At 74.0% G+C, this 115,343-nt stretch carries 91 protein-coding genes and 5 pseudogenes (1 of these 96 cut by a window edge); 46 read left to right on the top strand and 50 right to left on the bottom strand.

Features of this window, described 5'->3' with window-relative positions:
• Positions 1-175: 175 nt before the first annotated feature.
• Positions 176-607 (bottom strand): CBS domain-containing protein, encoded by a 432-nt coding sequence (locus tag IPL61_32720; protein ID MBK9035960.1) that lies wholly within the window; start codon positions 605-607, stop codon positions 176-178.
• 157 nt (positions 608-764) lie between these two features.
• Between IPL61_32720 and IPL61_32715 the strand changes: the two genes are divergently transcribed.
• The 3 genes and pseudogenes from IPL61_32715 (at position 765) to IPL61_32705 (ending at position 3,102) form a co-directional block, all read left to right on the top strand.
• Positions 765-1,130: a winged helix-turn-helix transcriptional regulator gene (locus IPL61_32715; protein MBK9035959.1), complete on the top strand. Its 366-nt coding sequence runs from the start codon at positions 765-767 to the stop codon at positions 1,128-1,130.
• Positions 1,131-1,152: 22 nt separating this feature from the next.
• Positions 1,153-2,245: pseudogene (gene arsB, locus IPL61_32710) on the top strand (ACR3 family arsenite efflux transporter).
• A gap of 155 nt (positions 2,246-2,400) precedes the next feature.
• Positions 2,401-3,102, top strand: a complete 702-nt coding sequence (locus tag IPL61_32705) for a VOC family protein (GenBank protein MBK9035958.1) — start codon at positions 2,401-2,403, stop codon at positions 3,100-3,102.
• Positions 3,103-3,526: 424 nt separating this feature from the next.
• Here the strand turns inward: IPL61_32705 and IPL61_32700 are convergent, their stop codons facing one another.
• The 7 genes from IPL61_32700 to IPL61_32670 all read right to left on the bottom strand — a co-directional run bounded on the left by IPL61_32700 (position 3,527) and on the right by IPL61_32670 (position 12,037).
• A complete protein-coding gene (locus tag IPL61_32700; protein MBK9035957.1) occupies positions 3,527-4,798 on the bottom strand; it encodes a hypothetical protein in 1,272 nt (423 codons plus the stop codon).
• A 1,508-nt stretch (positions 4,799-6,306) separates the two neighbouring features.
• Positions 6,307-7,059: a phosphate ABC transporter ATP-binding protein gene (gene pstB, locus IPL61_32695; protein MBK9035956.1), complete on the bottom strand. Its 753-nt coding sequence runs from the start codon at positions 7,057-7,059 to the stop codon at positions 6,307-6,309.
• Entirely contained in the window at positions 7,056-7,931 is an 876-nt protein-coding gene (gene pstA, locus IPL61_32690; protein ID MBK9035955.1) for a phosphate ABC transporter permease PstA, read from the bottom strand. The genes pstB and pstA overlap by 4 nt, the downstream gene beginning before the upstream one ends.
• A 25-nt stretch (positions 7,932-7,956) precedes the next feature.
• A complete protein-coding gene (gene pstC / locus IPL61_32685; protein MBK9035954.1) occupies positions 7,957-8,790 on the bottom strand; it encodes a phosphate ABC transporter permease subunit PstC in 834 nt (277 codons plus the stop codon).
• 116 nt (positions 8,791-8,906) lie between these two features.
• Positions 8,907-9,914: a PstS family phosphate ABC transporter substrate-binding protein gene (locus tag IPL61_32680; protein MBK9035953.1), complete on the bottom strand. Its 1,008-nt coding sequence runs from the start codon at positions 9,912-9,914 to the stop codon at positions 8,907-8,909.
• 27 nt (positions 9,915-9,941) lie between these two features.
• A complete protein-coding gene (locus tag IPL61_32675) occupies positions 9,942-11,342 on the bottom strand; it encodes a PAS domain-containing protein (GenBank protein MBK9035952.1) in 1,401 nt (466 codons plus the stop codon).
• Positions 11,339-12,037 (bottom strand): response regulator transcription factor, encoded by a 699-nt coding sequence (locus IPL61_32670; protein MBK9035951.1) that lies wholly within the window; start codon positions 12,035-12,037, stop codon positions 11,339-11,341. Before IPL61_32670 ends, IPL61_32675 begins: the two co-directional genes overlap by 4 nt.
• A 206-nt stretch (positions 12,038-12,243) precedes the next feature.
• Between IPL61_32670 and IPL61_32665 the strand changes: the two genes are divergently transcribed.
• Both IPL61_32665 and IPL61_32660 read left to right on the top strand, forming a co-directional pair.
• On the top strand, positions 12,244-12,870 hold the full coding sequence (locus IPL61_32665) for a DUF47 domain-containing protein (protein MBK9035950.1): 627 nt from the start codon (positions 12,244-12,246) through the stop codon (positions 12,868-12,870).
• A gap of 10 nt (positions 12,871-12,880) precedes the next feature.
• Complete coding sequence (locus tag IPL61_32660; GenBank protein MBK9035949.1) at positions 12,881-13,894, top strand: inorganic phosphate transporter; 1,014 nt, start codon at positions 12,881-12,883, stop codon at positions 13,892-13,894.
• Between the two features lie 129 nt (positions 13,895-14,023).
• Here IPL61_32660 and IPL61_32655 read toward each other — a convergent pair whose 3' ends face one another.
• From IPL61_32655 to yhbY, 4 genes are all read right to left on the bottom strand, one after another.
• Entirely contained in the window at positions 14,024-15,760 is a 1,737-nt protein-coding gene (locus IPL61_32655) for a thymidylate kinase (GenBank protein ID MBK9035948.1), read from the bottom strand.
• Positions 15,747-17,744 carry a Na/Pi cotransporter family protein gene (locus tag IPL61_32650; protein ID MBK9035947.1) on the bottom strand — a complete coding sequence of 666 codons (1,998 nt, stop codon included), beginning with the start codon at positions 17,742-17,744 and terminating at the stop codon, positions 15,747-15,749. Before IPL61_32650 ends, IPL61_32655 begins: the two co-directional genes overlap by 14 nt.
• Complete coding sequence (locus IPL61_32645; protein ID MBK9035946.1) at positions 17,737-18,591, bottom strand: VTC domain-containing protein; 855 nt, start codon at positions 18,589-18,591, stop codon at positions 17,737-17,739. Before IPL61_32645 ends, IPL61_32650 begins: the two co-directional genes overlap by 8 nt.
• 159 nt (positions 18,592-18,750) lie before the next feature.
• Positions 18,751-19,053, bottom strand: coding sequence for a ribosome assembly RNA-binding protein YhbY (yhbY, locus tag IPL61_32640; protein ID MBK9035945.1), 303 nt, complete (start codon positions 19,051-19,053; stop codon positions 18,751-18,753).
• Between the two features lie 112 nt (positions 19,054-19,165).
• Here yhbY and IPL61_32635 point away from each other — a divergent pair, with 112 nt between their 5' ends.
• The 3 genes from IPL61_32635 to IPL61_32625 are packed head-to-tail and all read left to right on the top strand — an operon-like array spanning position 19,166 to position 22,681.
• Positions 19,166-20,914 (top strand): aldehyde dehydrogenase, encoded by a 1,749-nt coding sequence (locus IPL61_32635; GenBank protein ID MBK9035944.1) that lies wholly within the window; start codon positions 19,166-19,168, stop codon positions 20,912-20,914.
• Between the two features lie 34 nt (positions 20,915-20,948).
• Positions 20,949-22,019: a trypsin-like peptidase domain-containing protein gene (locus IPL61_32630; GenBank protein ID MBK9035943.1), complete on the top strand. Its 1,071-nt coding sequence runs from the start codon at positions 20,949-20,951 to the stop codon at positions 22,017-22,019.
• Positions 22,016-22,681 carry an HAD family hydrolase gene (locus IPL61_32625; GenBank protein MBK9035942.1) on the top strand — a complete coding sequence of 222 codons (666 nt, stop codon included), beginning with the start codon at positions 22,016-22,018 and terminating at the stop codon, positions 22,679-22,681. The genes IPL61_32630 and IPL61_32625 overlap by 4 nt, the downstream gene beginning before the upstream one ends.
• Before the next feature lie 10 nt (positions 22,682-22,691).
• Here IPL61_32625 and IPL61_32620 read toward each other — a convergent pair.
• From IPL61_32620 to IPL61_32610, 3 genes and pseudogenes are all read right to left on the bottom strand, one after another.
• Positions 22,692-24,459, bottom strand: a pseudogene (locus tag IPL61_32620) (M14 family metallopeptidase).
• Between the two features lie 189 nt (positions 24,460-24,648).
• Positions 24,649-25,467, bottom strand: coding sequence for a tetratricopeptide repeat protein (locus IPL61_32615; protein ID MBK9035941.1), 819 nt, complete (start codon positions 25,465-25,467; stop codon positions 24,649-24,651).
• A gap of 32 nt (positions 25,468-25,499) precedes the next feature.
• Positions 25,500-26,204, bottom strand: a complete 705-nt coding sequence (locus IPL61_32610; GenBank protein ID MBK9035940.1) for an alpha/beta hydrolase — start codon at positions 26,202-26,204, stop codon at positions 25,500-25,502.
• A gap of 30 nt (positions 26,205-26,234) precedes the next feature.
• Between IPL61_32610 and IPL61_32605 the strand changes: the two genes are divergently transcribed.
• The 6 genes and pseudogenes from IPL61_32605 to IPL61_32580 all read left to right on the top strand — a co-directional run bounded on the left by IPL61_32605 (position 26,235) and on the right by IPL61_32580 (position 32,112).
• A complete protein-coding gene (locus IPL61_32605; GenBank protein ID MBK9035939.1) occupies positions 26,235-27,332 on the top strand; it encodes a hypothetical protein in 1,098 nt (365 codons plus the stop codon).
• Entirely contained in the window at positions 27,329-28,567 is a 1,239-nt protein-coding gene (locus IPL61_32600) for an FAD-dependent oxidoreductase (protein MBK9035938.1), read from the top strand. The genes IPL61_32605 and IPL61_32600 overlap by 4 nt, the downstream gene beginning before the upstream one ends.
• Positions 28,564-29,337: a DUF1365 domain-containing protein gene (locus tag IPL61_32595; GenBank protein ID MBK9035937.1), complete on the top strand. Its 774-nt coding sequence runs from the start codon at positions 28,564-28,566 to the stop codon at positions 29,335-29,337. The genes IPL61_32600 and IPL61_32595 overlap by 4 nt, the downstream gene beginning before the upstream one ends.
• Before the next feature lie 14 nt (positions 29,338-29,351).
• A complete protein-coding gene (locus IPL61_32590; GenBank protein ID MBK9035936.1) occupies positions 29,352-30,617 on the top strand; it encodes a class I SAM-dependent methyltransferase in 1,266 nt (421 codons plus the stop codon).
• 45 nt (positions 30,618-30,662) lie between these two features.
• The gene (locus IPL61_32585; GenBank protein ID MBK9035935.1) at positions 30,663-31,838 is read left to right on the top strand and encodes a hypothetical protein; all 1,176 of its coding nucleotides are present in this window, start codon (positions 30,663-30,665) and stop codon (positions 31,836-31,838) included.
• Between the two features lie 58 nt (positions 31,839-31,896).
• Positions 31,897-32,112: pseudogene (locus IPL61_32580) on the top strand (50S ribosomal protein L11 methyltransferase).
• Between the two features lie 948 nt (positions 32,113-33,060).
• On the opposite strand, the gene IPL61_32575 reads toward IPL61_32580, so the two are convergent.
• Complete coding sequence (locus tag IPL61_32575; GenBank protein MBK9035934.1) at positions 33,061-34,440, bottom strand: adenylate/guanylate cyclase domain-containing protein; 1,380 nt, start codon at positions 34,438-34,440, stop codon at positions 33,061-33,063.
• Between the two features lie 487 nt (positions 34,441-34,927).
• Here IPL61_32575 and IPL61_32570 point away from each other — a divergent pair, with 487 nt between their 5' ends.
• Together IPL61_32570 and IPL61_32565 are read left to right on the top strand one after the other, a co-directional pair.
• The gene (locus tag IPL61_32570; GenBank protein ID MBK9035933.1) at positions 34,928-37,057 is read left to right on the top strand and encodes a molybdopterin-dependent oxidoreductase; all 2,130 of its coding nucleotides are present in this window, start codon (positions 34,928-34,930) and stop codon (positions 37,055-37,057) included.
• Positions 37,054-37,503, top strand: coding sequence for a group 1 truncated hemoglobin (locus IPL61_32565; protein ID MBK9035932.1), 450 nt, complete (start codon positions 37,054-37,056; stop codon positions 37,501-37,503). The genes IPL61_32570 and IPL61_32565 overlap by 4 nt, the downstream gene beginning before the upstream one ends.
• A gap of 15 nt (positions 37,504-37,518) precedes the next feature.
• Here IPL61_32565 and IPL61_32560 read toward each other — a convergent pair whose 3' ends face one another.
• Positions 37,519-37,788: a GlsB/YeaQ/YmgE family stress response membrane protein gene (locus IPL61_32560; GenBank protein ID MBK9035931.1), complete on the bottom strand. Its 270-nt coding sequence runs from the start codon at positions 37,786-37,788 to the stop codon at positions 37,519-37,521.
• A 161-nt stretch (positions 37,789-37,949) separates the two neighbouring features.
• On the opposite strand from IPL61_32560, the gene IPL61_32555 reads away from it, so the two are divergent.
• A complete protein-coding gene (locus tag IPL61_32555) occupies positions 37,950-38,414 on the top strand; it encodes a DUF4112 domain-containing protein (protein MBK9035930.1) in 465 nt (154 codons plus the stop codon).
• Between the two features lie 66 nt (positions 38,415-38,480).
• Positions 38,481-40,997, top strand: coding sequence for a hypothetical protein (locus IPL61_32550; GenBank protein ID MBK9035929.1), 2,517 nt, complete (start codon positions 38,481-38,483; stop codon positions 40,995-40,997).
• Between the two features lie 44 nt (positions 40,998-41,041).
• On the opposite strand, the gene IPL61_32545 is transcribed toward IPL61_32550, so the two are convergent.
• The 4 genes from IPL61_32545 to IPL61_32530 form a co-directional block, all read right to left on the bottom strand.
• Positions 41,042-41,869, bottom strand: coding sequence for a hypothetical protein (locus IPL61_32545; GenBank protein ID MBK9035928.1), 828 nt, complete (start codon positions 41,867-41,869; stop codon positions 41,042-41,044).
• A complete protein-coding gene (locus IPL61_32540) occupies positions 41,866-43,395 on the bottom strand; it encodes a hypothetical protein (protein ID MBK9035927.1) in 1,530 nt (509 codons plus the stop codon). Before IPL61_32540 ends, IPL61_32545 begins: the two co-directional genes overlap by 4 nt.
• Before the next feature lie 351 nt (positions 43,396-43,746).
• On the bottom strand, positions 43,747-44,541 hold the full coding sequence (locus tag IPL61_32535; protein ID MBK9035926.1) for a hypothetical protein: 795 nt from the start codon (positions 44,539-44,541) through the stop codon (positions 43,747-43,749).
• A gap of 322 nt (positions 44,542-44,863) precedes the next feature.
• Positions 44,864-45,853: a nitronate monooxygenase gene (locus IPL61_32530; GenBank protein MBK9035925.1), complete on the bottom strand. Its 990-nt coding sequence runs from the start codon at positions 45,851-45,853 to the stop codon at positions 44,864-44,866.
• A 296-nt stretch (positions 45,854-46,149) separates the two neighbouring features.
• Here IPL61_32530 and IPL61_32525 point away from each other — a divergent pair, with 296 nt between their 5' ends.
• The 3 genes and pseudogenes from IPL61_32525 to IPL61_32515 all read left to right on the top strand — a co-directional run bounded on the left by IPL61_32525 (position 46,150) and on the right by IPL61_32515 (position 48,831).
• Positions 46,150-47,379: an NAD(P)/FAD-dependent oxidoreductase gene (locus IPL61_32525; protein MBK9035924.1), complete on the top strand. Its 1,230-nt coding sequence runs from the start codon at positions 46,150-46,152 to the stop codon at positions 47,377-47,379.
• Positions 47,380-47,389: 10 nt separating this feature from the next.
• Positions 47,390-48,355 carry a TusE/DsrC/DsvC family sulfur relay protein gene (locus IPL61_32520; protein ID MBK9035923.1) on the top strand — a complete coding sequence of 322 codons (966 nt, stop codon included), beginning with the start codon at positions 47,390-47,392 and terminating at the stop codon, positions 48,353-48,355.
• A 9-nt stretch (positions 48,356-48,364) separates the two neighbouring features.
• Positions 48,365-48,831 (top strand): annotated as a pseudogene (locus IPL61_32515) (DsrE/DsrF/DrsH-like family protein).
• Here the strand turns inward: IPL61_32515 and IPL61_32510 are convergent.
• The gene (locus tag IPL61_32510) at positions 48,832-52,284 is read right to left on the bottom strand and encodes a tetratricopeptide repeat protein (GenBank protein MBK9035922.1); all 3,453 of its coding nucleotides are present in this window, start codon (positions 52,282-52,284) and stop codon (positions 48,832-48,834) included.
• Positions 52,285-52,425: 141 nt separating this feature from the next.
• Between IPL61_32510 and IPL61_32505 the strand changes: the two genes are divergently transcribed.
• Complete coding sequence (locus tag IPL61_32505; protein MBK9035921.1) at positions 52,426-54,420, top strand: CocE/NonD family hydrolase; 1,995 nt, start codon at positions 52,426-52,428, stop codon at positions 54,418-54,420.
• A 12-nt stretch (positions 54,421-54,432) separates the two neighbouring features.
• Here IPL61_32505 and IPL61_32500 read toward each other — a convergent pair whose 3' ends face one another.
• On the bottom strand, positions 54,433-56,343 hold the full coding sequence (locus IPL61_32500) for a hypothetical protein (GenBank protein MBK9035920.1): 1,911 nt from the start codon (positions 56,341-56,343) through the stop codon (positions 54,433-54,435).
• Between the two features lie 201 nt (positions 56,344-56,544).
• Here IPL61_32500 and IPL61_32495 point away from each other — a divergent pair, with 201 nt between their 5' ends.
• The gene (locus tag IPL61_32495) at positions 56,545-57,054 is read left to right on the top strand and encodes a hypothetical protein (protein MBK9035919.1); all 510 of its coding nucleotides are present in this window, start codon (positions 56,545-56,547) and stop codon (positions 57,052-57,054) included.
• Between the two features lie 200 nt (positions 57,055-57,254).
• Positions 57,255-58,688: a KamA family radical SAM protein gene (locus IPL61_32490; protein MBK9035918.1), complete on the top strand. Its 1,434-nt coding sequence runs from the start codon at positions 57,255-57,257 to the stop codon at positions 58,686-58,688.
• 269 nt (positions 58,689-58,957) lie between these two features.
• On the opposite strand, the gene IPL61_32485 is transcribed toward IPL61_32490, so the two are convergent.
• Positions 58,958-59,728 (bottom strand): SDR family oxidoreductase, encoded by a 771-nt coding sequence (locus IPL61_32485; protein MBK9035917.1) that lies wholly within the window; start codon positions 59,726-59,728, stop codon positions 58,958-58,960.
• 154 nt (positions 59,729-59,882) lie between these two features.
• Here IPL61_32485 and IPL61_32480 point away from each other — a divergent pair, with 154 nt between their 5' ends.
• Positions 59,883-61,502: a von Willebrand factor type A domain-containing protein gene (locus IPL61_32480; GenBank protein ID MBK9035916.1), complete on the top strand. Its 1,620-nt coding sequence runs from the start codon at positions 59,883-59,885 to the stop codon at positions 61,500-61,502.
• A 117-nt stretch (positions 61,503-61,619) separates the two neighbouring features.
• On the opposite strand, the gene IPL61_32475 is transcribed toward IPL61_32480, so the two are convergent.
• Positions 61,620-61,988 (bottom strand): PilZ domain-containing protein, encoded by a 369-nt coding sequence (locus tag IPL61_32475; GenBank protein ID MBK9035915.1) that lies wholly within the window; start codon positions 61,986-61,988, stop codon positions 61,620-61,622.
• A gap of 110 nt (positions 61,989-62,098) precedes the next feature.
• Here IPL61_32475 and IPL61_32470 point away from each other — a divergent pair, with 110 nt between their 5' ends.
• A complete protein-coding gene (locus IPL61_32470; protein ID MBK9035914.1) occupies positions 62,099-64,582 on the top strand; it encodes a zinc-ribbon domain-containing protein in 2,484 nt (827 codons plus the stop codon).
• Positions 64,583-64,649: 67 nt separating this feature from the next.
• On the top strand, positions 64,650-66,596 hold the full coding sequence (sppA, locus tag IPL61_32465; GenBank protein ID MBK9035913.1) for a signal peptide peptidase SppA: 1,947 nt from the start codon (positions 64,650-64,652) through the stop codon (positions 66,594-66,596).
• 53 nt (positions 66,597-66,649) lie between these two features.
• On the opposite strand, the gene IPL61_32460 is transcribed toward sppA, so the two are convergent.
• The 3 genes from IPL61_32460 to IPL61_32450 all read right to left on the bottom strand — a co-directional run bounded on the left by IPL61_32460 (position 66,650) and on the right by IPL61_32450 (position 71,879).
• Positions 66,650-67,222, bottom strand: coding sequence for a hypothetical protein (locus IPL61_32460; GenBank protein ID MBK9035912.1), 573 nt, complete (start codon positions 67,220-67,222; stop codon positions 66,650-66,652).
• A gap of 109 nt (positions 67,223-67,331) precedes the next feature.
• A complete protein-coding gene (locus IPL61_32455) occupies positions 67,332-71,192 on the bottom strand; it encodes a protein kinase (protein ID MBK9035911.1) in 3,861 nt (1,286 codons plus the stop codon).
• Between the two features lie 57 nt (positions 71,193-71,249).
• On the bottom strand, positions 71,250-71,879 hold the full coding sequence (locus IPL61_32450; protein ID MBK9035910.1) for a CpXC domain-containing protein: 630 nt from the start codon (positions 71,877-71,879) through the stop codon (positions 71,250-71,252).
• A gap of 82 nt (positions 71,880-71,961) precedes the next feature.
• Between IPL61_32450 and IPL61_32445 the strand changes: the two genes are divergently transcribed.
• Genes IPL61_32445 through IPL61_32435 form a run of 3 tightly spaced genes read left to right on the top strand, consistent with a single transcriptional unit; the run spans position 71,962 to position 73,093 of the window.
• A complete protein-coding gene (locus tag IPL61_32445; protein ID MBK9035909.1) occupies positions 71,962-72,519 on the top strand; it encodes a manganese efflux pump in 558 nt (185 codons plus the stop codon).
• A 35-nt stretch (positions 72,520-72,554) separates the two neighbouring features.
• Positions 72,555-72,785: a type II toxin-antitoxin system CcdA family antitoxin gene (locus IPL61_32440; GenBank protein ID MBK9035908.1), complete on the top strand. Its 231-nt coding sequence runs from the start codon at positions 72,555-72,557 to the stop codon at positions 72,783-72,785.
• Complete coding sequence (locus tag IPL61_32435; GenBank protein ID MBK9035907.1) at positions 72,785-73,093, top strand: CcdB family protein; 309 nt, start codon at positions 72,785-72,787, stop codon at positions 73,091-73,093. Before IPL61_32440 ends, IPL61_32435 begins: the two co-directional genes overlap by 1 nt.
• Before the next feature lie 20 nt (positions 73,094-73,113).
• Here the strand turns inward: IPL61_32435 and IPL61_32430 are convergent, their stop codons facing one another.
• Positions 73,114-74,523 (bottom strand): DUF362 domain-containing protein, encoded by a 1,410-nt coding sequence (locus IPL61_32430; protein MBK9035906.1) that lies wholly within the window; start codon positions 74,521-74,523, stop codon positions 73,114-73,116.
• A 79-nt stretch (positions 74,524-74,602) separates the two neighbouring features.
• Here IPL61_32430 and ettA point away from each other — a divergent pair, with 79 nt between their 5' ends.
• The 4 genes from ettA to IPL61_32410 all read left to right on the top strand — a co-directional run bounded on the left by ettA (position 74,603) and on the right by IPL61_32410 (position 79,599).
• Positions 74,603-76,279, top strand: coding sequence for an energy-dependent translational throttle protein EttA (gene ettA, locus IPL61_32425; protein MBK9035905.1), 1,677 nt, complete (start codon positions 74,603-74,605; stop codon positions 76,277-76,279).
• On the top strand, positions 76,272-77,183 hold the full coding sequence (rarD, locus tag IPL61_32420; GenBank protein MBK9035904.1) for an EamA family transporter RarD: 912 nt from the start codon (positions 76,272-76,274) through the stop codon (positions 77,181-77,183). Before ettA ends, rarD begins: the two co-directional genes overlap by 8 nt.
• A gap of 23 nt (positions 77,184-77,206) precedes the next feature.
• Positions 77,207-78,763: an MCE family protein gene (locus IPL61_32415; GenBank protein ID MBK9035903.1), complete on the top strand. Its 1,557-nt coding sequence runs from the start codon at positions 77,207-77,209 to the stop codon at positions 78,761-78,763.
• 191 nt (positions 78,764-78,954) lie between these two features.
• A complete protein-coding gene (locus tag IPL61_32410) occupies positions 78,955-79,599 on the top strand; it encodes a response regulator transcription factor (GenBank protein MBK9035902.1) in 645 nt (214 codons plus the stop codon).
• 24 nt (positions 79,600-79,623) lie between these two features.
• Here IPL61_32410 and IPL61_32405 read toward each other — a convergent pair whose 3' ends face one another.
• Positions 79,624-79,920, bottom strand: coding sequence for a hypothetical protein (locus IPL61_32405; protein MBK9035901.1), 297 nt, complete (start codon positions 79,918-79,920; stop codon positions 79,624-79,626).
• Complete coding sequence (locus IPL61_32400; GenBank protein ID MBK9035900.1) at positions 79,920-81,956, bottom strand: aldehyde ferredoxin oxidoreductase family protein; 2,037 nt, start codon at positions 81,954-81,956, stop codon at positions 79,920-79,922. Before IPL61_32400 ends, IPL61_32405 begins: the two co-directional genes overlap by 1 nt.
• Before the next feature lie 64 nt (positions 81,957-82,020).
• On the opposite strand from IPL61_32400, the gene IPL61_32395 reads away from it, so the two are divergent.
• Complete coding sequence (locus IPL61_32395; GenBank protein MBK9035899.1) at positions 82,021-83,331, top strand: hypothetical protein; 1,311 nt, start codon at positions 82,021-82,023, stop codon at positions 83,329-83,331.
• Positions 83,332-83,481: 150 nt separating this feature from the next.
• Positions 83,482-84,255, top strand: a complete 774-nt coding sequence (locus IPL61_32390) for a DUF481 domain-containing protein (protein ID MBK9035898.1) — start codon at positions 83,482-83,484, stop codon at positions 84,253-84,255.
• 274 nt (positions 84,256-84,529) lie between these two features.
• On the opposite strand, the gene IPL61_32385 is transcribed toward IPL61_32390, so the two are convergent.
• The 5 genes and pseudogenes from IPL61_32385 to IPL61_32365 all read right to left on the bottom strand — a co-directional run bounded on the left by IPL61_32385 (position 84,530) and on the right by IPL61_32365 (position 91,479).
• Positions 84,530-85,495, bottom strand: coding sequence for a serine/threonine protein kinase (locus IPL61_32385; GenBank protein ID MBK9035897.1), 966 nt, complete (start codon positions 85,493-85,495; stop codon positions 84,530-84,532).
• A gap of 3,037 nt (positions 85,496-88,532) precedes the next feature.
• Positions 88,533-88,805, bottom strand: a pseudogene (locus tag IPL61_32380) (FHA domain-containing protein).
• Between the two features lie 70 nt (positions 88,806-88,875).
• A complete protein-coding gene (locus IPL61_32375) occupies positions 88,876-90,000 on the bottom strand; it encodes a 5-(carboxyamino)imidazole ribonucleotide synthase (GenBank protein MBK9035896.1) in 1,125 nt (374 codons plus the stop codon).
• A gap of 14 nt (positions 90,001-90,014) precedes the next feature.
• The gene (gene purE, locus IPL61_32370) at positions 90,015-90,506 is read right to left on the bottom strand and encodes a 5-(carboxyamino)imidazole ribonucleotide mutase (GenBank protein MBK9035895.1); all 492 of its coding nucleotides are present in this window, start codon (positions 90,504-90,506) and stop codon (positions 90,015-90,017) included.
• Positions 90,499-91,479, bottom strand: coding sequence for a threonylcarbamoyl-AMP synthase (locus IPL61_32365; GenBank protein ID MBK9035894.1), 981 nt, complete (start codon positions 91,477-91,479; stop codon positions 90,499-90,501). Before IPL61_32365 ends, purE begins: the two co-directional genes overlap by 8 nt.
• Before the next feature lie 289 nt (positions 91,480-91,768).
• Between IPL61_32365 and IPL61_32360 the strand changes: the two genes are divergently transcribed.
• Positions 91,769-93,088: a cytochrome P450 gene (locus IPL61_32360; GenBank protein MBK9035893.1), complete on the top strand. Its 1,320-nt coding sequence runs from the start codon at positions 91,769-91,771 to the stop codon at positions 93,086-93,088.
• Positions 93,089-93,119: 31 nt separating this feature from the next.
• Here IPL61_32360 and IPL61_32355 read toward each other — a convergent pair whose 3' ends face one another.
• The 6 genes from IPL61_32355 to IPL61_32330 all read right to left on the bottom strand — a co-directional run bounded on the left by IPL61_32355 (position 93,120) and on the right by IPL61_32330 (position 98,048).
• Positions 93,120-94,478 carry a cytochrome P450 gene (locus IPL61_32355; GenBank protein ID MBK9035892.1) on the bottom strand — a complete coding sequence of 453 codons (1,359 nt, stop codon included), beginning with the start codon at positions 94,476-94,478 and terminating at the stop codon, positions 93,120-93,122.
• 5 nt (positions 94,479-94,483) lie between these two features.
• The gene (locus IPL61_32350) at positions 94,484-96,136 is read right to left on the bottom strand and encodes an FAD-binding oxidoreductase (GenBank protein MBK9035891.1); all 1,653 of its coding nucleotides are present in this window, start codon (positions 96,134-96,136) and stop codon (positions 94,484-94,486) included.
• Between the two features lie 108 nt (positions 96,137-96,244).
• On the bottom strand, positions 96,245-96,565 hold the full coding sequence (locus IPL61_32345; protein ID MBK9035890.1) for a hypothetical protein: 321 nt from the start codon (positions 96,563-96,565) through the stop codon (positions 96,245-96,247).
• Positions 96,558-97,073 carry a peptidylprolyl isomerase gene (locus tag IPL61_32340; GenBank protein MBK9035889.1) on the bottom strand — a complete coding sequence of 172 codons (516 nt, stop codon included), beginning with the start codon at positions 97,071-97,073 and terminating at the stop codon, positions 96,558-96,560. Before IPL61_32340 ends, IPL61_32345 begins: the two co-directional genes overlap by 8 nt.
• A gap of 52 nt (positions 97,074-97,125) precedes the next feature.
• Positions 97,126-97,521, bottom strand: coding sequence for a hypothetical protein (locus tag IPL61_32335; GenBank protein MBK9035888.1), 396 nt, complete (start codon positions 97,519-97,521; stop codon positions 97,126-97,128).
• On the bottom strand, positions 97,521-98,048 hold the full coding sequence (locus IPL61_32330) for a hypothetical protein (GenBank protein ID MBK9035887.1): 528 nt from the start codon (positions 98,046-98,048) through the stop codon (positions 97,521-97,523). The genes IPL61_32335 and IPL61_32330 overlap by 1 nt, the downstream gene beginning before the upstream one ends.
• A 63-nt stretch (positions 98,049-98,111) precedes the next feature.
• Between IPL61_32330 and IPL61_32325 the strand changes: the two genes are divergently transcribed.
• The 5 genes from IPL61_32325 to IPL61_32305 all read left to right on the top strand — a co-directional run bounded on the left by IPL61_32325 (position 98,112) and on the right by IPL61_32305 (position 102,374).
• Entirely contained in the window at positions 98,112-99,692 is a 1,581-nt protein-coding gene (locus IPL61_32325; GenBank protein MBK9035886.1) for a hypothetical protein, read from the top strand.
• 59 nt (positions 99,693-99,751) lie between these two features.
• Positions 99,752-100,735, top strand: a complete 984-nt coding sequence (locus tag IPL61_32320; protein MBK9035885.1) for a hypothetical protein — start codon at positions 99,752-99,754, stop codon at positions 100,733-100,735.
• A 499-nt stretch (positions 100,736-101,234) separates the two neighbouring features.
• On the top strand, positions 101,235-101,507 hold the full coding sequence (locus tag IPL61_32315) for a hypothetical protein (protein ID MBK9035884.1): 273 nt from the start codon (positions 101,235-101,237) through the stop codon (positions 101,505-101,507).
• Between the two features lie 44 nt (positions 101,508-101,551).
• The gene (locus IPL61_32310) at positions 101,552-101,974 is read left to right on the top strand and encodes a helix-hairpin-helix domain-containing protein (protein ID MBK9035883.1); all 423 of its coding nucleotides are present in this window, start codon (positions 101,552-101,554) and stop codon (positions 101,972-101,974) included.
• A gap of 103 nt (positions 101,975-102,077) precedes the next feature.
• Positions 102,078-102,374 (top strand): hypothetical protein, encoded by a 297-nt coding sequence (locus IPL61_32305; GenBank protein MBK9035882.1) that lies wholly within the window; start codon positions 102,078-102,080, stop codon positions 102,372-102,374.
• A gap of 114 nt (positions 102,375-102,488) precedes the next feature.
• Here the strand turns inward: IPL61_32305 and IPL61_32300 are convergent, their stop codons facing one another.
• Both IPL61_32300 and IPL61_32295 read right to left on the bottom strand, forming a co-directional pair.
• Entirely contained in the window at positions 102,489-104,177 is a 1,689-nt protein-coding gene (locus IPL61_32300; protein MBK9035881.1) for a protein kinase, read from the bottom strand.
• Positions 104,178-104,259: 82 nt separating this feature from the next.
• A complete protein-coding gene (locus tag IPL61_32295) occupies positions 104,260-104,769 on the bottom strand; it encodes a DUF2505 domain-containing protein (GenBank protein ID MBK9035880.1) in 510 nt (169 codons plus the stop codon).
• Positions 104,770-104,945: 176 nt separating this feature from the next.
• Between IPL61_32295 and IPL61_32290 the strand changes: the two genes are divergently transcribed.
• Entirely contained in the window at positions 104,946-105,860 is a 915-nt protein-coding gene (locus IPL61_32290; GenBank protein MBK9035879.1) for an acyl-CoA desaturase, read from the top strand.
• Positions 105,861-105,938: 78 nt separating this feature from the next.
• Positions 105,939-106,175 (top strand): hypothetical protein, encoded by a 237-nt coding sequence (locus tag IPL61_32285; GenBank protein MBK9035878.1) that lies wholly within the window; start codon positions 105,939-105,941, stop codon positions 106,173-106,175.
• Positions 106,176-106,243: 68 nt separating this feature from the next.
• Here IPL61_32285 and IPL61_32280 read toward each other — a convergent pair whose 3' ends face one another.
• A complete protein-coding gene (locus IPL61_32280; protein MBK9035877.1) occupies positions 106,244-107,239 on the bottom strand; it encodes a hypothetical protein in 996 nt (331 codons plus the stop codon).
• A gap of 605 nt (positions 107,240-107,844) precedes the next feature.
• On the opposite strand from IPL61_32280, the gene IPL61_32275 reads away from it, so the two are divergent.
• Entirely contained in the window at positions 107,845-110,421 is a 2,577-nt protein-coding gene (locus tag IPL61_32275) for a CehA/McbA family metallohydrolase (GenBank protein ID MBK9035876.1), read from the top strand.
• Between the two features lie 15 nt (positions 110,422-110,436).
• Here the strand turns inward: IPL61_32275 and IPL61_32270 are convergent, their stop codons facing one another.
• The 3 genes from IPL61_32270 to IPL61_32260 all read right to left on the bottom strand — a co-directional run bounded on the left by IPL61_32270 (position 110,437) and on the right by IPL61_32260 (position 112,723).
• Positions 110,437-111,315 carry a hypothetical protein gene (locus IPL61_32270; protein ID MBK9035875.1) on the bottom strand — a complete coding sequence of 293 codons (879 nt, stop codon included), beginning with the start codon at positions 111,313-111,315 and terminating at the stop codon, positions 110,437-110,439.
• Positions 111,316-111,797: 482 nt separating this feature from the next.
• The gene (locus tag IPL61_32265) at positions 111,798-112,310 is read right to left on the bottom strand and encodes a hypothetical protein (protein ID MBK9035874.1); all 513 of its coding nucleotides are present in this window, start codon (positions 112,308-112,310) and stop codon (positions 111,798-111,800) included.
• Positions 112,307-112,723 (bottom strand): hypothetical protein, encoded by a 417-nt coding sequence (locus IPL61_32260; protein MBK9035873.1) that lies wholly within the window; start codon positions 112,721-112,723, stop codon positions 112,307-112,309. Before IPL61_32260 ends, IPL61_32265 begins: the two co-directional genes overlap by 4 nt.
• Positions 112,724-113,145: 422 nt before the next feature.
• Between IPL61_32260 and IPL61_32255 the strand changes: the two genes are divergently transcribed.
• On the top strand, positions 113,146-114,429 hold the full coding sequence (locus IPL61_32255) for a hypothetical protein (GenBank protein MBK9035872.1): 1,284 nt from the start codon (positions 113,146-113,148) through the stop codon (positions 114,427-114,429).
• Here the strand turns inward: IPL61_32255 and IPL61_32250 are convergent.
• On the bottom strand, positions 114,395-114,931 hold the full coding sequence (locus IPL61_32250; GenBank protein ID MBK9035871.1) for a hypothetical protein: 537 nt from the start codon (positions 114,929-114,931) through the stop codon (positions 114,395-114,397). The genes IPL61_32255 and IPL61_32250 overlap by 35 nt on opposite strands.
• A gap of 283 nt (positions 114,932-115,214) precedes the next feature.
• Positions 115,215-115,343, bottom strand: partial view of a hypothetical protein gene (locus tag IPL61_32245; GenBank protein ID MBK9035870.1) — the end only. 2,163 nt of this gene lie beyond the right edge of the window; the window shows 129 of its 2,292 coding nt (coding positions 2,164-2,292); its start codon lies off the right edge, out of view; the stop codon is at positions 115,215-115,217.

Below are 115,343 nucleotides of genomic sequence, written 5' to 3'. Positions count from 1 at the left end.
CCCGCGCGGGCCCGCACCTGGGCGGTCGTGATCGGCAGCCGCGCCCACAGCGTCTCCGCGTCGAGGCCGCGCTGCTCGACCACGTCGAGCAACAGCGCCGCCGTCTGCGCACTGACCTCGTTCACCGCTCTCGACTGGAGCGCCATCCGGGGCCGGGGCGCGACCGGAGGGCCCGTCACTCGATCATCGCGACCGCGCGGGCGTCGAGCTCGGCCTCCTCGGCCAGGCGCCGCAGGACGTCGACGAAACTCACGATTCCGACCGGGACCCCGTCGGCGTCGACGATCGGCACCGCGCCGATGCGGTGGTCGACGATGTGGCGGGCGACCACCCCGAGCTCGTCGTCGGGGTTCGCCGTGACCGGCGCTGGGGTCATGATCGTGGCGACCGGCGCGTCGAGCGCCGGGGCCGGCGCGCCGGCGTCGTTGCCGATCATCGGGCCGCGCAGATCGCGATCGCTGACGATCCCGACCAGGCGGCCGGTCGGGTCGACCACCGGCAGGTGCCGGAGGCCGCGGGCCACCATCAGCGCGGCGGCGGCGCCGGCGGTCGCCGTGGTCAGGATGGTCGCGGGCTGCGGGGTCATGATGTGGGCGATGCGGGTCATGGCGGCGACCCCACTGTCGCGCTCGCCGCGCGGCGGCGCAAGCCGTCCGAGGGCCGGCCCGGCCCGGTCGCGCGCCGCGGCCGGCGGGGGTTGACGGCGGTGGCGGGGCGGGATCCGTCGGCTTGACGACCGACTGATATGGAGATATGTAAATATGATGTTGTCATCGGTCGAGGCCGCGGATCTGCGCCCGTACTCGCGCGCCTTCCGGGCGCTGGGCGACGAGACCCGGCTCCGGATCGTCGCGCTGCTCAGCCACGGCGAGCTGTGCGTCTGCCACGTCGAGCAGGCGCTCGGGCTCTCCCAGCCGACCGTGTCGCGCAGCATGGGCATCCTGCGCGCGGCCGGGCTGGTCGACGGTCGCCGCGACGGCAGCTGGGTCTACTACCGGCTGGTGCCCCAGGCCGTGCCGGCGCTGCAGGCCGTGATCGACGGGCTCGCCGAGGTGTTCGCCACGCCCCGGGTGCTGCGCAACGACCTCGTGCGCCTGAAGAAGGCGTGCGGCCCCGACGCCTGCCGCTGACCGCGCCGCGATCGGATCCACCATGGCCGCCGCCGACGTTGGGCTCGCGCACAAGCTGTCGTTCCTCGACCGCTACCTGACGCTCTGGATCTTCCTGGCGATGGGCCTCGGCGTCGGGCTCGGGTCGGCCGCGCCCGGGTCACCGCCGGCTCCAGCGGCTCAGCGTCGGCGCGACGTCGGTGCCGATCGCGGTCGGCCTCATCCTCATGATGTTCCCGCCGCTGGCCAAGGTCCGCTACGAGCAGCTGGGCAAGGTCTTCCGCAACACCCGGGTGCTGACGCTGTCGCTGGTGCAGAACTGGGTCATCGGCCCGGTGCTCGTGTTCGCCCTGCCGGTGCTGTTCCTGCGCCATCTCCGCGCCTACATGCTCGGCCTGGCCTCGATCGGCCTCGCGCGCTGCATCGCGATGGTGCTCGTCTGGAACGAGCTCGCGCACGGCGACCCCGAGTACTGCGCCGGGCTGGTCGCCCTCAACTCGATCTTCCAGGTGCTGTTCTTCTCGGTCTACGCGTACGTGTTCGCGACCGTGCTCCCGGGATGGCTGGGGCTCGAGACCGTCGCGGTCAAGATCACGATCGGCCAGATCGCGCGCAGCGTCGCGATCTACCTCGGCATCCCGTTCGCGGCCGGCTTCCTGACCCGGCGGGCGCTGGTCCGGGCCCGCGGGCGGGCGTGGTACGAGGCCGAGTTCCTGCCGCGGATCGGGCCGATCACGCTGGTGGCGCTGTTGTTCACGATCGTCGTGATGTTCTCGCTGCAGGGCGAGGCCATCCTCGACCGCCCGCTCGACGTCGTGCGGATCGCGATCCCGCTGCTGATCTACTTCGTCGATGTTCGTGGCGTCGCTCGCGCTGAGCAAGCGCTTCGGCGCGACCTACCCCAGGCCGCGACGCTGTCGTTCACCGCGGCGTCGAACAACTTCGAGCTGGCGATCGCGGTCGCGGTCGCCACGTTCGGCATCGACAGCGGCGCGGCGCTCGCGGCGGTCGTCGGGCCGCTGGTCGAGGTGCCCGCCCTGATCGGCCTGGTCCACGTCGCGCTGTGGGCCCGGCGTCGCTACTTCACCCCGGACCAGTGCTCGACCGAAAACGTGACAAGCCCGGAGGCCCCATGACGCTCGGTCCCGCGCGCATCCTGTTCCTGTGCGTGGCCAACTCGGCCCGCAGCCAGATGGCCGAGGCGCTCGCCCGGCAGCTCCTGGGCGACCGCGCGATCGTCCAGAGCGCCGGCAGCCGGCCGAGCCACGTCAACCCGTACGCGATCGAGGTCATGGCCGAGCTCGGCGCCGACCTGACGGCCCACGGCTCGAAGTCGGTCGACACGATCGATCCGGCCTCGGTCGACACGGTGATCACGCTGTGCGCCGAGGAGGTGTGCCCGGTCTTGCTCGGCGGCGCCCGACGCCTGCACTGGCCGATCGCCGATCCGGCCAGCGACGATCCGACGCTGTCGGGCGACGACCTGCGCGCGCGGTTCCGGGCCGCCCGCGATCAGCTGCGCGGGCGGATCGAGGTCCTGGCGGCGCTGCTCGACGTGCCGGCCGGGCCGCGGCCGATCGAGTTCCACGCCAGCGTGCGCGTCCGGGACCTCGCGGCCAGCGCGCGGTTCTACGCCTGGCTGCTCGGCGCCCCGCCGCGGACCTGGACCCACCGCTACGCGACCTTCGTCGTGCCCGAGCTGCGCACCAACTTCGTCGTCGTCGTCGCCGACGGCCACGACCTCCACCACGACACGCTCTACCACCTCGGCGTCGAGGTCGCCGATCGCGCCGCGGTCGTGCGCGCCCACGCGCTGGCCCTGGAGCTCGGCGCGGGCGTGGTCAAGCCGCCGCGCACGACCTGGCGCGGCACGCCGCTGCACGAGCTGTGGCTGCGCGACCCCGACGGCAACCTCGTCGAGATCTACGCCCGCCTGACCGACGCCGAGCTGGCCGCCGCGCCGCCCGACCTCGAGCCGACCGCGCTGACCTGAGCGCGGGCCGAGGCGCTTCGGCGCCGCTCCGAACCGACGCGCAGGTCAGCGGCGCGCCATGCGGTAGGCCGGGACGTGACACCGTCGACGGTGACGGCGGGCCGACCTCGGTGCGTTGCCACGACGGCCGCACGATCCCGCTCGTGACGCCGCTGATCGAGCCCGGGGCCGCGCGCGCCCATCAGCGGGCGTCCGTGCTCGACCGCCCGCGCCTGGTCGGCCGCGCCGCGCTGCCGCGCGCGCGCGGTGCCCCCGAGGTGACGGGCGGGCGGCGCAGCGTCGGTGGTGGCAAGTCGGCGTTCGCGCCTCGGACGCGCTCGGGTGGGGACCCTGGCGCTCGAGATGCCGACCTGACCTGGATGAGACCGCGGACTTCGGCGCACCCGCTGCGCCTGCCTGGCCGTGGCGACAGGGCGGCTGCGCGTCAGAACCCGACGTTGGCCCCGAGCTGGAACAGCAGGTCGTTGATCAGCTTGGCCTCGCCGCGCTTGAGCATCCGGACCGAGCCCTGGAGCTTGGCGTCGTGGCCCCAGCCGTAGTAGCTGGCGCCCAGGGTCAGCTCTCGCTCGGCGACCAGATCGTCGACGCGGGCGTCGACGAGGGCGAAGCGGGCGACGGCCTGCCAGGTCGGCTTGATCATGTAGCCGGCCTGCATGTGGAAGCCGATGTACGCCAGCTCCTGATCCGAGAGCGGGTGGACGCCGGCCTGGCGGGTCATCGCGTAGAAGCCGCCGGTCGACGAGAAGCCCTGGGCCTTGACGATGTAGTCGAGCTCGAACTTGTCGTTCGAGGTGGTGTCCTCGTCGAAGTTGGTCTCGCCCCAGAAGCTGGCGGCGGCGGCCCAGCGCAGCGGCCCGCCGTCGAGGTCGGCCTCGCTGTAGCCCTTGACGCCGCCGGAGTTGAGCCCGACGCGGCCGATGAACACCGGCTTGAACTCGGCCGGGACGTTGGTGACGCTGATGATCGGCTCGTCGGCCGGCCCGGCCTTGACCTCGAACTGGGCGGCGTCGCCGGTCCCGTTCCAGACGCCGACGGTCCACTCGATCTCCGGCGACTCCTCGTAGCCGTTGTGGATGGCGACGCCGATGTCGCGGCCGGCGCCGAAGATCTTGTCGGTGATCGAGCGATCGGTCAGCTCGAGCTTGCCGCTCGAGGTGATCTGCTGGCGCGAGAACGGGCGCTTCCACTGGCCGGCGCGGAACCACAGGTCGCCGCTCAGGCGCGCGTCGACGTAGAAGTCCTTGAGCGACGGGTTGCCCTTGCCGAAGTCGGGCTGGAACTTGTAGCGGAGGTCGTCGCCGTGGAGGTTGCCCTCGAGCACGATCCGGGCGCGGCGGATCTGGAACGCGCCCTTGACCTCCTTCTCACCGGTCGCGACCCGGGTCATGTAGAGGTACGGCTCGACCCGGGCCTTGAGCTTGAGCGAGAACGCACCGTCGTCGCTCTTGATGAAGAAGCCCTTGGCGTAGCCGGCGTTGCCGGTGGCCTTGGCCTGGGCCGGCGGCTCGTCGGGCGGCGGCTCGTCGGGCGGCGGCTCGTCGGTCTCGGTCCCGTCGGGGCCGATCACCTCGTCGGTCTCGTGGACGGTGCCGCCGAGATCTCCGGTCTCGTCCTCGTCGGTGGGCTGCGCGCGCGCGAGCGTCGTCAGCGAGAGAAATGCGGCGGCGGTGAACAGTCCTGCGAGGTGCGAGCTCATCGTGCCCGCAAGTGTAGACGGGTTCGCGCGGGCGCGCGCGTTTCGGGCGGGCCGGGTCGCGGCGGTTGCCCCGGTCGCGCCGGTCGCGTCGGTCACGTCGGTCGCGTCGGTCGCGTCGGTCGCGTCTGCGTGTCGGCGTACTTCGCTCGGTCGAGCATTGATCCGGGCGACGGAAGTCTCGCGTCGTGGAGACGCGGCGCGCGCGGCTCGTCGGCGCGCGCGGCTCGTCGGCGCGCGCGGCTCGTCGGCGCGCGCGGCTCGTCGGAGCGCGCGGGGGCTCGCCGGGGCTCGCGGGGCTCGCGGGGCTCGTCGACGCTTGACCCTCGAGGTGCGGGCCTGGGCCGGGCGAGGACCCGGACCTCGGAGTACCCCTGCACCTGCCTGGCAGGGCGAGGCCACGGACCTCGGCCCCTGTAGCTGCCTCGTGCAGTCGAGACCACGGCGCACCATCGGACTGCTCGCAGTCGGCTGGCGCCGAGGTCCGTGGTCTCGCCCGGCCCAGGCAAGTGCACAAGGCACCGAGGTCCGTCTCGCCCGACCAGGCATGCGCAGGGATACGCAGAGGTCCGTGTCCGACTGCTCCAGGCAGGTGCAGAGGATCGGCCTTCGATGGCGGCGCTAGGTGCTCATATTTGATTATGGCATATATAGCAACGGACCCGGAATCGGTCAAGTCCCCGTCGAGGGTCCGGTCTAGAGAGGTTGGTAACATCCGCCTCGACGCCGTCGCGCCGCTCGCGCAGGCGTCCGCCCCCTGGGCAACCGCCCGCCGCCCGCCGCCCAGGCGTCCCCCGTCCCAGCCCCTCCTCCCCCCAGGCGTCCGCCGACCACGCCCCCCTCCCAGCCCCCCCCCCCCCGCAGTCCCCCCGGCGACGCCGCTCCGCAGGCGTCCCCCCGCCCGAGCCGACGTCGGGCTGGGGCCGCACCTGGCGCCTGCTGCGCGGGCATCCTCCGTCGCCAGCCACGCGTCCGGCCCCCCCGACGCCGACGTGGGCTCGCGGGCCAGCGCCTGGCGCCGTGCTCGCCAGCGTGCCAGCGCCGCGGCGGGCGACGCCCGCGGCCGTCGCCCGCCCCGCCGTGCCGGGCATCCTCCCCGCCGCCGACGCCGCGCCACGGCGACGCCGCTCCGCAGGTGTCCCCCAGCCGACGTCGAGCCTCGCCGCTGCGCCTCGCAGGCGTCCCCCGCGACGCCGCGCCTCCCCTCCGCAGGCGTCCGCCCCGACGCCCACGCCCCACGCCGCCCGCGCAGGCATCCGCCCCGACGCCGTCGTCGGGCTCGCGGCCGCAGGGCGCCGGCGCCGTGCTCGCAGGCACCGATCTCGACCCGGTCGTCGGTCTTGCGGCCGCGGCGCGCACCCGGCTGCGCGCCGCTCGCTCACCGCGCCAGCGCCGCCGCTGGCCCGGCGGCTGGCGGTGACGGCACCCCGGCGATCACCAGCGGCGGGGACCTGCGCGGGCCGCGCCCCGGCGCGCCCGCCCACCGCGCGGCGTCGATCGCTGCGCGACGCTCAGCCGAACCGGCCGGCGATGTAGTCGGCGGTGCGGGGATCGCGCGGGCTGCCGAACAGGGTCGCGGTCGACTCGAACTCGACCAGCTCGCCCTGCAGGAAGAACGCGGTCTGCTCGGCCACGCGCTGGGCCTGGCCCATGTTGTGGGTGACGATCACCATCGTGTAGTCGCGGCGCAGCTCGAGCAAGAGCTCCTCGATGCGCGCGGTGGCGATGGGATCGAGCGCCGAGCACGGCTCGTCGAGGAGGATCACGTCGGGGTTGACCGCGAGGGCGCGGGCGATGCACAGGCGCTGCTGCTGGCCGCCCGACAGGCTGGTGCCGGGGTCGCCGAGCTTGTCCTTGACCTCGTCCCACAGGGCCGCCTGGCGCAGCGACCGCTCGATCACGCCGGGCGCGTCCTTGCGATCGTAGCGGTGGGTCAGGCGCAGCCCGGCCACGACGTTGTCCTTGATCGACATCGACGGGAACGGGTTGGGCTTCTGGAAGACCATGCCGACCCAGCGCCGCACCAGCACGGGATCGACGTCGTCGGCGTAGATGTTGGTGTCGTCGAGGCGGACCTGGCCCTTGCTGCTCGCGCCGGGGACCAGCTCGTGCATCCGGTTGAGGCAGCGCAGGAACGTCGACTTGCCGCAGCCGGACGGGCCGATGATCGCGGTGATCTGGCGGCTGGGCACGGCCAGGTCGATGCCCTTGACCACCTCGTTGTCGCCGAACGACGCCCGCAGGCCGGTGACCGTGATCTTCATGACCGGCGCGCCTGGGTGCGGTTGCGCAGCCAGATCGCGAAGCCGTTGAGGACCAGCAAGGTCCCCATCAAGACGAGGATGCCGGCCGCGGCGTTGTCGAGGAACGCCCGCTTGGGGTTCGAGGTCCACTGGAAGATCTGCATCGGCAGCGCGGTATAGCGCGAGTCGACGCCGTCGGGGCCGTACATGATGAACGCGACCGCGCCGACCACGACCAGCGGGGCGGTCTCGCCGATCGCCCGGGCCACCGCGAGGATGGCGCCGGTGAGGATGCCGGGCAGCGCCATCGGCAGCACGACCTGGCGGGTGGCCTGCCAGCGGGTCGCGCCCAGGCCCAGCGCGGCCTCGCGCAGCGCGTCCTTGACGGTGCGTAGCGCCTCGCGCGCCGACGTGATCACGATCGGCAGGATCAGCAGCGCCAGGGTCAGCGCGCCGGCGATGACGGTCTCGCCCATGGCCAGCGCGTGCACGAACAGGCCCAGCCCGAGCATGCCGTAGACGATCGACGGCACGCCGGCCAGGTTGCTGATGGCCAGCTCGATGACGCCGGCCAGGCGCGAGCGCCGGTCGTACTCCTCGAGGTAGACCGCGGCGCCGATGCCGACCGGCAGCGCGATCACCGCGGTCAGCGTGACCAGCCAGAGCGTGCCCTGGAGCGCGGGGCCCAGGCCGGCGGCGGTGGCGTTGAGCTGCGACGGCGGGTCGGTCAGGAACGACCACGACAGTCGGTCGACGCCGGCGGCGCCGATCCGGATCAGCAGCCAGGCCAGCATCGTCAGCGGGATCGCGGCGCCGAGCCGGCAGATCCACACGAACGCGCGCTCGGCGAAGACGCCCTGGCGGGCCGCGGTGAGGTCGATGGGGTGGCGCATGGGGTGCTCGTCGAGCGGTGGGCGGTCAGGCCCGGGCGCTGGCGCGCAGGCGGCGCGACAGCCGGTAGCTGATCACGTTCATGATCAGGGTCATCACGAACAGCATCGCCGCGACCGCGAAGATGGTCTGGTACGCGGTCGAGCCGTGCGGGGTCTCGCCCTTGGAGATGTCGACGATGTACGCGGTCGCGGTCTGGCCCGGCTCACGCGGGTCGAAGCCGAACCGGGCCTCGTTGCCGGCGGCGATCGCGACGATCATCGTCTCGCCGATGGCGCGGGACCCCGCCAGCGTGATCGCGGCGGCGATGCCCGACCAGGCCGAGGGCACGATGACCTTGCGGATCGCCTCGAGCGGGCCGCCGCCGAGGCCGGCCGCCGCCTCGCGCAGGCTCTGGGGCACCGCGTAGATCGCGTCCTCGGACAGCGACGCCACCAGCGGCACGATCATGATGCCCATCATCAGGCCGGCCGAGAGCAGGTTGCCGCCGGCGAGCCCGGGGATGTAGTTGCGCAGCGACGGGGTCAGCACCGTGATCGCGAAGTAGCCGAACACGATCGTCGGCACGCCGGCCAGGAGCTCGAGCGCGGGCTTGACGATCTTGCGCGTGCGCGGCGCCGCGTACTCCGACAGGTAGACCGCGGCCAGCAGCCCCAGCGGCACCGCCACCACCAGCGCGATGGCGGAGGTCGTCAGCGTCGCCGACAGCAGCGGCCAGACGCCGTACTGCGGGTGGTCCCCGATGATCGGCGTCCACTTGGTGCCGCCGAGGAACTCCGACAGGCTGACGTGGCTGAAGAAGTCGGCCGACTCGTGACCGAGGATCACGACGATCCCGATCGTGATCAGGATCGACGTCATGCTGCAGCCGGCCAGGCCGAGCTCGATCAGGCGCTCGTACCAGCGCGCGGCGCGCTGGCGCGGCTTCGGGCGGGCGGTCGTGGGCAGCACGGCCTGGGTCTGGGCGGTGGCCTCGCTCACGACCCGCCTTCGCTGGCGAGGAGCTGCTCGAGCGTCACGCCCACCTTCGAGCCGCCGGCGAAGACCGAGCCGGTCTTGCGGTCGGTGAAGCGCTTCTTGGCCAGGTCGTCGACCTTGGCGGGGAGCGAGACGTAGCCGACCTTGGCCGCCAGCTTGGCGGTGTTGGCGAGGTAGTACTCGACGAACTTCACGACGTGGGGCTTGGCCAGCGCCGCCGTCGATACGTAGATGAAGATCGGGCGCGACAGCGGCTGGTACGAGCCGCCGGCGATCGTCTCGGGGCTGGGCACGATCGGCCCGTCGCCGTCGCTGGGGTTGCCGTTGTCGATCGGGACGATCTTCAGCTTGTCCTTGTTCTCGGCGTAGTACGCGAACCCGAAGAAGCCGAGCGCGTTCTCGTCGCTCTCGACGCCCTGGACCAGGACGTTGTCGTCCTCGCTCTGGCGGAAGTCACCGCGGCTCGAGTGCTCCTTGCCCACCAGCGCGGCGGTGAAGTAGTCGTAGGTGCCGGAGTCGGCGCCGGCGCCCAGCAGGCGCAGCGGCTGGTCGGGCCAGCCCTCGCGGATCTGCGACCACTTGGTGATCGTGCCCTCGGCGGCGGGCTCCCACATCTTCTTGAGCTCGTCGACGGTCAGCTTGTCGACCCAGGTGTTCTTGTTGTTCACGACGACCGCGATGCCGTCGTAGGCCACCGGCAGCTCGATCCACTCGATGCCCTTGGCCTTGCAGGCCTCGGCCTCGGTCGCCTTGATCGGCCGCGAGGCGCCGCCGATCTCGATCTCGCCGGCGCAGAACTTCTTGAAGCCGCCGCCGGTGCCCGAGGCGCCGACCGTGGCGTCGATGCCGAGGTCCTTCTTGGCGCTCTCGGCCACGGCCGCGCTGATCAGGAAGACCGTGCTCGATCCATCGATCGCGATGGACCCGCCGCCGGCCTTGCGCTTGGAGCAGGCCGGGGCGGTGGTGGCGACGGTGACGAGGGCGAGGAGGGCGGTGACGGTGCGCATCTGCGGGCACCGTACGAATCCTCTGTGTCAGGACGGCGACGCGCTTGCGACACTTCGGCTGTCGCCCGCGTCGCTGCGCGGCAGCGCACACCAGAACACCGAGCCGGTCGGCCGGTTGGCCTCCAGGCCGACCGAGCCGCCCATGGATTCAGCTAGATGCTTGACGATCGAGAGGCCGAGGCCGGTGCCGCCCTGGTCGCGCGAGCGCCCGGGATCGACCCGGTAGAACCGCTCGAAGATGCGGTCGCGGTGGTCCGGGGCGATGCCGGGGCCGTCGTCGGCGACCTCGATCCGCACGACCTCGGCCCGCTGGACCGCCCGGACCGTCACGTGGCCGTCGGCGGGGGCGTACTTGATCGCGTTGTCGAGCAGGTTGACCAGGACCTGATCGAGCGCCTTGACGTCGGCGACGGCGGTGATCCCGGGCGCCACGGCGACGGCGATGGTCGTGCCGCGTTTGCTGGCGAGGTGCTCGACGGCGGCCGCGGCCTGGGCGACGGCGGCCGCGACGTCGACCTCGGTGCGATCGAGCCGGTAGTGACCGGCGTCGAGGCGCGACAGGTCGAGCAGGTCGGCGATGATCCGGGCCAGGCGCTCGGCGTTGCGGTGCAGGCCGTCGATCAGCCGCCCCGAGAAGGCCGGATCGTCCTTGCCGCCGCCCTGGAGGGTCTCGGCGTTGGCGCGGATCACGCTGACCGGGGTGCGCAGCTCGTGCGAGACGTTGGCGATGAAGTCGCGGCGGATCGTCTCGAGCCGGCGGATCGCGGTGACGTCGTCGACGACGACCAGCCGCCCGTCGCCCGAGCGCTGGGCGGTGACGCGCGCCGACGCCAGGATCCCGGCCGAGGTGGTGAACTCGGCGGTGCTGTCGGTGCGGTTGTCGGCGATCAGGGCGAGGGCCTCGGGCAGCTTGACCTGATCGGCGAAGCGTTCGCCGATCGGCACGCCCGGCAACGCGAAGATCCGCCGGGCCGCGGGGTTGATGAGGGTGATCCGCTCGTCGGCGTCGAGCGCGATCACGCCCTGGGTCATGCTGTCGAGCACCGAGCCGAGCAGGTCGCGCTCGCCGCGCAGCGCCACCAGCGTGCGCTCGGCGTCGTCGGCCATGCGGTTGATGAGCGTGGACACCGCGTCGACCTCGCCGCCGGTGTCGGCGATCCGGCGCGGGCCGCCCGCGGTGACCTCGGCGGCGGCGCTGGCCAGGGACCGCAGCGTCTGGCGCGACCGCCGGGTCGCGGCCAGGCCGGCCAGCGCGATCGTCCCGAAGCCGAGGGCCACGGCGATCGCGAGCCGCTCGCCGGCGGACTCGGCGCCGTACAGCGCGAGCGCCCCGGCGACGCCGGCGATCACCCCGGCCGCGAGGCTCAGCCACCGCGCCGGGGCCGCCGGCTCGGACGGCGGCGCCGCGGCGGGACCGTCCGCTCTCATGCGGCTTCGGGCTGATCGCGGAACCGGTACCCGACCCCGCGCAGCGTCTCGATGTAGTCGCCGACGTCGCCCAGCTTCTCGCGCAGGCGCTTGACGTGCGTGTCGACGGTGCGGGTCGTGACCTCGGCGTCGATGCCCCACACGTCGGACAGCAACGCCTCGCGGCTCTGGACCCGGCCCTTGCGCGACAGGAACGTGTAGAGCAGGCGGAACTCCAGGGCGGTGAGCGCGACCTCGGCGTCGTCGATCCAGACCCGGTGGGCCTCGCGGTCGACCCGCAGCCGGCCGAACCGCAGGATCTCGGCCTCGACCTCGGTCCGGTGCGACCGCCGCAGCATCGCCCGGACCCGCAGCGCCAGCTCGCGCACGCTGAACGGCTTGACGACGTAGTCGTCGGCGCCGACCTCGAACCCGACCACGCGGTCGATCTCGGTGTCCTTGGCCGTGCACATCAAGATGGGCAGCTCGCGGGTGCGCTCGTGCTCGCGCAGCCGCCGGCACACCTCGGTGCCGGGCAGATCCGGCAGCATCAGGTCGAGCACGACCACGTCGGGCCCCGGCTCGGCGAAGGCCGCGGCCAGGGCCGCCTGCCCGGTGTGCGCCACCGTCACCTGGTAGCCCTCGCGCGCCAGGCTGTACTCGAGCGTGGCGGCGAGGTCGACCTCGTCTTCGACGATCAGGACCCGACCATGCATGGACATCAGGTACCATGGCGCACGTGACGGGCCCGTGACAACGCCGCAACCATTGGCGGCGATCTGACGCAGGGCGCGTGTGACAGGACGGTGACACGATGGCAACCGTTCGCGCACGAGGGCGATCACCTGTGGATCCGTTCGACGGGTGCGTGACGGTTTCGTCGCCGGCGTGTTACGTCGCTCCCAACGACCCGGAGGCACGCATGTTCGGCCGATTTCTCCCCAGGGAGACCAGCTTCTTCGACTTTTTCGAGCAGCACTCTGCGCTGACCGTCGAGGGCACCAAGGAGTTCCTGTCGCTGGTCTCGACCGGCGCCAACATCGAGGCGAAGGCCAAGCGGATCTCCGAGATCGAGCACGAGACCGACGTCATCACCCATCGGTGCGTCGAGGCGCTGCACAAGACCTTCATCACGCCGATCGATCGGGACAGCATCCACCGGCTGATCACGCGCATGGACGACGTCATGGACTACGTCGAGGCGGCGTCGGAGCGCATCGCGCTCTACGAGCTGACCGTGATGACGTCCGATGTCCGCGACCTCGCCGACGTCCTGCACCGGGCGTCGCAGCAGGTCGAGCTGGCGACCAAGGGGCTCCGCAACCTCAAGGATCCGCAGTCGATCCTCAAGCAGTGCATCGACATCAACCGCCTCGAGAACGAGTCGGACCTGATCCACCGCCGGGCCGTGGCCAAGCTCTTCAAGGAAGAGAAGGACCCGATCGTGATCATCAAGTGGAAGGAGATCTACGAGAACCTCGAGAACGCCTCCGACCGGTGCGAGGACGTGGCCAACATCATCGAGGGCGTGATCCTCGAGCACACCTGAGGCGCCAGCCATGGACGTCTCTACCGTCGTCATCGTCACGATCGCCGCCGCGCTGGCGTTCGACATCATCAACGGCTTCCACGACGCGGCCAACTCGATCGCGACGGTCGTCTCGACCCGGGTGCTGTCGCCGCGCCTGGCGGTGCTGTGGGCGGCCTCGTTCAACTTCATCGCGCTGTGGATCTTCGGCGAGGGCGTCGCCAAGACCATCTCGGGGATCATCAAGATCTCGGCGGAGGATCACGCGTTCGTGTGGGTGGTGATGAGCGGCCTGATCGGCGCGATCACCTGGAACCTGCTGACGTGGTGGTGGGGGCTGCCGTCGTCGTCGTCCCACGCCCTGATCGGCGGGATCGGCGGCGCTGGCGTGGCCTACGCCGGCTGGCAGATCCTGGTCTGGACGAAGATCAAGCTCGTGCTGATCTTCATCATCGGCGCGCCGCTGATCGGCATGCTGCTGGGCTCGCTCGTGACGCTCGCGCTGGCGTGGATCTTCCGGCGGTCGCGCCCGGTCAAGGTCGACAAGGGCTTCCGGATCGGCCAGCTGTTCTCGGCCGCGGCCTACTCGATCGGCCACGGCGGCAACGACGCCCAGAAGACGATGGGCATCATCCTGGCGGTGCTGATCGCCTCGGGCCACCTGCCGGCGAAGGGCTACGACGTGCCGACGTGGATCGTCCTGGCGTCGTACGGCTGCATGGCGTTCGGCACGGCGATCGGCGGCTGGCGGATCGTCAAGACCATGGGCATGGGGCTGACGCACCTCAAGCCGGTCGGCGGGTTCGCGGCCGAGATGGCGGGCGCGGTCACGCTGTTCACCGCGACGCACTTCCACGTGCCGGTGTCGACGACGCACACGATCACCGGCGCCATCATCGGCGTCGGCTCGACCAACAAGCTGCGCGGCATCCGCTGGGGCCTGGCGAGCCGGATCGTGTGGGCGTGGATCTTCACGATCCCGGCGGCGTTCGGGGTCGGCTTCGGCTGCTTGAAGCTGTTCGAGGCGCTGAGCGCCTGGAAGTAGCGAGCTGAGTCGGGGCAGCGGGCGGTAGGGAGCGGGCTCAGGAACGCGCTCCGGGTCCGGCTCCGGCTCCGGCTCCGATCCCGGTTCCGTCCCCGGCTCCCGGCTCCGGCTCCCGGTTCCGGCTCCGGATCAGTCCTCGGCGTCGACGGCGCCGCGGGCGAGCGCCTGCGCGGCGGCGCGCCACAGGGCGAGGTTGTCCGGAAACCGGACGAGCTGGCGGGTGAGGAGGTCGCGGCCGCGGTCCGACGGCAGGAGCGGGCCCAGCGACTTGACCGCGGCGGCGGGCCAGGGCTCGGCGCCGGCGTCGCGCAGGGCCCAGGCCGCGTCGGTGTCGAGGCCGCGGATCGAGTCGAGCGCCTCGGGGCAGCGGGCGAGGGTGTCCTGGCGCATGGCCCAGGCCCGCGGGTCGTCGGACGCGGCCAGGCTCGACAGCACGGGCTTGGGCGCGCGCGCGAGCGACTTGTGCCGCCACTTCCAGGCGCGCTCGTCGAACACGCCCCACACCGACGCCAGCGCCGCCACCGGCGCGGCGTTCCGGGCCGCGAGCCGCCAGCGCCAGGCCTCGGCGTCGGCCAGGCCGGCGACCGCGCCGCAGGCCAGGTGCGCGGCCTCGAACTGGTCGAACGCGTCGTCGCCACCGCGCGCGGTCAGCCACGCCGCGCGGATGGCCCAGGCGCGGGCGCCGCCGACGCCGGCGACCGAGCGCACCAGCTCGTCGCCGCCGAGCTGGTCGCGCAGCTCCCACGCCAGCGCATCGTCGCGGCCCCACAGCCCGCTGGCCACGTCGCGCGGCACCTGCGCGACCAGGGCCCGCAGCCGATCGGCGGCCTCGGCGGCGCGCTCGGGCGCCACCGGCGTCAGCGCCAGCGGGTTGGTCGAGGACGTGTACGAGCGCGCGATCGCGCCGGGCGCGAGCGCCTCGAGCGCGCGCCGCAGCGCCCACGACACCTCGTCCTGCTGGTTGCCCACGCCGGCGGCGACGACCAGCGGCACCTGCGCCGCCAGGGCCTGACGGCGCTCGTCCCAGCCGGGGCCGGCCAGGCCGGCGAGCAGGTAGGCGGCGAGCGCGGGCTCGCGGGTCGCGCGGCGATCGATCCAGTCGCCGAACGCGGCCGCGGCCGCGGTGATGCCGTCGGCCGGGGCCCGGACGATCGGCGCCGGCAGGCACGCGCGCGCGGCCGCGACATCGGTGGTGCGGGCCGCGGCGACGGCGGCCACCAGCCCGTCGATCACGGTCTGCAGCTCGGCCTCGGTGTTGTCGACGACGATCCACCGCTGGGGCTCGCGGGCGGCGCGGGCGCGGTAGCCCTCGCGCAGCCGGTGCTGCAGGCCGACGCCGGCGAGGCCCTTGCGCGACGGCGGCCGCGGGTCGACCTTGCCGATCTTCGAGACCTTGCGGCGGGCCCGGGCGACGTGGGGATCGACGTCGACCAGCACGACCAGATCGGGCTGGATCCCGGTGGTCGCGGCCGCCACGACCGGCTCGACCTCGGCCGGCGTCAGCGTGCGGCCGCAGGTCGCGAGCAGCTCGGCGGTGTAGAAGAACCGGTCGGCGATCACGACGTCGGCCTCGGCCAGCGCCGGCAGCGTCGCCTCCTGGAGCAGCTGGATCTCGCGCGCGAGGTAGACGAACAGCTCGGCCAGCGGCGTCATCGCCAGGTTGCGGGAGTCGCGCCCGAGCTCGCGGATGGCCTGGGTCACCATCGACGCGAACGTCCCGCCCTCGCGGACGTGGCTGACCCGCAGGCCCTGGGCCCGGAGCGTGGTCGCGACCGCGTTCGACAGCGTGGTCTTGCCGCTGCCGTCGATGCCCTCGAACACGATCAACGTCGCCCGGCGGCGTGGCTCGATCTCAGTCGTCGTCATCGTCTTCCTCGGCCAGGGCCTTCGCGACCCGGAACAGGTGGTTGCCGACGTGCTCGTAGCTGTCGATCAGCTCGGCCAGGCCCAGCCGGACCGTCGTCGACTCGTTGCGCCGTCGGGCCGCGGGCAGCTCGGGGGTGGTCCGCGACTCGGCCTCGAGCAGGTTCATCTCGATCTCGCGGCCGCGGGCGGCCTCGATGTCGAGCGGCTGGCCGTCGGCCGCGGCCGCCAGCGCGGTCAGGGACGCGGTCGCCAGCCGGTGCAGCGCGGCGAGCCGGGCGTGGTCGTCGGGCGTGAGCGCCACGCCGCGCTCGACGCCGAGCTCGGTGACGTGCACCAGGTGCTCGATCGCGCGCTGCAGCTGGAGCGTGCTGACGACCGCGCGCCGGAGCCGATCGACGGCCGGCGTCGACTCGACCGCGGCCAGCGCGGTGAAGTGCTCCTCGACGCCGGCGCGGGCCTCGGCCAGGCCGACCTCGAGATCGGCGTGGCCGCGCTCGCCCGAGGTCGACGCGGCCAGGCACGCGTCGAGGGTCGCGCGGTGACGCTCGAACGTGTTGGCCAGCTCGGGCTGGGCCGAGGACGTGGACGGCGCGACGCGGGCGCGGCGTTGCCCGACCGCGCGCACCACCCGTGGCACGGCCAGCATCGTGAAGGCGGCGGTGATGATCAGCTGCGACAGCAAGAACGCCACCGCCAGGTGCGCCGACAGCGCCGGCATCATCACGGTGTGGCGATAGTCGAGCCGCGCGGGATCGCCCGGCACCACGAGATCGGTCAGCGCGACCATCGCCGGCACCAGCGCCAGGCCGACGATCGTCGCCAGCGCGCCGAACGCGAGCTGCGGGCGCACCAGCGCCCGACCGCCCGGGCCCGAGCTGCCGACGATGATCGCCATGCCGATCGCCGCGCCCAGGTTGGTGCCGGCCAGGATCGCCAGCAGGTTCGTCAGCGACAGCGCGCCCGACACCTGGGCCAGCCCGAGCCCGAGGCCGTAGACCGGGCCCGGGCCCTGCAACACCAGGCCGCCGAGCACGCCGACCGCCGCCGCGAGCAGCAGCGGCCCGACGCCGTCGGCGCGCAGGTACCCGACGTACGCGAGGAGCTTGGGATCGGCCAGCAGCGGATCGATGCCCGACTGCAGCAGCCGCAGGCCGTAGAGCACCAGCCCGACGCCGAGGATCGCCAGGCCGATCGCGCGGGCGCGGCGGGTGTTCGCGGCGAACGTCCAGACCACGCCGATCGCCACGACCTCGAGGCTCTCGCGCGCGAAGCCCAGCGGCAGCAGCGCTCCGACCAGCGAGGCGCCGAGCTGGGCCCCGACCAGGATCGCGAGCGCGGGCCCCAGCGCCAGGAGCCGGGCCTCGATCAGCCCGACGGTGACCGCGGTCGCGGTGGTGGTCAGCTGGGTCGCCGCGCCGACCGCGACGCCCAGCCCGACCGCGCGGGTCGGCGCCCCGGTGAGGCGGCCTAGCTGCGCGCGCAGGCGGCGCCCGGCCAGCCCGCGGAACCCGGCGGCCAGCACGCCGAAGCCGTAGAAGAACAGCGCCAGCCCGCCGATCACCTTGGCCAGCAGCTTGCCGTGGCGCGGCGGCCGCACGAGCAGATCCCACGCCTTGCTCCGGCGCGAGCCCTGGACCAGGCGCAGCGCCGCGCGACCGGTGGCGGTGTCCTCGGGGACGCGCACGACCAGCGAGTGGGCGCGCCGGTCGAGGATCTCGGCCGCCGCGCCGGCGATCCGCGCGGCGATCGGCAGGTCGTCGTCGGCGTTGTCGAAGCGCACGACCACCGCGTCGCCCGGGCTGACCTCGGCGTCGCTGAGCATGCGGATGCGGAGCTCGGCGTCGCCGTCGCCGTCGCCGGCGGTGGCCGCGATCGGATCGCGGTCGGTGTCGCCCCAGTCGACGATCGAGTACGCGGCGATCGCGAGGGTCAGGACCCAGCCGAGGCCGGTGCGCAGGCGAGCGCGGCGCCGACGATCAGCCATGGATCGCGGTCGAGGCGGCCTCGAACTTGCTGAACCCGATCGGCGCCAGCCCCAGGTCCGCGCACGTGTCGCGCAGCCACGCCGGCGCCGGGCCGCGGGTCTTGACCTCGAGCACGCGCCTGGGCTCTGTGGCCACGGTCGGGCCCAGCGACTCGCGCACCAGCGCGCGCCGCCGCGCCCACAGGTCGTCGGGCGGGCGGAAGAAGCCGAGCCCGGTGTCGATCGTCAGCCGGACCGCGCCGTCGTCGTCCTGCCAGGCCTGCCGGCGGTAGTTGACCAGGCAGTCGGCCCGCAGCGGCTCGCGGCAGGTGGCGCACAGGCGCGCGACCGCTTGCAGCGCCGCGGTGGCGTCGCCGCCGTAGGTGGCCTCCTGGATCTGCACCATCGCCGCGGTGAGGCGGCCCTCGGCGAAGAACCCGGGGACGTCGACCTTGGGGATGCCGATGCGCTGCTTGCCGGTGAAGGCGGCGTCCCGGTGCTTGACCTCGAGCCACACGACCGGCTGGAACCGCACGAGCTCGGCGACGGTGGTGGCGGTCTCGGTCAGGTCGGGGTGGAGGTCGTAATACTCCTTGGCCCGCAGCTTCAGGTGCTGCTCGGACGCCTGGGCGGCGACGAACAGCTCGCGGCCGGGCGTGTCGAAGTAGATCGTGGTGACGAAGTGCCGCGCGCCGGGCAGCAGGTTGGCGCCGTCGCCGCGGAACCGGTGCGGGCGCAGGTTGCGGTTGGCGGCGGCGGCGATCGCCTTGGCGAGCTCCGGCGGCACCAGGTACTTGTCCTCGCGCCGGTGTGCGGTGAGGTGCGCGTCCTGCTCGAGCGCGGTGGCGACTTTCGGGGGCGGTGACATGACGGCGGCGGCCAGGTCGCGATCATGTCACAGACGCGCGCGCCCCGGCAGGTGGATCGGCGCCGTCGTCGTCGGTCAGCGTCGGTCAGCGCCGCGCCGCGCGGGCTTCATGACTGGTTAGCATCTCGTCCGGCGCGGCGCTGGCGGCGTCCCGTCGCGTCAGGTCGCGCGCGGCAGCACGATGACCGGCTCGTCGGGATCCGGCCGGTACAGCAGCACGGTGCGGCCGAGCACCTGGGCGATCTGGGCCTTGGTGCCCGTGGCCAGCTGCTCGGCGGCGTCGTTGCGATCGAGCTCGAGCGACTCGAGCAGCTTGATCTTCACCAGCTCGTGATCGGTCAGGGCTTGATCGACCGCGGCGATCACCGCTTCCGACACGCCGCCCTTGCCGACCTGCGCGACCGGCGCCAGCGCGTGACCGAGCGCGCGCAGGTGGCGTCGTTGCTTGCCCGTGAGTGCCATCGCGGGTGAGTACCGCAGGCGCGCACCCGACGCCAGCCGGCGCGTCGTTGTCTCGGGCGTACCGGGGCCGGCCGAGGGGGGGCCGTCGGTGAACTCGGGTAGATTCGGCGCCATGGTGACCCCGCCGGCCTCGTCCCGCCCGCGCCACGACGCCGCGCCGATCCCGCCGACCGCGAGCGCGGTCCCGACCGAGCGCGCCGCCCTCGATGAGGCGCTCGCGATCCTGCGGGCCCGGGCCCGGCCGTTCGCGCGGCTGGCGCCGGCCGCGAAGGCGGCGCTGGTGCGGGCGTGCATGCCGCGCATCGCCGACTGCGCCGAGGCCTGGGTCGCGACCGGGTGCAAGGCCAAGCGCCTGACCGGGCCGTGGCAGGCCGAGGAGTGGATCGCGGGGCCGCTGCCGACGCTGCGCCTGGCGCGGCTGCTCGGCGACAGCCTCGAGGCGATCGCCCGGCGCGGGCGCCCGCCGCTCGGCAGCGGCGGCTGCACCCGGGCCGACGGCCGGGTCGAGATCGACGCGTTCCCGGTGTCCAACCTCGACCGGGTCGCGTTCCTGGGCTTCCGCGGCAGCGTCCTGCTCGAGGCCGGGCTCACGCGCGACGAGGCCGCCCGGCGCCAGGCCAGCTTCTACCGCCAGCGCGATCCCGAGGGGGGCGTGGCGCTCGTCCTGGGCGCCGGCAACGTGTCGTCGATCCCGCCGATGGACGTGCTGTCGAAGATGTTCGTCGAGGGCTTCGTGTGCCTGCTCAAGATGAACCCGGTCAACGAGTGGGCCGGGCCGATCCTCGAGCGGGCGCTGGCGCCGCTGTGCGACGCCGGCTACCTGCGGATCGTCTACGGCGGCGGCGACGTCGGCGCGTACCTGGTCGCGCACGAGCACGTCGACGACGTCCACATCACCGGCAGCGACCAGACCCACGATCGGATCGTCTGGGGGCCGCCCGGACCCGACCGCGAGCGCCGCCGCGCCAGCGGCGAGCCGCTGCTGGCCAAGCCGATCTCGAGCGAGCTCGGCAACGTCAGCCCGGTGATGATCGTGCCGGCCGACTACCACGACGGCGAGCTGGCGTTCATGGCCGCCAACCTCGCGACGATGGTCACCAACAACGCGTCGTTCAACTGCAACGCCGCCAAGGTCGTCGTCACCGGGCGTGGCTGGGCCCAGCACGACGCGTTCTGGGGGCTGGTGGCGCGCGCGCTGGTCGACACCCCGGCCCGGGCCGCGTACTACCCCGGCGCGGTCGAGCGCTACGCCCGGCTCACCGCCGGGCGCGACCTGCACGTCCCGGGCGGCGCCGGCGCCGGCGAGCTGCCGTGGACGATCATCCGCGGCGTCGACGTCGCCGCCGCCGACCCGGTGTTCACCGTCGAGCCGTTCTGCGCCGTCGTGTCGGACGTCGTCCTCCCGGCGGCCGACCCGGTCGAGTTCCTGGCCGAGGCGACCCGGTTCTGCAACGATCGGCTCTGGGGCACGCTCAACGCGGCCGTGATGATCGATCCGCGGACCGCGCGCGACCCGGCGATGGCGCTGGCGCTCGAGCGCGCGATCGTCGACCTGCGCTACGGCACCGTCGCGATCAACCACTGGCCCGCGCTCGGCTACGGGGTCGGGTCGCTGCCGTGGGGCGGGCACCCGTCGGCGAACCTGCGCGACATCCAGAGCGGCCTGGGCTGGGTCCACAACACCTACATGCTCGAGGGCGTCGACAAGGCGATCCTGCGCGGGCCGCTGGTCGTGCGGCCGCGGCCGCTGTGGTTCACCGGCAACCCGCGCGCGGTCGAGGTGGCGCGCCGGATGATCCGCCACGAGCTGGCGCCGAGCTGGCTCGGCCTGGCCCGGGTCGTGGGCGCAGCGCTGGCCTGATGGTCACCGCGGGCGCCGGTGGTAGACTGGGCGCGTGCTCGCCCGCCTGGCCCTGGCCGCCGCGATCGTGTCCGTCTCGGGGTGCGGTGGTCATGCGCCGGCGACCAAGGCCAGCGCCGCCGGGCCGGCCACGCTGACCCCCAAGCAGATCGTCGAGCGGTCCAAGCCGGCGATCGTGCGGGTCGAGGCCGGCGCGGACAAGGTCGGCACGGGGTTCGTGATCGACGGCGCCGGGGTGATCGCGACCAACCTGCACGTGGTCGCGGCCGCGTCCGAGATCAACGTGCGGCTGCTCGACGGCTCGGTCCTGGCGGTCGAGGTCATCGTCGCGGTCGACGTCGACCACGACCTGGCGCTGCTGGGCGTGTCGCCGCGGCGGCCGCTGCCGGCGCTGGCCCTGGGCGACAGCGATCAGGTCGCGGCCGGCGATCCGGTGCTGGCGATCGGCAACCCGCTCGGCGTCCTCGACTACACGGTGTCCGACGGCCTGATCTCGTCGGTGCGCCAGGTGGCGCCCGGGTTCAAGCTGCTCCAGATCTCGGCGCCGATCTCGCAGGGCTCGAGCGGCGGGCCGCTGTTCGACTCGTTCGGCAAGGTGATCGGGGTGTCGACGGCGGTGTTCACCGAGGGCCAGAACCTCAACTTCGGGATGCCGTCGAACTACGTCGCCGCGCTGGCCGCGGCCAAGGAGCGCCGGCCGATCGGCGTGGCCGAGTTCGGCGAGCTGACCCGGCCCCGGGATCAGGAGATCGTCATCGACGGCGTCCGCATCTACCGCAAGATCCCGACCCACCCCGACGCGATCTTCGTCGGGTGCGAGCCCACCGCGGTCGCCGACGCGTTCGCCGCGATCGACTCGGCGATCTCGGTCGGGGCGCCGCTGTACAACCGCGGCGATCACGAGGGCTGCTTCCGCATCTACGAGGCCGCGGCGACCAAGCTCGAGGCGGGCTCGACGTGCAAGGGCGTCCGCGACGCGTTCGGCGCCGGCCTCTTGCGCGCGAGCACGCTGACGACGCCGGCCGAGAAGGCCTGGGCCCTGCGCGACACCTTCGACGGTCTGCGCGCGGCCGTGCAGCAGTGGGCCACGACCCGGGCCCCGTGATCGCGTACCTGTTCGACATCGACGGCACGCTCGTGCGGGCCGGCGGCGCCGGGGCCCGCGCGCTGACCGCGACGCTGCTGGCCCGGTTCGGCCTGGGCGAGCTGCCGCGCGGGGTCGCGTTCGACGGACGCACCGACGGCTGGATCGTGCGCGAGCTGGTGGTGCGCGGGCTCGGGCGCGCGCCGGCGCCGGGCGAGGTCGACGCGATCCTGGCCGACTACCTGGGCCGGCTCGACGACGCGCTGGCCGGCTCGGTGCAGGTGCTGCCCGACGCCGATCGCGTGCTGACCTGGCTCGGCGCCCGGCCCGAGGTCCGGCTGGGGCTCGCGACCGGCAACATCGCCGCGGGCGCTCGCGCCAAGTTGACCCACGCGGGGCTCGCGCACCACTTCGGCTTCGGCGGCTACGGCTGCGACTCGATCGATCGGGCCGAGCTGGTCGCGGTGGCGATCGCGCGCAGCGGCATCGGGCCCGCCGACACCGCGGTCGTGGTCGGCGACACCGTCCACGACGTCGCGGCGGCCCGGGCCTGCGGCGCCCGGTGCGTCGCGGTCACGACCGGCGGCGACGATCACGCGACCCTGGCCGCGGCCGGCGCCGACGTCGTCCTCGACGGTCTCGGGCCGCTGGTCGACTGGCACGCGGCGACCTTCGGCGCGTGAGCGCGCCGGCTCACCGCGCCAGCGGCGGCGCGACGTCGACGCGGAACACCGGCACCAGGCCGACGCGCTCGTCCCAGGCCGGGCTGCGCCGGTAGAACCACGCCAGGCGTCGCGCGGGATCGGCCGCGAACGCCGGATCTTGCAGCGCCTGCGCGAACGCGGCCGCGATCGCGGGATCGGTCAGCAGCGCGCGCGCGACCTCCTCGGCGACGTACGCCTCCAGGTACTCCTTCTGCTCGAGCGCGGCGTTGAACAGGCCCCACGCCACCAGCGCGTCGGGCGCGGTCGGCTCGAACAGGTGCAGCAGCAGGCGCACGCCCGGCTGCGCGATCGGCACGAACAGCGCGCCGTGATCGAGGCGGCGGCGCTCGCGGGTCCAGGCGCCGGTGACGTCGACGGTGGTGCGGCCCTCGAACGTGCGCCCGAGCGGCGCGGGCTCGAGCCGCCAGACCTCGGCGTCGACCTCGGCGTCGTCGGCGATCGCCTGGTAGCGCAGGCCGTGGGCGTCGAGGCGCGCCGCGACCAGGCCCGCGAAGCCGCCGTCGATCACGTAGCCGGCGCCGGGCGTGCGCAAGGTCAGCGCCGGCACCGGGTGGTCGCGCAGCGGCACGCGCCACACCTCCGGCTGGGTCTCGTCGTACTGGGTCCAGGTGCCGCCCGACACCTCCGACGGCACGCGCTGGTAGCGGTAGCCGCGGAACTCGATCGTGCGGACCTGCGCGGGATCGGCCCGGGACAGGAGCGCGATCTCGCGCCCGCCGCGGGTGGCGACGTCGGCGGCGTCGGCGGCGTCGGCGGCGGCCCGCCAGGCGGGGCCGTCGACCAGCGCCTGCTCGGCCAGCGCGATCAGCACGTCGCGCGTGGCGAGGACCCGCTCGCGGTACGGCCGCCACGAGTGGGTCTCGACCAGGATCCCGAGCCGGTTGCGGCTGGCGGCGTAGAACTGCGAGAAGCGCGGCGGCGCCTCGCCGTCGCTGAAGCCCGAGGTCGGGTCGTCGTCGGTGTCGAACGACGGGTAGAACGCCAGCGGCAGGTGGCCGCGGGCGGTGACGCGCTCGATCAGGTGATCCTCGAGCGCGACGCCGGCGCGCTCGAGCGCGTCGCCGCGGCCCGTGCGCGGCGCGACGAGCACGGCGACGTCGTGCTCGAACTTGGCGCCGTCGGTGGTGTGCAGATCGACGAACACCGTCGGGTCCCACCGGCGCCACAGGCCCAGGAGCGCCGCCATCTCGGGCGCGTCGACCTTGACGAAGTCGCGGTTGAGGTTGAGCCCCGCGCCGGTGGTGCGGAAGCCCATCTCGACCGGGCCGCGCTGGTTGGGCCGGTTGTTGGGGCCGAACCGCTCGTGGCCGTCGACGTTGAAGATCGGCACGAACACGATCGTCACGGCGTCGAGCACGCGGCGGCAGCGCGGCGCCGGTGACCAGGTCGCGGGCCAGCCAGAACCCGGCGTCCTTGCCCTCGATCTCGCCGGCGTGGATGCCGGCCTCGATCAGCAGCACCGGCCGCTTGGCGCGCGCGACCGCCGCGGGCTCGAGGCCGCGACGGCCGAGCACCAGCGCGACCAGCGCGCGGCCCTCGGGCGAGGTGCCGAAGGTCTCGCACCGCGCGACCGCGGGGTAGGCCACCGCGAAGTCGCGGCACAGGCGCACCGCCTCGTCGTGGCGCCCGGTCGCGATCCAGCCCGAGCGCTCGCTCGCGGTGGTGAGGTCCCGGGCGATCGAGCCGCGGTGGGCGCAGGCGGCGACGACCAGGCACGACACGAGCCAGCAACGCATCGGCCAGTGCTAGCCCAGATCGCGATCGGCCGCCAGCGAGTCAGCCCGCGGCGGGGGCGGGCGGCGTCGCCGGAACCGGAACCGGAACCGGAGCCGGAGCCGGAGCCGGACGCGGATCCGGACGCGGAGCCGGACGCGGAGCCGGAGCCGGAGCCGGCCGCGGAGCCGGAGCCGGAACCGAAACCCGCGCTACCGCGTCAGCTTGCGGTACTCGTTGATGTGGCGGATGGCCGAGCGCGAGTCGCCGCTCTGATCGAACAGCGTCGCCAGGTTGTAGTGGGCCTCGGCCAGGCCGGGGTCGAGCTCGAGCGCGCGCGAGTAGAAGACGATCGCGTCGGCCTCGCGGCCGTCGTCCTGGGCCACGACCCCGAGGTTGTAGAGCGCCGTGGCGTCGGTGGGATCGAGCGCGAGCGCGTGGCCGAAGCACTCGGCGGCGGCCGGGCCGGCGCCGGCCTCGGCGTGCAGGCGGCCCAGGTTGATCCACGCCTCGACGTGATCGGGCCGCAGCCGCACCGCCCGCCGGTAGGCGTCGATCGCGGCGGCGGCGTCGCTGTCCTCGAGGATGATCGCGCGATCGAACCAGTCGTCGCCGGTCAGCGCCGGCGCCGGCTCGGGCGCCTCGACCGGGCGGGTCGGCAGCTCGTGGAGCGCGCCGTCGGGCGCCGCCGCCGCGACCGGCGCGAACGGCAGCGACAGCTGGCCGGTCAGCGGCGCGGCCTCGCCGCGGATCGCGACGTGGCCGTCGCGGACCTCGAGCGGCAGCTCGGCCAGGGACGTGCCGGCGTCGAGGCGCTGGCGCAGGGCCACCAGCTCACGCCGCACCCGCGCCAGCGGCACGCCGCCGGCGACGAGCGCCTTGACCGCGCGCAGGGTCGCCAGGTCGCGGAAGCTGAGCTTGAGCGGCAGCACCCCCGCGGCGATCACGCCCGCGCGCGCCAGCCCGCGCACCGTCGACTCGGGCACGCCGAGCAGCGAGGCCGCGTGACGCGGGGAGTAGCTCGACCACACGGCGCCATGATTTGCGCACGTGATCGGCGGTGTCAAGGAACAGGCGCAGCCGGGAGCGCGTCGCTCCAGGTGGCGATCTCATCGGCCGCGATCGCGATCGGGTCGACGCCGGCCTTGCGCGGCGCCTCCAGGCCGTGGTCGGCCTCGGCGATCACCCGCAGGCGCGCGCGCGGGCCCAGCCGCTCGATCACCTCGGCCAGGAGCGCCGGCGTGGCCAGCGCGTCCTTGCCGCCCGACACGAACAGCATCGGCAGCGCGATCGCGTCGAGGTGCGCCGCGCGGGTGATCGCCGGCGCGCCGGCCGGGTGCAGCGGGAAGCCCAGGAACGCCAGGCCGCGCAGCCCCGGGATCGGCGCCGCGGCCGCGGCCTCGGACGTCATGCGCCCGCCCATCGACTTGCCGCCCGCGATCAGCGGCAGCGCCGGCGCCAGCGCCGCGGCGTGGACGCACGCGGCCCGGGCCAGCGGGCGCACCACCGCGGGCCGGTCGGCCATGCGGCGGCCCGCGGTCATGGCCGGCATCTCCCACCGCAGGGTCGCGATCGCGCGCTCGGCCAGGGCCGCGGCGATCGCGATCATGAACGGGTGGTGCATGCCGGCGCCGGCGCCGTGGCCGAGCACGTACAGCGCCCGGGCCGCGGGCGGCCGCCACAGCCGTCCGGCGATGGTCGCCGCGCCGGCCGGGATCGCGACCGCGGTGGCGGCGTCGACGATGACGGCGGCGGGGGTCCGGGCCATGGCCCACGGTATCGCGATACCATGGCGCCGGTGACCCGCCGCGCCCTGGTCCTGTCGCTCGCGCTGGTCGGCGCGTGCCACGCGTCGATCCGGTTCCAGGACACGCGCACCGGCGAGGTGCGGACCGTGCGCACGGCGGCGGCGCCGCGGGTGCTGCCGCTGGTGCCCCAGATCGACGACCGCGGTCGGCTGGTGTTCGTCGAGCCGCTGCTGTGCGCGACCGAGACCACGACCGACGTCGCCAGCTTCGATGTGGTGCGGCAGAAGCCCAACGCCGCGACCCTGGTGGTCGGCGTCATCACCTCCGGCCTGGGCTTCGTCGCCGCGACCGCGGGCCTGTTGTCGGAGGACCCGGGCGGCACGCCGCTGTCGTACGTCGGCCCGGGCGCGATCGCCGTCGGCCTGCCGCTGGTGATCGGGCCGCTGGTCGGCAACACGATCGAGCGCAACCCGACCGGGGTCCAGGAGGTGCGGCGGCCCGGCCCCGACGAGCGCTGCGGCGCGCGGCCGGTCGCGGGCCGCCACGCCACGGTGCTGTGGAGCGGCCTCCACATCGAGGGCGCGGTCGACGCGGACGGCGCGTTCGCGCTGTCGCCGTTCGACTTCGTCGACGCGTTCGAGCCGCGGCTGCAGGCGCTCGATCTGGCGATCGATCTGGTGCGCGCCGACGGGACCGCGGCGCGGCTCGACACGGTGATCGACGCGTCGACCCTGGCGGCGGCGCGGGCCGGGTTCTTCGCCGCGCGCGGCCTCGACGCGACCGTGCCGACCCTGGCCGAGCTGGGCAAGGTCGCGCAGTACGAGCCGGGGCCGCTGGCGGTCAGCCTCGGCGACGGCGGCCTCAAGGTCGCGCTGCCGATCGACAACGTCGGCCCCGGGCGCGGCTACGGCCTGCGGGTGGTGCTGGCGTCGTCGAGCACGGAGCTCGACGGCCGGGTGCTGTACCTGGGCGCGCTGGCGGCCGGCGCCCGGGCCACGCTGACCGCGACCATCCCGCTGACCGACGAGGCCGCGCGCGCCGTGGCCGCGCCGGGCTTCGCGCTCGCGGCGCTGATCCGCGACGGCCACGGGCTGGCGCCGCCCACGCCCGTGCGCTGGCGCGGCGTGGTGCTACGAACTGGTTCGTGACTCGTCCCTCGGTCGCGATCGTGGGCGCCGGCGTCGCCGGCCTCGGCGCCGCGCGCGCGCTGGCCGGCCGCGCGGACGTGACCGTGCTCGAGGCCGGCGCCCGGGCCGGCGGCCACGTCTACACCGTCGACGTCGACGGCGCCGCGGTCGACATGGGCTTCATCGTGTTCTCGCGGCCGAGCTACCCGCGCTTCAGCGCGCTGCTCGACGAGCTCGGGCTGGCGTCGCGGGCCACGGCGATGTCGTTCTCGGTGGCGCTGCCCGACGGCGACGGCCGGTTCGAGTGGTCGAGCGCGTCGCCGGCCGGCTGGTTCGCGCAGCCGCGCAACCTGGTCTCGGCCCGGCACTGGCGGTTCCTGGCCGAGGTCGTGCGCCTGCTCCGCGTCGGCCGCGCCGATCTCGGCAGCGCGCGCACCCGCCGGGCCACGCTCGACGAGTGGCTGCGCGATCGCCGGGTCGTGGCCGACGTGCGCGACCGGTTCGTCGTGCCGCTGGCCTCGGCCTTGTGGTCGCTGGCGCCGGATCGGTGCGGCAGCTTCCCGGCCGAGACCTACCTGCGGTTCATGGACCACCACGGCATGCTGCGCGCGACCCGGCCGCACGCGTGGCGGACCGTCGTCGGCGGCAGAGCCGCGTACGTGCGCGCGCTCCTGGCCCAGGGCCGGTTCGCGGTCACGACCGACGCCGCGGTCACCGCGATCCACCGCGACCCGACCGGCGTCACCGTGGTCGCGGCCGGGCGCGAGCGGCGGTTCGATCGGGTCGTGCTGGCGACCTCGGCCGAGGCCGCGGTCGGCCTGCTGGCGACGCCGACCGCCGACGAGGCCCGCTGGCTCGGCCCGCTCACGACGTCCGAAAACCGGACGGTCCTGCACAGCGACGCGTCGGTGATGCCGCGGGCCCGCCGGGCGTGGGCGTCGTGGAACTACACCGCCGGCGGCGCGCGCGCCCGGGTCACCTACTGGATGAACCGCCTGCAGGGCCTGCCGGCGGCGCCGACCTACCTGGTCACGCTCAACCCCGATCGGCCGCTGACGTCGGTCCACCACGTCGCGACCTTCCGCCACCCGCAGTTCGACTTCGCGGCCATCGACGCCCACGCCGCGCTGCCGCGCCTGCAGGGCGTGGCCCGGACCTACTTCGCCGGCGCCTGGACCGGGTTCGGCTTCCACGAGGACGGGCTGCGCTCGGGGCAGCTCGCGGCGGCGCGGCTGCTCGCCGACGAGGGCGCGTGATCCGCTCGGCCCTGTACCGCGGCCACCTCGTGCACGTGCGGCGCGATCAGCACGCGCGCCAGTTCCGCTACCCGATCGTCACCGCCCACCTCGATCTCGACGAGCTGCCGGCGCTGCACCGCGCGCTGCGGCTGTTCTCGCACAACCGCGCCAACCTGTGGTCGCTGCACGACGTCGACTACGACGACGCCGGTCGGGGCCTGGTCGCCGGGTACCACGCGCGCCTCGCCGAGGCCGGGCTGCCGCGCCCGGCCCGCGCGCGCCTCGTGACCCAGCTCCGCACCGCCAACTACGTGTTCAACCCGGTCAGCTTCTTCCTCGGCTACGACCCCGCCGGCGCGCTGCAGTCGGTGATCGCCGACGTCCGCAACAACTACGGCGGCCGCCACCGCTACGCGCTCGGGCCGGCCGAGCGGGCGCCGGCCGGGCCGGGGCGGGCGCGGTTCGTCGTCGACCGCACGTTCTTCGTGTCGCCGTTCCTGCACGGCGACGCCCGCTACCAGTTCGAGTTCGACGCCGGGCCTCCCGACGGCGACGGCCTCGACGTGCGCATGGACGTCGATCGGCCCGACGGCGCGCGGGTGTTCGTCGCGCACCTGCGCGGCGCCCGGGTCGCGCTCGATGACCGGGCGCTGGTCCGCGCGGCGGTGCGGTATCCGCTGATGAGCGTGCAGGTGATCGCGCTGATCTACGGCGAGGCGGTGTGGAATCACCTGCGCGGGGTGCCGTTCCGCCGGCCCGCCCCGGACCATCGGCCCGCGCCCCTGTAACGTCGGCGCCGGTCATGCATCCAAGCCCCGACATGCAGTCGACCTCGATCCGCCCCGCGTCCGCGGCGGCCCACCCGCTGGTGGTGCCGATGCCGCGGCTGATCGGCCCGGTCCGGCACGCGGCCCGCCGCCTGGTGCTGGGCGCCCTGGCCGCCGACAGCCCGGGCCGCGTCGATCTGATCCTGCCCGACGGCGCCCGCCGCGCGCTCGGCGCCGGCGCCCAGCCGCTCGCGACCGTGCGGGTCCACGACGACCGCGCGTTCGCGCGGATGCTGTGGCGCGGCGAGCTCGGCGCCGGCGAGGCCTACACCGCCGGCGACTGGGACGCCGACGATCTGCCGGCGGCGCTGCGGTGGTTCCTGCGCGCGACCGGCGCCCGCGGCGTCGAGTCGGCCATGACCCGGCTGGCGCGCCTGCCGAGCCTGTGGCGCCACCGCCGGGCCGCCAACGATCGCGCCGGCAGCGCCCGCAACATCGCCGCCCACTACGATCTCGGCAACCGCTTCTACCAGCAGTTCCTCGACGACGAGCTGGTCTACTCGTGCGGCGTCTGGACCGACGCCACGACGCTGGCCGAGGCCCAGCGGGCCAAGCTCGAGCGGCTGTGCGCGCTGGCCGGGATCGGCCCCGGCGATCGCGTGCTGGAGATCGGCTGCGGCTGGGGCGCGCTGGCGCTGCACGCGGCGCGCACCCGCGGCTGTCGCGTCACCGCGATCACCGTGTCGCCGGCCCAGCTCGAGCACGCCCAGGCCCGGGCCCAGGCCGAGGGGCTGGCCGACCGCGTGCGCTTCGAGCTGTGCGACTACCGCGACGTGCGCGGGCGCTTCGACGCGATCGTGTCGTGCGAGATGCTCGAGGCGGTCGGCTACGAGTTCCTGCCGCGGTACTTCGGCGTGGTCGCCGAGCGCCTGCGGCCGGGCGGGCGCGCGGCGATCCAGTCGATCACGATGCCCGACGAGCGCTTCGAGGCCTACCGGCGCTCGGTCGACTGGATGCAGACCTACATCTTCCCCGGGTCGCTGATCCCGTCGCTGGGCGCGATCAAGGCCGCGCTGACCGGCACCGGCCTCGCGCTGACCGCGGCCCACGACATCGGGCCCGAGTACGCGCCGACCCTGGCGGCGTGGCGGGCGCGGTTCACCGCGGCGCTGCCGACGGTGCGCGCGCTCGGCTTCGACGACACGTTCGTGCGGGCCTGGACCCTGTACCTGGCGTTCTCCGAGGCCGCGTTCGCCGAGCGCACGCTGGCCGACCACCAGCTCGTGCTGACCCGCACGTGACGGTCGCGGGCCCGCGACCGCCTGGGCTGCGGTAGACTCGCCGCCATGAGGTTGCGCACGATCGCGGTCGGGTTGGCGCTCGCCGGCTGTGGCCGCATCGGCTACGAGCCGACCTCGACCGACGGCGGCGACGTCGACGTCGCCGTCGACGCCGGCCCGATCGGCACGTTCATGGCGTGCGACGCGCCGGTCCTGCTGATCGACCTCGGCGACACCGGCGCCGGCGGCGCGTCGTCGTTCTACCTGGACGTGGCCGCGACCACGACCGGGTTCGTGGCCGGGTGGCAGGCCGGGAGCACCCAGACCCACACCAGCGGCCTGGCGATCTCGTCCGACGCCAGCGGCCCGTACCTGCACACGATCCAGTCCGACTCGATGCTCACCGTCAAGGAGGGCCCGATGGCGCTGGCGGCGATCGGCGATCAGGTGCTGCTGGGCGTCGACGACGTCAACGCCGACGCGCTCAAGGTGTTCCCGCTGGCCGAGACCGGCTACGACCGCGGCGGCGAGGTGCGGATCGACGGCTACCGCGCCCGCGGCCACGACTGGGTCACCGCCGATCCGGCGCGCGGCCGGTTCGTGGTCACGGCGGCGGCGTCGACCGGCGGCGAGACCGTCGCGTTCACGCGCGACCTCGACGGCAACGCCGCGACCGGCCCGGCGCCGCTGTTCCCGGTCGACACCGAGAGCGTCGCGGCGCGGCCGTTCGGTGGCGGCTTCGCCACGATCACCGGCAACAGCAGCAACTGCGACGTCGTGCTCACCGACAGCGCGCTCGTTGCCCAGGACCTGTCGCGCCAGGCCATCTCGATGACGTGCCACAACGCCAGCCTGGCGCTGTCGCCCGACGCGACCTCGATGGTCGCCGCCTGGAACTGCGACAACGACGCGGTCTGGACCACCGGCGGGCCGCCCACCGGCGCGCTGCCGCCGTACCACGCCGTCTACGGTGACGGCACCAACTCGGCCTCGAACCCGCGCCTCGGCACCACCTCGGCCGGCGTGTGGTTCGCGTTCCAGGTCACCGGCGATCGGCTCGGGCGCGCGCTGCTGGGGCCCGACGCCGAGCCGCTGCCGGGCGGCGACGCCGCGATCGTCTACACCTCGACCGGCTTCCGCGCCTACGACCTGGCCACCCACGGCGACGACGCGTTCCTGTTCTGGATCGAGGTCAACGCGTCGATCACGCAGCTGTGGTCGATGCGCCTGTGCCCGCCGTGATCGGGGGCTGACGGTGCCGAGCCTGTTCGGCTACGCCGATCCGGCCGAGCAGGCCGCGATGGTGCTCGATCGGGTCCGGCTCGACGCCTACGCGCGCGCGATCGCCGCGACCGTGCGCCCCGGCGACGTCGTCGTCGATCTGGGCACCGGCACCGGCGTGCTGGCGATGCTGGCCGCCCGGGCCGGCGCGGCGGTGGTCTACGCGATCGAGCGCACCGGCGCGATCGCGCTGGCGCGGACGCTGATCGCCGCCAACGGCCTGGCCGACGTCGTCGTGCCGATCCGCGCCGACGCGCTCGAGGTCGAGGCCCTTCCGCGGCCGCCGCGGGTGATCGTGGCCGAGCTGCTCGGGCACTTCGCGCCGGCCGAGGACGCGCACCGCTTGTACCGGCGCGCGCGGACCTGGGGCACCGCCGACGCGGTGTCGATCCCAGGGAGCTACCGGCTGGTGTGCGCCGCGGCGCGACCGCGCGGCCTCGCCGCCGATCTCGCGGCGCTGGCCGACGTGAGCGGGCTCGATCTCGGCGCGCTCGGCGAGCGCCTGCGCCACCGCGTGACGCTCGCGCGGCTGACGGCCGACGATCTGGTCGGGCCCGAGGTCGCGGGGCCGACGGTCGCGCTGGCCGGGCCGGCGCCGACGACGTTCACGGCCACGGCGCCGGTCACCGTCGACGGCCCGGTCACCGCGATCGCGGTCAGCTTCGTGGCCACGCTCGCGCCCGGGATCGAGCTGACCAGCGCGGTCGGCGCCACCGCGACGCACTGGGTCCAGACCGTGTTTCCGCTCGAGCCGCCGCTGCCGGCCCGGTCCGGCGACGCGCTGACGATCGAGCTGGTGCCGCGGGTGCTGTTCGAGCGCGACACCTGGACCTGGACCGTGCGCAACGGCGCCGACGTGCGGACGATGGACGCGGTCGACGCGCTGGTCGGCGAGCGCGACGATCTGCTGGCGCAGCTGGGCGTGCGCCGCGGCGGCCCGCTGCCGGCGCCACCGCACCTGCGGGCCTGGGCCGCCGCGCTGGGCGCCGAGCCCCCGGCGACGGTCGACGTCGACGCGCTGGCCGCGCGGCTGGCCGCGGCGCTGCCGGCGCAGTTCGGCGCGCCGGCCGAGGCGCGCGCCGAGATCCTCGCGCTCCTGCGCGCGCTCGATCGCGCGGGCTGAGGGCGCGGGCTGATCGCGCCGGCTGAGCGCGTCGGCTGAGCGCGTCGGCTGAGCGCGTCGTCAGCGGCGGTGCACGGTCCAGCGCTGGACCGCGACCTCATCGCGCAGCGCCTTCGAGCGGTAGACGTCGTCCTCGAGGTCCGCGCCCTGCTCGCGCAGCCACGCCGCCACGCCTGGCGCGTCGCAGGTCGCGCGCGCCATCGCGATCTGCCAGCCCTCGGCCAGGGCCTGGAGCTTCGCGGCCACGTTGACCGTGCCGCCGAAGTAGTCGATGTTGGCGTTGAGCCGCACCGCGATGCAGGGCCCGGTGTTGAGCGAGATGCGCAGCACCGCGACCGAGTCGGCGCAGCCGGGCGGGAACCGATCGTGGATCGCCTTGGCGCACCGGACCGCGTCGAGCGGATCGCCGAACGCGCCCATCGCGGCGTCGCCGATGGTCTTGACGACCGCGCCGCGGTGCTCGGCGATGATCCGGAACACCTCGGCGAAGTGGCGGCGGACCTCGACGAACGCCGCCGGGTCGCCGCGGGTCGCGTAGAGCTCGGTCGAGCCGACCATGTCGGTGAACAGGATCGTCTGCTCGCCGATCGCGAGCTGGACGTCGGCGCCCAGGTACTCCTCGCTGAACAGGTCGCGGAAGTCCTGGAACGACAGCAGCCGCCCCGGCCGCAGCGCCACGTCGGACCAGGTGGCGTCCTCGACGATGAACACCGCGTCCTCGGCGCGATCGTTGGCCAGCCGCAGCCGCGGCGTCGACGTCACCGCCGGCGCGTCGGGCGGAGCGCTGGCCTTCCAGTCGACAAGGTCGGCGCCGGCCGGCGCGACGTCGAGGTAGCCGTACTCCTCCGCGCCCTCGACCCGGGCCCGGTAGCGGCGCGGCGCCAGGGTCGGGGCCAGCTCGGCGGTGGCGCCGGCCGGGACCACCCACTGCACGCGGATGTGATCCTTGCGGGCCGGCTCGGCGCTGCAGAAGCTCCGCTCGGGCACGACCCGGATCGAGCGGTGGACGCGGAAGGTGATCTCGATGGCGTTGTCGCGATCGGCGTGCACGTCGATCCGGCACAGCTCGCAGTGGCCGTGGCTGGGCAGCGCGCCGAGCGCCGGCACGCCGCCGGCGCCGCGGCAGTGCGGGCACACCAGGTCCCACGACAGCTCGAGCAGGCCGGCCCGGGTCGCGTGCAGGGACACCGCGAGCAGGCGATCCTCGTCGAGGCCCCAGGCCCGCGCGCGCTCGCGCACCTGGATCCGGCCGACGTCGAGGTCGTCGGCGGTGGTGACGAACTCGACCAGGCGGTCGACGCCGGCGCGATCGAGCCCCTTGGCGATCAGCTCGGCGCGGATGGTCGCGATCCGCGCCAGCGTGTCGGGCGGCAGCGGCGGCGGCGCCAGCGCCAGCACTGGGGCCAGGCTGGTCACCTGGCGATCGAGGTCGGCCAGCACCCGCCGGTAGCCGCGCTCGAGCGAGCCGAACCCCAGCTTGATCGCCGCCGGCGCCGAGCACGCCGCGCGGCGCGAACCCGAAGTAGGCGGTGAAGGTCGACCCGGCGCCGCGCGGCTCGACCCGCTGGACCGCGTGCATCGCGCGCGGGTAGCCGCGCCGGTACACGCGCACGCACTCGAGCCACTCGCCCGCGACCCAGTTCCACGGCACCTCGTGCCACGCGTGGTGGCGGCCGCCGCTGGTCGACGTGCCGAAGCGCCGGCCGTCGCGCTCCTCGAACGTCATCTCGGCGGTGCCGAGCGCGCGGTTGAGCCGCGAGGTGTCGGCGGTCCAGCGCCACACGTCGGCCGGCGCCGCCGCCAGCTCGAAGTGCCACAGGAACTCGAGCGACGGCGCGGCGCCGTGGCGCGGGTCCCACGGGTGCAGGCGGTGGATGTCGTCGAGCGTCTTGGGCGTCATCGGGCTACACTGCCGGGCCGGAGCACCATGGCCACCACGCATTATCGCAGCTGTCCGTTGTGCGAGGCTACCTGCGGCGTCGCGATCGACGTGGACGGCGCCCAGGTGACCTCGATCCGGGGCGACGCCGACGATCCGTTCTCGCGCGGCTACCTGTGCCCCAAGGCCACGGCGCTGGCCGACCTGCACCACGATCCCGACCGGCTGCGCCGGCCGATGATCCGCGACGGCGCGACCTGGCGCGAGGCCGGCTGGGACGAGGCGCTCGAGCTGGTCGCGCGCCGGCTGCGCGCGATCCGCACGGACCACGGCAAGGACGCCGTCGCGGTCTACCAGGGCAACCCGACCGGCCACAACCTCGGCCTGCTCACCTACGGGCAGCTGCTCCTGCGCAAGCTCGGCACCAGGAACGCGTACTCGGCCACCTCGCTCGATCAGCTCCCGCACATGCTCGCGGCGCTGACGATGTTCGGCGATCAGCTGCTGATGCCGGTGCCCGACCTCGATCGCACCGACTGCATGCTCGCGCTCGGCGCCAACCCGCTGGCGTCCAACGGCAGCATCATGACCGCGCCCGACGTCAAGGGCCGGCTCAAGGCGCTCCTGGCCCGGGGCGGGTCGCTGATCGTCGTCGATCCGCGCGCGACCGAGACCGCGGCGCTGGCCAGCCAGCACCTGTTCATCCGGCCTGGCACCGACGCGCTGTTCCTGCTGTCGCTGCTGCACGTGCTGTTCGCCGAGGGGCTGGCGCGGCCGGGCCGCCTGGCCGGCTTCACCGACGGGCTGGCCGAGCTCGAGGCGATCGCGCGGGCCTACCCGCCGGCGCGGACCGCGGCCACCACCGGCATCACGGCCGCGCAGGTGACCGCGGTCGCGCGCGCGCTGGCCGCGGCCCAGCGCCCGGTCGTCTACGGCCGGCTGGGCGTGTGCACCCAGGCGTTCGGCGGCGTCGCCGCGTGGCTGTGCTACGCGGTCAACGTCGTGCTGGGCGCGCTCGATCGCGTCGGCGGGCTGATGTTCACGACCCCGGCCATCGACGCGCTGCCGCTGGCGCGCACGCTCGGCTACGACGGCGGGTTCGCGCGCTGGCACAGCCGCGTGCGCGGCCTGCCGGAGTTCGGCGGCGAGCTGCCGGCGGTGACGCTGGTCGACGAGATCGAGACCGCCGGCCCCGGCCAGATCCGGGCGCTGATCACCAGCGCCGGCAACCCGGTGCTGTCGGCGCCGGGCGGGCCGCGGCTCGAGCGGGCCCTGGCCACGCTCGACTTCATGGTCTCGATCGATCCCCACCTCAACGAGACCACGCAGCACGCGCACGTGATCCTGCCGCCGACGTCGGCGCTCGAGCGCAGCGACTACGACCTCGCGTTCGCGGCCTTCAGCGTGCGCAACGTCGCGCGCTACTCGCCGGCGGTGTTCGCGCGCGGCGACGACCAGCGCCACGACTGGGAGATCTGCGCCGAGCTGGCCGCGCGCCTGTACGTGCCGGGGCCGCTGGTCGACCTGGCGGTGCGCGCGGCCCGGGCGCTGCCGCCCGAGCGTGTCCTCGAGCTGGGCCTGCGGGCCGGGCCGCACCGGCTGTCGATGGCCAAGCTGCGGGCCGCGCCCCACGGCCTCGACCTCGGCGCGCTCGAGCCGCGCCTGCCCGCGCGCCTGCGCCACCGTGATCGCCGCGTCCAGCTGGCGCCGGCGATCTACCAGCGCGACCTGGCGCGGCTCGACGCGACCCTGACCGCGGGTCGGCCGGCCGACGCGCTGACGCTGATCGGGCGGCGCGATCTGCGCAGCAACAACTCGTGGATGCACAACAGCGCCCGGCTGGTGAAGGGCAAGCCGCGCTGCACGCTGCTGATGCACCCCGACGACGCCGGCGCCCGGGGGCTGGCCGACGGCGACACCGCGCGGCTGGCGTCGGCGGTCGGCGCGGTCGAGGTCCCGGTCGAGCTGACCACGTCGATCATGCCGGGCGTGGTCAGCCTGCCGCACGGCTGGGGCCACCACCGCAAGGGCGCGCGCCTCGCGGTCGCCGCCGCCCACGCCGGCGTCAGCATGAACGACGTCACCGACCCGGCCTGCGTCGACGCGCTGACCGGCACCGCGATCCTGGCCGGCCAGGACGTGACGGTCGCGCGCGCGGCCGCGGGAGCGGTGGCGTGACCGCCGCGGCGTCGCTGTTCGAGCAGGTCGGCGGCGACCGCCTGCGCGCGATGGTCACCGACTTCTACGAGCAGGTGTTCGCCGACGTGATGATCGGGTTCCTGTTCGCGGGCAAGGATCGCGCGCGGCTGATCCAGCGCGAGTGGGAGCTGGCGGCGCGCATGCTCGGCGGCGCCGTGCCCTACACCGGCCGGCCGATCCGCGAGGCCCACCGCCACGTGCCGATCCTCGGCGGGCACTTCGATCGCCGGCTCGAGCTGTGGCGCCAGGCCATGGTCGCGCACGCGCTGCCGCCGGCGGCGATCGAGACGCTGATGGCGCACAACCGCGCGCTGCGGGCCCAGGTCACCAACGACCCGACCTCGGACTGCAACCACGAGCAGATCGCCGGGCCCGCGCCGATCGGCGCGCCCGAGCGGCTGATCGGCCTGGGCAAGCGCGGGTAGCCGCGGGCGATCAGATCAGACGCGGCGCATGAACCTGCCGCGCTGGGGGAACGTCGCGTACGCGGTCACCACCAGCGCCGCGCCGAACAGCGACGCGAGCACGGCCGCGGCCTGGGGCGGCAGCCCGTACGTGCCGAACGTCTGGCCGATGTACCCGCCGACCACGGCGCCGGCGACGCTCAGGCTGATCACCGTGACGGTCCCGCTGGTGGTGAGGGAAGGGCTGGCCAGCCGCGCGGCGGTCCCGACGATGACGCCGACGACGAACATCAAGAGCAGGTGCATGGTCGGATCCTCCGCGTCGACGCGAGTGCAAGGACCGATCCCGCGGCGACGGCCCCAGGCCGTCGACCGCGGGGCCCCGCCGAGCGGAGGCGCACACCGAGCGGGCAGCGCGCACGCGCCGAGGGCCTTGCGGCGCGCGCCATGGTGCGCACGATGGCAGGATGACGAATGTCGCGGCCCCCGCGGTGCCGGCCCGGCCGGCGGCCGCGCCCGTCGTCGATCGCGATCTCCGGATCGCGCGCGTGCTGGTGAGCGTGCTCGATCGCCGCGGCCTCGACCCGCTGGTCGGGTTCCTGCTGCCCGGCGTCGGTGATCTGATCACCGCGGTGCTCGGCGGCTACCTGGTGACGATCGCCGTGCGCCGCAAGGTGCCGCCGATCGTCATCGCGCGCATGCTGCTCAACCTCGGGGTCGACGCCGCGGTCGGCCTGGTCCCGGTGGTCGGCGACCTGGCCGACGTCGCCATCCAGGCCAACACGAAGAACCTGGCGCTCCTCGAGGCGCGCACCGCGCGCCGGTCCCACTGGCACGACTGGCTGGCCGTCGCCGGGGCCGCGGCGCTGGCGCTCGGGATGTTCGGGCTCGTGATCTACGGCATCGTGCGCTTGATCGGTGCGATCGGCTGACCTGCGGGCTGCCCCGAGCGCCGTGCGGACCGGAGCGGGGCGTGGTTCCCGGGTACCATGGCGGCCATGGACCTCCGTCGAATGTCGCTGGTCGCCGCCGCCGCCATCCTGGGTGCCGCGGCCTGCGCCGATGACCCGCCCAGCCCGCCCGCCGCCGTCGTCACCCAGGGTGAACTCGAGCTCCGGGTCTGGGACGCGCCGGCCCGGATCGCGGTGGTCCGCGGCGGCGTCGTCTTGTGGCAGACCCTGGCCGGCGGCGACGGCGGCCGTGGCTTCGCCGCCACCCGCGCCACCGCGCCGGTGCTCGGCGGCGTGCCCGGCGGCGTCGAGATGCGCTTCGGCGCGTTCCGGTTCGGCGTCGACGAGGACACGCCGTGGGCCGGCACCCGCACGCTGCGCGAGGTCGTGGCCGGCCCCGACCGCGTCGACTTCGCGCTGCACGATCGCGGCGGCGCGCTGCTCGGCCACGGCGCGGTCGTGGTCACCGCCGACGGTGCTGGCGGCGAGGTCGCGCTCGACCTCGACCTCGCGCCGGCCGGCGGCACCCGGGTCGCGCTCGGGTTCGAGTGCGCCACCGGCGAGCACTTCCTGGGCCTCGGCGGCCAGTCGTGGGCGGTCGACCACCGCGGCCAGACCGTGCCGCTGTGGGTGCAGGAGGACGGCATCGGCAAGCCCGATCTCGACGACGACGTCTACGACGGCATCTGGGCCCTGACGGGCCGCCGGCACTCGACCCACACGCCGATGCCGATGATGTTGTCGTCGCGCGGCTGGGCGCTGGCGGTCGACACCACGCGCCGCGCGATCTTCGAGCTGGGCGACGTCGATCCCGACGAGGCCGTGCTCGAGGTCTGGGACCACGCGTTCGCGCTGCGGCTGTTCGTCGGGCCGACCCCGCGCGAGGCGATCGCGCGCATGACCGCCTGGGTCGGGCGGCCCGAGGTGCCGCCGGCGTTCGCGTTCGCGCCGTGGCTCGACGCGATCTACGGCGAGGTCAACGTGCGCCGGGTCGCCGACGCGCTGCGCGCCGCCGACGTGCCGACCAGCGCGATCTGGACCGAGGACTGGCGCGGCGGCAACGACGAGACCGGCGCCGGCGCTGGCTACGTCCTCGAGGAGGACTGGCGGGTCGACCGCACGATCTACCCCGACTTCGAGGGCCTGGCCGACCACCTGCACCAGACCGGCTTCAAGTTCCTGACCTACGCCAACACGTTCCTCGACATCGAGGCCGACGTCCACGACGAGGCGATCGCGCTCGGCCACACGATCAAGCGCGCCGACGGCACGCCGTACACGTTCACCGGCGTGAAGTTCCGCGACTCGACGATGCTCGACCTGACCAGCCCGGCCGCGGTGACCTGGGCCACGGACGTCTACGACGACGCGATCGCGATCGGCAGCGACGGCTGGATGGCCGACTTCGCCGAGTGGCTGCCGCCCGACGCGACGCTGGCCTCGGGCGAGGACGCGCTCGCGTACCACAACCGCTACGCGGTCGACTGGGCCCGGCTCAACTTCGACCTGCTGCGCGACGCCGAGGCGGCCGACGGCGTCGAGCGCCTGTTCTTCGCCCGGGCCGCGTCCCTGGGCTCGCAGGCCTACATGCACGTGCTGTGGGCCGGCGATCAGCAGACCGACTGGAGCGACGGCGACGGCCTGCCGTCGGTGATCCCGATGGGCATCGGCCTGGGCCTGACCGGCTTCCCGTACTTCGGCCACGACATCGCCGGCTACATGAGCCAGACCACGGTGCCGGTGACCAAGGAGCTGTGGTTCCGGTGGGTGACCTTCGGCGCGCTGTCGCCGGTGATGCGCACCCACCACGGCCGCAGCGCCCGCGAGAACTGGAGCTGGGAGCGCGACGCGGCGTCGACCGCGCACCTGGCGCGCTGGGCCCGGCTGCACATGCAGCTGGTGCCGTACCAGCTGGCGATGGCGGCCGAGGCCGCCGCGACCGGCGCGCCGCTGTTCCGGCCGTTCGTGCTCGACTACCCGACCTGGGCGCCGGGCTGGACGATGATGGACGAGTACCTGCTCGGCGATCGCATCGCCGTGGCGCCGATCCAGGTCGAGGGCGCGACGAGCCGCGCGGTCGCGCTGCCGGCCGGCGCCTGGTACGGCCTCCTCGACGGGGCCGCGGTCACCAGCGACGGCGCTGCGCCGATCACCGCCACCGCCGCGATGGCCGAGATCCCGGCGTTCGTGCCCGACTGCACGCTGCTGGCGATGTACCCGCCCGAGGTCGACACCGTCGTCGACGCCGCGCCCGCGCCCGGCCTGGTCACCGCCGCCGCGATCGGCGACGACCGCGAGGTGTGGCTCTACCCGTGCGCCGGCGCGCCCGGCGCCGCCGCGACGCTGACCGAGGCTGGCGGCCTCACCTACGCCCGCGGCCCCGGCCCGCTCACCACCACCGGCGCGCAGTGGAACGGCGCCCCGGTCACCTTCTCCGCCGACGGCCCCTGGCTGGTCGCCGACGTCGTCGGCCCCGGCGCCCTCACCGCCGGCGCCGCCGAGCTGCTGCGCGTCACCGGCGGCGCCGCGACCCGCCAGCTGCGCCTGCGCCTCGTGGCACCGTAGCTCTGCGGCCTCGCGGGCGGCGCCGGCGGCTGGACTGATCGCGCTCAGCCGATGGCCTGGTGTGGGACCGTGACCGGCGCGAGCAGCTCCCAGAAGGCGCGCTTGCGGGCCAGGGGCTCGGGCGCCAGCGCGTCCTCGGCCCGCTCCGACAGCTGGACGTACAGCAGCCGTCCGACGTCACGCATGATCGGCGGTGCCACGACCTCTGCGACGCGCTCGCGCCCGCCGATCGTCGCCAGGTGCTCGGGCGCCAGGTACGTCCCCCAGCCCGGCGGACGGGTGAAGCGGCTGCCGAGCCACTCGCGGGCCATATTGACGCGATGGATCTCGTACCGCGGCACGTCGCGGTGCTGTCCCTTCGGGAAGGGCCCACCACCGGTGTGATACAGCAGCGACGCGAGCGATGATTCGTTGTCGCTGGCGAGAATGACCGCATTCGGTGTCTCGATGGCCTCGCTCAGCTCATGCATCAGGTCGACCCACGCGCCGATCCTCTCACCGTCGACGAGGCACAGCGCCCGGGCCTCGAACGGGTAGGCGAGCCGGCTGGTGCCCGGTTGGCCATCCTGGCCGGAGTCGACGTGGAACCATGTGTGGTTGCTACGATGCTGGTCGCTCGCCACCAGGTTGGCGCCCATGGTCTCCGGTGACCGCAGCAGGTCGCGCACTACCGCGAAGCGCTCGCTGGCCGGAATCCGGCCCTTGGGCCATCGATACAGCGACCGGCCTGGAAACTGGGTGGACCGCACCAGCGATGGCCGCCACGGCCACCGCTCGTCGGTGAGCAGCCGCGCGACGCGCTCGACCAGGGCGTCCGATCGGTGGATCGCGATCTTGTGGACCGCGTAGTAGCCGAGCGCGATCTGCGTCATTCGCTCTCCGAGACGTCAGACGATAGCTCATCGATCTTCTCGCCGAACTCGTCCTTCACCGTGCCCGAGCAGAACTCATAGTACACTACGTCGGTAGCGATGCGCAGCTTGTCGTCGGGCGCACAGGGTTTCATCGCGGGATAGCTCTCGAACAGCCCCTTGCGGTCGCGGATGAACCACTCCTCGAAGCCTCTCATGTAGGCCTCGACCTGCCGCGGTCCCTCATCCTTGCCGCCGGCGCTATCGGGCTTGACCTCGACGACGCGGCAGGTGCTGCCTGAAACCACTACGCAATCGGCGCGACAGCCGGAGCCCGGACGGATTGCATTGTTGCAGTACTCGACCTTCACTTCTTTGTACTGGCAGCCGATCCCGTTCGCGATCTCGTCGTGGCGCTTGTTGCCCCAGTCCAGACGGGCCTTGACCCTTGGGTTGTTGGCGCCGAGCAGTTCGTAGTTCTTTAGCTTCTCAAGGATCTCGATCTGCTTAGTGACGCCGTCGCGGACCTCCTTCGAACCCTTATACTTCTTGAGCTTGTCCTCGTTGGATCGATCGCGCAGTCGATCGCCTTGACCGAGAAGGGTGCCGTGCGCGCCGGCGATGTCGCGCGCCCACTTGTCTGCTACTTCGGCGACCTTCTGCCTAACGGTATACTCTCCGGACTCGCAGATCGCCTTGCGGATCTCGTCACGCGTTGTGCTCGATAGTTCGCGCACCTTGCGCGCCTCCCTGAGCCAAGCGTTGTAGTCTCTCTTGAGCTGGGTGACCGTGTCCTTCGTCGACATCGTGTACTTCTTCATGTCGTCGAGAGCCTTCTCGACGTCGGGGTGCTTCTCGCCCAGCGTTAGCCGCGGGCACGCCCTCTCAGCGGCGGCATAGCGCTCGCGCCAGTAGTTGTGAATGCTATTGATTGCCGAGGACATGTTCGACGACAATTCCGACCACTCGCCGTCGCTGACCGAGAACCGCGCGTACGAGGCATAGTTTGCCATCTCGCTGTCGTTGCGCTTCCACGTCTCCATCAGCGGTTGCCACACCTTCTGGTACTCGTTGGCCTTCTCCGGTAGCTTGGTTCTGGCCTCGTCGTAGTCCTCGGGCTTGGCGACGTAGTTGCGGATCAGCGTCTGCAAATTCGCCTCGTCGTTGGTACACCTGTCGCCGGCGCTATCAGCCAATCGCTGTCCCTGCTTGAGTTTGCCCAGGTGCTGCGCCGCCTGGCGGAAGTCGCTGATGTAGCGGGGGTAGCGCGACACGATATCGTTGGCCTTGGAGTCGCCGCCCTTGACGTCGTCGAGTTTGTCGACCAGCGAGTCGACCGTGCTGATGTACGACAGCGCATCCCGCAGGTCGCTGTCGTCGCTGTCCGACTCGAACCCGGATAGCTTGTCGCCGGCGTCCTCAACTGCCTCGTCGATGTCCTCGATCAGTTCCTTGCGCCTGCCCTCGTTGCCGTCCTCGTCGGCGATGGCGATGCCGCCAATCAACGCACCCAGCACCACGAAACTCCCGAGCGCCATCTTCCGCATCTGATCATGCTACCACGCTGGCTCAGTCTCTTCTTCGGCGTCGCCGAGGCGTCCGGGTATTGCGAGCGCGTCAGCCAGTGGCGCGCACGGACTTCAAATTCAGGGGGAATCGCCTCTTCAGGATGAACCGGCGCGCGCCAATTCGCGGCACTGAGTCATCGGTGTTCACCCCGGTGGGGTGCCCTGCGGGCGCGGAACGCCCAGGGACGGTATCGCAGCGTCGAGCGAGGCCTGAGCCGAACGTGAATGCCAAGGAAGACCTCGCTGACTCCGCTGACTCCCGTCGCGTGGCCTCGGCGATCTTGGCCTGCCACCGATCCGGGCGCTCCAAGGAGGTGCACCCGAGCTACCTTAGATGTCCCCGCGTGCGTCGCTGGCTGGTGGTTCCGGCGGTTCCGGCAGGATATCCACCATCAGCTGAACTAAAGCTCTCGGGAACCGAGGCTTGTGCCGACCGCGTTGCGGCTCTCGATAGATCGCGTAGAAACCGCCTTGAAGAGGCTCAAGCGCAGCGACGATGCGCGGCGCGAGTTCGCCGAGAATCAGTCGCGTCTTTGGCCTGTTCGTCGTGTACCAGTTCCAGACCTCGGTCGTGTCTGGTCCTGCGTTTCCTTCCCTGATCGCCTCTGCGACTTCGGCGGCGCCCGAATCCATCATGATCACGGTAGTCAGGGGATCGCCTTCGGTCCAGCCGAGCCTGTGGATCGCTCGCCGTAGCGCGCAGAACTCAGCTTCATCGAGGGCGCGCAGGATGTTGATCAGTTCGCGGTAGGTGCGCCGATCTGGGGTTCTGGTCTTGAGATAGCGTCGCGTCAGTAGCGCGAGGCTCGGCACCACGATCTCATCGACCGCTTCGAGTGCCGCACGGACGCTTTCATTCACCGCTTCGCGAACGAGCATCCCGTGGTCTCCTCCGAGTGCCTTCTCGAGGTCGGCCGCGAACGTCTCAGCCTCGCTGTCGCTACCGACGAGCCATTGGGCCCAGCGTTCTCGTCGGTGTTCCCGGATATTGGCTTCGGAGTCGCGGAGCACTTTGATGATGGTGCCGAGGACTGGGACTTTGTCGACGATGGCCTTGGCGCCGGCGCGCGTGACGCCTGGTAGCGTGATCGTCAGTTCCGAGCGCGTGTCTGGTCCATCCGTCATCGCAGGATTCTACGTCTAGATCGGTTCGGCGACAGCCTCTGCTTCTTGCTTCTTGCTTCCTGCTTCCTCCGCCCGGGTCTCCCGAACTCCCCGGGTAGCTCCTGAGTCGCCCCGATAACCCTCGCGCTGCACGCCCTTGCGCAGCGCCACCTCCCATCGTCTTGGATTCCGTGCGGTTCCACACGATGCCGCCGGTGTGTTCGTTTCTGCGCTATTTTCGCCAATCCTCACCCAGCCAGGTGGGACGAACGGCGCAGCGGCGGCCTTGGCCTGTTGGAGATCAGGTCGCTCCGCGGGCTGGCGGCGCCGGCGACGGCGCTCGCTACGCGGCCTGGCGGGCGGCGGCGGCGGCGGCGAAGCGGCGGACGATCTCGCCGGCGGGCTCGATGGCGGTGATGCCGCCGACGCTCTTGCCGGCCTGGAAGAAGTCCTTGTAGCTGACGCCCTGCAGCGAGGCGCGGCGCAGCTCGAAGATGCTCTTCACGCTGTAGTACATGCGCGCGTAGTGCTTGAGGCGCGGGTGGCGGAGCGCGCGCTTCATCAGGAAGCTGGCCTGGGTGCCGACCTTGTCGATGTACGGCGTCTTGATCACCGCGACCGGCACGCCCGAGATGCGCTCGCTCAGCACGATGTCCTCGGGCCGGGCCCGCACGATCGCCTGCTTGTAGTCGGCGTGGGCGGTGCACTCGGTGGTCGCGATGAAGCGGGTGCCGAGCTGGGCGCCGGCGAAGCCGAGGTCGAGCGCGCGCACGAACGCGGCCTCGTCGCCGACGCCGCCGGCGCAGACCAGCGGCACGCCCAGATCTCCGAGCTCGGCCCAGAGCTGCTCGGGCGAGCGGTTGCCGGCGTGTCCGCCGGCGTCGCGGGTGACGCAGATCAGGCCGTCGACGCCGCCGGCGAGCGCGCGGTCGGCCCACTTGCGCTCGGTCACGTCGTGGTAGACGACGCCGCCGACCGCGTGGACCTTCTCGACCACCCAGCGCGGATCGCCGAGCGCGGTGACGAAGAACCGCACGCCCTCCTCGAGCGCGACGTCGATCCAGCGCCGCATGCGGTCCTCGTAGACCTTCGACGACTTCTCGACGATCGCGTTGAAGCCGATCGGCTTGTCGGTCTGGGCCCGGATCCAGCGGATGCCCTCGCGCAGGTCGCGCTTGTGCACGAACGTCATCGAGATCGGCTGGATGATGCCGAGCCCGCCCGCGGCGGACACCGCGGCGATCAGCTCGGGGTTGCTGCACGGGTACATCGCGCCGCAGATGAGCGGCACCTCGATGCCGGCGTGGCGCGTGAAGGCGGTCTCGAGCGACATGGGCCGGAGCCTAGCAACGGCGACGGGCCGCGCTCGGGGCTGATTCGCGCAAGTAATGCATGTAAGCCAAGGTCGCGGGCGTCCGCCGAGATGGCCTCAGGGATCGGGCGCGTGCGGTCACCGCGCGGGCGCGTGCACGAGGTGCGGTCTGAGCGCCGCGCGCCGCACGAGTTGCGCGTACCAGGCCGCAGGCGCGCCGTCCGGGTTGCACACACGCGCCGTACGCGCGGCCGCGCGCGTGGCACGCGGCTTGAAACTGGGCCTGGCTGCCTCGCCCCATCCGAGGCGGAGTCCCCATGAAGCGCATCGTGATCCTGGGTGCGGGCACCGCCGGCACCATGATGGCCAACCGGTTGGTCCGCGTGCTGCCGCCGAGCTGGCACGTCACCGTCATCGACCGCGACGACGAGCACGTCTACCAGCCCGGGCTCCTGTTCATCCCGTTCGGGATGTACCGCGACGACGAGCTCAGCAAGTCGCGGCGTCGGACCCTCGACGCCCGGGTCGACCTGCGCCTGGTCGGGATCGATCGGGTGCTGCCCGACGAGCGCAAGGTCCGCCTGGCCGACGGCGAGGCCGTGGCCTACGACTTCTTGATCGTCGCCACCGGCAGCCGGATCCTGCCCGAGGCCACGCCCGGGCTCACCGGGGTCGGCTGGGGCGAGTCGGCGTTCGACTTCTACACCACCGAGGGCGCGCGCGGCCTGCGCGGCGCGCTCGAGCGCTTCACCGGCGGGCGGCTGGTGCTCAACGTGGTCGAGATGCCGATCAAGTGCCCGGTGGCGCCGCTCGAGTTCCTGTTCCTGGCCGAGGCGTTCTTCACCGAGCGCGGCCTGCGCGACAAGGTCGAGATCGTCTACGCGACGCCGCTCGAGGGCGCGTTCACCAAGCCGGTGGCCTCGGCCCACCTGGGCGGCATGCTGGCCCGGCGCGGCATCGGCGTGACCGGCGACTTCGCGACCGCCGAGGTCGACGGCGCGCGCCGCGTGCTCAAGGCCTACGACGGCCGCGAGGAGCCCTACGACCTGCTGGTGACGATCCCGCAGCACGGCGGCGCCGAGGTGATCTCGGCCTCGGGGCTGGGCGACGGCAGCGGCTGGGTCCCGACCGACAAGCACACGCTGGCCGCGCGCGACCACGACCGCACGTTCGTGCTGGGCGACGCGACCGATCTGCCGTCGTCGAAGGCCGGCGCGGTCGCGCACTTCCAGGCCGACGTGCTGGTCGACAACCTGCTGCGCGCGATCGACGGCCGGCCGCCGGTGCCGGACTTCGACGGCCACGCCAACTGCTTCATCGAGACCGGCTACGGCAAGGCCATGCTGATCGACTTCAACTACACGACCGAGCCGCTGCCGGGGAAGTTCCCGCTGCCCGGCATCGGGCCGTTCACGCTGCTGGGGGAGAGCGAGGTCAACCACTGGGGCAAGCTGGCCTTCAAGTGGATCTACTGGAACCTGCTCCTGACCGGCAAGGAGCTGCCCCTCGAGCACCGCATGACCATGGCCGGCAAGCAGGCCGCGTGACGGAGGACGTATGACTGAACTCCAGACCATCACGGCCCGGCTCGACGCGCTCACCGCGCAGGTCGAGTTCCTGGTCGAGCGTGAGCGCCGACGGGCCGAACTCTACGACGAGCTGGTGCCGATCGGCCGGGTCGCGATGACCGCGGCGATCGCCCGGCTCGACCGGCTCGAGCAGGACGGCACGCTGGCGTTCGTGCGCGAGCTCGGCGGCATCGGCCAGCGCGTGGTCGAGCACTTCTCGGCCGCGGACGTGCGCCAGCTCGGCGAGGCCGTGGTCGTGATCCTCGAGACCGTGCGGTCGCTGACCCAGCCCGACGTGCTGCGGGTCGCGGCCGACGCCGGCGACGCCATCCACAGCGCCGAGGCGACCAAGCCGCTGGGGCTGTTCGGCATGATGCGCGCGACCAAGGACGAGGACGTCCAGCGCGGCATGGCGGTGATGATGGAGGTGCTGCGTCGGGTCGGCCACGGCGTCAACGCCATGGCGGCCAAGCAGCAACAGACCGATGACAAGCAGGCCAAGCTGGCCGAGATCCTCGGGCCCCGGCGCAAGAACCGAGCGCTCGGCACCGAGCGGACCGCGCCGCCCCGGGCGCTGCCGTCGCCCCCGACCGTCCGGCCGGCCCCGGCGGCTCCGGCGTGCGCGGCGCCGTCGAGCAAGCCCGCGGTCGCGGCCGGCGTCGTCGACGGCGTCGAGGTCACCGCCGACGGCAACCTGGTCGACGCCGCGGCCTGGACCCGGGCGCTCGCGGCCGCGATCGCCAGCGCCGAGCGCGTCGCGCTGACCGACGCCCACTGGGCGGTGATCGACGCCGCCCGCGCTGACTTCGCGGCCACCGGCGCGTCGCCGAACATCCGGCGGCTGACCCAGGTGGCCAGCGTGACGACCAAGGATCTCTACACCCTGTTCCCGCGGGCGCCGGGGCGCACGATCGCCAAGGTCGCCGGCCTGCCCAAGCCCGCGGGCTGCCTCTAGGAGTCGTCCATGACCACCGCCAACCGCAAGGTCGCCATCATCTGCTCGAAGGCCGGGCTCGACGAGTCGTACCCCGCGCTCATCCTCGCCAACGCCGCGCGCCAGTCGGGCATCGACGCGTTCGTGTTCTTCACCTTCTGGGGCTCGACGTCGTCACCGAGGACAAGGTCGATCACCTGCACGTCAACCTGGCCGGCAACCCGGCGTCGGGCATGCCGACCATGCTCGCGGGCCTGCCGGGCATGGAGAGCCTGGCCGGGCGGATGATGCGCAAGCAGATGACCGAGCTGTCGCTGCCGACCGTGCGCGAGATGCTGCAGATCCTCGACGACGCCGGCGCCGAGCTGTACGGCTGCGAGCTGGCGATGCAGATGTTCAAGCGCAAGAAGGAGGAGCTGGTGCCGCAGGTGAAGGACATCATCACCGCCGGCGACTTCTACGACCTGGCCGAGGGCGCGCAGATCATCTTCACGTGATCACTCCAGGGCCGCGATCCGCGGCTCGACGTCGGCGATCGGGGCCTCGGCCTCGGGCGCGGCCCGCAGCTCGACCGCGGTCGGGAACGCCTCGGGCTTGAGCTGGCCCAGCTCGCGCTCGCACAGCTTCGACCAGCTCGAGAACCACCCGAAGTCGGTCGAGGCCTGCAGGCACTGCCCGTACCCCACCAGCGCCGCGTCGACCAGCGGCTCGGCCCGGGCCTCGAGGGTCGCGCAGTACTGATCGACCGCCTCCTCGTACGGGCGCAGGTCGGCGGGGATCTCGGCGGTGAACAGCGCGTCGGCGAAGTTCTGCTGGAGCTGCCCGAACCGCGCGGCCGCGGCGATCGCCGTGGCCGGGTCGCGCACCTCCTTGACCAGCGCGACGTACCGGCGCGCGATCGCGCCCGACCGCTGATCCTTGGCGCCGTACCACTGCTCGAACCGCGTCATCGACCGCGCGGCCACCGCGGGGTGGCGCGCGTCGAAGTCGAGGCCCTGCGGGAACCTCAGCGCCAGGAACGCCTCGTAGTCGACCTCGGCCTGCTGGAACCGGGCCTGGGCGTAGTAGTGGCGCGCGATCTTGTCGTCGGCGCCGGACCGCCGGGCGCCGGCCTCGTACGCGGCCACCGCGGCGGCGAACGCGGCCTGCGCCTGCTTCACCTTGCCGGGGTCGCGGGCGATCACGGTCAGCTTGATCTTGGTGTCGGGGCCGCACTGCGTCCGGACCGCGGCCAGCGCCGCCCGCGCGCGGCCGCGCACCGCGACCGCCCGCTCGCGCGTGACCTTGACGCACGAGCCGTCGACGCCGGCCACCGGGCAGCTCTGCGCCCACAGCAGCTGGCCGATGCGCGCGTGGGCGATGACGACCTTGGCGGAGCCGCCGGCCTCGCGGTAGCGTCGGAGGTAGGCGCGGTAGTGGTCGAGCGTGGCGGCGGTGTCGCCGCGCTGCTCGTAGATCGCGGCCAGGCTCCAGAACGCGTCGGCGGCCACCGCCGGCTGGCCGCGCGTGAACTTGCTGATGAAGTAGGTCGTGTCGGCGACGGCCTGGGCGTCGTCGCCGGTGCCCTTGCGGTAGAGCACGGCGTCGTTCATCAGGTCGCGGGCGTCGGCGGCGCCGGCGTGCTTCCGGGCGTACTCCTCGAACATGCCGGCGGCGCGGTCGTAGTACGCGACCTTGGCGTAGACGCCGCCGAGCCGGGCCAGGGCCTTGGCCGCCTGCGGGCTGGTCGGGAAGCGCGCGCGCAGCTCGGTGAAGGTCTCGATCGCGATCGACAGCGACCGCCCCTGCTCGAAGCACAGGCCGGCGTTCCAGAGCAGCTCATCGGCCCGGGCGGCCTCGGGATCCTTGTTGAACAGCTCGAGGTAGGCCGCGCCGCACGCCACGAACGCGCGCAGGTCGCCGGACGCCTTGGCGGTCCGCTCGAGCGCCTCGGCCCGCCGGCGGGCGTCGATCACCTGGATCTCGGCGACGCGTCGGCCCAGCTCGGATCGATCCTGGTCACCGCCGGCGGTGAGGAACCTCGGGTGCGCGGCGAAGTACGCCGCCCACCGCGTGACCTCCGCGTCCTGGTGCGTCGTGATCAGCAGGTTCAGCAGCAGGTGCGCGGCGTAGTACGCGGTCTCGTGGCCGGGGTGGTCCTCGATCAGCGCGGTGAAGCGCGGGATCGCGAGCTCGGCGTGGCCGAACCGGCGGTACAGGTCGCCTTGCAGGAACAGCATGCCGACGCGCTCCGGATCGGCGGGATCCTTGACGTAGGTCAGGTAGTCGTCCATCGCGGCCAGCAGCGCGCGCTCGGTCTCGGGGATCGGGCGCGGGGTCGGGGCGCGCGCGTCGGCGTCGGCGTCGATCGGCTCGAGCCGCGGGCGCGGGTCGACGTCGAGCGCGTTCTTGAGCGCGCGCACCGCGGCGTCGGCCGACTCCTTGACCAGGCCCGGCGCGACGTCGCCGCGCTTGACGACCGCGGTGAACGCCGCGGCCGCGTCGCGCCAGCGCACGGTCTTGCGCCGGGCGTCGGGCTCGCCGTCGGCGCGCAGCCAGCCGAGCTCGGCCCGGTAGTACGCGGTCTCGCCGGCGTCGGGCGCGCGGTCGAACTGCGCGAGGTACGCGTCGTAGAGTCGGCCGGCGCCGTCGAGCAGCGCCGGGTCCTTGGCCTTGGCGCCCTCGCTGTGCCAGGCCCGCGCGAGCTCGCCGGCCATGGCCGCCGCGTCGTCCTTGCACGCGCGGGCCGCGGCCGCCGGGAGCTGGGCGGTCTTGGCGAGCGCGCCCCACAGCCGCACCAGCCGCGCGATCTCGTCGGCCCGATCGGCGACCGTCGCGCCGGGCAGCGCCAGGGTCGCGCGGGCGACGTCGGCCTGCCACGCGCACACGTCGGCGTCGCCCGGCGCCACCTTGATCAGCTGCCGCAGCGCGAAGATGGCCTTGTCGTTCTTGCCCTGCTCCACGTACAGCTCGGCGAGCCGGGCCAGGAGCGCCTGGGCCCGCGCCGGCTCGATCTTCTGGAACGCCGGCCACGCGCGCTGGACCTGGCCGAAGTCGGCGTAGGCGCGCACGAAGTCGTTGAGCGCGGCGTTGTGCAGCGTGGCCTGCGCGGCGTCGCCGGCGGTGTCGCGCGCGACCTGGAGGAACTGGCGGCCGGCGTCGTCGGGGCGGCCCTGGTTCAGGAACACCCAGCCCAGCCGGTAGGTGGCGTAGGCGTAGACCTTCGCGCTCGGGAACTGCAGCACCTTGCGGTAGAAGGCCTCGGCGTTGTCGAGCTGGTCGACGCCGAAGAAGTAGTCGGCGAACGCGAGGTAGGCCTCGGGCACGTACGGCGACTGCGGGTGGTCGTCGAGCAGGCGCTTGTAGACCTCGCGGCTGGCCGAGCCGTCGCCGGCCTGGGCCAGCGTGTACGCGAGCGCGAACAGCGTCTTGTCCATGCGCGGGTAGCCGCGGTAGCGCGGCTCGTCGGCGAGCGCGCGGTAGGTCGCGACCGCGTCGCGCTGCGCGGCCGCGGCCTGGCCCCGGTGGTCCTGGGCGTCGCGGCGCAGCTGGGCCTTGGCGCCCGCGGCGGCGCGATCGGCGGCGATGGCGAGCTCGGTGGCCTTGAGCCGATGGTAGCGGCTGTTCTGGCCGTGCAGCTCGGCCAGCCGGAAGTGCAGGTCGGCCTGCTCGTTGACGTCGGCGTGAGCGCTCTGGGTGATGAGCTCGCGCAAGAGGTCGATCTGCTGCTGGTGGATCGGCACCAGCTTGCCGTGGATCGCCAGCGCGTCGTCGGCGGTCAGCGGCCGCGTCGGCGCGGCGGCGTCGGCGGGCGGGCGCGGCGGACGCGCCCGATCGCGCGTGGTCACCGGGACCTTGACCGGGGTGGTGCGCTGGTAGCGCGTGGCGTCGGCGTCGGCGCCCGCGGCCACGGCGGCGAGCGAGACCAGCGACAAGAGCGATGTCGAGACACGGCGGCGCGAGCCAGCCATCGGCAGACCTCCGGGTGGACGCGGACCGCCACGCGGGGCCCGGCGCAGGCGAGGAGGCCGCGCGCGCGCCGAGGTTGCACGCCCAGCCGCGAAAACCGTCGCGCGCCCGCGCGGGCAGCGCGGGGATATCCTCGCCCGACCATGACCACGCCCGCTCGCCCCCGTCCCACATCGCGGTCCGTGCCCGCCGTCCAGGTCGCGCTCGTCGCGCTCGTCGCGCTCGTCGGTCCGGGCGTCGCGGCCGCCCAGGTCGCGGCCCCGGCCGCGCCGACGGCGGCGCCCCCGTCGGCGCGGTTGCCGTCGGAGATCCCGGCCACGTTCACGCCGGTGACCAGCGCGTTCGACCACGAGCTGCGCGACGTCATGATCCCGATGCGCGACGGCGTCAAGCTGCACACCGTGATCGTGGTCCCGCGCGGCGCCGCGGGCGCGCCGATCCTCCTGACCCGGACGCCGTACGACGCGAGCCAGATGACCAGCCAGCGCCCCAGCCCCCACCTCGGCGCGGTCCTGCAGGGCTACGACAACGCCACCGACGTGATCGTCGACGGCGGCTACATCCGGGTGATCCAGGACGTGCGCGGCAAGCACGGCTCCGAGGGCGACTACGTGATGAACCGGCCGCTGCGCGGGCCCCAGAACCCGACCGCGGTCGATCACGCCACCGACACGTTCGACACGATCGACTGGCTGGTGAAGAACGTCCCCGAGAGCAACGGCCGGGTCGGCATCCTCGGCATCTCGTACGACGGCTTCACGCCGCTGATGGCGCTGATCGATCCGCACCCGGCGCTCAAGGTCGCGGTGCCGATGAACCCGATGGTCGACGGCTGGATGGGCGACGACTGGTTCCACCACGGCGCGTTCCGCCAGATCGGCGCCTCGTACATCCACGATCAGGAGGCGACCGCGAAGAACGCGCAGACGTGGTGGTCGGGCGTCACCGACGACTACGAGCTGTTCCTGCGCGCGGGCTCGGCCGGCGAGCTCGGCCGCCAGCACGGCCTCGACCAGCTCGGGTTCTGGCAGAAGCTGCTCGCGCACCCGGCCTACGACGGGTTCTGGCGCGACCAGGCGGTCGACAAGCTCCTGGCGGCGCGCCCGCTGACCGTGCCGGTGATGCTGGTGCACAGCCTGTGGGACCAGGAGGACATCTACGGCGCGCCGGCGGTGTACCGGGCGCTCGAGCCCAAGGACACCGGCAACGACAAGGTGTTCCTGGTGCTGGGCCCGTGGCACCACGGCCAGGCGATCAAGGACGGCAGCGCGCTCGGGCCGATCCGCTTCGACAGCGACACCGCGCTCACGTTCCGCCGCGACGTGCTCGCGCCGTTCCTGGCCCAGTACCTCAAGGACGGCGCGCCGGCGGCCAACCTCGCGCCGGTGACGGCGTTCGAGACCGGCACCAACGCCTGGCGGCGGCTGGCGGCGTGGCCGGCCGGCTGCGCCAGCGGCTGCACGATCAAGCCGACGCCGATCTACCTCGCGGCCGGCGGCGGCCTGCGGTTCGCGGCGCCCAAGGCGGGCGAGGCCGGCGCGACCGAGTGGATCTCCGACCCCGCCAAGCCGGTGCCGTACCGCGCGCGCCCGATCGACGGCACGACCTGGCGGCGGTGGCTGGTCGACGATCAGCGCGAGGCCTCGGGCCGCACCGACGTGGCGGTGTTCGTGTCCGAGGTGCTGACCGCGCCGACCCCGATCAGCGGCCAGCCGATCGCCAACCTGATCGCCTCGACCAGCGGCACCGACGCCGACTGGGTGGTCAAGCTGATCGACGTCTACCCCGACGAGGTGCCGGCCCAGCCCGAGCTCGGCGGCTACCAGCTCATGATCTCGGCCGACATCTTCCGCGGCCGGTACCGGCAGGGCTACGAGGTCGCCCGGCCGATCGCCGCCGGCAAGGCGCTGCGCTACCGGTTCACGCTGCCGACCGCCAACCACGTCTTCCAGCGCGGCCACCGGATCATGGTCCAGGTCCAGTCGAGCTGGTTCCCGCTCTACGACCGCAACCCGCAGACCTTCGTGCCCAACATCTTCTGGGCCAAGCCCGCCGACTACCGCAAGGCCACGCAGCGCGTCCACCACGCGCCCGGCCGCGCCAGCTTCGTCGAGCTGCCGCTGGTCACGCGGCCGTGATCGGCGCGCGCCTCAGGGCCCCCAGCAGAAGTTGTCGACCAGCGGCATGTTGGTCGCGACCGCCGAGTCGGTCTTGCTCATCACGCCGGCGAGCCCGGCGGTGGTGATCGTGGTCGTGCCGCTGGTGGTGGTCTCGTAGGTGCCGTCCTGGTTGGCGTCGATGCGCAGCGTCACCGCGGTGCCCGTGATGCACGCCTCGAGGTTGGGGCTGGTGCCGAAGTTGCGCCCCGTCAGCGCGCCGCCGATGTCGGCGAGCGGCATCTGGTAGAGCCAGGCCGAGTCGAAGAAGCCCGAGCCGCCGTTGTCCTGGACCAGCGCGACGACGTAGTTGGCCGGGCTCTGCCAGCGCAGCACGATGCCGACGACCTCGCCAGCGGCGGCGCCGGCGTGGAGGGCGGTCAGGCGGGCGCAGCCGTTGAGCTGCGAGCTGCCGTTCTTGGTGATGTTGTTCGCGTAGATGCCGCCGGCCTGGTTGATGCGCAGGCGCTGGCTGTCGATCACCCAGTCGCCGACGTTCTCGGTCCAGTTCGGGATCGTCGTCGTGTTGGCGACCGCGAAGCTGTCGCAGTTGGTCACGGCCAGCGTGAACGTCGCGGTGACGGTGGTGGCCGCGGTGATCGTGGTGGTACAGGCGCCGGTGCCGGTGCAGCCGCCGCCGCTCCAGCCGGCGAAGGTCGAGCCGGCGGCCGGGGTCGCGGTCAGCACGACCGTCGTGGCCGAGGCGTAGGGCTCGGTGCAGTCGGCGCCGCAGTTGATCCCGGCCGGGCTCGAGGTCACGGTGCCGGTGCCGGTGCCGGCCTTGGTCACCGTCAGCGTGAACGTCGCCAGCGTGAAGGTCGCGGTGACCGTCGTGGCCGCGGTGATCGTGGTCGTGCAGGTGCCGGCGCCGGTGCAGCCACCGCCGCTCCAGCCGGCGAAGGTCGAGCCGGCGGCCGGGGTCGCGGTCAGCACGACCGTCGTGCCGAAGTTGTAGACCTCGGTGCAGTCGGCGCCGCAGCTGATCCCGGCGGGTGACGACGTGACCGTGCCCGCGCCGGTGCCGGCCTTGGCCACCACCAGCGTGTGCTGGGTCAGCGTGAACGTCGCGGTGACCGTGGTGGCGGCGGCCAGCGTGACCACGCAGGTGCCGGTGCCGGTGCAGCCGCCGCCGCTCCAGCCGGCGAAGGTCGAGCCCGCGGCCGGCGACGCCGCCAGGGTCACGGCGGTGCCGGTGGTGTAGACCTCGGTGCAGTCGACGCCGCAGGTGATGCCGGCCGGGACCGACGTGACCGTGCCGGTGCCGGTGCCGGCGCGCGCGACCGTGAGCGTGTACTGCACCAGCGTGAAGGTCGCGACCACCCCGACGGCGGCGTTGACCGTGACGACGCAGGTGCCGGTGCCGCTGCAACCGCCGCCGCTCCAGCCGGCGAAGGTCGAGTCCGCCGCCGCGGTCGCCGTCAAGGTGACCGTCGTCGCCGGCGGGTAGGCCTCTGAACAATCGGCGCCGCAGTCGATGCCGGCCGGCGCCGACGTCACGCGGCCGGTGCCGGTCCCGGTGGTGGTCACGACCAGCGAGTTGTTGAGCGCGAACGTGGCGGTGACGGTGGTCGCGGCGGTGACCGTCACGGCGCAGGTGCCGCCGCCGCTACAGCCGCCGCCGGCCCACCCGACGAAGGTCGAGCCCGACGACGGCGCCGCGGTCAGCGTGACGACCGTGCCCTCGGCGTAGGGCTCGGTGCAGTCGGCGCCGCAGGTGATGCCGGCCGGGCTCGAGGTCACCGTGCCGGCGCCGTTGCCGGCCGGGGTCACGGTCAGCGCGAACGACGGCGCGGCGTCGACCGCGCCATCGACGTTGTCGGCCGCGTCGATCGCCGCCGTGTCGATGGCCGCGTCGGTCGGCGTCGACGAGACCTCGCCGCACGCGGCGGCCACGACCAACAGCACCAAGCCCAGTGACAGGACTGCTCGAGACATACGTCCCCCTTGCGCCGATGATATCACGCGGCGTGATCACGCTGCGCGCGGCCGACCTCGGCTGCGCGGATGCCGGTGTCGTCGGCACGCACACACCGTGCGCCGTGTCTCGACGACCTGGCCGATGGCGTGTGGTTCGCGCTTCGCCCCGGGCGCGGGTAGAGTGTGCGCATGGATCAGGCGACTCACCTCACCGGCGTTCGGGCGGCGGTGCAGCGCAGCGCGGCGGTCGGCGTGCTGGCGTGCGCGCTGGCCGGGCTGGCGCTGTGCCTGTTGCCGGGGCGGGTGTGGGTGACCGAGGTCGTCGACGCCACCGGCGTCCACGAGGTGATCGATCACGAGGCCGCGGGCGGACCGCTGCTGATGATCGCGCTCACCGGCGTGGTCCTGGTCGCGGGCCTCGCCGTGGTGCAGCTCCGGCGCGAGGTCGCCGCGTTCGTGGGCGGGGCCCTGACGATGCTCGCGCTGCCGCTGGTGGTGTGGCTGGGGTTCAGCAGCAGCGTCGGCCTCGACAGCGGCGAGCCGCTGTGGGCCGCCTCGGCGCTCGACGCGTGCGTCGCGTCGCTGGTCGTGGCCGGGCCGCTCCTGGCGGCGCTGGGGTTCGCGCTGTTCCGGCTCGAGGCGCGGGTGGTCGCGGCGCCGGTGCCGGCCGCGCGCCAGGTCGCCGCGTCGCGCGCCTGATCCCGGGCGCCGATCGAGCGCGCAGTCCGAGCGCTAGCGCTTGCCTTGACCGCGCGCTCGCATATGATGCGACCACCATGTGGTACTGCAACGGCTCGGTCCCGCACATGCCCGACGTCCGCGCGGCCTGAGACGCCTTCGCACGTTCTCGCGCCGCTGCCGATGCGCAGCGCGGTGTTCCTCGCAGTCACGGAGTTCCCATGGACACGCTCAAGACCATCGGCAAGTCGCCCGCCGATGGGCCCATCGTTCATCTGAAGCCGCCGGTCGATCCGGCCACGCTCGCGTACAAGGACCTGCTGGACGGTCCGTTCTGGCAGCGCATCCCGGCCTACCGCGGCATCGACGAGGACACCTTCCTCGATCACCAGTGGCAGGCCCGGAACTCGATCACCAACCCGGCCAAGCTGCTCGCGGCGGTCCAGGACCTGGTGCCGCAGAGCTTCATCGACGACGTCGCCGAGGGCTTCCGCCGGGCGCCGATGTCGATCCGGGTGTCGCCGTACCTGCTGTCCTTGATCGACTGGGCCGAGCCGTACGCCGATCCGCTGCGCCGCCAGTTCGTGCCGGTGGCGTCGCGGCTCCTGCCCGATCACCCCAAGCTCACGTTCGACTCGCTCAACGAGCAGGCCGACGCGCCGGTGCCGGGCCTGACCCACCGCTACCCGGACAAGGCGCTGTTCCTGGCGCTCGACACCTGCCCGGTCTACTGCCGGTTCTGCACCCGCAGCTACGCGGTCGGGGTCGACACCGACGAGGTCGAGAAGGTCTCGCTCAAGGCCACCGAGGAGCGCTGGGGCCGCGCGTTCGCGTACATCAGGTCGCGGCCCGAGCTCGAGGACATCGTCGTGTCGGGCGGCGACAGCTACCAGCTCAAGGCCCGGCAGATCACCCACATCGGCAACGCGCTGCTCGACTGCGACAACGTCCGCCGGATCCGGTTCGCGACCAAGGGCCCGGCGGTCATGCCGATGAAGCTCCTGACCGATCACGAGTGGGTCGGCGCGCTGGTGGATCTGGTCGAGCGCGGCCGCACGCTGCACAAGGAGGTGGTGCTGCACACCCACTTCAACCACCCGCGCGAGCTGACCGCGATCACCCGGCGCGGCCTCAACCGGCTGTTCGAGCGCGGCGTGATCGTGCGCAACCAGGCGGTGCTGCAGCGCGGGGTCAACGACACCGTCGAGACCATGCAGCTCCTGGTCAAGCGCCTGGGCCACTGCAACGTCCAGCCTTATTACGTCTACGTCCACGACCTGGTCTCGGGCGTCGAGGACCTGCGCACGACCGTGCAGACCGCGGTCGACCTCGAGAAGTGCGTGCGCGGCCTGACCGCCGGCTTCCACACCCCGACGTTCGTGTGCGACGCGCCCGGCGGCGGCGGCAAGCGGGTGGTCCACTCGTTCGAGCACTACGATCGCGACACCGGCATCTCGGTCTACGCGGCGCCGTCGGTGAAGCCCGGCTTCTTCCTCTACTTCGATCCGATCGACACGCTCGCGCCCGAGCAGCAGGCGCGGTGGAAGGTGCCGGCCGAGCAGGACGCGATGATCGCCACCGCGATCGCCGCGGCGGCGGGCCAGGCCGCGGCCACCGCGCACGCCAGCTCGATCAAGATCGGGCACGGGCCCTGAGCGCTTGTAAGTCTCTTCGAGGTTCGGTGGTCGCCGGCCTTCGGTGCACCAGCGATCCGATCGCCTGGCTCACCGCGCCAGAGTTCTCCGCCGAAAGACTTACAGGCCCTGTGTTTCCAGGGACGCCCGTCGCCAGCCCTCCCTCGTCGGGGCAAGCCCGACGAGCCTCCCTCCGAGACGCGAAACTCCCGGCGCGTGGGCCGGTGCCGACGGAGAAACTACAAGCCCTGAGCCGCTGACGCGCGCGGCGGCGGGCCCGCGCGCGCCGGTCACGGCAGCGCGGGCAGCCCCTGGATCGTCATGCCGCCGTCGACCGCGAGGTGCTGGCCGGTGACGTAGCTCGCCGCCGGCATGGCCAGGAACGCGACCGCCGCGGCGACCTCGCGCGGCTCGGCGATGCGACCGAGCGGCGTGCGCGCGAGGATCGCGGCGAGCGCCTCGGGCCGGGCGAGCACCGGCTCGACCAGCGGCGTACGCGTGTACCAGGGCGCGACCGTGTTGACGCGGATGCCGTCGGCGGCCCACTCGAGCGCGAGCGTGCGCGCGACCTGGCCGAGCCCGGCCTTGGCGGCGGCGTAGGCGACGCCGGTCGGCAGCGCGATCTGGCCGGCGACCGAGCCGACGTGGATCACGCTGGCGTCGCCGGCCGCGCGCAGGGCCGGGTGCAGCGCGCGCGACAGCAAGAGCGGCGCGGTCAGGTTGAGCGCGAGCAGGCGCTCGATCGTGGCGTCGTCGTAGCTGGTCAGCTTGCCGCGCACGTTGGTGCCGGCGTTGTGCACGAGCACGTGCAGCGGGCCGCGGGCCTCGACCGCGGCGACGATCGCGGCGCGCCCGGCGACGGTGGTGACGTCGGCGACGACGCCGGCGGCCCGGGGACCGAGCGCCTCGACCGTGGCGGTCACGTCGTCGGGCGAGCGCGCCACCACCAGCACGGTCGCGCCGAGGCCGAGCAGCTCCTCGGCGATGGCCCGGCCGATGCCGCGGGTGGCGCCGGTGACGACGGCGGTGCGATCGTGGAGCTGCCAGGGCGACGGGGGCATGGCGTCACTATAGATGCGTGCGGCGCGCGGCCGTAAGCGCGGGCGCGCGCCGGCGTTACTGGGGCGTCCGGCTGGACCCGCGACGGGTGTCGCGGTCCGGCACCGCGCGCCGCCGACCGTGCGCGCGCGGCCCCCCCTCATCGGAGGTCTCCCCATGCGCGCCCGCGCCCTCGTGTCGTGTTCACTCCTCGCCGTCGTCGCTGGTTGCAGCGCGATGGCCAAGCCGCCCGCTGGCTCGATGGTCCAGGTGGCGACCTCGCCGCCGCCGCCGCCGCCGATGCCGGCCGAGGTCGCCGCGCAGGTCGCCGCGCCGGCCGCGCCGGTCACGCCGGCCCCGGCGATCGTGGCGACGCCGACGGCGGCGCCGGTCGCCGCCGCGGTCGTCGAGACGCCCACCGGCGACACCCACGCGTCGGCCGGCGTCAACCCGTGGATCGAGACCTCGCGCGATCACCTGTCGACCTTCGCCGCCGACGTCGACACCGCCGCGTACACCTACGCGCGCCGCGCGCTCCAGGGCGGCAGCCTGCCGCCGCCCGACGCGGTGCGGGTCGAGGAGTTCGTCAACTTCTTCAAGTACCGCTTCGCCACGCCGCGCGCAGGCTCGCCGTTCGCGGTCGTCATGGACGCGGCGCCGTCGCCGTTCGATCCGCGCCACCACATCGTGCGGGTCGGCGTCGCGACCGCGGCCATGACCAACGCCCAGCGCGCGCCGATGAACCTGGTGTTCCTGGTCGACGTGTCGGGCTCGATGAGCTCGCCCGACAAGCTCGGGCTGGCCCAGGACTCGCTGCGCACGCTCGTGCGCTCGCTCGGCCCCGACGACTCGGTCGCGCTCGTGACCTACGCCGGCGCCACCGACGTCGCGCTCAAGGCGACCCGCGGCAGCGACCACCAGGCGATCCTGGCCGGCATCGGGCGCCTCACCGCCGGCGGCTCGACCGCGATGGGCTCGGGGCTGGAGCTGGCCTACGCCGAGGCCCAGCGCGGGCTCGGCCGCGGGCGCCAGAGCCGCGTGATCGTGCTGTCCGACGGCGACGCCAACGTCGGCCCCAGCTCGCTCGACGCCATGCTCAAGATCATCGACGCCGGCAAGCGCGCCGGCGTGACGCTGTCGACGATCGGCTTCGGCATGGGCAACTACCGCGCCGACCTCATGGAGCAGCTCGGCGATCGCGGCAACGGCAACAACTACTACGTCGACTCCCCGGCCGCCTCCACGCAGCTGTTCACGCGCGATCTGGTGGCGATGCTCGAGGTCGCGGCCAAGGACGTGAAGCTCCAGGTCGACTTCGATCCCGCCGTGGTCGCGCGCTACCGCCTGCTCGGGTACGAGAACCGCGACATCGCGGACGCCGACTTCCGCGTCGACGCGGTCGACGCCGGCGAGGTCGGGGCCGGGCACCAGGTGACCGCGCTGTACGAGGTCGCGCTGACCCCGCGGGCGCGCCAGACCACGCCGCTGGGCACGGTCCGGATCCGCTCCAAGGCCCCCGACGGCGACCGCGCCACCGAGGAGGCGTTCGCGATGCCGACCGGCCCGGCCGCGAGCTTCGACACCGCGCCGGCCGACTTCCGGTTCGCGGTCGCGGTCGCGGGCTTCGCCGACGTGCTGCGCGGCGCCGAGGACGCGCAGCGCTGGTCGCTGGCGAAGATCGCCGCCGTCGCCCGCGCGACCGCCGCCGGCGACGCCGACCGCCGCGAGCTGGTCGAGCTGATCGAGCGCGCCCGGAGCCTGCGCGGCGAGCCGGCCGCCACCGTGGTCGCGCGCTGACCGCACCGCGCCCACCCCGGGGCGTCGTCGACGACGAGGCGGTGGCCGACCGGGTCGGGCCGGGCGCGCGCACGGCGGCGCGGCACGGGACGGCGCGCGCCCGGAGCCTGTGCGCCGTCAGTAGATCGTGTCGCCGGCCTTGATCCGGTCGATCAGGGCCTCGAGCCGGGTGCGGGTCGCGGGATCGGCGTCGACGATGCGCACGCCGAAGCCGGTCGGCGAGGTCTCGGACTCGGGGCTGCCGGGCTCGACCACGCGGGCCACGACCACCTTGAGCGTGAGCGTCTGGTCGAAGTCGAACAGCTCGATCGACAGGGTCGTGCCCGGGCGGAACGGGTAGGTGCGGGCGACGCGGGTGTAGAGGAACAGGCCCGAGCGCGACAGGTCGCGGACCCGGAACACCAGCTCGGTGTCACCGGCGGCGGCCTTGACGAAGGCGTCGAGGGCGACGCGCTCGCCGTCACGGGGAGTGCCGGGCGGACTCACGGCGCCAGGGTACCACCGGCGCCCGCCGAGGGGGGGCCGCCGGCCATGCCCGCCCGCCATAGAATTGCCGTCGGCGCCGTGTTAGAAGCGATGCGGAGCCCAATCCCGCGATGGACGTTCGCTGCGAGAAGTGCCAGACCGAGTACGAGCTCGATGAAGCTCGCCTGAAGCCAGGTGGCGTCACGGTCAAGTGCACGACCTGCGGGCACATGTTCAAGATCCGCAAGCGGTCGCAGACCCAGAACGGGATCCCGACCACGCGCCAGCCGTCGCCGAGCGCGCCGCCGCCGGCCCGATCGGCGACCCAGAGCGGGCCGCACGGCCGCGGCGTGCCCGAGCCCCGGGCCCAGACCGCCTCGGGGCCGGTGACGGTCGGTGACGGCGAGCGCAACTGGATCATCCGGCTCGACAACGGCGAGACCCGGTCGTGCCGCGAGCTGGCCACGCTGCAGCAGTGGATCATCGCCGGCTCGGTGTCGCGCGAGTCGATGATCTCCCGCAGCGGCAAGACCTGGAAGCGCCTCGGCGACATCGCCGAGCTCGCGTCGTTCTTCGTGGTCGCCGAGCAGGCCCGCAGCGCGCGGTCGGACTCCGGGCAGATCACGCCGCCGCGCCTCCCGGCGGTGGACGCGCGCCAGACCGTCGCCGGCATGGGCGCGGTCAAGGCCACCGAGCGCGAGACCGTGGTCGAGCCCGTGCGCGCGCCCAGCCGTCCGGCGCCGCCGCTGCCCGCCCCGCCGGGGCCGCCGCCGCCGCCGCGCCCGGTCGTGCCGGTGATGGTCCCGGGGCCGCCGCTGCCCGCGCCCCCGCCGACCCCGGGGCCGATGATGGCGGTCGCGCCGCCGCCGCCGAGCCCGCAGGCCACCGGCGGCTGGGCGAACGACTCGGTCGCGCCGCTGGCCCACTCGGCCGACGGTCCGAGCGGGCCGAGCGGCGGCGCCGTGCGGCCGTCGACCAACGCCGCGTCCGAAGCCTTTGGCGGCGTGGTGCGGCCCCAGGCGGCCGAGGACGCCGCGTTCACCGCCGGCCGTCGGTCGATGGCGTCCGACGTCGACGCCAGCTTCGATCCGTTCGCCGACGTGCCCCGCAAGAAGAGCGGCGTGGGCCTGTGGATCGCCCTGGGCTCGCTGGTGGTGATCGGCGCCGCCGCCGCCATCGTCTACTTCGCGTTCCTGCGGCCGCCCAAGAAGGCGGGCGACGCCGGCGCTGGCACCGCCGTGGCCGCGGGCGACGCCGGCGTGGCGGTCGCGACGATCGACGCCGGTCCCGCCGGTGGCGACGCCGGCGGCGGGTCGGAGCTGCTCGAGACCGCCCGGGCCGAGCTGGCCCGCGACGCCGCCCCGGCGCTGATCGCGGCCGAGCGGAGCCTGACGAGCGCGGGCGACGACGCCGCGACGCTGGGCCTGCGCGCCCGCTTGATCACCGCGCAGGCGCAGATCCTCGAGGACGAGGCCGGGTTCGCGACCGATCGCAAGACCGCCGACAAGGTCCGCGAGGAGCGGCGCAAGCTGACCCTGACCGCGCTGGCGCTGGCCCAGCGCGCGATCAAGGCCGCCGGCAGCGACGCCGCCGCGGCGGTGCTCGCCAACATCGCGATGGCCGACGTGCTGCGGCTGCAGGGCAAGAACCGCAAGGACCTGGTCCGCTACCTCGACGCGGCCCGGGCCGGCACCCCCAGCGACGACGACGCGCACGAGCTGACGCTGGTCGACGCGCAGGTCGCGCTGCGCGACAAGGACTACGCCCGCGCGGCGACGCTGATCGCGACCGCCGACAGCGGCGTCGGCGCGCTCGAGACCTCGGGCGACGTGCGCGGCCGCTGGCTGGCGGCGCGCCTGGCCGCCGCGACCGACAAGAACGAGGACGCCCGCGGGGCGGTGGACTCGGTGCTGGCGATCTCGCCCGACCACGCCGGCGCCAAGGCGCTCATGGCCAAGGTCAGCGGCGTCGACGCGACCGATCCGATGCCGCCCGAGGTGGACGCCGGCGTGGGCTCGGGCTCGTCGGGTGGCTCGAGCGGCTCGGGCTCGGGCTCGTCCGGAGGCTCGAGCGGCTCGAGCGGCGTGTCGGTGCCGAGCGGCTCGGGCGATCCCTACGACCGCCTCGTCGCCAAGGCCGACAAGCTCGCCGAGGTCGACTGCGGCCAGGCGATGCCGTACTACACCAAGGCGCTCGACGAGCGCCCCGCCGGGGTCGAGGCGCTGATCGGCATGGGCTACTGCCACATCGACGCCAAGCAGTTCGCGTCGGCGCAGTCGAAGTTCCGGACCGCGCTGGCGCTGTCGCCGCGCAACAAGGACGCGCTGCGCGGCGTGGCCGAGGCCTACCAGCAGCAGGGCCGCGCGGATCTCGCGATCGAGGCCTACAAGCGCTACCTCGAGATCTACCCGAACGACGATCGCATCAAGCGCCAGCTCGACCGCCTCTCCGGCGGAGGCAGCGGGCCGACGCCGCCCGAGAACGGGTCAGGCTCGGGCACCGGCGCTGGCACGGGCACCGGCTCCGGCGCGGGCTCGAACCCGCCGCCGCCCGACAAGCCTGATCCGCCGCCGCCGCCGCCGGGCGGCAGCGACACGCCACCGACCTCGCCGTGATCGAGCGCTCGGGCGCGCGATCGCGCGGCGCGGGTCGATGCTCATGACCCCTGCTCGAGGAGCTCCCATGCGTACGAGGTCCCCATTCGCGCTCGCCGCGCTGCTGCTGCTGGCGTGCAAGGCGCACGACAAGCCGCAGTGGGCGGCGCCGACCCAGGCCGACGATCCGTGGGCCAGCGCGGCCGCGGGCGGCGCCAGCGGTGACGCGCCCGGCAGCGCGAGCCCGAGCATGCCGGGCCTCGGCGATCCGCTGGCGATGATCAAGAACGTCGTCGAGAACCTCAAGCGGCCCGGGCCCTACGACGCGCCCGACGCGAGCCCCGGGTACGCCGCGGACCAGCCGCACCTGGGCGTGATGGTGCTGGCGGGCTCGTTCGGCGAGCTCAAGTCGTACTCGTGGACCGGCTCCGACGACGTGATCCCGCTCTTGCCGTTCACCGAGCGGCTGGCGCGCCTCGCCGACGACGCCACCCTCACCGGCCTGGTGCTGCGGGTCGACGGCGTCGGCGCGTCGCTGCCCGACCTGGCCGAGCTGCGCGCGGCGATCGGCGCCTGGCGCGCCAAGGGCAAGAAGCTCTACTGCCACACCGAGGGTGCGGCCACCGCGAGCTACCTGGTGCTGGCCGCGTGCGATCGCATCGCGCTGGCGCCCACCGGCGACGTGATGCTGATGGGCCCGTCGGCGATGCCGGTCCACCTCAAGGGCCTGCTCGATCGGATCGGCGTCACCGCCGACTTCCTGCACGTCGGCGCCTACAAGGGCGCGGCCGAGCCGCTGACCCGGGACCGGCCGTCGAAGGAGATGGAGGAGGTCCTCGGCGCGATCCTCGATCAGCGCTACCAGACGATGGTCGCGATGGTCAGCGAGAGCCGCCCGGCGCTGTCGCCCGACGCGGTCAGGGAGCGCATCGACGAGGGGCTGTTCCCGGCCGAGCGCGCGCTCGCGGCCGGGCTGGTCGACGAGGTCACGCCGTTCGAGGCGTTCCGCGACGGCCTCGGTCAGCCGTGGACGCGCATCGGCGTCGAGGCCAAGGACGACGACACCGCCGCGATGGTCAAGCTGGCGCGCTTCATCGGCGCGGTCCCGGCCGATCGCTCGACCACCGATCACGTCGCCCTGGTGTACGCGCTCGGCGACGTCGTCGACGGCGGCGGCGACGGCATCATGGGCGCGCGCCAGCAGATCGCGTCGCGCACGCTGGTGCCGACCCTGCGGGTGCTGGCCGCGGACGACCACGTCAAGGCGGTCGTGATCCGGATCGACTCGGGCGGCGGCAGCGCGCTCGCGTCGGAGCTGATCTGGCACGCGGTCGCCGAGATCAAGGCCAAGAAGCCGGTGGTCGTGTCGATGAGCGACGTCGCGGCGTCGGGCGGCTACTACATCGCCGCCGGCGCGACCAAGATCTTCGCGCAGCCCGACACCCTGACCGGCTCGATCGGCGTCGTCGGCGGCAAGCTGGCGCCGGGGCCGGCGCTGGCCAAGCTGGGCGTGACCACGTACCCGATGGGGCGCGGCAAGCGCGCGACCATGTTCGCCAGCCTCGACCCGTGGACCGCCGACGAGAAGGTCGCGGTCCAGGCGATGATGGACGCGACCTACCGCGTGTTCGTCGGCCGGGTCGCGGCCGGCCGCAACAAGACCCCGGCCGAGATCGAGCCGATCGCGCAGGGCCGGGTCTGGACCGGCGCGCAGGCGCGGCAGCTCGGCCTGGTCGACGAGCTCGGGGGCCTCGCGGCGGCGGTCGCCGCGGCCCGCGACCTGGGCCAGGTCGGCGCGGGCGTCGAGCTCGAGGTGTACCCGCCCGAGCTGGCGCTGCGCGATCTGATCGGCCGGATCGGCGACGTCGACGTCGGGCACCTCGGCGCCAGCGTCGGCACCGCGGCCTTGCTCGACGCGACCAGCCAGCTCTCGCCCGAGGTCGCGGCGGTCGTCGGCGCGACCCTGCGGCAGGTCGCGCGCTTCCGCGACGAGCGGGTCCAGGCGCTCGCGCTCTTGCCGATCGTGTTCCGGTAGCCCGCGGTCGCCACCGCGGGCGCGCGGCGCGCGGCGGCCTCGATCGCGCGCCGCTACTCGGTGATCTGGTAGTGCAGGGTCATCGGCCGGCCGCGCCGGGTCAGCTCGAGCGCGATCCGCTCGACCGCCCGCACGCGCCCGTAGGCGACCAGCGCGTTGTCGGCGCTGATCAGCGCGACCCCGTTGATGGCCCGCAGCGTGTCGCCGTTGGCGAGCCCCAGCGCCGCGACGATCGACTGCGGGCGGACCGCGAACAGCTTGATCCCGATCGGCCGACCGTCCGAGACCGCCGGGATCATCCGCGCGCCGCGGAGCAGCGGCTGGGGGGCGGCCAGCGCGCGCTCGAGGGCGCCGCGCGTGACGGCGTAGTGGGTGGCGTCGAGGCGGGTGATGCCGGGCCACGCGGCCACGGCCGGCGCCGTGGTCGCGGCGTCCGGTCGCTCGGGCGCCGCGGGCAGCGTGCACAGCGGCCCCGCCGCGTCGTCGGGCGCGCGCGGTGGCGGCGGCGCGACCTCGACGTCGAGCTCGACCGTCGTGGCGCACGCGTCAGGCAGGCGCGCGCGCGGGGCCAGCGCTGCCAGCGTGGCACCGGCGGTCAGCGCGCCGGTGGCGATGGCGATGGGCAACGTCCAGGAACGACGGAGAAACCAGACGGGAACATGTGGCACCTCGGGGTGGGTGCCGTCGGTAGTTCAACTTCGATGCCAGCGCGCGACGACGGCGTCGCGGGCGGCGTCACCGCGGCGGGCGCGCCAGCGCGACCAGCGCGGCGTGCTCGGGCACCGCGGCGAAGCTGGCCCGGGCGTCGGGGTCCGACAGCCCGGTTGCCGCCGCCTCGATGCGCGCGACCGCGGCGGTGATGATCCGGCGGGCGTCGACGTGATCGCCGGCGGCGATCCGGACCCGCGCCAGCACCAGGCGCACGAACGCGTCGCCCTCCTCGATCGCGCCCAGCTCGTCGAGCAGGCGCTCGGCGGTGGCGGCGGCGGCGGTCGCGGCCGGGAGATCGCCATCGGCCAGCGCCGCGGCCGCCAGCGCCGCCTGGGCGTAGGCCAGGGTCGGCGGCATCGCCGTCAGCACCTCGACCGCGCTGGCGGCGCAGGCCCGGGCCTCGGCCGGGCGCGCCAGCGCCAAGAGCGCGCGGGCCTGGTAGACCAGCGCCGCCCCGGCCAGGCGCAGCGAGTCCTGCGCCCGCGCGAGCTGCTCGGCGACCTTGGCGGTGCGGTAGCCCTCGGCCGGGTTGCCGCCGTAGAACAGCGCCAGGGCCAGGTTCTGGGTGGCGACGGTGGTGATGCGCACCGCGCCGAGCTCGCCGGCCAGCGCGCCGGCGCGCCGCAGCGTGGTCTCGGCCTCGGCGAACCGGCCGACGAGGATCTCGAGGAAGCCGATGTTGGTGAGCCCGCTCGCGAGGTCGCGGCGGGCGCCGACCTGCTCCATCTGCTCGGTCGACGCGCGCATCAGCGCCAGCGCCGCGACGCTGTCGCCGCCGACCAGGGCCGCGATGCCGCGCGCGCGCAGCCGCCAGGCCGCGGCCACGCCGTCGGTCGACCAGGCGTCGTCGAGCTCCTCGATCCGATCGAGCAGGCGACGGGCCTGATCGACGTGGCCGACCAGCAGCAGCTCGGACGCGACGATCGCCAGCGCCACGACCCGATCGCGCCGGGCCTCGCCGGTGCGGGCCCGGGCGACGTCGCGGGCGACGCCGACCAGCAGGTGGTGGTTGCCGAGGCGGCCGGCGACCACCGCCAGCTCGGCCGCGGCCCGCAGCCAGATCGCGCTGCCCTCGCGGGCCGCGTCGAGGGCGCCCAGCGCGCACCGCTCGGTGGCCTCGGTCTCGCCCAGCCAGTCGTGGGCCACGCACGCGAGCAGGAGCAGCGCGCCGCGCTCGTGATCGATCGCGCCGCACTCGAGGCCGCGCGCGGCCCGGTCGATGACCGCGTGCGGATCGCCGGCGTCGAGCGCGTGCTCGGCCGCGTACCGGTACCACAGCGCCGCGCGCGCCTCCTCGCCGCCGGCCTCGAGGTGCTGGGCCACGGTCAGCGCGTCGCGCTCGTGCTGGGCCTCGAGCCACAGCCCGGCGGTGCGGTGGGCCAGCTGGCGATCGCCGTCGAGCAGCATGCCGTACGCGGCCTCGCGGATCGTGTCGTGCCGGAACGACAGCTCGCGCCGATCGATGTCCTCGGCGACCAGCAGCTCGCGCGCGACCAGATCGGCCAGGATCTGATCGAGCTCGCGCTCGGGCAGCTCGGTGCCGAGCAACGCCAGGAGCGGCGCGACCGAGAACCGCGCGCCCAGCACCGCGGCCGCGCGCAGGACCTGACGCGCCGGCGCCGCCAGCGCCTCGAGCCGCACCTGCACCATCGCGACGACCGTCTCGGGCAGGCGCTCGACCTCGCCGTGGGCGGCGGCGCGCAGGAGCTCCTCGAGGAAGAACGCGTTGCCGCCGGCGCGCTCGACCACGGCGGCGATCGTCGCGGGCGAGGCGCCGCGCCCGAGCACGCCCTCGGCCAGCCGGGTCGCGGCCTTCTTGGGCAGCGGGCCGAGGCGGATCTGCGTGGCGCCGCGCTGGGCCCACAGCCGCGGGAACAGCCCCTCGACCTCGGGCCGCGCGAAGCCGATCGCGGTCAGCGGCCGATCGGCGAACGTGCGCAGGGCCTCGTCGACCAGCTCGATCGACGGCGCGTCGCCCCAGTGCAGATCGTCGAACGTCCACAGGATCGGGCCGAGCGCGAGCTCGGCCGCGCACAGCTCGAGGAACGCGCGCCGCAGCTGATCGTTCATCAGCCGCGGCTGGCGCCGGGCCGCGGCCAGCTGGGCGGTGGCGGCGCCGACCAGCGGCGCGCCGATCAGCTCGGCCAGGAACACCGTGACCCGCTCGGCCTCGTCGAGGCCGAGGTCGTCGACCGCGATCTGGACGCGCCGCCCGGCCGCGACCCGGGCGGCCGAGGTCGAGACGTCCTCGACGCCGAGCCGGCGCCGCAGCGCCGAGCCGAGGAGCGAGAACGGCGACCCGGCCCGGACCGGATCGCCGCGCCCGGCCCAGATCCGTGTGCCCGGGCCCAGCCGCGCGACCAGCTCGTGGCGCAGCCGCGACTTGCCGACGCCGGCGTCGCCGACCACGACCATCGCCGCCGCGGCCGGCTCGTCGGCGCTGTCGCGGCACGCCGACACCAGCAGGTTGAGCTCGCGCTCGCGCCCGACCGTCGGCGTGGCCAGGCCCAGGATCGTGCGGACGCCGTCGTCGGGGCGCTCGCCGCGCAGCGCGCCGGCGGCGTCGACCTCGAACCGCGGGCCCAGGAGCGCCGCGCTGACGTCGTCGACCGCGACCGCGCGATCGCGATCGGCGTGGCGGGGCGCGCGCCGCAAGAGCTCGGCCGCGCGCTCGATGGCCTCGCCGACCGACGCGTTGCCGCTGCCGCCGCGCCCCGACGCCAGCGCGATCGCGGCGCCGCACACGCCGCGGGCCTCGAGCGCGCACCGGGCCGCGCGCGCGACCAGGTCGGTCGCGGCCGGCGAGCCCGCGAAGGTGATCAGCGCGCCGCCGTGCGCCAGCGGCTCGAACGTGCCGCCGTGGCGATCGGCCGAGGCCGCCAGGTCGAGGTGGGGCAGGGTGCCCGGGCGGGTGTCGTCGCTGGCGTCGGGGTCGCCGCCGTCGGCGCCGTCGAGCTCGTCGAGCGTGAGCGGCCCGATCATCACCAGCGCGACCCGGCGGTGCTCGCCCGACGACGCCAGCGACACGCCGACCGAGGTGATCCCGGTCGACTCGGGTCCCTCGGGGCGCTCGATCCGGCGCAGCTCGTTGGCCACGACCGCGGCGCTGGCCGGGCGCAGCCCCGGCTCCTTCTCGAGCAGGCGCTTCACCAGCGCGACCAGCGGCGGCGGTGCGTCGGGCCGCGCGACCGACAGGACCGGCGCCTCCTCGAGCAGGATCTTGCCCCAGGTCGCCATCTCGTCGGGCGCCGAGAACGGCGGCCGCCCGGTCAGCGCCGCGTACAGCAGGCAGCCGAGGCTCCACAGATCGCAGCGCCAGTCGACCATGCGCGCGGCCCGGACCTGCTCGGGCGCCATGTAGCGCGGCGTGCCGACCCGATCGCCGGTGCGGGTCGTGTCGGAGTACAGCGTGCGCAGGCGCGCGACGCCGAAATCGAGCAGCGTGGCGCCGCGGACGTCGCCGTCGATCAGGAACACGTTGGCCGGCTTGAGGTCGCGGTGGATCACGCCGGCCGCGTGCGCGAACGTGAGCGCGTCGGCGATCCGGATGCCGAGGTCGCAGGCCTCGGTCAGGGCCAGCCGGCCGCGCCGCAGCCGCGCCGACAGCGGCTCGCCGTCGAGCCACGCCATCGCGAGGTACGGCTCGCCCGCGGGCGTCACGCCGTGCGCGACGTAGCGGACGATGGCCGGGTGGGCCAGCTCGGACAGCGCCAGGGCCTCGCGCCGGAACCGCTCGGCCCAACGCTGGTTGGCCTTGGCCAGGAGCTTGACCGCGACGCGGCCGCCGGTCATCCGGTCGCGCGCGCGATACACCGAGCCCATGCCGCCGGACTCGGCGAGCTCTTCGAGCTCGAAGCGCTCGGCGATGACCGTCGGCGTCGCCACCGCCGGATTCTGCCAGCAAACCCGCCGCGGTTCGAGCGACGCGGGGGCGACCGGGCCTCAATTGCCGGCGGCGACCAGCGCCGCGGCGGCGGCCACCGCCCACGCGCGATCGATCTGGCGCTCGGCCCGGCGCGGCGCCGACGCGGCCCGCGCCGCGACCGCCTCGTACGCCGTCAGGTCGCTGGCGACCGCGCGCGGATCGGCGGCGTGCTCGTCGAACCGGACCCAGTGGAGCCGGCCGGCGGCGCGGTCGACGCGGTCGAACAGGAGCACGCGGTCGAGGTCGCCGACGGTCGCGAGCAGCAGCACCTTGACGATCTCGATCGCCCAGTCGTCGAGGCCGGCGTCGAGGATCTTGATCTTCTCGACCAGCGCGTTGGCCGACGGCACCAGCCGCTGCTGGCCGGTGGCGCCGGCGGCCTCGAACAGCGCCGCGGCCTCGGCCAGCGCCGCGTCGTCGCCAGGGCAGACCCGGCCGTAGTAGTCGGCGTCGGGATCGTAGTAGAGGAGGTTGGCCGCGAGCTGGACCCGGCGCCCGCAGCCGCACGCGACGGTGTTGAGCTCGCCAGCGAGGAGCCGGCGCTTGTCGTCGGGCTGGGTCCGGGTGTTGACGCTCTGCACCAGCCGCGCGTCGTGCGCGCGCGCGCAGCCGGGGCAGGTGACACGGACGGTGCCGACGACGGACATCGGCGCGAGCCTACTCCGCGGGCGGCCGCGGCGCGACGTCGCAGGGGCTGACGGCCGGGCGCGCGTCACGTAGGATGCCGCCATGCTCGGCGCGCTGCTGGTCGCCCTCGGCCTGGCCATGGACGCGGTCGCGGCCGGCGCGGTCCGCGGGCTGACCGCGCCCCAGGTGCGCGTGCGCGACGTCGCGCGGATCGCCGGGCTGACCGGCGCCTTCCAGGGCGGCATGGCCGCGCTCGGCTGGCTGGCCGGCGACCGCCTCGGCGGCGTGGTCGCGCGCTTCGATCACTGGATCGCGTTCGTGATCCTGGGGGCGCTCGGCGCCAAGTCGATCCACGCCGCCCTCACCGAGGACGACACCCCCAAGGCGCCCTCGGCGCCGTTCGCCTGGCGTGGCCTGGTGCTGCTGGCGATCGCGACCAGCATCGACGCGCTGGCCGCCGGCGTGACCCTGCCGCTGCTCGCGGTCAGCGGCGCGGTCGCGGTGGCGCTCATCGCCGGGGTCACCGCGGTCCTGGTCGCGGCGGCGGTGCCGCTCGGCCGGCGGCTCGGCGCCCGGCTCGGCGGGCGGCTCGAGATCGTCGGCGGGCTGGCCCTGATCGCGATCGGCACCAAGATCCTGATCGAGCACCTGACCGCGTGAACGGCGTTGCGGCGCCGGCGGGGTGCGCATACCCTATGCGCATGACTCGCAAGGCGGCGACCAATCTGTCGGTGCGCACCGACCTGGTCCAGCGGGCCCGGGCGCTGGGCCTGAACCTGTCGGAGATCCTCGAGGCGGGCCTGACGGCGGCGATCGCCGACGCCGAGCGGGCGCAGTGGCTGGCCGAGAACGAGGAGGCGATCGACGCGTACAACCGCCGCGTCCTCGAGCACGGGCTGTGGAGCGACGGCCTGCGGCGGTTCTGATGGCGCAGTTCGACCTGCTCCGCAACCCGCGCCGCGGCGCCTACCCGCTGCTGGTCGACCTCCAGGCCGACCTGCTGGCCCGGCTGGAGACGCGGACCGTGGCGCCGCTGATCACGGTCAAGCGCTACGGCGCCCGGCCGATCACGCGGCTCAATCCGGTGGTCACCGTCGACGGCGCCGCCTACGTGGTCGTCGTGCAGGAGCTGGCCGCGGTGCCGCGGAGCGGCCTGGGCGCGGTGGTGGGCACGCTCGCCAGCCGGCGCGCCGACCTCGTCGCCGCGCTCGATCTGCTGTTCACCGGGGCCTGACCACGCGCGGCCCCCGGCCGCTACGCGACCGTGACCAGCGCCGGGTCGAGCGTGCCCCAGCCCGCGGCCTGGCGGAAGTAGCGCAGGAACTTCGACGCCTTCGAGTCGGGGTCGTCGAGCCTCATCATCGCGGCGTGCTTGCCGTCGAACTGGCTCATGATGTTGCGCAGGCACCAGGCGTCGATCGCGACCGGGTCGGTGCCGGCGACGAGCGTGCCCACCTGCTGCGCGCACGCGGCGTGGTGGCGCATGTCGTCGGCCTCGTCGTAGCCGTCCTTGGGCGTGATCGCGACCCACTCGCAGCAGGTCAGGTACAGGTCGGCCTTGATGACGTGGTTGTTCCAGTGGGCCAGCGGCCCGGCCATGCGCCAGGTGGGATCGCGCTCGGGGTGGGGCCGGCCGGTGCGCCCGAAGTAGTGGACCGACTGGTAGCCGCGCACGCGCGGGTCGGTGCCGAGCGCGCCCGCGCTCATGTCGACCAGCCCCATCGGCGACTTGCACGCGCCGGTGAACCCGGTCGAGCCGTGCTCGTTGCCGGTGGTCATGTTGATGAACTTCAGCGCCCGGCCGTCGGCCACGAGCTGGTCGCCCTCGCGCCGGAACACGCCGTCCTTGAGGTCGACGACCCGGCCGGTGCGCGGGCTGGTGAAGCGCGGCCACGACAGCGGGGTCTGGGCGTAGCCGACCCGGCTGCGCTTGAGCCGGAACACCTTGTCGAAGTCCCAGAAGTAGCCGTCGCGGGCCTCACCCCGGGCGATCGGGCCGCGGCGGTCGCCGCCGTAGACCCCGTGCGCGTGCTCGGGATCGAACCAGGGGTCGCCGGCCAGCGCGCTGGCGCCGCCGTCGACCAGCCCGTAGAAGCTGACCGGGGCGCCGAGCGCGGCGAAGTGCGGGATCAGGTCGCCCAGGCTGCGCCAGCCCGGCACGTCGACGTTGCGCACGCTGGGCGCGGTCCAGGCCCGCGTGAGCCCGCGGCCGGGATCGTCGACCGCCTTGTCGGGGAAGTGAAAGTGGGTGTTCTCGAAGACGATGACCTCACCGGTGAACCCGGGGAGCTCGAGGATGTGCTCGATCGTGCGCTTGACCGCGGCGACGTTGGTCATGCCCTGGTTCCACCACTGGGCCGACACCTTGATCACGACGACGTCGGTCGGGCGGATGATCTTGTCGATGCCGCCGAGCTTGGCCACGGCGCTGTCGACGTTGCCGGCCGGGCCGCCGCCCTGGGCCACGTAGATCGTCGTGCGATCCTTGACGGGGTCGTGCGGGATCAGCGGCGGCGTCGCCGCGAACGACGGCAGGACGGTCCGCTTGTCGATGAACGTGCGGATCTTGGAGCGCATCGTCCAGGTGGCGCCGACGACGCCGGCGGCGCCGACCCCGAGGATGACGTTGCGGCGCGACACGCCGCGCTTGGGAGGCTCGGACATGGCGGGCACTATAGCGGCACCCGGCCGGGGCGCCCCGCCCCTTACGCGCGGTCCTGGCCCGGCGTAGACTGCGCGCGCCATGGCGCAGCAATACGTGTTCGTGATGAAGGACCTTCGCAAGGTCGTCCCCCCCAAGCGCGAGATCCTCAAGGGCATCTGGCTGTCGTTCCTGCCCGGCGCCAAGATCGGCGTGATCGGCTCGAACGGCGCCGGCAAGTCGACGCTGCTCAAGATCATGGCCGGCCTCGACACCGACATCGTCGGCGAGGCCACGCCGGCGCCGGGGCTGCGGATCGGCTTCCTGGCGCAGGAGCCCCAGCTCGACCCGGCCAAGGACGTGCGCGGCAACGTGCTCGACGGCGTCGCCGAGACCCAGGCGCTCCTGACCCGGTTCGAGGAGGTGTCGATGAAGATGGGCGAGGACATCTCGGAGGCCGAGATGAACAAGCTCATGGACGAGCAGGGCACGCTCCAGGACAAGATCGACGCCTGCAACGGCTGGGATCTCGACCACGCGATCGACATGGCCATGGACGCGCTGCGGCTGCCGCCGGGCGACGCCGACGTCACCCGGATCTCGGGCGGCGAGCGCCGCCGGGTGGCCCTGTGCCGGCTGCTCCTGAGCAAGCCCGACATGCTGCTGCTCGACGAGCCCACCAACCACCTCGACGCCGAGAGCGTGGCCTGGCTCGAGAAGACCCTCGAGGACTTCCCCGGCACCGTCGTCGCGATCACCCACGATCGCTACTTCCTCGAGAACGTCGCCGAGTGGATCCTCGAGCTCGACCGCGGCGAGGGCCACCCGTTCCAGGGCAACTACTCGGGCTGGCTCGAGGCCAAGGCCAAGCGGCTGGCGACCGAGGAGAAGGCCGCCAACGCCCGCGAGCGCATGCTGGCGCGCGAGCTCGAGTGGGTGCGGAGCTCGCCCAAGGCCCGCCAGGCCAAGAGCAAGGCCCGCATGCAGCGCTACGACGAGCTGGTGTCCGAGGCCCAGCGCGAGCAGCGTGATCCGACGCTCGAGATCGTGATCCCGCCGGGCCCGCGCCTCGGCAACGACGCGGTCATCTTCGACCACGTCTCGAAGGGCTACGGCGATCGGCTGCTGATCGACGACCTGTCGTTCAAGCTGCCGCGCGGCGGCATCGTCGGCGTGATCGGGCCCAACGGCGCCGGCAAGACCACGCTGTTCCGGATGATCATGGGGGTCGAGCAGCCCGACCAGGGCGCGATCAAGATCGGCGAGACGGTCAAGCTCGGCTACGTCGACCAGAGCCGCGACGCGCTCGACGACAAGAAGACCGTGTGGGAGGAGATCTCCGACGGGCTCGAGCAGATGATGCTCGGCGACCTCAAGGTCGCGTCGCGCGCGTACACGTCGTCGTTCAACTTCCGCGGCGTCGACCAGCAGAAGCAGGTCGGCGTGCTCTCGGGCGGCGAGCGCAACCGCGTCCACCTCGCGAAGATGATCCGGACCGCCGGCAACCTGCTCCTGCTCGACGAGCCGTCCAACGACCTCGACGTCGACACGCTGCGGGCGCTCGAGGAAGGCCTGCTCAACTTCCCCGGCTGCGCGGTGGTCATCAGCCACGATCGCTGGTTCCTCGATCGCATCGCGACCCACATCCTGGCGTTCGAGGGCGACAGCCACGTCGAGTGGTTCGAGGGCAACTTCTACGACTACGAGGTCGACCGGCACCGCCGGCTCGGCACCGACGCCGACCAGCCGCACCGCCTCAAGTACAAGCCGATTGCGTGACGCCGCCGCGGCGGCGCGGGACCGGCGCCTGGGCCTGGGCCTGGGCGTCGCCGCCTATGCCGCCTGGGGCGTGGTGCCGCTGTTCTGGCGCGAGCTCCGGTCGATCCCGGCGCTGGAGATCCTGGCCCACCGCGCGGTCTGGGGCCTGGGCGCCTTCGCGCTCCTGACGCTGGCCACCGGCCAGGGCGCGGGGCTGCGCACGGTCGCGCGCCAGCCCCGGGCGCTCGCGACCCTGGCCGGCAGCGGCGCGCTGCTCGCGGCCAACTGGGGCCTGTTCATCTGGGCCACGCTCAACGGCCACCTGCTCCAGGCCAGCCTCGGCTACTTCATCAACCCGCTGGTGTCGGTCGCGCTCGGGGTCGGCGTCCTGCGCGAGCGCCTGGCGCCGCTGACCGTGATCGCGATCACCGTCGCGGCGATCGGGGTCGGCTGGTTGACGATCGTCGGCGGGCGGGTGCCGTGGATCGCGCTGGCGCTGGCGACGTCGTTCGGGATCTACGGCCTGGTGCGCAAGGTCATCGCGGTGCCGGCGCTGGTGGGCTCGACGATCGAGACCGCGATGATCGCGCCGATCGGCGCGGCCTACCTGATCTACCTCGCGGCGCGCGGCGGCGGCGGCCTCGGTCACGTCGACGGGGCGACCCACGCGCTCTTGATCGCGACCGGCTTCGTCACCGCCGTGCCGCTGGCGTGGTTCACCGCCGCCGCCCGCCGCCTGCCGCTGTCGACGGTGGGTCTGCTCCAGTACCTGGCGCCGACCGGGCAGCTGATCATGGCGGTCGCGGTGTTCCACGAGCCGCTGTCGCGGACCAAGCTGACCGCGTTCGGGTTCATCTGGGTGGCGCTGGCGGTGTTCACGATCGAGCTGGTGCGGCCGCGTCGACGGCCGCCGCGCCCGGCCTGACCCGGGGTGCTACCCTGGCCGCGATGAGCACGCTGGCCCGCGCCACCACGATCGTCGTGCTGGGCAGCCTCGCGCTCGGCGCCGGCTACGGGATCTACCGCGCGGCGCGCCCCAAGACCTACGGCCAGCGCTTCCACACCTACGCCTACTTCCGCGACGCCAACGGCCTGCCGGTCGGCTCGCGCGTGATGATCGCCGGCATCGTCGTCGGCGAGATCGACGCGCTCGCGATCGAGAACGGCCAGGCCCGGGTCAGCCTGCGCCTGCGCGACGACGTGGTCCTGTGGGACGACGCCTGGGCCGAGAAGAAGGCGGCGTCGCCGCTGGCCGACAACTACGTCGAGATCTCGCCCGGCGGCCCCGAGCCCGACGAGACCGCCGCCGGCCACCGGCAGCTGCGCTCGGGCGAGCCGATCGCGCGCGTGCTCGAGACCGCGACGACCGATCGCGCGCTGCGCGGCCTCGAGCAGGCGATCCCGCGCGCGGCCGATCGGGCCGAGGTCGCGAACGAGGCCACCGATCGCGCTCGCCAGTTCGTGGCGGGGCCGCTGTCGGAGCGCATGACCCGCCTCGATCGCCAGCTCCGGGCGGGCGAGCTGGCCGAGCCGCTCGAGGCCGCGGCCGCGCGGACCGACGCGTTCGATCGATCGCTGGCGCGGGCCCAGGCCCGGGTCCACGGCCTGGTGCCGACGGCCGGCGCCCGGCTCGACGGCCTCGTCGCCGACACCGCCGCCGCGCGCGATCGCCTCCGCGCCGCGCGCGGCGACGTCGCCGATGGGATGGCCGAGGTCCGGCGCGGGCTCGACGAGGTCGACGGCTACGCGGCCAACGCCGGCGCGCTCCTCGCCGAGCTGGCCGAGCCCGACCGCGATCGGCAGGGGCGGCTGGCGCGGCTGATCGACGACCCGACCGCGGCCGACGATCTGGCCGACACCACCGCGTCGCTCGCTGACGCGGCCCGCGATCTCGATCGGCTGCAGGCGCTGGTCGGCCTGCGCGCCGAGTGGAACCTGGTCGCCGCCGCGCCCCGCTTCGTCGTGTCGGCCGAGATCGGCACCCGGCGCGACACGTTCTATCTGATCGAGGTCGAGCAGGGGCCCTGGGGCGACGTGGCGGCGCCGACCTTGACCGAGAACCCCGACGGCACCTTCACGCGCCGCACCACGATCGCCGACGGCGCGCGGTTCACCGCCCAGTGGGGACGACGGCTCGGGCCGCTGGCGTTCCGCGCCGGCATCCGCGAGTCGAGGTTCGGCGTCGGCGTCGACGCCGTGCTCGGCGAGGGCCGGCTGCGGCTGTCCCTCGACACGATGGCGTCGAGCTTCACGCGGCTGCCGCGCGTCCGGCTGCTGGCGGCCTTGCAGGTGTTCCGCTCGATGTACGTGCTCGGCGGCGTCGACGACGCGCTCGTCGGCGGGACCGATCTGCCGATCGGCCCGGGCCCGGCCGCGCCGCACACGCTGTCGACGCTCCACTTCGGACGCGACTTCGTGCTCGGCGCCGAGCTGCGCTTCGACGATCGCGACGTGTCGGCGCTGCTGCGCCTGTACGGTGCGCTGATCGCGACGATCCTGTCGTGAGGTGGCGCGGCGGTGCGTTCGACGCACGGCCGCCTCGTGCCGGGCCTTGCCAGCGAGGGTGATCGAGGTCCCAGCGCGCCGATCGACGTGCCTGGAAATTCACGCTCCTCGACCTCACCCCTCGGGGGTGGGCGTCGACCGACCGCTTGCGCACATCGACCGCGCGCCCGACCTGTGGCACAAGAGAAGACATGAACGCCGAGCCTTCGCAGGCGACTTCGGGCGCGACGGGGAAGCCCAAGCTGCTGATCGTCGAAGACGATCCGGCGCTCGGTCGATCGCTGCAGCGTGGCACCCGCGCCTACTTCGATGTGGTCATGACGGCGTCGCTCGACGCGGCGTTCGAGGTGATCGACAGCAAGGTCGAGCTCGCCGCGGCGGTCGTCGACATCAACCTCCCGGACGGCACCGGCTTCGACGTGGTCGAGTCGCTGCGTCAGCGCGATCGCAACCTGCCGGTGCTGATCCTCACCGGCTCGAACGATCCGGCGACGATCAACCGCGCCCACGCGCTGCGGGTCGAGTTCGTCTGCAAGCCGTTCTTCTCGGAGAACCTGGCGCAGTTCGTCCAGCGCACGCTGTCGGGCAGCCAGTACGGCGATCGCGAGAAGCTCGCGGTCGTCGTCAACGAGGTCTCGACCGAGAACAAGCTGTCCTTGCGCGAGAGCCAGATCCTGGCGTTCGCCAGCGAGGGCATCCCGCGCAGCCGCCTGTCCGACGTGATGGGCATCAGCGAGAACACGGTCAAGAGCCAGGTCCGGTCGCTGCTCGAGAAGCTCGAGAAGCAGGCCCTGGCCGACGTGGTGTGGTGGGTGCGGAACCGCGCCGGCCTGTAGCCGCGCTGCGCGCCGCGTGAAGCGTCAGCCGCCGGCGAGCGGCGCGAGCAGGTACAGCTGATCGCCGTCGGCGAGGGCGCGGTCGCCGTGCTCGTCGACCGGGCAGCGCTCGCCGTTCCACATGAGCGTGTGGGCCAGGTGCGGGCTGGCCGCGACCGCGGTCGCGAGCGGCAGCCCCAGGCGATCGCCGTCGGCGATCAGCTGCGCCAGCGTCGTGCCGGGCGTCAGCGCGACCTGCTCGTCGACGTCGTACCAGCCGTCGCCGATGCGGCCGCGGATCAGCACGTGGACCCGCAGCTTGGGCTTGCCGAACCACGCCATCAGGCGACGTACTCGCCGAGCAGCTCGGCGATGCCCAGCTCCTCGGCGCGGGCCCGGGTCACGCGGCCGGTGGTCGGGCTCCAGTGCATGTGCCGGTAGTAGTCGTCGCGCAGGACCGGCAGCGCGACCCGCACGCCCTTGAGGGGCCCGGCCGTCAGGTTGCCGTCGCCCTCGCCGAGCATGCGCGGGTGCGCGGTGAAGTCGCCGGGGGCGAGGCCCTCGCGCCAGTTGAACGCCGCGCGCAGGTTCTGGATGCGCTCGCCGGCGCGGAGCAGCTCGGGCTCGTCGATGCCCCAGCCGGTGACGGTGTTGACCAGCTCGAGCCACGGCAGGCGCCCGGTCAGCATCGTGAACATGCACAGGCCCAGGCCGTTCATCGCCTGGTGGGCGTTCGAGAAGTGGGCCTGGGCCTGGCCCTTGCCCTGATCGCTCTTCCACTTCACCTCGACCTCGGCCTTGGGCGCCGCCGCCGGCAGCGAGAAGCCGACGCCGAACGTCTCGTTCCACGACGCCGAGCCGGCGGTGTGCCGGCCCGGGGTCGGATCGGCGATGTAGGTCACGCCCATCAGCGAGGTGAAGCGCGGGTCGTGGTACGCGGGCTCGGAGCCGTGGACGTGCACGGCGAACTGCTCCGAGCCCTTGCCGAGGTGCGCGGCCGCGCGCTGGACGCCGTCGGCGAGCCAGGCGCCGCAGCCGGCGCCCTCGCCCATCTTGATCGTCAGCGCCAGCGCCGCGGCGCCGTCGCCCCAGCGCAGATCGATGCCGTCGAGGTCGTCCTTGGTCAAGAGGCCGCGCTCGACCGCCTCGCACACCCAGCCCAGGGTCGCGGACGAGCTGACCGCGTCCATGCCGTAGCGGTTGCAGGCGTCGTGGCACGCGGTCACCAGCTCGAGATCGTCGTTGAGCAGGTTGGCGCCGAAGCCGCAGATGGTCTCGTAGTCGGGCCGGCGCACGTCCTCGAGCTGCTTGTCCTTGACCCGGACGATGCCCTTGCACGGCATCGGGCAGTCGCCGCACGACAGCTTCTTGGTGACGTACTTGTCGACCTCCTTGCCGTCGAGCTTGTAGCCCTGCTTGCCGAGCGGGAAGTCGCGGCTGCCGACGCCCTTCCAGTTCTTGACCGGCGCGTCGCCGTTCTCGACCGACAGGCTCACGGCGCCGGTGGTGCCGCGATCGGTCCAGAGCTGCCGCATGGCCGCGACCGGCGCCTGGATCTTCATGCCGCGGCGCGGGAACATCCGGTAGAGCCACGCCAGCCAGCGCTTGGGCTTGCCCATCCACACGAAGAACCGCATGAACAGGCCGATCGAGCTCTTGTACTCGTCGGTGATGCGCTTCGCGACCGCCTTCCACTCCCTGGGCTGCGCGATCGGCACCTCGCCGGAGCCGCCGACGACGATCGCCTTGAGGTGCTTCGACCCGTAGATCGCGCCGAAGCCCTGGCGGCCGAACGCGTGGTAGCGGTCGTTCATCACCGACGCGATCCGGGCCTGGCGCTCGCCGGCCGGGCCGATCGCGCTGACGCCGACGTCGCGCTTGCCGCCGAACCGGCGCTTGAGCTCGTCGAACACCGGCGGGATCTGCTGGCCCCACAGCTCGTCGGCCGGCGCGAAGCTGACCTCGTCGTCCTTGATCACCAAGAGCGTGGGCCGCGCGGCCTTGCCGCGGACGACCAGCGCGTCGAAGCCGGCGTGGCGCAGGTGCGACGCGACCGAGCCGCCGGAGTTGGAGTCGGCCCAGGTCCCGGTCAGCGGCGACTTGCCGACGATCTGGATGCGGCCCGAGAACGGCGTGCCGGTGCCGGTCAGCAGGCCCGAGCAGATCGCGAAGCAGGCCTCGGGCGCGAGCGGGTCGGCGCCGGCCGGGAAGTGCTTCCACATCAGCCAGGCGCCGAGCCCGTAGCCGCCGAGGAACTGGCGGTAGACGGCCTCGTCGACCTCCTCGACCCAGTGGCGCTCGGTCGAGAGATCGACGTGCAGGACGCGGCCGAGGGAGCCGTAGCGCGGCGCGGGGGCGATCGGTGCGGGGGCGGTCACGCAGATAGTGTGAGGGCAGGCGCCCCCGGTGGGAAGCGGGGCCCGTCTGGCATATGCTGCGCCCATGTCACGGCTCGTCCTTGGTCTCGGCCTGATCTCGCTGCTCGCGGGCTGCACGTTCGAGCCCAGCGGCGACGGCGGCGATCGCTGCGAGGCGCGCTGCGACGGGGCCGACGCGATCACGTGCCCGGCCGGGCCCGAGGGCGCGCCGGTGGTCGAGACCTGCGCGGTCGCGTGCGCGGCGACGCCGGCGCCGCACTGCGGCGCGCTGGCGCCGTCGAACACGGCGGCGATCGATCTCGGCTCGCTGCTGCCGATGGCGACGATGCCGCTGGCGCTGCCGGCCGGCTCGAACTACTCGCTCAACACCGACACCGGCGAGATCCGGATCGGCGCCGGGCCGGACCTCCTGCCGGTGCCCGGGACCGTGTTCCGGCTGATCGAGCCCAAGATGGCGCTGCTCGTGGTCGACGCGCTGACGGTGCCGGCCGACGTCACGCTGTTCGGGTTCGGCACCCGGGCGCTGGTGGTGGTCGCGCGGGGCGACATCGACGTGGCCGGCACGATCGACTTCTCGCCGGGCTGCACGCTGGGCGAGGGCTACACGCTCCGGTGCGGCGGCCCCGGCGGCGGCAACGGCGGCCGCGACGGCGTCGTGACCCTCGGGTGCGCGCCGGGCAACAACGGCTCGCAGAAGGGCGGCGGCGCCGGCGGCGGCTTCGGCACGCGCGGCGGCGCCGGCGGTCCCGGCGGTCTGGTGGCGATGTCGTCGGCGCTCGATCGCTGCGGCAACACGGCCGGCAACCCGCTGGTCCCGCTGATCGGCGGCGGCGGCGGCGGCGCCGGCGCGCCCAACAGCCTCGCCGATGGCGGCGGCGGCGGCGGCGCGATCCAGCTCTCGGCGCTCGGGCGCGTGCGCGTGGCCGGCAGCGCCGCGGCGCCCGCGACCATCTACGTCGGCGGCGCCGGCGGGTGGGGCGCGGACGGCAACAACGGCGGCGGCGGCGGCGGCGCGGGCGGCGGCATCTTCCTCGAGGGCGCCACCATCGAGCTCGGCGAGGCCGCGCTGATCGCGACCGGCGGCGGCGGCGGCGGCGGGCGCAACGGCTCCGACGGCGCCGCCGGGCGGCGCGACGGCGCGGCGGCCGCGGGCGGCAGCAGCTCGGGCGGCGGCGCCGGCGGCGACGGCGCGATCGACAGCACCGCGGCCGAGCCCGGCGCGGCCGGCGGCGGCATGATGAACATCGACGGCGGCGGCGGCGGCGGCGGCGGCCTCGGGCGGATCCGCCTGCACACGCCGACCGGCGACGTCACGGTGCCCGCGACGACGCGCACGCAGGGCGTGCTGTCGACCGGCGCGTTCCCGATCGAGTGAAGCCCACGCCCGGCGCGCTCGCGGCCGCGGCCGCGTCGGCCACGCGCGCGACCGCCCGCTGACGGATCGCGAGCGCGCACGGTGCGCGCGACGAGGGCACATCGGCGTCCGCTCGGCGACCGCGGCGCGCGGTGGTAGGTAGGATGCGACATGCTGAGACGACCCGCCTTGGTGGTCGCCGGCCTGCTGCTCGCGGCGGTCCCGGCCCACGCCCAGATCGTCAACGTCCAGGGATCGCTGACCGCCGAGCCCGAGCCCGGCTGGTCGGGGCAGGCGTCGGGCGGGATCGACTGGCAGACCGGCAACACCCACGTCGTCCGCGTCTCCGGCGCCGGGAGCGCGATCTACGCGCACCGGTGCTGGCTGGGCCTGGCGCTCGCGCGGGGCGAGTACGCCGAGGGCGAGGGCGTGAAGCTCGGCGAGAAGACCTTCGAGCACGTCCGCGTGCGCCGGATCCTCACCAGGCGGGTGCTGTGGGAGGCGTACGGTCAGCACGAGTACGACGCGTTCCGGCGGCTGTCGGTGCGGGCGGTGGTCGGGACCGGCCCGGCGCTGCGCGTGGTCGTGCGCGCGCACGGCTCCGTCACCACCGGCCTGGCCTACATGCTCGAGTACGAGCGCCTGTCCGAGCTCGCGGACGTCGGTGACAGCGGGGCCGCCGCGGTCCGCCATCGGGCCTCGGCGTACCTGACCGGGTCGCTGGCGTTCGACGACGACGTGGTCGGGACCCAGACCGTCTACGTCCAGCCGCGGCTCGATGCGCCGCGCGACGTGTTGCTGTTGTCCGAGACCTCGCTGACCAGCCACCTGACCTCGCGGCTGTCCCTGGTCAACGCGTTCGTCCTGTCCTACGACGCCTCGCCGCCCGAGCGCATCGCCGATCTGTCGACCTCGCTCAAGGTCAGCGTCGCCGTGACGTTCTGAGCCGTCGCGGCCGTCGGGCATCCCAAGGGATCCCAAGGGGCGCCTGGGGTGATCCCGATCCGCGCGGCCGCGTGCGCGAGGTGGGGCCGGCGACGGGTGGATCCGGACGACGCGACGATGTGATCGCGCAGGAGGTGGAGCGAGGCGGGGCATCACCGATGGGCCCCGGGGCAGGACCGCGCGATCGCAGCGGCGACGATCGCGATCGCGACCAGCCGCCGATCAGGACCGCGCGATCGCGGCGGCGACGATCGCGATCGCGACCAGCCGCCGATCAGGACAGCGCGATCGCGGCGGCGACCGCGGCGGCGACGAGCACGATCGCGACCAGCGCGATCACGACGCCGCGGCTGCCGCCGGGCGCGGCCGCGGGGCCCGTGGTCAGCGCGGTCGCCGCGACCGGGGCCGGGCCGCCGCCGCCGCGCAGGGTCGCGACCACCTCGCCCAGCGACGACGTGCGCCGATCGCGCTCCTTCTCGAGCATCTGGCCGATCATCGTGCGCACGTACGGCGGCAGCGTCGGCGGCAGGCGGTCGAGCGGCGGCGGCTGGGTCAGGTGCGCCTGCATCTGCTCGAACAGGTTGCGGCCGGTCAGCGGCGGCGTGCCGGTGGCCAGCTCGAAGAACACGCACCCGAGCGCGTAGATGTCGGCGCGGTGATCGACCAGCTTGGCGTTGCGGAACTGCTCGGGCGCCATGTACGTGGCCGTGCCCATCTGGGTGCCGGTCGCGGTCTTGACCGAGCCGTCCTCGACCTTGGCGATGCCGAAGTCGAGGACCCGGACCCGCGGGCGCTGCGGCTCGAGCGGGTCGACCACGAGGATCACGTTCTCGGGCTTGAGATCGCGGTGGATGATCCGCTCGGCGTGCGCGGCGGCGACGGTGTCGGCCAGCTGCTCCATCACCGCGAGCGCGGCCGGCGCGGGCAGGGGGCCGTGCTTCCACAGCGCCTCGCGCAGGGTCTCGCCGACGACCAGCTCCATGATGATGCACAGCTCGCCGGTCGGCGCGACCATGACCTCGAACACGTCGACCACGCCTGGGTGGCGGATGCGCCCCATGGCCTTGGCCTCGTTCATGAAGCGCTCGACCACCCGCGGCGCGTTGCTGTACTCGGGCAGGAGCACCTTGATCGCGACCTGGCGGCCGACGTTGGTGTCCTCGGCCACGAACACGCGCGCCATGCCGCCCTCGCCGAGCGGACGGACCACCCGGTAGCGCCCGATCATCTGGCCGATCACGTCACCGCTCCTGGGGCTGCGCCAGATCCGACAGCGCCCGCAGCGCGTCGCGCGCGCGCTCGATGTCCTCGACCGCCTGCGACAGCGCGCCGGACACGACCTGCACCGACTCGGTCTGATCCATCATCGCGGCCTCGTCGCTCGCGGCGCGCATCGACGACCGCAGCGCTGCGAACGCCTCCTGCAGCACGGTGATCTGCTCGCCGGCCGCGGCCAGCGGCGACATCCCGACCGCGGTCGAGTCGGGGTCCGGCCGCGGCGCCGAGGTCTGGGTCGTGGCCCGCTCGTTGAGGCGATCGTAGAGGTCGGAGGCCTGCTGCTCGGCGGCGGTCCGGGCGGCGCGCTCCTCGGTCAACGCCGTCTCGGCGGCCGCGACGTCGGCCCGGGCCGACTCGACCCGGGTGCGCAGGCGCTCGACCTCGCCGGCCAGCTCCTCGGCCATGCCGGCCTCGCCCTCGAGCCGGGCCACGCGCTCGGCGGCGGCGGCGGCGGCGGTCTCGGCCTCGGCCGCGCGGCGCTCGAGCTCGGCCAGCGCGGCGGCCAGCTCGGACGCGCGCGCCTGGGCGGCGCTGGTGCGGTCGTCGGCGGCCGCGAGGGCCGCGTCGGCCGCGGCGGCGCGGGCGGCCAGGTCTGCCTGGCGCGCGCGCAGCGCGTCGAGCTCGGCCAGGAGCGGTCCCTGAGCGGCGCTGGCGTCGCGCGCGGCCTGGCCCTCGGCCTCGGCCAGATCGTCGGCGAAGCGGGCGGCGGCGGCGGTGAGCTCGACGGTGCGCTGCTCGGCGTCGCGCACCGCGGCCTCGAGGTCGGCGATCCGCTGGGTCGCCGCGCCGCGATCGCCGTCGAGCGCGGCCAGGCGCGCGCGCGCGCTGGTCAGCTCGCGCTCGAGCTCGTCGCCCCGGGCCGCGGCGCGCTCGAGCGTCGTGGCGCGGGCGGTGGCGGCGGCTAGCTCGCGCTCGAGCTCGTCGCCCCGGGCCGCGGCGCGCTCGAGCGTCGTGGCGCGGGCGGTGGCGGCGGCCAGCTCGCGCTCGAGCTCGTCGCCCCGGGCCGCGGCGCGCTCGAGCGTCGTGGCGCGGGCGGTGGCGGCGGCCAGCTCGCCGGTCAGCTCCGCCAGCTCGGCCTCGAGGCGCTCGACCTCGGCGTGCGCGGCGGCGGCGGCGCTGGTCGCGGCGGCGGCGGCGCTGGTCGCGGCGGCGCTGGCCGCGCTGGCGGCCTGGGCCCGCTGATCGTCGTCGGCCGCGCCCGCCGCGCGCTCGGCGCGGGCGGCGGCCAGCTCGGCGGTGACCGCCTCGACCCGCGCGGTCAGCTCGGCGGTCGAGCGCGCGGCGGCGGCGTCGCGCTCGGTCTGCGCGGTCGCCGCGGCGGCCAGGTCGCGGGTCAGCGCGGCGACGCGCTCCTCGGCGGCGGCGTCGCGCTCGGTCTGCGCGGTCGCCGCGGCGGCCAGGTCGCGGGTCAGCGCGGCGACGCGCTCCTCGGCGGCGCGCTGCTTGCTCTCGGTCGCGGCCAGGCGCTCGAGCGCGGCCTTGAGCTCGCCGTCGGCGGTGGCCTGGCCGCTGGTCTTGGCCCGCATCGCGGTCTCGGCGAACGCCAGCTTGGCCAGCGCCTCCTCGAGCTGCCGGCTGACCGCGGCGTGCCGGCCGATCGCCAGGTCCGCCTCGTCGGCGCGAGCCTCGAGCGCCGCGCGGGCCTCCTCGGCGGCGGACAGCTCGGCCTTGGCCGCGCCCAGCTGGCGCTCGAGCTCGTCGGCGCGCTGCTCGGCGGCCTTGGCCGAGGCTGACGCCGCCCCGAGCTGGGCCTCGACGTCGCCGCCGCGCTCGCCCGACTGCGCGACCTGGGCCTCGAACTCGGCCACGCGCCCCTCGGCCGCGAACGCGCGCTCGAGCGCCGAGGTGATCCGCTCGTCGGCGGCGATCGCGCGCTGATCGGCCTCGGTGGCGCGGCGCTCGGCCTCGCCGGCGCGGGTGCGCACGTCGGTCAGCTGCGCGGTCAGCTCGGCGATCCGGGCCTCGGCCGCGGCGACCTTCTCGCCGGCCTCGGCCAGGCGATCGGCGCCGCCGGCGCGGCGGGCAGCGTTCAGCTCGCTCTCGAGGCTGGAGATCCGGCGCTCGGCCGCGGCCTGCTTCTCGGCGACCATCACGCCGGCCTGGGTCTCGGCCACGAGCAGCTCGTCGTTGAGCCGCGCCATGTCCTTGCGCAGGCCCGCGAGGTCGGCCTCGTGGCGCGACTTCTGCTCGGCCAGCGCGCGATCGCGGGCGCCGGTGGCCTCGGCCACGAGCTTGTCGCGCTCGAGGGCGCTGGCCTTCTGCGCGCGGTCGCGCTCGGCCGCGGCCTCGGCGATCAGCCGCTCGCGCTCGGTCGCGGCCTCGGCCAGCAGCCGCACGCGCTCGGCGTCGGTCTCGGCCACCAGCCGCGCGTGCTCGGCCGCGGCCTCGGCCACGAGCCGGTCGCGCTCGGCGGTCACGGCCAGCGCGACCGCCTGGGCCTGGACGCCGGTGACCGCGGTGACCTGCTCGCTCGCCGCCTCCTCGTGCGCGGCGCGCACCGCCTCGAGCTCGGCGACCAGGCGATCGCGCTCGGCGGCGGTGGCGTCGAGCTCCTCGCGCACGCGATCGCGCTCGGCGGTCGCCTCGCCGAACCGCTCCTCCGCCTCCTCGGCCTCGCGCTGCAGCTCGCGCGCGCGGTCCTTGAGCTGGGCCAGCTCGACCTGCGCGGCGCCGAGCTTGTCGCGGGCGGCCTTGTCGTCGGCGCTGGGCCGCGGCGTCGCCCGCGCGACGACCAGCTCGTCCTCGAGCTTGCCGACGTCGTCCTCGAGCCGCTCGGCGCGGCCCATGGCCTCGTCGCGCTGGAGCAGGACCGCGGTCAGCTCGTTCGAGGCCGCGCGGGCCTGGGTGTTCATCTCGGAGATCAGCTCGCCGACGCGCTTGGCCAGCGCGGTGCGCTCCTCCTCGATCGCGGCCCGGGCCTTGCGCTCCATCGCCAGCCAGTGCGAGAGCTGGGCGTGGACGCCGCCGGTCGGCGGCAGCGCGCCCTGGGCGCCGAGCACCTGGATCAGCAGGCTGCCGACCAGCGCCACCTCGCCGCTCGGCAGCGCCGCCACGCTCACGCGATCGCGCCCGACGAACACGCCGTTGGCGCTGCCGAGGTCCTCGACCCAGATCGACTGGCCGTCGAAGGTGATCCGCGCGTGCTGGCGCGACATCCGCGGGTCGTCGCTGCGGATCGCGCACTCGGCGGCGCGGCCGATGACCACCGGCTCCGAGCCGAGCTCGTACGTGCGATCGACGCCATCGACGTCGCAATAGAGCAGGGTGGGCATGCCCGAGGCCGAAACTACCACGGGGCCATCGGCGTCGCGCGGTCGGGGACGGGCGATTGTGGGCTCGGGGCTACGACGCGACCTGGGCCAAGAGCTCGTCGACGCCGGCCAGCGCGCGGTCGGGGTCGTCGTCGAGGATGAGCACGTGACCCATCTTGCGCCCCCGGGCCGGGTGCAGCTTGCCGTACAGGTGGAGCCGGGCCTCTGGTCGGGCCAGCACGTGCTGCCAGTGCGGCTCGCCGTTGGCCCACAGATCGCCGATCAGGTTGACCATCACCGCGCCGGTGAGCTGGCGCGGCGAGCCCAGCGGCAGCCCGCACACCGCCCGGATGTGCTGCTCGAACTGCGAGGTCGCGCACGATCCGTACGTGTAGTGACCGCTGTTGTGGGTGCGCGGCGCGATCTCGTTGACGTAGAGCGCGCCGTCGGGCAGCTCGAACAGCTCGACCGCCATCACGCCGACGTGGTCGAGCGCGGTGGCGATCGTCGTGGCGATCCGCTCGGCCGCGGCCTGCTGCCCCGGCGCCATGATCGCCGGCGCGCGGGTCGTGTGCAGCACGTGGCGGCGGTGGACGTTCTCGGCGATCGGGTAGATCGCGATCTCGCCGGTGGTCGAGCGCGCCAGCACCACCGAGATCTCGCGGGCGAAGCGCACGAGCTCCTCGACCGTCGCCGCCGGCTTGCCGATCCGGTGCCACGCGGCGACCGCGTCGGCCGCGGCCTCGAACCGGGCCTGGCCCTTGCCGTCGTAGCCGGCCCGGCGGGCCTTGATGATCGCCGGGGCGCCGACGCGGGCGACCGCGGCCTCGAGCGAGGCGTCGTCGGTGAACGTCGACCACCGCGCCTGGGCCAGGCCGAGGCGGTCGAGGAACGCCTTCTGGACCGCGCGATCCTGGATCGTCGCCAGCACCGCGGGCCCCGGCCGCACCGGCGCGACCTCGGCGATCGCGCGCAGCACCTCGGCCGGGACGTGCTCGGTGTCGAGCGTGACCACCGCCGAGCGCTCGGCGACGCACCGGGCGCTGTCGAGATCGTCGAGCGTCCCGATCACGACGTCGTCGGCGAACTGGCCGGTCGGGCACCGCGGGTCGCGATCGAGCACGCAGATCCGGTAGCCCATGCGCCGGGCCGCGATCGCCATCATCCGGCCGAGCTGGCCGCCGCCGAGGACGCCGATCGTCGCGCCCGGGAGCAGCGGCGGCGTCCGGTTCACAGCGGATCCTCGAGCACCCGCTGGGTCTGGGCCGCGCGGTACGCGGCGACCCGCGCCCGCACGCCGGCGTCGCCGCGCGCGACGATCGCGGCGGCCAGGAGCGCGGCGTTGACCGCGCCGGCCTCGCCGATCGCGAGCGTGCCGACCGGGATGCCCTTGGGCATCTGCACGATCGACAGGAGCGAGTCGAGCCCCGACAGCGCCTTCGACTGGACCGGCACGCCCAGCACCGGCAGCGCGGTCTTGGCCGCGCACATGCCGGGCAGGTGGGCGGCGCCGCCGGCGCCGGCGATGATCACCTGCAGGCCGCGGTCCTCGGCGGCCTCGGCGTAGTCGAACAGCAGGTCGGGCGTCCGGTGCGCGGACACGATCTTGCACTCGTGGGCCACGCCCAGCTCGGTCAGGGTCTCGCTGGCCAGGCGCATCGTCGCCCAGTCGCTCTTGCTGCCCATGATGATGCCGACCACCGGCGCCGCCTGCTCAGTCATCGTAGTCGCCTCCCGGGCTGCGTGGTCCGCCGGCGCGGCGCAGGCGATCGGCGATCGCCTCGCCGAGGCCGACCGCGTCGGGCACCGACGCGACGATCGTCGCGACGCCGAGGGCGTCGAGCTCGCGCAGCGCCGCGTACAGCCGCGCGGCCATGGCCTCGGGCTCGTCGGGCAGCTCGACCACGTTGATCGACGACGGCAGCGCCGCGGCGGCGATCACCGACGCCGGCGCCAGCGCGCCGACCGGGCCGGGCGCGAGCGCGCACGCGGCGCCGAGATCGCCCGGCGCCACCGGCACCAGCCGCGCGCTCGGGGCGTAGTGCGAGGCCAGCGTGCCCGGGGCCGGCGTCGCCGACGGCAGCGCCAGCGGCCGCCCGAGGAACGCCTCGATCGCCGCGCGCGGGACGCCGCCGGGGCGCAGCAGCGCCGGGTGCGGGCCGGACACGTCGACGATCGTCGACTCGACGCCGATCGCGCAGGCGCCGCCGTCGAGGATGTAGTCGACCGCGGCGCCGAGATCGGTGACGACGTGGGTCGCGGTCGTGGCGCTGACCGAGCCGAACCGGTTGGCGCTGGGCGCGGCGATGCCGCCGCCGAACGCGCGCAGGAGCGCCAGGGCCATCGGGTGCGACGGCACGCGCAGGCCGACCGTGGCGGCGCCGCCGGTGACCGCGTCGATGACCCGCGGCCCGCGCCGGGCGATCAGCGTCAGCGGGCCCGGCCAGAACCGGGCCGCGAGCGCGCGCGCGGCGTCGGACACGTCGTCGGTCCACGCGCCCAGCTCGTCGGCCGAGGCCAGGTGCACGATCACCGGGTGGGTGGTCGGGCGGCCCTTGGCGGCGTAGATGCGCGCGACCGCGGCCGGGCTGGTGGCGTCGGCGCCGAGGCCGTAGACGGTCTCGGTCGGGAACGCGACCAGGCCGCCGTCAGCGAGGACGCGCGCGGCGTGGGCGATGTCAGCACCGAGGCGCATGGGGGCGGCAGTTTCGCCGGAACCGCCGCCCGGCCGCAATGCCTGAGCTGAGTTCCAGCGGGTTGTGCGCCGAACCCAAGCAGGTGCAGGGGCGCTCCGACGTCCGAGGTCCCATCCAGGCCGAGCCAGCAGCTCGGGGGCGAGGCTCGACGAGGCCCGCACCCACGACGCGAGACGCCCGGCGCGCGGACCGGTGCTCGCGAATCGAGTCACAGGTCCTGAAGCTGACTTCGCGGTGGCCGCTCGTATCGCGTCGCGCGCGCGCGGCGGCCGCGCCATAGTCCGGCCCATGACCGCCGTCACCCTGCGCGTCGAGCCGGGCCTGCCCCTGGTCGGCAAGCTCTTCGAGTTCCGTCGCGATCGGCTCGGGTTCCAGATGCGGATGGCCGACGCCGGGATCACCCGGACCCGCGTCGCCAACCGCACCGTCTACATCATCACCGACGCCGACCTCGCCCACGAGGTGCTGGTCGAGCACGAGGACGCGTTCATCAAGGGCCCGGGCCTGGCGGTCGTGGCCAAGCCGCTGCTCGGCGACGGCCTCTTGACCGCGGAGAAGGACTTCCACCGGCGCTCGCGCAAGCTGCTGGCGCCGGCGTTCACGCCCCGGCGCATGGCCGGCTACGCCGCGGTCATGGCCGAGCGCGCCGCCGCGCACGCGGCCGAGGTGCGCCCGGGCGCGATGCTCGACATCGCCGAGCGCATGATGACGACGACGCTCGACATCGTCGGGCGCACGCTGTTCGACGCCGACCTGGCCGGCGACGCGCGCGCGGTCGGCGACGCGCTGACCGACGCCATGGAGTACATCCTCAAGGCGGTGCTGTCGGCGATCCCGATCGGCTGGCCGACCCCGGGTCGGCGCCGCGGCCTGGCCGCCGTGGCGCGCCTCGACGACGTCGTCCTGCGCGTGATCGCCGACCGGCGTGCGGCCGGCGGCGACCGCGGCGACGTGCTGTCGATCTTGCTGCAGGCCAAGGACGACGACGGCACCGGCCTGAGCGACCAGCACCTGCGCGACGAGATCATGACGCTGATGCTGGCCGGCCACGAGACCACCGCGAACCTGCTGGCGTGGGTCTGGTACGTGCTCGCGACCCAGCCGGCGGCGCGGGCGCGCCTCGACGCCGAGCTCGACGGCGTGCTGGCCGGGCGGGCGCCGACCTACGACGACCTGCCGCGGCTGCCGGTCGCGATGGCGATCCTCGAGGAGACGCTGCGCCTGTACCCGCCGGCGCACACGATCGCGCGCCAGGCCGACCGCGACGTCGAGATCGGGGGCGTGGCGATCGCCGCCGGCTCGATCGTCACGATCTCGGTCGTCGCGATGCAGCGCCGCGCCGCGTACTTCGACGATCCGTTGACCTTCCAGCTCGACCGCTTCCTCGGCGGCGACCGCAAGACCCGCCGGCCCGGCTACCTGCCCTTCGGCGCCGGCCCGCGGGTCTGCATCGGCAACCACTTCGCGCTGGTCGAGGCCCAGCTGATCCTCGCGACCTGGGCCCAGCGCTTCCAGTTCCGCCTGGCGCAGCCGGCGCCGATCGAGATGGAGCCGCTGATGACGCTGCGGCCCAAGGGCGGCGTCTGGGTCGAGCCGCGCGGGCGGTAGCGCGCCAGCGCGCGTGGGGCGACGGACGCGGCTAGCCCGCCGCGGCGCGCGCGTGCACCGTCATGAAGATCCCGTCGCGGGGCCGCAACGTCACCGCCGGCTGCGGGACCACCGGGCGGTCGCAGACCAGGTCGAGCCGGTAGCGCTGCAAGATCGTCGCGAGGATCAGCTTGGACTCGGCCAGCGCGAAGCCCTTGCCGATGCACATGCGCGTGGCCGCGCCGAACGGGATGTACTGGAAGCGGTGGTGGTGCGCGACCCGCGCGGGCGCGAAGCGATCGGGATCGAACGCCAGCGGGTTGGGCCAGAACGCCGGCGCGCGGTGGACCGCGTACGGGCTCAGCAGGATCGTGTGGTCCGCGGGCAGGTCGAAGCCGCCGACCACCATCGGGGCGGCGGTCTGGCGCGCGATCAGCCACGCCGGCGGGAACAGGCGCATCGACTCGTCGAGGACCTGGCCCAGGAACGGCAGCGCTGGCAGATCGCCGAGGGTCGGGCTGCGGCCCCCGAGGACCGCGTCGAGCTCGGCCCAGACCCGGTCGCGCGCGGCGGGGTGCAGCGCCAGCAGGTAGCAGGTCCACGCCAGCGCGCTCGCGGTGGTCTCGTGGCCGGCGATGAAGATCGTCACGACCTCGTCGCGCAGCTGCGCGGCGGTCATCGGCTCGCCGGTCTGATCGTCGACGGCGTCGACCAGCATCTGCAGCAGATCCTGGCCGCGGGCGGCGCCGGCGCGGCGCGCGGCGATCAGCTCGCCCAGGAGCGCGTCGAGCGTGGCCCGGGCCCGCCGGAACCGCCGGTTCGCCGGCGTCGGCACCGCCAGCGGCGGCAGCCACGGGCTGATCATGCGCCGACGGACCTCGAGCAACAGGAAGTCGAGGGCGTCGACCACCTCGGTCGCCGACGTGCGCAGATCGGTGCCGAGCAGCGTCGTGCTGACGATGCTCAAGGTCGCGGCCATCATCTCGCGGCTGACGTCGAGCTCGGCGCCGGCCGCCGCCGTGCCGGCCCAGCGCTGGGCGGTGTCCTCGGCGACCTGCACCATCGTCGCCGCGAACCCCGCGAGCCGCTGGCCGTGGAACGCCGGCTGGGCGATCCGGCGCTGGCGGCGCCAGAACTCCCCGTCGCTGGTCAGCAGGCCGTTGCCCACCACGAGCGCCAGCTGGGCCATCCCGAAGGTCTGCTTGGTCACGCTGCGGTGCTGCTGCTGCAAGACCTCTTGCACCAGGTCGGGGTGGGTCACGAGGTAGACCGGGCGCCGGCCGAGGTCGAGCCTCACCAGCCCGCCATGGCGGTGCATCATCGCGACGCACAGGCCGAGCGGGTCCTTGCGCATCGCGAGCAGGTGACCGAGGCCGGGCAGCCCGGCCGGCGCGGGTGGATGCCGGACCATCGCGGTTACCCCTCCGTGTCGAGGCCGTAGCGGCCCGGCGCGAGGATGCCGTTGGGATCGAGCGCCCGCTTGATCGCGCGCGCCGCGGCCCGGTAGCCGGGCGCGTCGTCGAACATCACGCGGTGGAGCCCGTGGCCGGTGCGGTACTGCGGGTACCCGGCGGCCTGGGTCAGCGCGAACAGCTCCTGCTGCAGCGCCTGGGCCCGGGCGGTCTCGTCCGCGTCGTCGCGGTCGAAGAAGATCGGCATCAGCGACATCGTCGCCCGGCCGCTGATCGAGATGAACGTGTTGGCGTAGTCGAAGCCGTGGCGATGGAACACCGGCCGAGCCAGCGCCGCGACCGCGCGGACGTGCGCGCCGGTCAGCGGCAGGATGACCGGCGCCCAGATCATGCCGGCGCCGTCGCGGGCGGGGTCGACGTCGCGCTCCGGGCGCGCGCCGCGGGCCTTGAAGTAGGCGAAGCCGAGCACGCGCTCGCCCGGGATGCCCTGCAGCAACCGGTAGACGTTGGCCGTGGTCCGCAGCTTGGCCGGCGTCAGGCCGGTGAGGCCGGCCAGGCGCGCGCCGGCGCGCTCGCCCAGCGTGGCGCCGGCGCGCTCGAGCAGCGTGGCCAGGCCCGGCAGCCGCGCCGCCAGCGTCGGGCCGACCACCGAGATCTTGCCGAACCGCGCCAGGCGCTGCTGCAGCAGCGCGCGCTGCTCGGCGACCTGGCCCCGGGTGCCGGAGAGCCCGAGCGTCAGGCTGGCCGGGGTGATCTGCAGCCGCGCCCGCAGCGCGCGCAGCCCGTCGTCGGTCAGCCGGGTCGCGCCGGGCGCGAGCAGGTCGCGCGGGTACGGGCCGAGCACCGCCGCGAACAGCACGTCGTTGACGGTGTGGAAGTTGGCGCGGAGGATCCCGCGCAGCGTCAGGTCGCGCACCACGTCGATCACGTCGCCGAGGTCGTCGTCGCGGTCGAGCTCGAGCAGCACCAGCCGGAACGCCTCGGGCCGCGGCGTCAGGTGGACGCCGGCGCGGGTCACGACGCCGAGGTTCGACTGGCCGAACAGCCCGTCGAGGCTGGGGCCGGTGCCCCAGCGGTGCAGGTGCCAGGTGGTCGACCCCGGCGGGCCGCCGCCGGTGCGCACGACCGTGCCGTCGGCGAGGACCACCTCGAGCCCGCACAGCGCGCCGAAGTGATCACAGTCGGGCCCGTAGCCGACGCCGTGCTCGAGCGCGTTGCCGAGGACGCTGCCGCGCGGCGTCGAGTCGGTGCAGTCCGACCACAGGTCGGGCGCGTGGACGTCGAGGTGATCGCGCAGCTGCTGCTGGGTCACGCCCGGCTCGACGACCGCGTACGCCAGCTCGCGGTTGACCTCGAGCACGCGGTCCATCCGGCGCAGGTGCAGGATGAGGGCGCCGTCGTCGAGGCCCATCGCCGCGCCGTAGCCCCAGTTCCAGCCGCCGCTGAAGGTCCAGACCGGCAGCCGCTCGCGGTTGGCGACCCGGAGCACGGCGGCGACCTCGAGGGTCGTGGCCGGCTCGACCAGCGCGGCGCCGACGGTCCGCCACGGGCCGGTGTCGCGGCTGTGGGGCGCGAGCTCGGCGGGCTCGGTGCGGACGTGGGCGCCGCCGACGACGGCGCGGAGCTCCTCGATCACGGCGGCGCTCACCCGGCTCATCGTCCATCAGCGTACGCCACGGCCGCGGCGCGCGTGAAGCGCCCAGGCCCGATGTCGGGCTCGGTGCGGACCGCGGCCGGCCGCGCCGACGGGACCCGGCGCGCGGCGCTAGTCGTCCGCGGCGCGCTCGTCGAGCGCGTCCTTGCACGCGACGTAGCTGGCGCAGTCGGCGTGCGCGGTGGCGCACGCGAGCTCGGCCTCCATCCGCTGCACGGCGCGGGCGCCGAACATGCCCGGGTTCTTGCCGTTGAGCACCTTCTGGCACATGTCGCCGACGAGCATCAGGGCCTTGCCGGTCTCGGCGTCGGCGCACGCCAGCTCCCGGGTCCGGTGCGGCTGGCACCGGGCCGCGGTCGGGTCGACGCCCCCGCCCTTGGCGCCGCACGCGATCACCGCGAGCGCGGCGAGCGCGGCGACGCGGCTACTCACTGATCGTGACCTTGATCATCTTGATCGGCGTGCGCGGGCGATCGCTCTGGTTGGTCGGCGCGGTCTCGATCTGCTTGACCACGTCGAGGCCGCCGGTGACCTTGCCGAAGACCGGGTGCTTGGACGGGCCCGGCGAGAACCAGTCGAGGCGGGCGTTGTCGACGGTGTTGATGAAGAACTGCGCGCCGCCCGAGTTGGGCTGGCCGGTGTTGGCCATCGACAGCGTGCCCGGCGCGTTCGAGAGCTTGTGCGCGGCCGGGTGCTCGTCGGTGATGCGGCCGAACGGCGAGTTGCCGGTGCCCGCGCGGGGGCTGTTCGGGTCCTTGGAGTACTCGCAGCCGAACTGCACCATGAAGTTCGCGATGACGCGGTGGAAGTGCAGGCCGTCGTAGAAGCCGTGCTTGACCAGCTTGATGAAGTTGCCGGCGGTGACGGGCATCTGGTCGAGATAGATCTCGGCCGAGAAGGTGCCCATGGAGGTCTCGAAGGTCGCGGTCGGGTTCGCCATGGCCCGTTCCTAACATGACCTCTGGCCAAAGACACCGGCCGGCGCGCCGCCGCTAGCGATCGAACACCAGCGCGATCAGCGCCAGCACCTTCTTGGCCTCGGGGTCGGTGACGTTCTCGTCGATGAAGCCGTGGACGAACGGCTGGACCTGGGCCAGCAGCGCCAGCGGATCGCCGCCGCTGGCGCGGTCGAGGTCGTCGAAGCTGGCGATGCGCGGGGCCCGGCCGGTGCCGCGGTGGAACGCGGCGCCGATCAGCGCGGCGTGGAAGACCACGTTGACGATCGCGTCGGCGCCGCCGAGCTCGTCCTCGTGGGCGCTGATGAACTGCGTCAGCGCGGTCTGGGTCTGGACGAACCCGCCGACCATCACGGCCGCGTAGTTGGGGTCGCTCATCTTCTTCGACGCCTCGGCGACGACCGCGGTGACGGCTTCCTTCTTGAGCGGCATCAGGCCTCCTCGGGGATGATGGTGACGGGCGGGCGGGCGGCGCCGAAGCGGCACAGCGCCTCGGCGGTGAGGGCGGCGACCTGGGCCGCCAGGTTGGTGCAGAAGGCCTGGCGGCGCGGGCCGGCGAAGTCGCCGAGCGGGCGCACCAGGTTGGCGCAGACGATGTCGGGCGCGCCGCCGCGATCGATCGTGGCGGCGGCGGCCTGGTACCAGGTCATCGCCGCGCGCAGGGCGTCGGTCACCGCGCCGGTCGGATCGGGGTCGCCCAGCACCTCGCCGAGGACGTGCTCGCCGGCGCGGATCGCGCCGCAGGCCCCGGCGCCGGTGATGCCGCCGCGGCGCAGCGCCTGGTACGGCGCGGTCGCCAGGCCGAAGGTCTCGGCGATCGCGATGCCGCAGCTGCGGTGGGGCACCCGCACGCCGGCGTAGAAGGTGTGGGCGGTGGCGCGGGCGGCCGCGACGTAGGCGATGGCGTCGGGCGCGAGCGGGTGCGCCGCGCCGTTCGGGTCGCGCCTGGACTCGCCCATGCGCTGATGCTACTGCCCAGGCGAGCCTTCGTGGAACGGCAGACGCCCACAGACCGACCCCGGGTGACGCGCGTGGCCCTGGTCGCCTCGATCGCGCTGCACCTGTTGAGCCTGTGGGGGCTGCGGTGCGGGGCGCGGCCGCCGCGGGTGCGGACGCCGCCCAGCTTCGCGATCGACATCGCGCCGACGCCGCCCAAGGCCGAGGCGCTGGCGCCGGAGCAGGAGGATCTGGCCGCGGTGGCGCCGCCGACGCCGACCGTGGATCCCGGCGCGCTGGTGCCCGAGCCGCCGCCGCCGCCGGGCATCGGGCTGGCCGACGCCGGGGTCGACGCCGAGCTGGCCGACGCGGCCGAGCCGATCGACGCCCGCCGGCGGCGGCGCGCCGACGCTGGGCTGGACGCCGGGCTCGACGCGGACGTCGACGCCGTGCCGATGGTCGCTGACCTGGCCTCGGACGACGGCGACGGCGGGGTCGACGGCGGGCTGGTCGCGCTCGGCGGCGACCGCGGGGTCGACGGTGGACAGGTCGCGCTCGCCGGGGACGGCGGGGCCGACGGCGGCGCCGCGGTGGCCAGCGACCCCGCGGACGGCGGCGCGGGCGCCGATGGCGGGCAGGTGGCCGCGGCCGGGCTCGACGGCGGCACGGTGACCGCCGGGGCCGACGGCGCGGGCGACGTCGCCGCGCGGCCGTCGGCCGGCACCGCCGCGGACCTGCGCACGTTCTTCCCCGCCGGCCACGTCGTCAGCGTGCTGGTGCGGCTCGATCGCCTGCGCGACACCGAGTGGGCGCCGCGGGTCGACAGCGTCTTCGCGCCGATGCCGGATTACCGGTCGCTGGTCGGCGGCACCGGCGTCGCGCTGACCGACGTGTTCGACACCCTGGCGATCTCGACGCCCGAGCCCAGCGACGCCGTCGCGACGACGCTGATCGTGCGGGCGCGGGCGACCCCAGCGGCGCTGCGCGACCTGCTCGACGCCGACGACGGCCCGGTGGCCTGGGCCCCGGTGGTCGGCGGCGCGCTGGGGCGGCGCGCGCGCGCGCCGCGGGTGTTCCCTGGCGATCGCCGCGTGTTCCTGCAGTGGAAGCTGGGCTGGACCGCGCTGGCGCAGCCCGGCGATCTCGGCGGCCTGCTGGCGGCCCGGGCCGGCGCGCTCGACGTCGAGGCGCCGGCGGCCGCGGTGCCGCGCTGGCTGGCGCGGGTGCCGGCGATCGAGGCCGAGGCCGGCGAGCCCACCGGCCCGGCGCTGATGGTGACCGCGTCGGGCATCTTCCCGGCGACCTTGCCGATCCCGTACGGCGCTGGCGGCGATCTGCCCGGCCCCGATCGCGTCACCGTCACGCTCGAGCTCGACGCCCGCGGCTTCCTGGTCCGCGGCAACGTCCGGTTCGCGGACGACGGCGCCGCCGCGACCGCGGCCGATCTGATCGAGCGCCTGCGCGTCGAGATCCTGGGCGATCGCTGGACCGCGCTGGCCCTGGGCCAGGCCGGCGCGCTCAACGCGATCAAGGGCCTGTCGATCCAGCGCACCGGCCGGCGCCTGGCGTTCGCGACCTCGATCAGCGTCAGCGACGCGCGCGCGTTCCTGACGCTGGTCGCGACCATGGTCGACACCTACTTCACGACCCGCCGCCCGCCGCCGTGAGCCGGCGGCGCGCCGTAGGCCGGGTTGAATCGACGCCGGGGCCGTTGCACACTGGCTGCGTGCGCGGGCCCTCCATCGTGGCGATCGCGGTCGCGGTCGCGGCGTGTCGGCCGTCCGCGAGCCCGCCGCTGGCGCCGGCCGGGACGCCCGAGGACGACGGCGTCGGGATCCTGGCGCGCCTGTCGGGGCGGCTCGAGCTGAGCGGCGCCGACGACGAGGCCGGCGGGGGCGACGAGTTCGTCGCGCGCGATCGGTTCGAGCGCGGCGCCGACTACGATCCGCTGGCCTTCGCCGGCTACGGCTACGGCGGGTTCGGCTACGGCGGGTTCGGCTACGGCGGGTTCGGCTACGGCGGCGGCCTGGCCGGGGCGCTGGGCAGCTGGAGCGCGCCGCGCCCGCCGAGCTACCAGGCGGGCGGGGTCGGGGACCTGGGCGTGATCGAGGGCGAGGTCCGCTGGGGCGCCAGCGCGGGCGTCGCCTGGCCGCCGGGGTGCGCGCTGGCGCGGGTGGCGGTCAGCGGCGCGCCCGTGGTCGGCGCGGTCGTCTACCTCGAGCGCATCGAGCGCGGGCGCCTGGGGTTCGCGCAGACCCCGGCGGTCGTGACCGCGACCGGCTGCGGCCTGGCGCCCACGATCCAGCTGGTCGGCCCGGTCCCGGCGGTGGTGACGATCGAGAGCCGGCTGCGCGCGGCGGTCGACCTGACGGCGTCGGCGGTCAGCGACGAGGTGGTGCCGCTCGACCCCGGCGGGCGCGTCGAGCTCGCCGTCGACCGGCCCGGGCCGCTGCGCCTGGCCGCCCCCGGGCAGGCGCCGGCGTGGCTGATGGGCGCGGCCCACCCGTACCACGTCCTCACCGACGAGCGCGGCCGGTTCCTGCTCGACGCGGTGCCGGCTGGGCCCTACGTGCTCTTGACGTGGTCGCCGCCGCTGGCGACCGCGGTCGGCGTCGACGGACCGACCTGGTCGCCGCCGGTGACCGCGCGCCGGGACGTGGTGGTGAAGGCCGCCACCACGCTCACGATCGCGACGACCTTGACGCCGTAGCGGGGCGGCGGCCCAGGCCGCGGGGCCGGGTGGCCCGCGGGTGCGGCGACGGCCGGGCCGGCGACTCGCGGCCGGGCCCGACCGATCCGATCGATCCGATCCGGGCCCGATCCCGATCCGGTCCGTCCGATCCGGATCCGATCCCGTCCGATCCCGGATCCGATCCGATCCGATCCCGATCGATCGATCGTCGATCCGATCCGGATCCCGATCGATCCGGATCGATCCCGATCCCGATCCTGATCCGTCCCGATCGATCCCGTCCCGATCGATCCGTCCGATCCCGATCCCGATCCCGATCCGTGTCCGGGCCGCGGGGCGGCGCGGCCGGGCGCCGGACGCGCGGGCCCGGCCGGGCGCTGGCCGGGGCTGGGACGATCGTCCGGCATTCGGACGGCGGCGTCCGATAATCGGACGATGGCGACGAGCGAACGCGGGGTTGGGCGCGGCACGCCGCTTGCCATGAGGACCCGTGCAACCAACTCAAGGAGCAACTGCGATGAGTCTCTCGATCACGACACCGGGGTTCGGCAACAAGGGGCGCATGTTCAAGGTGCTGTGCCCGATCGAACGCAAGGACGGCACCACGTTCTGGCTGCGCGTCGGCAGCGGGTTCGCCAACAAGGATCAGTCGGTGAACCTGTACCTCGACGTGCTGCCGGCCAACCTCAAGCTGCAGCTGCGCGAGCTCGACGAGGAGGACCTGCAGCCCCGGGCCAAGCGCAAGGACGAGGCCGCGCCGGCGCGCGCCGCCGAGCCGCTGCCGTTCTGAACCCCCTCCCATCCACGCAACGTCATCACCTGAGGTCTTCGATCATGTCCACGTCCACGTCTGTGTCCCTGTCCATCCCCTCGTCCCGGCGCTCGTGGTGGAGCGTCGTCGTCGCCGCCGCGGTCGCGGTCGCCGCGCTCGGCTGGCTCGAGCCGCGGGCCGCGCGGGCGGCGCCGCCGTCGATCGCCGCGGCGACCGCCGATGTCGGCGACGACGATCCGCCCGCCCACAAGGCCACGTCCGGCCGCCTCAACCTCAACACCGCGACCGCCGAACAGCTCGAGATGCTGCCCGGGGTCGGGCCGGCCAAGGCCGAGCGCATCGTCGCGTTCCGCGGCAAGCACGGCCCGTTCAAGCGGGTCGCCGACCTGCGCCGGGTGAAGGGGTTCGGGCGCAAGACGCTGAAGAAGCTGGAGCGCTTCCTCGACATCAAGGGGCCGACCACCCTGGCGGCCGACGCCGAGTGATCCGCCCGCCGGCGCCGTCGTGCCTACCATGTGGGTGCGGCTGCGCCGGCGATCGTCGGTCCCGCTCGGGATGGCGGCCACGCGGTCCATGTATCATCGTGGCATGAGCGACTCTGTGGGCATGCGGGTGGTAGGCACCATCCGGACCATCGAGTTGTACGCCGCGATGGCGAAGTTCCACAGCGTCGCCCCGCGGCAGGTCGCGCGGATCGTGCTCGAGATCGAGCAGGCCACCGACGGCGACGGGCGCGACATCGACGTCAACAACCTGGCCGGCGTGCACTTCCAGGGGCCGCCGGAGCTGGTGCCGCTGTTCGCGGCCGGCGAGCGGGTGCAGATCGTCACGACCACGCCGAGCGGCATGCACATCGCGAGCATCCGCCCCGCGCCGCTGTCGTGACGGCCGGCGCGGGCGCCGAGCCCAGCGCGGTCCCCCCTCGATGGCGCCGGCATGCACATCGCGAGCATCCGCCCCGCGCCGCTGTCGTGACGGCGGGCGCCCCGCCGGGCGCGGTCACCACTCGATGACGCCGAGGTCGACGTCCTTGGTCGCCTCGATCATGACGTCGAACCGCTTGGCCTTGTTGCGCGGGCCGACCGCCTTGATCTGGTGCGGCCCGGGCTCGAGCGGGTAGCGGATCAGCGGCGCCTCGGCGATGCGCTTGTGATCGATGTAGATCACCGCCTTCTTGTCGGAGCCGATCGAGAAGAAGCCGTAGCGGGCCAGGGCGGTGATGTCGGCCCGGGTCTGATCGGCGTCGACCGCGGCGTCGACCGGGACCAGCCCGGGCGCGGCCACGCCGGCGTCGATCGGCGCCGCCACGGCGACCGCCGCCGCGGGCTGGTCGCCGTCGCCGCCGAGCCCGAGCCCGCGCCCGAGCCCGAACTTGAACACCACCGCGACCAGCGCGACCACGACCACCAGCCCGGCGCCGAACCGCACCGCCCGCCGCCGCCGATCGCGCAGCAGATCGGTCGTCGGGTCGGGCTGGCGCAGCATCTCGACCGAGGTCGGCGCCGCGGTCACGCCCGGCGCCGCGGGGCCATCGACGAACACCGACGTCGAGGGCCGATCGTCGGCCGGGCCGGTCTGCGCGCGCCCCGCGCGGGCGACCGGGGTGCGGTCGAAGAAGTCGCTGTCCTCCCGGGCCAGCGCCGAGATGCTGGCGACCGGCGTCGGCGGCGCGGCCTGGCCGGGGCCGGTCAGCGGGGCGTCGTCGTCGTGGAGCCTGGCGGCGTCGGCCACCAGCGCGTCCTTGCTCGCCAGCTCGTCGGCGAAGTCGCGCGCGAGCATGGTCTTGATCTCGTCCGGGCTGGCCGGGCCGCCGAGGCTCGCGGTCGCGGCGATGATCGCGTCGCGCATGGCGACCGCGGTCGGGAACCGCGCGGCCGGATCGCGGGCCAGGGCCTGGGTCAGGACCGCGATCACCTGCGGCGGCAGGTCGCTGCGACGCTCGCGGATGTCGGGGATCGGCTCCTCGGTGATGGCCTTGAACGTCAGGAAGTCGCTGTCGCGGTGGAACAGCCGCCGCACCGCGAGCAGCTCGTACATCACCGCCGCCAGCGCGAACACGTCGCTGCGCCGGTCGAGCGCCTTGCCGAGGATCTGCTCGGGCGACATGTACGCGTTCTTGCCCTTGACCGTGCCGGTCCGGGTCTTCGAGTTGGCGCCGCGGGCCTTGGCGATGCCGAAGTCGAGCAGCTTCACGGTGCCGTCGACGGTCAGCAGGATGTTGGGCGGGGACACGTCGCGGTGGACGACGCCGAGCGGGTGGCCGTCGGCGCCGCGCGCCTCGTGGGCGGCCTCGAGCCCGTCGCACGCCTGGACCATCAGCCCAGCCACGGTCCGCACGTCGAGGAACTGGCGTCGCTTCGACAGCTGTGACAGCAGGCGCGACAGGGCCACGCCGTGCAGGTACTCCATCACGATGAACCACACGTCGCCGACGTGGCCGAGCTCGTGGACCCGGCAGATGTTCGGGTGCACGAGCTGCGAGGCCAGCTGGGCCTCGTCGCGGAACATCGTCACGAAGTGCTCGTCGTCCGCGAGGTGCGCCAGGATCCGCTTGACCACCTGGATCTGCTGATCGCCGCCGCGCTTGCGCGCCAGGAAGATCTCGGCCATGCCGCCCGTGGCCAGCTTGGCCAGGAGCTGGTACTCGCCCAGCGCGCGCTCGCGTGGCGCCGCCACCGGCGTCGTCAACGCCGTCCCCTCGCAGGCACACCCGGGCGGATCACCTGGAAAGTATATCGCGGGTGCGCGGTCCCCGCGCGTGCGACCCCCGTCACGTCGGGCGCCCGCGGTCGAGGTAGGCCTGCGTGACGGCGGCCGAGGTCACGAGCGAGCGCTCGAGGTCGCCGATGATCGCGCGCTCGACCCGCCCGCCGACCAGGCGCACCTCGACGGCGACCGTGCCGTCGTAGCTGCGGACGATCTCACCCGGCCCGCCGGGCCGGAGCTGGTAGCGGGCGTCGATGTGGGCCTTGCCGTCGAGCAGCCGGGGCCGGATGTCGAAGTCGATCCGGTCGTCGGCCTTGGCCCACACCACCGTCTCGTCGTAGGACAGGTCGCCCTTGACCAGGGTCCGGATGATCGCCGGGAGCTGGCGGCGCGGGAACACCCGGCTGACCCGGCGCCGGGTCGTCGGTCCGTCGACGTCCTCGAGGATCTCGCGGCGCGCGACCTCGACCGCGCGGTCCTGCTCGTCGCGGCACGCGTCGTCGAAGTAGGCCGCGAGGACGGCGGCCGCCGACGGCGCGCGGAAGCGGTACTCGAAGTGGAACGGCGTGGCCATGGCGTGAGCTACCGTCATAACATCGGACCACCGGGGCGCGCACGTCCGGCGCCGCCGCGGGCGCCAGTGGTCCGGCCGGTCGACGGGCTGTGTCACGAATTGGTCACGCGCCCGCGGTCGATCGCTGTTCGGCTCGTGGTCGACGCCGCGCCGCCGCCGTCGTAGCGTGGCCACCCATGTCGTCGTCCCCACAAGCCGAAGCCGCCGCCCTCGACCGGGTCCGCTGGATCGACACCATCCCGTACTGGAGCGTCCACGTGGTCGCGGTGGTCGGCCTGGCCCTGCTGGGGTTCTCGTGGTCGGGGCTGGCGCTGTGCGCGGGCTCGTACGTGGTCCGCATGTTCGGCATCACCGCGGGCTACCACCGCTACTTCTCGCACCGGACCTTCAAGACCAGCCGCGCGGGCCAGCTCGGGTTCGCGCTGCTCGGCGTGATCTCGACCCAGAAGGGCCCGCTGTGGTGGGCCGCGCACCACCGCAACCACCACAAGTACTCCGATCAGCCCGAGGATCTGCACTCGCCGCGGCAGCGCGGGTTCTGGTGGTCGCACATGTTCTGGATCCTGGTCCGGCGTCACCAGTACGCCGACCACACCAAGGTCAAGGACCTGGCCAGCTATCCCGAGCTGCGCTTCATCGACCGGTTCGAGATCCTGTTCACGGTCGCGTACGCGGGGGCGCTGTACCTGATCGGCGGCGCCCACGCGCTGGTCTGGGGCTACTTCGTGTCGACGGTCGTGCTGTGGCACCTGACCTTCACGATCAACTCGCTGGCCCACGTCTGGGGCAGCCGCCGGTACCCGACCGATGACGACAGCCGCAACAACCCGCTCCTGGGCCTGCTGACCCTGGGCGAGGGCTGGCACAACAACCACCATCACTACCAGCGGTCGGCGCGCCAGGGCTTCTACTGGTGGGAGATCGACCTGTCATTCTACGCGCTCAAGACCCTCGAGCTGTTCCGGATCGTCTGGGACGTCGAGGGCGTGCCCCGCCACGTCCGCGACCAGACCGCCAAGCCGCGGCGGGCGTCTCCGGATGAGCCGGGTCCGGAGCCGGTCAGCGACGAGACCACCCGCGCCGCCGCTTGAGGCCCTGGGCGGACCCCAGGGAGGCCTGGGCGATCGGTCAGGGTTGACGAGGGGCTCCGGGATGGTTCTGTTGTCCACATGACCGACTTCGATCCAACCGACGACGCGCCGCCGGCGCCGGCGTCGACCCGGGCGCTGCTGGAGCGCGCGGCGCTGGCCAGCGTCGAGGACGACGTGACACTCGACGACTTCATGCGGACCGCCTGGTTCGCCTACACCCAGGCCCGCCCGGGCATGCGCGCGGCGCTCGAGGAGGCGGCGATGCGCAACCAGATGGCCGAGCTGCGCGCGCGCGGCCAGCTCGCGATGGCCTGAGGTCCGGGGGCCTGTCGCAGGCCTCCGCAGGTGCAGGGGCAGGGCCGCGCGTCGCGGCGTCGCGGCGGCTACTGGGCCGAGCCGCCGGCCGAGGCCGACACCGAGGCCGACACCTCGATCGACACCGAGATGCGCGCCTGGATCTGCGCCACCGCCGCGACGGTCGCGGCCAGCTGGCCAGCCACGCACAGGCCGCGCTCGCCGAGGTTGCCGACGAGCTGCCCCGACGACTGGACCAGGGCGGCGCCGGTCGACACCCAGCGACCCAGGGCCTTGCCGACCAGCTCGGCCCGGGCCCCCACCTTGAGCAGGGTCGGCATGCCGGCGTTGATCGCCGCCGTCGCGCGCTGGAACTTCGCGTCGTCGATGACCGTGACGGTCTCGGTGACCACGACGACCTTGGGCTCGGTGCACTCGGTGTGGACCGACGCCTGGATCTCGGCCGAGGCCCGGCACTCGGCCGAGGCGTCGACCGAGGCGTAGCCGGCGCAGCTGCCCGCGCAGCTGCCGTTGCAGGTGCCGCTGCAGGTGCCGGCGCACTGGCCGTCGGCGCCGGTGGTGGCGCAGGTGCCGTCGCAGGCGCCGTTGCAGGTGCCGCTGCAGGTGCCCTCGCACCGGACCGCCACGTCGGCGGCGACCGAGGCCTCACACTCGGCCACGAGCCCGGCGGTGAACGAGATCTCGGACGTGCACACCGGCGGCTCGTAGCGCGTGACGAGGCGCTGCTCCTGGCTGACCGACACCGCCAGGTTGGCCTTGAGCTCGTCGGCGGCGCGCGCGCACACGGTGCGGGTGTCGCCGTCGGTGGCGACCCCGAGCTCGGCCGTCATGCGCACGCACGCGTCGTGGACCGAGCGCTCGAGCTCCGCGGTGGCGCGATCGAGGTCGGCCGACGCCGCCAGGAACGCGTGGAGCTTGCGCGTGACCTTGTCCGTCGAGAGGTCGCCGCACGCGCTGGGGTTGATCTGGGAGCCTCCCGCCGCGGGCCCCGTGCCCTTCGGCGGCGGGCAGCCGGTCGCGAGCGCCGCACACAGGCCGACGAGGATCAGTGGGGTCGAGCGCATCGTGCCTCCAGGCTACGATTGTCGACGGCCCGCGCCGTCGCCGCAACCCGTCGTCGAACGATTCGCGGCGCACGGTGCCGCGCGCCACGCTGTCGTCGGTCGCACGATCCCGATCCTGATCGCGGCGCCGGACGCCGGATTCCGGACGCCGATCCGGACGCCGATCCCGACGCCGATCCGGACGCCGATCCCGACGCCGATCCCGACGCCGATCCGGACGCCGATCCCGACTCCGATCCGGATCCCGGCTCCGATCCCGATCCTGATCCCGATCCCGATCCGATCCCGATCCGACGCCGATCCCGACGCCGATCCGGACGCCGATCCGACGCCCGATCCCGACGCCGATCCCGATCCCGATCCCAAGCCGATCCGGACTCCGATCCGGACTCCGATCCCGACTCCGATCCGGATCCCGGCTCCGATCCCGCTCCGATCCCGACGCCGATCCGGATCCCGATCCCGACTCCGATCCGGACGCCGATCCGGACTCCGATCCCGACGCGTGGCCCCGCCGCTGACCCTGAGACATCACCCGTGTGTGTGGCCAATGTCGCATTCCGACGACGTGTCCGTGGCGCGGTGATGGCGGTACCATCGCCGCCATGCGCCGGCACCTGGCCCTGGTCCTCGCCGCCGTCCTCGCCGCTTGCGGTGGCGACGACGGCAGCAATCCGAACACCTGCGATCCACCGGCGCCGTTCGTCATCGGCGACGCCAACGGCCACGCGCAGCCGCTCGGCGCGGGCCCGACCGAGGCCCGCGCGGGCCGGCTCCAGGCCGCCGATCTGCCGGCGGTGCCGTCGGGGCTGGTCACCTGGAAGGCCGGCGACTTCGTGCTCGCCAACGATCGCGTCGCGCTGGTGATCGAGGACGCCGGCGACAGCGACCTCTACGATCCCTGGGGCGGGCGGCCGGTCGGCATGGCCCGGGTCGCCGGGGGCCGCATGATCGAGCCCGCCAATTTCGGCGAGGTGTTCCTGCTGACCGGGCGCGCGTCGATCGTCACCGAGGACGTCTCGGTCCTGGCCGACGGCTCGATGGGCGGGCCCGCGATCATCCGGACGGTCGGGACGCTGCACCCGGTGCCGTTCTTCGACGCGGTCACGATGGGCGTGTTCCAGGACCTGACCGGCGTGCGCGCCGCGATCGACTACGAGCTCGCGCCGGGCTCCAACCGGATCGACGTCCGCTACCGCTACCTGTCGGACGTCGATCGCCAGCTCGAGACCGGCGGCATCTTGCACGCGCTGATGTACACCAAGCGCACGCCGGTGTTCGTGCCGGCCCGCGGCTTCACCGATCAGATCGGCGGCACGCCCTACGTCGGCCTGGTCGACGACGACGCCACCAGCTGGGCCTACGTGCCCGCGGACGTGATCGGCTCGGCGCTGTCGGTGTCGGGCTTCGTCGGCGGCATCGCGGCGGGCTTCCGGCTGCCGGCGTGCGCGGCGTTCGATCGGGTCCACGCCCAGATCGTGATCGGCGGGCCCGGCCTCGACGGCCTCGTCACCGCCCTCGCCGACGATCGCGGCACCGCGCTGCGCACGATCACCGGCACGGTCACCCGCGGCGCGGCGCCAGCGCCGGGCGTCCACGTCCACGCGGTCGACGCCGCCACCGATGACTACTACACCCGGACCACGACCGCCGCCGACGGCAGCTACACGCTGCACGTGCCGACCGGCGCCAGCGCGCGGGTGGTCGCGGTGGCCGAGGCCGCGCAGGTCGGGGCCGTCGTCGTCGACGCCGCCACCGGCACGGGCGACGTCGCGCTGCCGGCGCCGGCGCTGGTCACGGTCCACGTCAGCGACGGCAACCGCCGGATGCCGGGCCGCGTCCAGATCCTGCCGGCCGCCAGCCAGGAGATGCCGAACATCCCCGCCAACTACGGCGAGGATCGCTTCGCCGGCGACCGGCTGCGCGTGGCGTTCACGATCTCGGGCGACGTGACCATCCCGGTGCCGCCGGGCTCGTGGGAGCTGGTCGTCTCGCACGGCTTCGAGTACGATGTCGTGCGGCGGCCGCTGACCGTCACCGCCGGTCAGACCGTCGACGTCCTCGCCGAGCTGCCGCTCGAGGTCGACACCAGCGCGACGATGTGCGGCGACTTCCACATCCACACCGCGCGCTCGAACGACTCGGGCGACGACGCCGAGCTCAAGGTCGCGAGCGCGATCGCCGACGGGCTCGAGCTGCCGGTGCGCTCCGAGCACGAGTACGTCGCCGACTTCGCCGCCGAGATCGCCGCGCTCGGCGCCCAGCGGTGGGCCGCCGGGTTCGGCTCGATCGAGATGACGAGCTTCGAGACCTGGGGCCACATGGGCGTGTTCCCGCTCGTGCCCGATCCGACCAAGGTCAACGCCGGCGCGCCGACGTGGCAGACGTTCCCGACCGCCGACCGCCCCGACGAGCCGTTCGCGACGCTGTCGCCGGTGGCGGTGTTCGACGCCGCCCGGGCCCGGCCCGAGGCCCCGGTCGTGATCATCAACCACCCGCGCGGCAGCACCAACTACTTCGGCTACGTCGGCTACGACGCCGCGACCGGCATCGCGACCGCGACCGCCGACTGGGACACGCAGTTCACGCTGGTCGAGGTGTTCAACGACTCGAGCTGGCAGTCGAACTTCGACGGCACCGTCCGCGACTGGATGGGGCTGCTCAAGGCCGGTCGCAAGATCTTCGCGGTCGGCTCGTCGGACAGCCACAGCATCGCCGGCTCGCCGGTCGGCTACCCGCGCACGTGCCTGGCGCTGGGCACCGACGATCCGCGCCAGGTCACCGCGAACCAGGTGCGCGATACGCTCGCGGCCGGCCACGGCACGGTCTCGGGCGGCATCTACGTCACCGCGTCGGTCGGCGCCGCGCGCCCCGGCGACACCGCCAGCGGCCTGGGCATGACCGCGGACGTCGACGTGGTGATCCAGGCGGCGTCGTGGATCGACGTCGACGCCATCGACGTGATGGTCGACGGCGCGCGGGTCGACACGATCCCGATCATGCCGGGCGACGCCGACCCCACCAACCCGGCGGTGCGCTGGCGCGGCGCGATCCCGATCGACGTCCGCGCCGACGGCTCGGGCTTCGTGGTCATCGCCGCCTACGGCGACGCGACGCTCGAGCCGGTCCACCCCGGCCGCACGCCGTTCGGCGTGTCGAACCCGATCTTCGTCAAGCCGTAGCGGCGGCGCGGCGGCTCATGGGCCCGGCGCCGGGCCCGGCACCGCGTGGGCCGGGTACGCCGTCTCGGCGATCAGCCGGCCCGCGCGGTCGTACTCGAGGACCAGCGCGAGGTCGGCGGCGTAGCCGCGGGTGATCGTGTGTTCGATCGGCATCGGCGGCGGGCACGGCGCCGGTTGCTGTCGGGGGACCTGCGGTTCGAGGTCGAGGTCGAGCTCGCGGTCGCGGTCGCGGCCGCCGTACTTGGCGCACGGCGTGGTCGTGACCGTCGTCCTCGAGCTGGCCCGGGCCAGGTGGCGGCCGTAGATGACGGTCAGCCGCCCCGCGCCCCAGCTCGGCACGAACAGCTCGGCGTCGTCGCGGCGCTCGGCGCTCAGCGGCTGGCCCGGCGTGGCGTCGCCAGCGGCGACGAGCGCGGCCAAGAGCGCCGGGTCCGCCGCCGCTGCGTAGGTGGTCCAGCGGCGGTGCGCGTCGTCGAGCGTGGCCGGCAGATCGAGCGGCGCGTCGGCGCGGTCGAGCGTGACGACCGTGACCTCGCCGAGGCCCGCGCCCGCCGGCGCGCCAGGGCGACGCGCGAGCCGCACCAGCGCCGGGCGGTCCGGGCCCACGACGCCCACGAACGCCGGCGCCCCCGGCGCGACCGTGGCGACCGCGCCCTGGCTCACCACCGCCAGCCACTCGGGGCCGGCGTAGACGCCGCGGACCGCCGCGAGCGCGGCCAGGTCGCCCCAGCGGGTCCAGCGCGGGACGACGATCGCCTCGGCCGGCGCGCGGTCGGTGAAGGTCGCGGCGGCGAGCACGTCGGTCGCGGTCGCGCCGCGGTCGACCGGCCGCCAGGGCGCCGAGCGCGCGCTGAGGCACGCGGTCAGCAGGAGCACGGACAGCGCGGCACGCATCCCTGCCTCGAACGCGCGAGCGGGCGGATCGTGCTGGCGTGCGGGCGGTCCGCGCGGCCATCGCTGGCTGGGGCGACACCTTGGCTGGGACCGCGCGGTGGATCGACGTCGCCCGGCCGTCGTCGTCGACGCCGGCGCGGACCTCGCCGCGGCCGGGGGCCTCGCGGACGACGAGCGCGGCGGGGTCGTCGGCGGCGATGCGGCCGCGGGGCGCGGAGGCGTCGCGCAGGGCGGCCTCGTGCTCGGCGAGCTGATCGAAGAGGCCGCGGACGTAGGCGTCGATGGCGGCGGGCGTGCGCGAGCCGTCGGCCGCGCATGTAGTCGGCGAGCTGCTTGGGCAGCTTCTCGAGCTCGACGCGGGCCTCCCAGGCGCGGGTCTTGCCGACCTTGAGGGACGGATCGCGGGCGAAGAAGGCGCGGGCCAGTCGAGGAGCGTGCGGGCCTTGCCGAGGACGTCAGGGCTCGCCGAGGAGTGCCGTCAGCTAGGTGATCAGCGCGGTGGGGAGCGGCGAGTTGGTCGTGTCGGTGCAGGCGAAGTCCGATGACGAGTTGATCGGGGTGAGTGACCAGTGCAGGCGCGCCGCGACCTCTTTCCGAACCGCGAACGGCGCGTCGGCGGCGACAGCTCGCCCGGTGGCGTCGGCCCGGTATCCGTAGATCGAGATGTCATGGAGCGCGCCGGCCAGGCCGTACTTCTCGGCATCGCGGCAGGTCTCGTTGATCTCAATGAACGCGACGGTGCGCGGAAAGCGGGCGCGGACGGCGGGGTTGGAGGCGACCGGGTCGAGCCAGCCGGTGAGCAAGACGTAGGCCCAGGACTCGGGGGCCTCGTCGAGGCCGCCGAGGAAGACCGGGGCGTCGGCGCCGGCGGCGATGAGCGCAGCGGCGAGGTCGCGGATGTGCCAGCGCTTCATCAGACGCTCGACAACGTCCGGCTTTCGCGCGCCGAGTTCGATCGCCGCGCGGTCGACGACGAGCGTGATGGTGAGCTTCACGGGGCGTCCTCCAGCAAGAACACGAGGTCGAAGTCGGTCGTGACGAAGGCGTCGCGAGTCAGGCCATGGTCAGTCAGCAGGCTCTTGTGCAGGTCGCGGGCGCGCTTCGGGTCGGCCTGCGCACGTAGGCCCGTCTCGTAGTAGCTCATGAGGTCCCCGAGTTTCCATCGTGCTCGCCCGCCGCCCAGCTCGACGCCTGTGACCACGTGGCCTGACTGTCGGGCGATGGTGCGAGCGTACAGCCCGAGCGCGGTCGCTTCCAGCTTGGCGGCCAGGGCTGGGGTCACGGGATCCGCGAGGCTGGCGCCGAGCGCTCGGAGCGCGCTATCGACCTGCAGGACGGTCTCGATGTTCTGGATCTGGTGCAAGCGCAGGCGGCGCAGGGCGCCGGGCTCGACGCCGAGCTGGCGCATCTGCCGGAGCGTGGTCAGTCCCACGATTCTCGAGGGGTCACCGAGAGCGCGCCGATTCGAGCAAGGACCTCGTGTTGCACGATGGCCTCCACCTCCGCGCGGCTCATGACTCCCTTCAGCGAGTAGATCCAGTCGATGTTCAACACGAAGCCTGGACCAGTCGCGAAGATGCGCAGGCGCGTGTGTCCATCCCCAAGCCCCGTACTCAGGTAGTCTCCGTAGGTGTCGCTATCTCGTAGTGACCATTTCAGGCGGCCGCCTTGCAGTGTCAAGAGGAGTTCACCGAGCGAGAGGGGTGTGGATCTCATCCTGAGCAGGGCGGAGAGATCCGGACCGCGGCTTGATCCGCGGGCCGCTTGAAGTTGGGGCAGAGCCCGTGCCATCGAGGGGTTGCTTAGGCTCTCTCGACGGAAGGATGCCCCGTGCGCATGGTGATCGAAGTGCCGGATGAGTTCAAGGCGTTGAGCACCGCGGTGGAAGCGCTGGTCACCCTGGTCGTGGCTGAGGGCCGCCGCGGCGCCGGTGGCAAGGCGATCGACTACGGGCGGGTCGAGCAGCGGGTGGCGGCCGCGACGGCCGAGGTCGAGCGGGCGGCCCATGCCGGGTTGCTGGGCGGGCTCGATGTCGACGAACCGCGGGTCCGGATCGACCGGCAGACCTACACCCGCGTCGGCCGGCATGCGCAGACCTACTACACGCTCGCGGGGCCGGTGCCCGTGTTGCGCTCGGTGTACCGGGCCGACGGCGTGCGCAACGGCAAGGTCGTCGACGCGGTCAGCCTGCGCGCGGGCGTCGTCGCCGACGGGTGGCTGCCGCAGACCGCCCGGGCGATGGCGCACGAGGTTCAGCGGGGCACGGCGCGGGAAGCCGCGGCCAGCGCCGCGGAGGTGGGGAGGCTCCCGTACTCCCGGTCGAGCTTCGACCGGGTGACGCAGGCCGTCGGCGAGCTGTACGGCGCCCGCAACGACGAGATCGAGGACGCGCTGATCACGGCCTACGAGCCACCGGACGAGGCCCGCAGCGTCAGCGTCGGGCTGGACCGGGTCGCGGTCGCGATGGCCGAGCCGCGCCCACGGCCGCCGGGGCGTCGCCGTCGCGGTGCCCCGAAGAACCCGATCACGGTCGCCTGGCGCATGGCCTGGGTCGCGACGGTGACGCTGCACGACAAAGCCGGCAGCGCGCTGCCCGCGCTGCTCGCCGGCGACGCGCAGGCGCGGCTGGCGCATTGGCGCATGCGCTTGCTCAACGTCGAGCACGCCGCGATCGACATCCTCGGCGAGCTGCGGGCCGCCGACCGAGCCCACGTCCAGGTCGGCGACGGTCGCCCAGTCCACGAGGCGATCACGTACCTCGCGCACCACCACAGCCGCATGAACTACGCCGCCGCCCGCGCCGCGGGCCCGCCAATCGGCAGCGGCAACGTCGAGGCCACCTGCAAGACCCTCGTCCAGGTCCGCATGAAGCGGGCCGGCTCGCGGTGGAAGGAGCCGACGGGCCGGCACGTCCTTCAGCTCCGCGCGCTCGCCGTCAGCGACCGCTGGGCCGACGCGATGGTCCGCTTGATCAGCATGAGAGCCACACCCGGCGCGGGTCTTGCCGACCTTGAGGGACGGATCGCGGGCGAAGAAGGCGCGGGCCCAGTCGAGGAGCGTGCGGGCCTTGCCGAGGACGTCAGGGCTCGCCGAGGAGTGCCTTCAGGTAGGTGATCAGCGCGGTGGGGAGCGGCGAGTTGGTCGTGTCGGTGCAGGCGAAGTCCGATGACGAGTTGATCGGGGTGAGTGACCAGTGCAGGCGCGCCGCCACCTCTTTCCGAACCGCGAACGGCGCATCGGCGGCGACGGCTCGCCCGGTGGCGTCGGCCTCGTAGCCTTCGACCGAGATGCCGTGGAGCGCACCTGCGAGGCCGAACTTCTCGGCCTCGCGACAGGTCGTTGAGCGCAATGAACGCGAGGGTGCGCGGAAGACGGGCGCGGACGGCGGGGTTGAGGCGACCTGGTCGAGCCAGCCGGTGAGCAAGACGTAGGCCCAGGACTCGGGGGCCTCGTCGAGACCGCCGAGGAAGATCGGGGCGTCGGCGCCGGCGGCGGTGAGCGCGGCGGCGAGGTCGCGGATGTGCCACCACTTCATCTCGGCCTCGGCGGCGTCCGGCCCCCGGGTAACGGATTCGATCGCCGCGCGGTCGACGACGAGCGTGATGGTGGGCTTCACGGGGCGTCCTCCAGCAAGAACACGAGGTCGAAGTCGGTCGTGACGGAGGCGTCGCGAGTCAGGCCATGGTCAGTCAGCAGGCGCATGTGCAGGTCGCGGGCGCGCTTCCAGGTCGGTCTGCGCACGCAGGCCCGTCTCGTAGTAGCTCGTGAGTTCTCCGAGTTTCCATCGTGCTCGCGCGCCGCCCAGCTCGACGCCTGTGATCACGTGGCCTGACTGTCGGGCGATGGTGCGAGCGTACAGCCGAGCGCGGTCGCTTCCAGCTTGGCGACCAGGGCTGGGGTCACGGGATCCGCGAGGCTGGCGCCGAGCGCTCGGAGCGCGCTATCGACCTGCAGGACGGTCTCGATGTTCTGGATCTGGTGCAGGCGCAGGCGGCGCAGCGTCCCGGGCTCGATGCCGAGCTGGCGCA

This window comes from Myxococcales bacterium, assembly GCA_016717005.1.
Lineage (GTDB): Bacteria > Myxococcota_A > Polyangia > Haliangiales > Haliangiaceae > UBA2376.
Note: the sequence above shows the minus strand (reverse complement) of the source record. Positions and strands in the feature narration are given on the sequence as shown.

Bases quoted from the DNA above. Each gene is read 5' to 3' on its own strand.
- IPL61_32720 (MBK9035960.1), bottom strand. From the start codon at position 607: ATGACCCGCATCGCCCACATCATGACCCCGCAGCCCGCGACCATCCTG.
- IPL61_32715 (MBK9035959.1), top strand. From the start codon at position 765: ATGTTGTCATCGGTCGAGGCCGCGGATCTGCGCCCGTACTCGCGCGCC.
- IPL61_32705 (MBK9035958.1), top strand. From the start codon at position 2,401: ATGGCCGAGCTCGGCGCCGACCTGACGGCCCACGGCTCGAAGTCGGTC.
- IPL61_32700 (MBK9035957.1), bottom strand. From the start codon at position 4,798: ATGAGCTCGCACCTCGCAGGACTGTTCACCGCCGCCGCATTTCTCTCG.
- pstB (MBK9035956.1), bottom strand. From the start codon at position 7,059: ATGAAGATCACGGTCACCGGCCTGCGGGCGTCGTTCGGCGACAACGAG.
- pstA (MBK9035955.1), bottom strand. From the start codon at position 7,931: ATGCGCCACCCCATCGACCTCACCGCGGCCCGCCAGGGCGTCTTCGCC.
- pstC (MBK9035954.1), bottom strand. From the start codon at position 8,790: ATGACGTCGATCCTGATCACGATCGGGATCGTCGTGATCCTCGGTCAC.
- IPL61_32680 (MBK9035953.1), bottom strand. From the start codon at position 9,914: ATGCGCACCGTCACCGCCCTCCTCGCCCTCGTCACCGTCGCCACCACC.
- IPL61_32675 (MBK9035952.1), bottom strand. From the start codon at position 11,342: ATGAGAGCGGACGGTCCCGCCGCGGCGCCGCCGTCCGAGCCGGCGGCC.
- IPL61_32670 (MBK9035951.1), bottom strand. From the start codon at position 12,037: ATGCATGGTCGGGTCCTGATCGTCGAAGACGAGGTCGACCTCGCCGCC.
- IPL61_32665 (MBK9035950.1), top strand. From the start codon at position 12,244: ATGTTCGGCCGATTTCTCCCCAGGGAGACCAGCTTCTTCGACTTTTTC.
- IPL61_32660 (MBK9035949.1), top strand. From the start codon at position 12,881: ATGGACGTCTCTACCGTCGTCATCGTCACGATCGCCGCCGCGCTGGCG.
- IPL61_32655 (MBK9035948.1), bottom strand. From the start codon at position 15,760: ATGACGACGACTGAGATCGAGCCACGCCGCCGGGCGACGTTGATCGTG.
- IPL61_32650 (MBK9035947.1), bottom strand. From the start codon at position 17,744: ATGGCTGATCGTCGGCGCCGCGCTCGCCTGCGCACCGGCCTCGGCTGG.
- IPL61_32645 (MBK9035946.1), bottom strand. From the start codon at position 18,591: ATGTCACCGCCCCCGAAAGTCGCCACCGCGCTCGAGCAGGACGCGCAC.
- yhbY (MBK9035945.1), bottom strand. From the start codon at position 19,053: ATGGCACTCACGGGCAAGCAACGACGCCACCTGCGCGCGCTCGGTCAC.
- IPL61_32635 (MBK9035944.1), top strand. From the start codon at position 19,166: ATGGTGACCCCGCCGGCCTCGTCCCGCCCGCGCCACGACGCCGCGCCG.
- IPL61_32610 (MBK9035940.1), bottom strand. From the start codon at position 26,204: ATGGCCCGGACCCCCGCCGCCGTCATCGTCGACGCCGCCACCGCGGTC.
- IPL61_32590 (MBK9035936.1), top strand. From the start codon at position 29,352: ATGCATCCAAGCCCCGACATGCAGTCGACCTCGATCCGCCCCGCGTCC.
- IPL61_32585 (MBK9035935.1), top strand. From the start codon at position 30,663: ATGAGGTTGCGCACGATCGCGGTCGGGTTGGCGCTCGCCGGCTGTGGC.
- IPL61_32570 (MBK9035933.1), top strand. From the start codon at position 34,928: ATGGCCACCACGCATTATCGCAGCTGTCCGTTGTGCGAGGCTACCTGC.
- IPL61_32560 (MBK9035931.1), bottom strand. From the start codon at position 37,788: ATGCACCTGCTCTTGATGTTCGTCGTCGGCGTCATCGTCGGGACCGCC.
- IPL61_32555 (MBK9035930.1), top strand. From the start codon at position 37,950: ATGACGAATGTCGCGGCCCCCGCGGTGCCGGCCCGGCCGGCGGCCGCG.
- IPL61_32550 (MBK9035929.1), top strand. From the start codon at position 38,481: ATGGACCTCCGTCGAATGTCGCTGGTCGCCGCCGCCGCCATCCTGGGT.
- IPL61_32545 (MBK9035928.1), bottom strand. From the start codon at position 41,869: ATGACGCAGATCGCGCTCGGCTACTACGCGGTCCACAAGATCGCGATC.
- IPL61_32540 (MBK9035927.1), bottom strand. From the start codon at position 43,395: ATGCGGAAGATGGCGCTCGGGAGTTTCGTGGTGCTGGGTGCGTTGATT.
- IPL61_32535 (MBK9035926.1), bottom strand. From the start codon at position 44,541: ATGACGGATGGACCAGACACGCGCTCGGAACTGACGATCACGCTACCA.
- IPL61_32530 (MBK9035925.1), bottom strand. From the start codon at position 45,853: ATGTCGCTCGAGACCGCCTTCACGCGCCACGCCGGCATCGAGGTGCCG.
- IPL61_32525 (MBK9035924.1), top strand. From the start codon at position 46,150: ATGAAGCGCATCGTGATCCTGGGTGCGGGCACCGCCGGCACCATGATG.
- IPL61_32520 (MBK9035923.1), top strand. From the start codon at position 47,390: ATGACTGAACTCCAGACCATCACGGCCCGGCTCGACGCGCTCACCGCG.
- IPL61_32510 (MBK9035922.1), bottom strand. From the start codon at position 52,284: ATGGCTGGCTCGCGCCGCCGTGTCTCGACATCGCTCTTGTCGCTGGTC.
- IPL61_32505 (MBK9035921.1), top strand. From the start codon at position 52,426: ATGACCACGCCCGCTCGCCCCCGTCCCACATCGCGGTCCGTGCCCGCC.
- IPL61_32495 (MBK9035919.1), top strand. From the start codon at position 56,545: ATGGATCAGGCGACTCACCTCACCGGCGTTCGGGCGGCGGTGCAGCGC.
- IPL61_32490 (MBK9035918.1), top strand. From the start codon at position 57,255: ATGGACACGCTCAAGACCATCGGCAAGTCGCCCGCCGATGGGCCCATC.
- IPL61_32485 (MBK9035917.1), bottom strand. From the start codon at position 59,728: ATGCCCCCGTCGCCCTGGCAGCTCCACGATCGCACCGCCGTCGTCACC.
- IPL61_32480 (MBK9035916.1), top strand. From the start codon at position 59,883: ATGCGCGCCCGCGCCCTCGTGTCGTGTTCACTCCTCGCCGTCGTCGCT.
- IPL61_32470 (MBK9035914.1), top strand. From the start codon at position 62,099: ATGGACGTTCGCTGCGAGAAGTGCCAGACCGAGTACGAGCTCGATGAA.
- sppA (MBK9035913.1), top strand. From the start codon at position 64,650: ATGCGTACGAGGTCCCCATTCGCGCTCGCCGCGCTGCTGCTGCTGGCG.
- IPL61_32450 (MBK9035910.1), bottom strand. From the start codon at position 71,879: ATGTCCGTCGTCGGCACCGTCCGTGTCACCTGCCCCGGCTGCGCGCGC.
- IPL61_32445 (MBK9035909.1), top strand. From the start codon at position 71,962: ATGCTCGGCGCGCTGCTGGTCGCCCTCGGCCTGGCCATGGACGCGGTC.
- IPL61_32440 (MBK9035908.1), top strand. From the start codon at position 72,555: ATGCGCATGACTCGCAAGGCGGCGACCAATCTGTCGGTGCGCACCGAC.
- IPL61_32435 (MBK9035907.1), top strand. From the start codon at position 72,785: ATGGCGCAGTTCGACCTGCTCCGCAACCCGCGCCGCGGCGCCTACCCG.
- IPL61_32430 (MBK9035906.1), bottom strand. From the start codon at position 74,523: ATGTCCGAGCCTCCCAAGCGCGGCGTGTCGCGCCGCAACGTCATCCTC.
- ettA (MBK9035905.1), top strand. From the start codon at position 74,603: ATGGCGCAGCAATACGTGTTCGTGATGAAGGACCTTCGCAAGGTCGTC.
- IPL61_32415 (MBK9035903.1), top strand. From the start codon at position 77,207: ATGAGCACGCTGGCCCGCGCCACCACGATCGTCGTGCTGGGCAGCCTC.
- IPL61_32410 (MBK9035902.1), top strand. From the start codon at position 78,955: ATGAACGCCGAGCCTTCGCAGGCGACTTCGGGCGCGACGGGGAAGCCC.
- IPL61_32405 (MBK9035901.1), bottom strand. From the start codon at position 79,920: ATGGCGTGGTTCGGCAAGCCCAAGCTGCGGGTCCACGTGCTGATCCGC.
- IPL61_32395 (MBK9035899.1), top strand. From the start codon at position 82,021: ATGTCACGGCTCGTCCTTGGTCTCGGCCTGATCTCGCTGCTCGCGGGC.
- IPL61_32390 (MBK9035898.1), top strand. From the start codon at position 83,482: ATGCTGAGACGACCCGCCTTGGTGGTCGCCGGCCTGCTGCTCGCGGCG.
- purE (MBK9035895.1), bottom strand. From the start codon at position 90,506: ATGACTGAGCAGGCGGCGCCGGTGGTCGGCATCATCATGGGCAGCAAG.
- IPL61_32365 (MBK9035894.1), bottom strand. From the start codon at position 91,479: ATGCGCCTCGGTGCTGACATCGCCCACGCCGCGCGCGTCCTCGCTGAC.
- IPL61_32360 (MBK9035893.1), top strand. From the start codon at position 91,769: ATGACCGCCGTCACCCTGCGCGTCGAGCCGGGCCTGCCCCTGGTCGGC.
- IPL61_32355 (MBK9035892.1), bottom strand. From the start codon at position 94,478: ATGGTCCGGCATCCACCCGCGCCGGCCGGGCTGCCCGGCCTCGGTCAC.
- IPL61_32350 (MBK9035891.1), bottom strand. From the start codon at position 96,136: ATGAGCCGGGTGAGCGCCGCCGTGATCGAGGAGCTCCGCGCCGTCGTC.
- IPL61_32340 (MBK9035889.1), bottom strand. From the start codon at position 97,073: ATGGCGAACCCGACCGCGACCTTCGAGACCTCCATGGGCACCTTCTCG.
- IPL61_32335 (MBK9035888.1), bottom strand. From the start codon at position 97,521: ATGCCGCTCAAGAAGGAAGCCGTCACCGCGGTCGTCGCCGAGGCGTCG.
- IPL61_32330 (MBK9035887.1), bottom strand. From the start codon at position 98,048: ATGGGCGAGTCCAGGCGCGACCCGAACGGCGCGGCGCACCCGCTCGCG.
- IPL61_32315 (MBK9035884.1), top strand. From the start codon at position 101,235: ATGAGTCTCTCGATCACGACACCGGGGTTCGGCAACAAGGGGCGCATG.
- IPL61_32310 (MBK9035883.1), top strand. From the start codon at position 101,552: ATGTCCACGTCCACGTCTGTGTCCCTGTCCATCCCCTCGTCCCGGCGC.
- IPL61_32305 (MBK9035882.1), top strand. From the start codon at position 102,078: ATGAGCGACTCTGTGGGCATGCGGGTGGTAGGCACCATCCGGACCATC.
- IPL61_32295 (MBK9035880.1), bottom strand. From the start codon at position 104,769: ATGGCCACGCCGTTCCACTTCGAGTACCGCTTCCGCGCGCCGTCGGCG.
- IPL61_32290 (MBK9035879.1), top strand. From the start codon at position 104,946: ATGTCGTCGTCCCCACAAGCCGAAGCCGCCGCCCTCGACCGGGTCCGC.
- IPL61_32285 (MBK9035878.1), top strand. From the start codon at position 105,939: ATGACCGACTTCGATCCAACCGACGACGCGCCGCCGGCGCCGGCGTCG.
- IPL61_32280 (MBK9035877.1), bottom strand. From the start codon at position 107,239: ATGCGCTCGACCCCACTGATCCTCGTCGGCCTGTGTGCGGCGCTCGCG.
- IPL61_32275 (MBK9035876.1), top strand. From the start codon at position 107,845: ATGCGCCGGCACCTGGCCCTGGTCCTCGCCGCCGTCCTCGCCGCTTGC.
- IPL61_32270 (MBK9035875.1), bottom strand. From the start codon at position 111,315: ATGCGTGCCGCGCTGTCCGTGCTCCTGCTGACCGCGTGCCTCAGCGCG.
- IPL61_32260 (MBK9035873.1), bottom strand. From the start codon at position 112,723: ATGCGCCAGCTCGGCGTCGAGCCCGGCGCCCTGCGCCGCCTGCGCTTG.